General features: G+C 73.8%; 99 protein-coding genes (1 of these 99 only partly in view). 55 read left to right on the forward strand and 44 right to left on the reverse strand.

Annotation, left to right across the window (positions count from 1 at the left end; all coding sequences use genetic code 11):
• Positions 1–223, forward strand: the final stretch of a protein-coding gene (pntB, locus tag ACFYWG_RS22890; protein WP_376325446.1) for a Re/Si-specific NAD(P)(+) transhydrogenase subunit beta. 1,211 nt of this gene lie to the left of the window's left edge; the window shows 223 of its 1,434 coding nt (coding positions 1,212–1,434); its start codon lies beyond the left edge, outside the window; the stop codon is at positions 221–223.
• Between the two features lie 81 nt (positions 224–304).
• On the opposite strand, the gene argG is transcribed toward pntB, so the two are convergent.
• The 4 genes from argG to ACFYWG_RS22910 all read right to left on the reverse strand — a co-directional run bounded on the left by argG (position 305) and on the right by ACFYWG_RS22910 (position 6,820).
• Positions 305–1,759, reverse strand: a complete 1,455-nt coding sequence (gene argG / locus ACFYWG_RS22895; RefSeq protein WP_376325449.1) for an argininosuccinate synthase — start codon at positions 1,757–1,759, stop codon at positions 305–307.
• A 74-nt stretch (positions 1,760–1,833) separates the two neighbouring features.
• Positions 1,834–2,829 carry a methylmalonyl Co-A mutase-associated GTPase MeaB gene (gene meaB / locus ACFYWG_RS22900; protein ID WP_376325451.1) on the reverse strand — a complete coding sequence of 332 codons (996 nt, stop codon included), beginning with the start codon at positions 2,827–2,829 and terminating at the stop codon, positions 1,834–1,836.
• Positions 2,826–5,012 (reverse strand): methylmalonyl-CoA mutase, encoded by a 2,187-nt coding sequence (gene scpA / locus ACFYWG_RS22905; protein WP_389203169.1) that lies wholly within the window; start codon positions 5,010–5,012, stop codon positions 2,826–2,828. Before scpA ends, meaB begins: the two co-directional genes overlap by 4 nt.
• Positions 5,009–6,820, reverse strand: coding sequence for a methylmalonyl-CoA mutase family protein (locus tag ACFYWG_RS22910; RefSeq protein WP_389203172.1), 1,812 nt, complete (start codon positions 6,818–6,820; stop codon positions 5,009–5,011). Before ACFYWG_RS22910 ends, scpA begins: the two co-directional genes overlap by 4 nt.
• A gap of 222 nt (positions 6,821–7,042) precedes the next feature.
• Here ACFYWG_RS22910 and ACFYWG_RS22915 point away from each other — a divergent pair, with 222 nt between their 5' ends.
• The gene (locus tag ACFYWG_RS22915; protein ID WP_385417670.1) at positions 7,043–8,020 is read left to right on the forward strand and encodes an SDR family oxidoreductase; all 978 of its coding nucleotides are present in this window, start codon (positions 7,043–7,045) and stop codon (positions 8,018–8,020) included.
• A 150-nt stretch (positions 8,021–8,170) separates the two neighbouring features.
• On the opposite strand, the gene ACFYWG_RS22920 is transcribed toward ACFYWG_RS22915, so the two are convergent.
• A complete protein-coding gene (locus ACFYWG_RS22920; protein ID WP_389203175.1) occupies positions 8,171–9,442 on the reverse strand; it encodes a cytochrome P450 in 1,272 nt (423 codons plus the stop codon).
• 133 nt (positions 9,443–9,575) lie between these two features.
• Here ACFYWG_RS22920 and ACFYWG_RS22925 point away from each other — a divergent pair, with 133 nt between their 5' ends.
• The 5 genes from ACFYWG_RS22925 to ACFYWG_RS22945 all read left to right on the forward strand — a co-directional run bounded on the left by ACFYWG_RS22925 (position 9,576) and on the right by ACFYWG_RS22945 (position 13,246).
• Positions 9,576–10,034, forward strand: a complete 459-nt coding sequence (locus ACFYWG_RS22925; RefSeq protein WP_376325463.1) for a DUF4383 domain-containing protein — start codon at positions 9,576–9,578, stop codon at positions 10,032–10,034.
• 6 nt (positions 10,035–10,040) lie between these two features.
• Positions 10,041–10,511, forward strand: a complete 471-nt coding sequence (locus ACFYWG_RS22930; protein ID WP_383511791.1) for a hypothetical protein — start codon at positions 10,041–10,043, stop codon at positions 10,509–10,511.
• On the forward strand, positions 10,508–11,683 hold the full coding sequence (locus tag ACFYWG_RS22935) for a zinc-dependent alcohol dehydrogenase (RefSeq protein ID WP_389203178.1): 1,176 nt from the start codon (positions 10,508–10,510) through the stop codon (positions 11,681–11,683). The genes ACFYWG_RS22930 and ACFYWG_RS22935 overlap by 4 nt, the downstream gene beginning before the upstream one ends.
• 61 nt (positions 11,684–11,744) lie before the next feature.
• Positions 11,745–12,695, forward strand: coding sequence for a Rieske 2Fe-2S domain-containing protein (locus ACFYWG_RS22940; RefSeq protein ID WP_376325470.1), 951 nt, complete (start codon positions 11,745–11,747; stop codon positions 12,693–12,695).
• Positions 12,696–12,700: 5 nt separating this feature from the next.
• Entirely contained in the window at positions 12,701–13,246 is a 546-nt protein-coding gene (locus tag ACFYWG_RS22945; protein ID WP_376325472.1) for a DUF1360 domain-containing protein, read from the forward strand.
• A 235-nt stretch (positions 13,247–13,481) separates the two neighbouring features.
• Here the strand turns inward: ACFYWG_RS22945 and ACFYWG_RS22950 are convergent, their stop codons facing one another.
• From ACFYWG_RS22950 to ACFYWG_RS22965, 4 genes are all read right to left on the reverse strand, one after another.
• The gene (locus ACFYWG_RS22950) at positions 13,482–14,849 is read right to left on the reverse strand and encodes a hypothetical protein (protein WP_389203181.1); all 1,368 of its coding nucleotides are present in this window, start codon (positions 14,847–14,849) and stop codon (positions 13,482–13,484) included.
• A complete protein-coding gene (locus ACFYWG_RS22955) occupies positions 14,846–15,250 on the reverse strand; it encodes a hypothetical protein (RefSeq protein WP_389203183.1) in 405 nt (134 codons plus the stop codon). The genes ACFYWG_RS22950 and ACFYWG_RS22955 overlap by 4 nt, the downstream gene beginning before the upstream one ends.
• 58 nt (positions 15,251–15,308) lie before the next feature.
• Positions 15,309–16,403: a Ku protein gene (locus ACFYWG_RS22960; protein ID WP_389203185.1), complete on the reverse strand. Its 1,095-nt coding sequence runs from the start codon at positions 16,401–16,403 to the stop codon at positions 15,309–15,311.
• Positions 16,404–16,578: 175 nt separating this feature from the next.
• On the reverse strand, positions 16,579–17,793 hold the full coding sequence (locus ACFYWG_RS22965; protein ID WP_389203187.1) for a magnesium and cobalt transport protein CorA: 1,215 nt from the start codon (positions 17,791–17,793) through the stop codon (positions 16,579–16,581).
• Between the two features lie 135 nt (positions 17,794–17,928).
• Between ACFYWG_RS22965 and ACFYWG_RS22970 the strand changes: the two genes are divergently transcribed.
• Positions 17,929–19,038 carry a winged helix DNA-binding domain-containing protein gene (locus ACFYWG_RS22970; protein ID WP_389203189.1) on the forward strand — a complete coding sequence of 370 codons (1,110 nt, stop codon included), beginning with the start codon at positions 17,929–17,931 and terminating at the stop codon, positions 19,036–19,038.
• 270 nt (positions 19,039–19,308) lie between these two features.
• Here ACFYWG_RS22970 and ACFYWG_RS22975 read toward each other — a convergent pair whose 3' ends face one another.
• The 3 genes from ACFYWG_RS22975 to ACFYWG_RS22985 form a co-directional block, all read right to left on the reverse strand.
• Positions 19,309–20,100: a S1 family peptidase gene (locus ACFYWG_RS22975; protein ID WP_389203191.1), complete on the reverse strand. Its 792-nt coding sequence runs from the start codon at positions 20,098–20,100 to the stop codon at positions 19,309–19,311.
• Between the two features lie 221 nt (positions 20,101–20,321).
• Entirely contained in the window at positions 20,322–23,174 is a 2,853-nt protein-coding gene (locus ACFYWG_RS22980) for an AAA family ATPase (RefSeq protein ID WP_383511182.1), read from the reverse strand.
• Positions 23,175–23,379: 205 nt separating this feature from the next.
• Positions 23,380–24,198: a response regulator transcription factor gene (locus ACFYWG_RS22985; protein WP_389203193.1), complete on the reverse strand. Its 819-nt coding sequence runs from the start codon at positions 24,196–24,198 to the stop codon at positions 23,380–23,382.
• A 126-nt stretch (positions 24,199–24,324) separates the two neighbouring features.
• Between ACFYWG_RS22985 and ACFYWG_RS22990 the strand changes: the two genes are divergently transcribed.
• The 7 genes from ACFYWG_RS22990 to ACFYWG_RS23020 all read left to right on the forward strand — a co-directional run bounded on the left by ACFYWG_RS22990 (position 24,325) and on the right by ACFYWG_RS23020 (position 33,898).
• Entirely contained in the window at positions 24,325–26,004 is a 1,680-nt protein-coding gene (locus ACFYWG_RS22990; protein ID WP_385414872.1) for an AMP-binding protein, read from the forward strand.
• The gene (locus ACFYWG_RS22995; RefSeq protein WP_383511189.1) at positions 26,001–27,584 is read left to right on the forward strand and encodes an AMP-binding protein; all 1,584 of its coding nucleotides are present in this window, start codon (positions 26,001–26,003) and stop codon (positions 27,582–27,584) included. The genes ACFYWG_RS22990 and ACFYWG_RS22995 overlap by 4 nt, the downstream gene beginning before the upstream one ends.
• Before the next feature lie 67 nt (positions 27,585–27,651).
• Positions 27,652–28,677, forward strand: coding sequence for a LacI family DNA-binding transcriptional regulator (locus tag ACFYWG_RS23000; RefSeq protein WP_376325498.1), 1,026 nt, complete (start codon positions 27,652–27,654; stop codon positions 28,675–28,677).
• A 260-nt stretch (positions 28,678–28,937) separates the two neighbouring features.
• Positions 28,938–30,068, forward strand: coding sequence for a cellulose binding domain-containing protein (locus ACFYWG_RS23005; RefSeq protein ID WP_389203196.1), 1,131 nt, complete (start codon positions 28,938–28,940; stop codon positions 30,066–30,068).
• Positions 30,069–30,145: 77 nt separating this feature from the next.
• Positions 30,146–30,457: a cellulose binding domain-containing protein gene (locus ACFYWG_RS23010; protein WP_389203198.1), complete on the forward strand. Its 312-nt coding sequence runs from the start codon at positions 30,146–30,148 to the stop codon at positions 30,455–30,457.
• An 81-nt stretch (positions 30,458–30,538) separates the two neighbouring features.
• Positions 30,539–32,761, forward strand: a complete 2,223-nt coding sequence (locus ACFYWG_RS23015; protein ID WP_389203200.1) for a glycoside hydrolase family 6 protein — start codon at positions 30,539–30,541, stop codon at positions 32,759–32,761.
• Between the two features lie 54 nt (positions 32,762–32,815).
• A complete protein-coding gene (locus tag ACFYWG_RS23020; protein ID WP_389203202.1) occupies positions 32,816–33,898 on the forward strand; it encodes a lytic polysaccharide monooxygenase in 1,083 nt (360 codons plus the stop codon).
• 63 nt (positions 33,899–33,961) lie between these two features.
• Here ACFYWG_RS23020 and ACFYWG_RS23025 read toward each other — a convergent pair whose 3' ends face one another.
• Entirely contained in the window at positions 33,962–34,798 is an 837-nt protein-coding gene (locus ACFYWG_RS23025; protein ID WP_389203203.1) for a hypothetical protein, read from the reverse strand.
• A 211-nt stretch (positions 34,799–35,009) separates the two neighbouring features.
• On the opposite strand from ACFYWG_RS23025, the gene gcl reads away from it, so the two are divergent.
• Positions 35,010–36,794 carry a glyoxylate carboligase gene (gcl, locus tag ACFYWG_RS23030; protein ID WP_376325510.1) on the forward strand — a complete coding sequence of 595 codons (1,785 nt, stop codon included), beginning with the start codon at positions 35,010–35,012 and terminating at the stop codon, positions 36,792–36,794.
• Between the two features lie 382 nt (positions 36,795–37,176).
• Here the strand turns inward: gcl and ACFYWG_RS23035 are convergent, their stop codons facing one another.
• From ACFYWG_RS23035 to ACFYWG_RS23050, 4 genes are all read right to left on the reverse strand, one after another.
• On the reverse strand, positions 37,177–37,413 hold the full coding sequence (locus ACFYWG_RS23035; protein WP_333936824.1) for a hypothetical protein: 237 nt from the start codon (positions 37,411–37,413) through the stop codon (positions 37,177–37,179).
• A 310-nt stretch (positions 37,414–37,723) separates the two neighbouring features.
• Positions 37,724–39,181, reverse strand: coding sequence for a catalase (locus ACFYWG_RS23040; protein ID WP_389203206.1), 1,458 nt, complete (start codon positions 39,179–39,181; stop codon positions 37,724–37,726).
• Positions 39,182–39,388: 207 nt separating this feature from the next.
• Positions 39,389–40,282: a 2-hydroxy-3-oxopropionate reductase gene (locus tag ACFYWG_RS23045; RefSeq protein ID WP_389203208.1), complete on the reverse strand. Its 894-nt coding sequence runs from the start codon at positions 40,280–40,282 to the stop codon at positions 39,389–39,391.
• 25 nt (positions 40,283–40,307) lie between these two features.
• Positions 40,308–41,129, reverse strand: a complete 822-nt coding sequence (locus tag ACFYWG_RS23050) for a TIM barrel protein (protein WP_389203210.1) — start codon at positions 41,127–41,129, stop codon at positions 40,308–40,310.
• Positions 41,130–41,276: 147 nt separating this feature from the next.
• On the opposite strand from ACFYWG_RS23050, the gene ACFYWG_RS23055 reads away from it, so the two are divergent.
• From ACFYWG_RS23055 to ACFYWG_RS23085, 7 genes are all read left to right on the forward strand, one after another.
• Positions 41,277–41,528, forward strand: a complete 252-nt coding sequence (locus tag ACFYWG_RS23055) for a hypothetical protein (protein ID WP_383498864.1) — start codon at positions 41,277–41,279, stop codon at positions 41,526–41,528.
• On the forward strand, positions 41,525–41,893 hold the full coding sequence (locus ACFYWG_RS23060) for a helix-turn-helix domain-containing protein (protein ID WP_383498861.1): 369 nt from the start codon (positions 41,525–41,527) through the stop codon (positions 41,891–41,893). Before ACFYWG_RS23055 ends, ACFYWG_RS23060 begins: the two co-directional genes overlap by 4 nt.
• Positions 41,894–42,025: 132 nt before the next feature.
• Entirely contained in the window at positions 42,026–42,535 is a 510-nt protein-coding gene (uraD, locus tag ACFYWG_RS23065) for a 2-oxo-4-hydroxy-4-carboxy-5-ureidoimidazoline decarboxylase (protein WP_376325527.1), read from the forward strand.
• Between the two features lie 7 nt (positions 42,536–42,542).
• Positions 42,543–42,938, forward strand: coding sequence for a hydroxyisourate hydrolase (gene uraH / locus ACFYWG_RS23070; RefSeq protein ID WP_383498858.1), 396 nt, complete (start codon positions 42,543–42,545; stop codon positions 42,936–42,938).
• A 6-nt stretch (positions 42,939–42,944) separates the two neighbouring features.
• Positions 42,945–43,901, forward strand: coding sequence for a factor-independent urate hydroxylase (gene pucL, locus ACFYWG_RS23075; protein WP_389203214.1), 957 nt, complete (start codon positions 42,945–42,947; stop codon positions 43,899–43,901).
• 111 nt (positions 43,902–44,012) lie between these two features.
• Positions 44,013–45,392, forward strand: coding sequence for an 8-oxoguanine deaminase (locus ACFYWG_RS23080; RefSeq protein ID WP_385414907.1), 1,380 nt, complete (start codon positions 44,013–44,015; stop codon positions 45,390–45,392).
• A gap of 216 nt (positions 45,393–45,608) precedes the next feature.
• Positions 45,609–47,000 (forward strand): nucleobase:cation symporter-2 family protein, encoded by a 1,392-nt coding sequence (locus tag ACFYWG_RS23085; protein WP_376325539.1) that lies wholly within the window; start codon positions 45,609–45,611, stop codon positions 46,998–47,000.
• Between the two features lie 91 nt (positions 47,001–47,091).
• On the opposite strand, the gene ACFYWG_RS23090 is transcribed toward ACFYWG_RS23085, so the two are convergent.
• The 3 genes from ACFYWG_RS23090 to ACFYWG_RS23100 all read right to left on the reverse strand — a co-directional run bounded on the left by ACFYWG_RS23090 (position 47,092) and on the right by ACFYWG_RS23100 (position 49,565).
• A complete protein-coding gene (locus ACFYWG_RS23090; RefSeq protein ID WP_383498851.1) occupies positions 47,092–47,514 on the reverse strand; it encodes an acyl-CoA thioesterase in 423 nt (140 codons plus the stop codon).
• A gap of 59 nt (positions 47,515–47,573) precedes the next feature.
• Entirely contained in the window at positions 47,574–48,206 is a 633-nt protein-coding gene (locus ACFYWG_RS23095) for a hypothetical protein (protein WP_376325545.1), read from the reverse strand.
• A 150-nt stretch (positions 48,207–48,356) separates the two neighbouring features.
• Positions 48,357–49,565 (reverse strand): pyridoxal phosphate-dependent aminotransferase, encoded by a 1,209-nt coding sequence (locus tag ACFYWG_RS23100; RefSeq protein WP_389203217.1) that lies wholly within the window; start codon positions 49,563–49,565, stop codon positions 48,357–48,359.
• 87 nt (positions 49,566–49,652) lie between these two features.
• Between ACFYWG_RS23100 and ACFYWG_RS23105 the strand changes: the two genes are divergently transcribed.
• Positions 49,653–50,279 carry a winged helix-turn-helix transcriptional regulator gene (locus tag ACFYWG_RS23105; protein ID WP_383498844.1) on the forward strand — a complete coding sequence of 209 codons (627 nt, stop codon included), beginning with the start codon at positions 49,653–49,655 and terminating at the stop codon, positions 50,277–50,279.
• Positions 50,280–50,447: 168 nt separating this feature from the next.
• Here the strand turns inward: ACFYWG_RS23105 and ACFYWG_RS23110 are convergent, their stop codons facing one another.
• Genes ACFYWG_RS23110 through ACFYWG_RS23120 form a run of 3 tightly spaced genes read right to left on the reverse strand, consistent with a single transcriptional unit; the run spans position 50,448 to position 54,042 of the window.
• Positions 50,448–51,239, reverse strand: coding sequence for a hypothetical protein (locus tag ACFYWG_RS23110; protein WP_383686090.1), 792 nt, complete (start codon positions 51,237–51,239; stop codon positions 50,448–50,450).
• On the reverse strand, positions 51,239–52,504 hold the full coding sequence (locus ACFYWG_RS23115) for a VWA domain-containing protein (RefSeq protein ID WP_383498838.1): 1,266 nt from the start codon (positions 52,502–52,504) through the stop codon (positions 51,239–51,241). The genes ACFYWG_RS23110 and ACFYWG_RS23115 overlap by 1 nt, the downstream gene beginning before the upstream one ends.
• A gap of 44 nt (positions 52,505–52,548) precedes the next feature.
• Positions 52,549–54,042, reverse strand: a complete 1,494-nt coding sequence (locus ACFYWG_RS23120) for an IucA/IucC family protein (protein ID WP_389203220.1) — start codon at positions 54,040–54,042, stop codon at positions 52,549–52,551.
• Positions 54,043–54,141: 99 nt separating this feature from the next.
• Between ACFYWG_RS23120 and ACFYWG_RS23125 the strand changes: the two genes are divergently transcribed.
• Entirely contained in the window at positions 54,142–55,677 is a 1,536-nt protein-coding gene (locus ACFYWG_RS23125) for an IucA/IucC family protein (protein ID WP_389203222.1), read from the forward strand.
• Positions 55,678–55,801: 124 nt separating this feature from the next.
• Here ACFYWG_RS23125 and ACFYWG_RS23130 read toward each other — a convergent pair whose 3' ends face one another.
• The 6 genes from ACFYWG_RS23130 to ACFYWG_RS23155 all read right to left on the reverse strand — a co-directional run bounded on the left by ACFYWG_RS23130 (position 55,802) and on the right by ACFYWG_RS23155 (position 62,350).
• The gene (locus ACFYWG_RS23130) at positions 55,802–56,218 is read right to left on the reverse strand and encodes a universal stress protein (RefSeq protein ID WP_383498831.1); all 417 of its coding nucleotides are present in this window, start codon (positions 56,216–56,218) and stop codon (positions 55,802–55,804) included.
• 2 nt (positions 56,219–56,220) lie between these two features.
• Complete coding sequence (locus tag ACFYWG_RS23135; RefSeq protein ID WP_389203224.1) at positions 56,221–57,720, reverse strand: APC family permease; 1,500 nt, start codon at positions 57,718–57,720, stop codon at positions 56,221–56,223.
• Positions 57,721–57,800: 80 nt separating this feature from the next.
• Entirely contained in the window at positions 57,801–59,873 is a 2,073-nt protein-coding gene (locus ACFYWG_RS23140; RefSeq protein ID WP_389203226.1) for an iron ABC transporter permease, read from the reverse strand.
• Between the two features lie 8 nt (positions 59,874–59,881).
• On the reverse strand, positions 59,882–60,865 hold the full coding sequence (locus tag ACFYWG_RS23145) for an ABC transporter substrate-binding protein (protein ID WP_389203228.1): 984 nt from the start codon (positions 60,863–60,865) through the stop codon (positions 59,882–59,884).
• On the reverse strand, positions 60,862–61,731 hold the full coding sequence (locus ACFYWG_RS23150) for an ABC transporter ATP-binding protein (protein ID WP_376325574.1): 870 nt from the start codon (positions 61,729–61,731) through the stop codon (positions 60,862–60,864). Before ACFYWG_RS23150 ends, ACFYWG_RS23145 begins: the two co-directional genes overlap by 4 nt.
• Before the next feature lie 55 nt (positions 61,732–61,786).
• Positions 61,787–62,350: an MSMEG_1061 family FMN-dependent PPOX-type flavoprotein gene (locus ACFYWG_RS23155; RefSeq protein ID WP_389203231.1), complete on the reverse strand. Its 564-nt coding sequence runs from the start codon at positions 62,348–62,350 to the stop codon at positions 61,787–61,789.
• Positions 62,351–62,532: 182 nt separating this feature from the next.
• On the opposite strand from ACFYWG_RS23155, the gene ACFYWG_RS23160 reads away from it, so the two are divergent.
• Both ACFYWG_RS23160 and ACFYWG_RS23165 read left to right on the forward strand, forming a co-directional pair.
• Positions 62,533–63,447, forward strand: coding sequence for a HipA family kinase (locus ACFYWG_RS23160; RefSeq protein ID WP_383498816.1), 915 nt, complete (start codon positions 62,533–62,535; stop codon positions 63,445–63,447).
• Complete coding sequence (locus tag ACFYWG_RS23165) at positions 63,444–63,713, forward strand: SelT/SelW/SelH family protein (protein WP_389203233.1); 270 nt, start codon at positions 63,444–63,446, stop codon at positions 63,711–63,713. Before ACFYWG_RS23160 ends, ACFYWG_RS23165 begins: the two co-directional genes overlap by 4 nt.
• 8 nt (positions 63,714–63,721) lie before the next feature.
• Here ACFYWG_RS23165 and aceB read toward each other — a convergent pair whose 3' ends face one another.
• Both aceB and ACFYWG_RS23175 read right to left on the reverse strand, forming a co-directional pair.
• Positions 63,722–65,347, reverse strand: coding sequence for a malate synthase A (aceB, locus tag ACFYWG_RS23170; RefSeq protein ID WP_389203235.1), 1,626 nt, complete (start codon positions 65,345–65,347; stop codon positions 63,722–63,724).
• Between the two features lie 205 nt (positions 65,348–65,552).
• Complete coding sequence (locus ACFYWG_RS23175) at positions 65,553–66,167, reverse strand: NTP transferase domain-containing protein (RefSeq protein ID WP_389203238.1); 615 nt, start codon at positions 66,165–66,167, stop codon at positions 65,553–65,555.
• A gap of 246 nt (positions 66,168–66,413) precedes the next feature.
• Between ACFYWG_RS23175 and ACFYWG_RS23180 the strand changes: the two genes are divergently transcribed.
• Positions 66,414–66,761, forward strand: coding sequence for a DUF5955 family protein (locus tag ACFYWG_RS23180; protein WP_389203240.1), 348 nt, complete (start codon positions 66,414–66,416; stop codon positions 66,759–66,761).
• On the opposite strand, the gene ACFYWG_RS23185 is transcribed toward ACFYWG_RS23180, so the two are convergent.
• Both ACFYWG_RS23185 and ACFYWG_RS23190 read right to left on the reverse strand, forming a co-directional pair.
• Complete coding sequence (locus ACFYWG_RS23185) at positions 66,758–67,438, reverse strand: DUF6304 family protein (RefSeq protein ID WP_389203242.1); 681 nt, start codon at positions 67,436–67,438, stop codon at positions 66,758–66,760. The two genes, ACFYWG_RS23180 and ACFYWG_RS23185, sit on opposite strands and share 4 nt — an antisense overlap.
• A complete protein-coding gene (locus tag ACFYWG_RS23190; protein WP_376325597.1) occupies positions 67,435–68,232 on the reverse strand; it encodes an IclR family transcriptional regulator in 798 nt (265 codons plus the stop codon). The genes ACFYWG_RS23185 and ACFYWG_RS23190 overlap by 4 nt, the downstream gene beginning before the upstream one ends.
• A gap of 247 nt (positions 68,233–68,479) precedes the next feature.
• Here ACFYWG_RS23190 and allB point away from each other — a divergent pair, with 247 nt between their 5' ends.
• Positions 68,480–69,820: an allantoinase AllB gene (gene allB / locus ACFYWG_RS23195; RefSeq protein WP_385414964.1), complete on the forward strand. Its 1,341-nt coding sequence runs from the start codon at positions 68,480–68,482 to the stop codon at positions 69,818–69,820.
• A 39-nt stretch (positions 69,821–69,859) separates the two neighbouring features.
• Positions 69,860–70,975 carry an allantoicase gene (gene alc / locus ACFYWG_RS23200; RefSeq protein ID WP_389203245.1) on the forward strand — a complete coding sequence of 372 codons (1,116 nt, stop codon included), beginning with the start codon at positions 69,860–69,862 and terminating at the stop codon, positions 70,973–70,975.
• A gap of 208 nt (positions 70,976–71,183) precedes the next feature.
• Here alc and ACFYWG_RS23205 read toward each other — a convergent pair whose 3' ends face one another.
• A complete protein-coding gene (locus tag ACFYWG_RS23205) occupies positions 71,184–71,927 on the reverse strand; it encodes a 3-oxoacyl-ACP reductase family protein (RefSeq protein ID WP_389203247.1) in 744 nt (247 codons plus the stop codon).
• 154 nt (positions 71,928–72,081) lie between these two features.
• Here ACFYWG_RS23205 and ACFYWG_RS23210 point away from each other — a divergent pair, with 154 nt between their 5' ends.
• Positions 72,082–72,708, forward strand: a complete 627-nt coding sequence (locus ACFYWG_RS23210; protein ID WP_376325606.1) for a dihydrofolate reductase family protein — start codon at positions 72,082–72,084, stop codon at positions 72,706–72,708.
• Positions 72,709–72,819: 111 nt separating this feature from the next.
• Positions 72,820–73,215, forward strand: coding sequence for a ribonuclease domain-containing protein (locus ACFYWG_RS23215; protein ID WP_389203250.1), 396 nt, complete (start codon positions 72,820–72,822; stop codon positions 73,213–73,215).
• A 36-nt stretch (positions 73,216–73,251) separates the two neighbouring features.
• Here ACFYWG_RS23215 and ACFYWG_RS23220 read toward each other — a convergent pair whose 3' ends face one another.
• Positions 73,252–73,452, reverse strand: coding sequence for a hypothetical protein (locus tag ACFYWG_RS23220; RefSeq protein WP_385414972.1), 201 nt, complete (start codon positions 73,450–73,452; stop codon positions 73,252–73,254).
• Between the two features lie 236 nt (positions 73,453–73,688).
• Here ACFYWG_RS23220 and ACFYWG_RS23225 point away from each other — a divergent pair, with 236 nt between their 5' ends.
• Together ACFYWG_RS23225 and ACFYWG_RS23230 are read left to right on the forward strand one after the other, a co-directional pair.
• The gene (locus ACFYWG_RS23225; RefSeq protein ID WP_389203525.1) at positions 73,689–74,906 is read left to right on the forward strand and encodes a histidine kinase; all 1,218 of its coding nucleotides are present in this window, start codon (positions 73,689–73,691) and stop codon (positions 74,904–74,906) included.
• 115 nt (positions 74,907–75,021) lie between these two features.
• Positions 75,022–75,699, forward strand: a complete 678-nt coding sequence (locus tag ACFYWG_RS23230) for a response regulator (RefSeq protein WP_389203252.1) — start codon at positions 75,022–75,024, stop codon at positions 75,697–75,699.
• Between the two features lie 61 nt (positions 75,700–75,760).
• Here the strand turns inward: ACFYWG_RS23230 and ACFYWG_RS23235 are convergent, their stop codons facing one another.
• Positions 75,761–76,768: a Gfo/Idh/MocA family oxidoreductase gene (locus tag ACFYWG_RS23235; RefSeq protein ID WP_376323927.1), complete on the reverse strand. Its 1,008-nt coding sequence runs from the start codon at positions 76,766–76,768 to the stop codon at positions 75,761–75,763.
• A gap of 128 nt (positions 76,769–76,896) precedes the next feature.
• Between ACFYWG_RS23235 and ACFYWG_RS23240 the strand changes: the two genes are divergently transcribed.
• The 9 genes from ACFYWG_RS23240 to ACFYWG_RS23280 all read left to right on the forward strand — a co-directional run bounded on the left by ACFYWG_RS23240 (position 76,897) and on the right by ACFYWG_RS23280 (position 89,092).
• A complete protein-coding gene (locus ACFYWG_RS23240; RefSeq protein WP_376324955.1) occupies positions 76,897–77,634 on the forward strand; it encodes a GntR family transcriptional regulator in 738 nt (245 codons plus the stop codon).
• 146 nt (positions 77,635–77,780) lie between these two features.
• A complete protein-coding gene (locus tag ACFYWG_RS23245; RefSeq protein WP_376323929.1) occupies positions 77,781–78,929 on the forward strand; it encodes an ROK family glucokinase in 1,149 nt (382 codons plus the stop codon).
• Positions 78,926–79,507, forward strand: coding sequence for a sugar kinase (locus ACFYWG_RS23250; protein WP_383498786.1), 582 nt, complete (start codon positions 78,926–78,928; stop codon positions 79,505–79,507). Before ACFYWG_RS23245 ends, ACFYWG_RS23250 begins: the two co-directional genes overlap by 4 nt.
• Before the next feature lie 105 nt (positions 79,508–79,612).
• Complete coding sequence (locus tag ACFYWG_RS23255) at positions 79,613–82,444, forward strand: SNF2-related protein (RefSeq protein WP_389203255.1); 2,832 nt, start codon at positions 79,613–79,615, stop codon at positions 82,442–82,444.
• 46 nt (positions 82,445–82,490) lie between these two features.
• Positions 82,491–85,217, forward strand: a complete 2,727-nt coding sequence (locus tag ACFYWG_RS23260) for an SWIM zinc finger family protein (RefSeq protein WP_389203257.1) — start codon at positions 82,491–82,493, stop codon at positions 85,215–85,217.
• 136 nt (positions 85,218–85,353) lie between these two features.
• Positions 85,354–86,175, forward strand: a complete 822-nt coding sequence (locus tag ACFYWG_RS23265; RefSeq protein ID WP_389203259.1) for an SDR family NAD(P)-dependent oxidoreductase — start codon at positions 85,354–85,356, stop codon at positions 86,173–86,175.
• A 113-nt stretch (positions 86,176–86,288) separates the two neighbouring features.
• Positions 86,289–87,599, forward strand: coding sequence for a 4-carboxymuconolactone decarboxylase (gene pcaC, locus ACFYWG_RS23270; RefSeq protein ID WP_376323939.1), 1,311 nt, complete (start codon positions 86,289–86,291; stop codon positions 87,597–87,599).
• Between the two features lie 32 nt (positions 87,600–87,631).
• Positions 87,632–88,267 (forward strand): MBL fold metallo-hydrolase, encoded by a 636-nt coding sequence (locus ACFYWG_RS23275; protein ID WP_376323941.1) that lies wholly within the window; start codon positions 87,632–87,634, stop codon positions 88,265–88,267.
• 45 nt (positions 88,268–88,312) lie between these two features.
• Positions 88,313–89,092, forward strand: coding sequence for an exodeoxyribonuclease III (locus ACFYWG_RS23280; protein ID WP_385415031.1), 780 nt, complete (start codon positions 88,313–88,315; stop codon positions 89,090–89,092).
• 23 nt (positions 89,093–89,115) lie between these two features.
• On the opposite strand, the gene ACFYWG_RS23285 is transcribed toward ACFYWG_RS23280, so the two are convergent.
• On the reverse strand, positions 89,116–90,855 hold the full coding sequence (locus ACFYWG_RS23285) for an SGNH/GDSL hydrolase family protein (RefSeq protein WP_389203528.1): 1,740 nt from the start codon (positions 90,853–90,855) through the stop codon (positions 89,116–89,118).
• Positions 90,856–91,103: 248 nt separating this feature from the next.
• On the opposite strand from ACFYWG_RS23285, the gene ACFYWG_RS23290 reads away from it, so the two are divergent.
• Both ACFYWG_RS23290 and ACFYWG_RS23295 read left to right on the forward strand, forming a co-directional pair.
• Positions 91,104–91,511: a DUF6278 family protein gene (locus ACFYWG_RS23290; protein ID WP_376323945.1), complete on the forward strand. Its 408-nt coding sequence runs from the start codon at positions 91,104–91,106 to the stop codon at positions 91,509–91,511.
• 140 nt (positions 91,512–91,651) lie between these two features.
• Positions 91,652–92,395, forward strand: a complete 744-nt coding sequence (locus ACFYWG_RS23295; RefSeq protein WP_376323947.1) for an amino acid ABC transporter ATP-binding protein — start codon at positions 91,652–91,654, stop codon at positions 92,393–92,395.
• A 217-nt stretch (positions 92,396–92,612) separates the two neighbouring features.
• On the opposite strand, the gene ACFYWG_RS23300 is transcribed toward ACFYWG_RS23295, so the two are convergent.
• A complete protein-coding gene (locus ACFYWG_RS23300) occupies positions 92,613–94,181 on the reverse strand; it encodes an alpha/beta fold hydrolase (RefSeq protein WP_389203263.1) in 1,569 nt (522 codons plus the stop codon).
• A gap of 115 nt (positions 94,182–94,296) precedes the next feature.
• The gene (locus ACFYWG_RS23305; RefSeq protein WP_383498656.1) at positions 94,297–95,052 is read right to left on the reverse strand and encodes a hypothetical protein; all 756 of its coding nucleotides are present in this window, start codon (positions 95,050–95,052) and stop codon (positions 94,297–94,299) included.
• Between the two features lie 103 nt (positions 95,053–95,155).
• Between ACFYWG_RS23305 and ggt the strand changes: the two genes are divergently transcribed.
• Positions 95,156–96,955 (forward strand): gamma-glutamyltransferase, encoded by a 1,800-nt coding sequence (gene ggt, locus ACFYWG_RS23310; RefSeq protein WP_389203266.1) that lies wholly within the window; start codon positions 95,156–95,158, stop codon positions 96,953–96,955.
• A 523-nt stretch (positions 96,956–97,478) separates the two neighbouring features.
• Here ggt and ACFYWG_RS23315 read toward each other — a convergent pair.
• Entirely contained in the window at positions 97,479–100,013 is a 2,535-nt protein-coding gene (locus ACFYWG_RS23315; protein WP_376323954.1) for an ATP-dependent Clp protease ATP-binding subunit, read from the reverse strand.
• A gap of 178 nt (positions 100,014–100,191) precedes the next feature.
• Complete coding sequence (gene map / locus ACFYWG_RS23320) at positions 100,192–100,959, reverse strand: type I methionyl aminopeptidase (RefSeq protein ID WP_385415042.1); 768 nt, start codon at positions 100,957–100,959, stop codon at positions 100,192–100,194.
• A 32-nt stretch (positions 100,960–100,991) separates the two neighbouring features.
• On the opposite strand from map, the gene ACFYWG_RS23325 reads away from it, so the two are divergent.
• The 8 genes from ACFYWG_RS23325 to ACFYWG_RS23360 all read left to right on the forward strand — a co-directional run bounded on the left by ACFYWG_RS23325 (position 100,992) and on the right by ACFYWG_RS23360 (position 110,565).
• Complete coding sequence (locus ACFYWG_RS23325) at positions 100,992–101,243, forward strand: helix-turn-helix domain-containing protein (RefSeq protein ID WP_389203269.1); 252 nt, start codon at positions 100,992–100,994, stop codon at positions 101,241–101,243.
• Between the two features lie 107 nt (positions 101,244–101,350).
• Positions 101,351–103,126, forward strand: coding sequence for a hypothetical protein (locus ACFYWG_RS23330; RefSeq protein WP_389203271.1), 1,776 nt, complete (start codon positions 101,351–101,353; stop codon positions 103,124–103,126).
• A gap of 170 nt (positions 103,127–103,296) precedes the next feature.
• Positions 103,297–104,139 (forward strand): nitrilase-related carbon-nitrogen hydrolase, encoded by an 843-nt coding sequence (locus tag ACFYWG_RS23335; protein WP_385415050.1) that lies wholly within the window; start codon positions 103,297–103,299, stop codon positions 104,137–104,139.
• A complete protein-coding gene (locus ACFYWG_RS23340; protein ID WP_389203273.1) occupies positions 104,136–105,422 on the forward strand; it encodes an aspartate aminotransferase family protein in 1,287 nt (428 codons plus the stop codon). Before ACFYWG_RS23335 ends, ACFYWG_RS23340 begins: the two co-directional genes overlap by 4 nt.
• Before the next feature lie 29 nt (positions 105,423–105,451).
• Positions 105,452–107,050: a PucR family transcriptional regulator gene (locus ACFYWG_RS23345; protein ID WP_389203275.1), complete on the forward strand. Its 1,599-nt coding sequence runs from the start codon at positions 105,452–105,454 to the stop codon at positions 107,048–107,050.
• Between the two features lie 155 nt (positions 107,051–107,205).
• Positions 107,206–108,048, forward strand: coding sequence for a nitrilase-related carbon-nitrogen hydrolase (locus ACFYWG_RS23350; RefSeq protein WP_376323966.1), 843 nt, complete (start codon positions 107,206–107,208; stop codon positions 108,046–108,048).
• Between the two features lie 82 nt (positions 108,049–108,130).
• On the forward strand, positions 108,131–109,531 hold the full coding sequence (gene hydA / locus ACFYWG_RS23355; RefSeq protein WP_389203278.1) for a dihydropyrimidinase: 1,401 nt from the start codon (positions 108,131–108,133) through the stop codon (positions 109,529–109,531).
• An 11-nt stretch (positions 109,532–109,542) separates the two neighbouring features.
• A complete protein-coding gene (locus ACFYWG_RS23360) occupies positions 109,543–110,565 on the forward strand; it encodes a TIGR03842 family LLM class F420-dependent oxidoreductase (RefSeq protein WP_376323969.1) in 1,023 nt (340 codons plus the stop codon).
• A gap of 106 nt (positions 110,566–110,671) precedes the next feature.
• Here the strand turns inward: ACFYWG_RS23360 and ACFYWG_RS23365 are convergent, their stop codons facing one another.
• From ACFYWG_RS23365 to ACFYWG_RS23375, 3 genes are read right to left on the reverse strand one after another with little or no spacing between them, the layout of a single operon-like run.
• Positions 110,672–110,935: a S1 RNA-binding domain-containing protein gene (locus ACFYWG_RS23365; RefSeq protein ID WP_389203280.1), complete on the reverse strand. Its 264-nt coding sequence runs from the start codon at positions 110,933–110,935 to the stop codon at positions 110,672–110,674.
• A 6-nt stretch (positions 110,936–110,941) separates the two neighbouring features.
• The gene (locus ACFYWG_RS23370; protein WP_389203282.1) at positions 110,942–112,177 is read right to left on the reverse strand and encodes a S1 RNA-binding domain-containing protein; all 1,236 of its coding nucleotides are present in this window, start codon (positions 112,175–112,177) and stop codon (positions 110,942–110,944) included.
• A gap of 34 nt (positions 112,178–112,211) precedes the next feature.
• Entirely contained in the window at positions 112,212–112,835 is a 624-nt protein-coding gene (locus tag ACFYWG_RS23375) for a TetR/AcrR family transcriptional regulator (RefSeq protein WP_383498625.1), read from the reverse strand.
• A 152-nt stretch (positions 112,836–112,987) separates the two neighbouring features.
• Here ACFYWG_RS23375 and ACFYWG_RS23380 point away from each other — a divergent pair, with 152 nt between their 5' ends.
• Positions 112,988–114,007, forward strand: coding sequence for an aldo/keto reductase (locus ACFYWG_RS23380; RefSeq protein WP_385415071.1), 1,020 nt, complete (start codon positions 112,988–112,990; stop codon positions 114,005–114,007).
• The last annotated feature ends 134 nt before the right edge of the window (positions 114,008–114,141 follow it).

Raw genomic sequence — 114,141 nt, forward strand, 5'->3', positions numbered from 1 at the left:
CCCCATCGCGGGCATGCCGGTGCTGCACGTGTGGGAGGCGTCGAACGTGGTCGTCTTCAAGCGGTCCATGGCCGCCGGCTACGCGGGCGTGCAGAACCCGCTGTTCTTCCGCGAGAACACCCAGATGCTCTTCGGTGACGCCAAGCAGCGGGTCGAGGACATCCTGCGCGGCCTGGACGCCCTGGACACTCCGGTCCGCCAGATGGCGAGCACCTCCGGCTGAGCCGCCGGGCACCCGCGCGCGAAGGCCGGCTCGACACCGTCGAGCCGGCCTTCCCGTGTCCTTCCGCGTGCCGCCGTGCGGTCAGTCCGTGCCGGATTCCATCGCCGCGCGGTCCAGCCAGGCGTCCTCCTCCGAGACTTCGCCGCGGGAGGCGATGGCCTCGGCGCCGCCCTGCGGCAGCTCCGGCATGGTGCCGATCAGCCCGGTCGCGGCGGCCTGGGAGGCGCCGATGGTGGGGCTGCCGGTGCCGATCAGGCCGATCCCGGCGTACTGCTCCAGCTTGGCGCGCGAGTCGGCGATGTCCAGGTTGCGCATGGTGAGCTGGCCGATCCGGTCGACCGGGCCGAACGCGGAGTCCTCGGTGCGCTCCATGGACAGCTTGTCCGGGTGGTAGCTGAACGCGGGGCCGGTGGTGTCGAGGATCGAGTAGTCCTCGCCGCGCCGCAGCCGCAGGGTCACCTCGCCGGTGACGGCCGCGCCCACCCAGCGCTGCAGCGACTCGCGGATCATCAGCGCCTGCGGGTCCAGCCAGCGGCCCTCGTACATCAGCCGGCCGAGCCGACGGCCCTCGGTGTGGTACTGGGCGAGGGTGTCCTCGTTGTGGATCGCGTTGACCAGCCGCTCGTAGGCGGCGTGCAGCAGGGCCATGCCGGGGGCCTCGTAGATGCCGCGGCTCTTGGCCTCGATGATGCGGTTCTCGATCTGGTCCGACATGCCGAGCCCGTGCCGGCCGCCGATGGCGTTGGCCTCCATCACCAGGTCGACGGCGGTGGGGAACTCCTTGCCGTTGATCGTCACCGGGCGGCCCTGGTCGAAGCCGATCGTCACGTCCTCGGTGGCGATCTCGACCTCGGGGTCCCAGAACTTCACGCCCATGATGGGCTCGACCGTCTCGATGCCGGTGTCCAGGTGCTCCAGGGTCTTGGCCTCGTGCGTGGCGCCCCAGATGTTGGCGTCGGTGGAGTACGCCTTCTCCGTGCTGTCGCGGTAGGGGAGGCCGTGGGCCAGGAGCCACTCCGACATCTCCTTGCGGCCGCCCAGCTCGGTCACGAACGCCGCGTCCAGCCAGGGCTTGTAGATCCGGAGGTGCGGGTTGGCGAGCAGGCCGTAGCGGTAGAACCGCTCGATGTCGTTGCCCTTGAAGGTGGAGCCGTCGCCCCAGATCTGGACGTCGTCCTCCAGCATCGCCCGCACCAGCAGCGTGCCGGTGACGGCCCGGCCGAGGGGGGTGGTGTTGAAGTACGCCCGCCCGCCCGAGCGGATGTGGAACGCGCCGCAGGTCAGCGCGGCCAGGCCCTCCTCGACCAGCGCGGCACGGCAGTCGACCAGGCGCGCGATCTCGGCCCCGTAGGTCCGGGCACGGCCGGGCACCGAGGCGATGTCGGGCTCGTCGTACTGGCCGATGTCGGCGGTGTAGGTGCACGGGACGGCACCCTTGTCGCGCATCCACGCGACCGCGACGGAGGTGTCGAGACCGCCCGAGAAGGCGATGCCGACGCGCTCGCCGGCGGGCAGGGAGGTGAGGACCTTGGACATAGAAAGAGTATGTATCACTTTGCATAGTCATGCAAGCCGGGCGTGCGGATTCCCGGTTCCGGTGTGCTTCCGGTTCAGGAACCCGCGGCCTCGGAGCCGCCGCCCAGCGCGCCGAGGATCCGCTCCGCCGCCAGGGTCGGGGTCAGCTCGCCCTCCCGGACCCGCCGCTCCAGCGCGGGCGCGAGGGCCCGGACCGCCGGATCGGCCCGGAGGCGGCCGAGGAGTTCGTCGCGGACCATGCTCCAGGTCCAGTCGACCTGCTGGTCGCGGCGCTTGGCGGTGAGCCGGCCCGTGGAGTCCAGCAGCGTGCGGTGCTGCTCCAGGCGCTCCCAGACCGTGTCCAGCCCCGTCGACTCGCGGGCGCTGCAGTGCAGCACCGGCGGTGTCCAGAAGGCGTCCTTGCCGTGCATCAGCCTGAGCGCGCCCGCCAGTTCGCGGGCGGCGGCCCGGGCGTCGCGCTCGTGCGGCCCGTCCGCCTTGTTGACGGCGATCACGTCGGCCAGCTCCAGCACGCCCTTCTTGATGCCCTGGAGCTGGTCGCCGGTGCGGGCGAGGGTGAGCAGCAGGAAGGTGTCGACCATGTTGGCGACCGCCGTCTCCGACTGGCCCACCCCGACCGTCTCCACCAGGACCACGTCGTAGCCGGCCGCCTCCATCACCACGATCGACTCGCGGGTGGCCTTGGCGACCCCGCCGAGCGTGCCCGCCGTGGGGGAGGGGCGCACGAACGCCGCCGGGTCCACGGCCAGGCGCTCCATGCGGGTCTTGTCGCCCAGGATGGAGCCGCCCGTGCGGCTGGAGGACGGGTCGACGGCCAGCACCGCGACCCGGTGCCCGAGGGAGGTCAGCAGCGTGCCGAAGGCGTCGATGAACGTCGACTTGCCCACCCCGGGCACCCCGCTGACCCCGATCCGCCGGGCCCGGCCGCTGTGCGGCAGCAGCGCGGTCAGCACCTCCTGGGCCAGCGCGCGGTGCTGCGGCCGCGTCGACTCGACGAGCGTGATGGCGCGGGCGACGATCGCCCGCTTGCCGTCGAGCACGCCCTTCACATACGCGTCGACATCGATCACAGCTCGTGCCCGAGGCCGTCCGACAGCCGCTTCACCAGGTCGTACGCCGCGTCCGGGATCACCGTCCCGGGCGGGAAGACGGCCGCCGCGCCCATCTCCAGCAGCGTCGGCACGTCCTGCGGCGGGATCACCCCGCCGACCACGACCATGATGTCCTCGCGGCCCTCCTCGGCCAGCGCCTCGCGCAGCGCGGGGACGAGGGTGAGGTGACCGGCCGCCAGCGACGAGACGCCGACGATGTGCACGTCCGCCTCGACGGCCTGCCGGGCCACCTCGGCGGGCGTCTGGAACAGCGGGCCGACGTCCACGTCGAAGCCGAGGTCGGCGAAGGCGGTGGCGATCACCTTCTGGCCGCGGTCGTGGCCGTCCTGGCCCATCTTGGCGACCAGGATGCGCGGCCGGCGGCCCTCGGCCTCCTCGAAGTCGGACACCAGGGTGCGGGTGCGGTCCACGCTCGGGGAGTCTCCGGTCTCGTTGCGGTACACGCCGGTGATCGTACGGATCTGGCTCGCGTGCCGGCCGTACACCTTCTCCAGGGCGTCCGAGATCTCCCCGACGGTGGCCTTGGCGCGGGCCGCGTGCACGGCCAGCTCCAGCAGGTTGCCCTCGCCCGCGGCGGCCCGGGTCAGCGCGTCCAGCGCCTCCCGGCAGGCCGTCTCGTCGCGCTCGGCGCGCAGCCGCCGCAGCTTCTCGATCTGCTGGGCGCGCACGGAGGAGTTGTCGACCTTGAGCACGTCGATCTGCTCGTCGGTCTCCACGCGGTACTTGTTGACGCCGATGACCGGCTGGCGGCCCGAGTCGATGCGGGCCTGGGTGCGGGCCGCGGCCTCCTCGATGCGCAGCTTCGGGATGCCCGCGTCGATGGCCTTGGCCATGCCGCCCGCGGCCTCCACCTCCTGGATGTGCTGCCAGGCACGCCGCGCCAGGTCGTACGTCAGCTTCTCCACGTACGCGCTGCCGCCCCACGGGTCGATGACCCGGGTCGTGCCGGACTCCTGCTGCAGCAGCAGCTGGGTGTTGCGGGCGATGCGCGCCGAGAAGTCGGTCGGCAGGGCGAGCGCCTCGTCCAGGGCGTTGGTGTGCAGCGACTGCGTGTGGCCCTGCGTGGCCGCCATCGCCTCGACGCAGGTGCGCGTGACGTTGTTGAACACGTCCTGCGCGGTCAGCGACCAGCCCGAGGTCTGCGAATGCGTGCGCAGGGACAGGGACTTGGCGTTCTGCGGGTCGAACTGCTTCACCAGCTTCGCCCACAGCAGCCGCGCCGCGCGCAGCTTGGCGACCTCCATGAAGAAGTTCATGCCGATCGCCCAGAAGAACGACAGCCGGGGCGCGAACGCGTCCACGTCCAGGCCCGCCTCACGGCCCGCGCGGATGTACTCCACGCCGTCCGCGAGCGTGTACGCCAGCTCCAGGTCGGCCGTCGCCCCGGCCTCCTGGATGTGGTAGCCGGAGATGGAGATGGAGTTGTAGCGCGGCATCCGCTGCGAGGTGAAGGCGAAGATGTCGGAGATGATCCGCATCGACGGCTTCGGCGGATAGATGTAGGTGTTGCGGACCATGAACTCCTTGAGGATGTCGTTCTGGATGGTCCCCGCCAGCTTCTCCGGCGGCACGCCCTGCTCCTCCGCCGCCACGATGTACAGCGCCAGCACCGGCAGCACCGCGCCGTTCATCGTCATCGACACGGTCATCCTGTCCAGCGGGATGCCGTCGAACAGCTGCCGCATGTCGAGGATCGAGTCGATGGCCACGCCCGCCATGCCGACGTCACCGGTCACGCGCGGGTGGTCGCTGTCGTAACCGCGGTGCGTGGGCAGGTCGAAGGCGACCGACAGGCCCTTCTGCCCGGCCGCGAGGTTGCGCCGGTAGAAGGCGTTGGACTCCTCGGCGGTGGAGAAACCGGCGTACTGGCGGATCGTCCAGGGCTGGTTGACGTACATCGTCGGGTACGGGCCGCGCAGGTACGGCGCCGTGCCCGGGTACGTCCGGAGGAAGTCCAGGCCCTCCAGGTCACGGCCGGTGTACAGCGGCTTGACGGCGATGCCCTCGGGCGTCTCCCACAGCAGGTCGTCGCCGCCGGAGGCGTTCTTGACCGCCGCGCGCCACTCGTCGGGGCTGCCGTCGGCGGCCGGGGTGCCCAGCTCGATCCCGGAGAAGTCGGGGATGCCATGGGGGGCGGTCATCGGGCAACTCCCATGCGGTCGAGGGTCGCGGACAGCACGGCCACGGCGTCGCAGCCCGCGAAGACGTAACCGTCGACACCGGGGTGCTCCCCGGGCCGTCCGGCGAGGAACACGTACGAGGCGCCCGCCTCCTTCAGCTCCGCGGCCCGCTCCGCCGCCTGCTCCGCGTACAGGGCGTCGCTGGAGCACAGCACGGCCTCGCTCGCGCCGCTGTCCGCGAACGCGCCCTCCGCGACCGGCTCGACACCGCCCGCCTGGAAGAGGTTCGAGGCGAAGGTGAGGCGCGCGGTGTGGGCGGCGGCCGGGCCGAGCGCGGCGAGGTAGATCCGCGGCCGGGAGCCGGTCGCGGCCAGATGCGCGTCCGAGCGGGCCCGCAGCGCCTCGAAGGCCTCGTCGCGCCGCACCCGCGGCAGCCCGCCGGAGCGCTGCCCGGGCGCCGGCTCGCGCACGACCGGCTTCTCCGCGAGGAACGGGAACTCGCTGACGCCGGTGACGGGTTCGCGCCGCTTGGCCAGCTTCGCGCTCCGCGCCTGCCACGTCCCGGCGAGGTCCCGCTCGACGTCCCCGGAGCGCAGGGCGGCCGCCATGCCGCCCAGCCGCTCGATGCGCTGGAAGGACTCCCAGCCCGCATGGGCGAGTTCGTCGGTCAGCCGCTCCACGTACCAGGAGCCGCCCGCCGGGTCGACGACCCGGGCCAGGTGCGACTCCTCGATGAGGATGGTGGAGGTGTTGCGGGCGATGCGGCGGGCGAAGGCGTCCGGCAGGCCCAGGGCGTGGTCGAAGGGCAGCACGGTCACCGCGTCGGCCCCGCCCGCGCCCGCGGCCAGCGTGGCGACGGTGGTGCGCAGCATGTTCACCCACGGGTCGCGCCGCGTCATCATCACCGGCGAGGTGACGACGTGCTGCGCCTGCGCCCCGGCGCGCGGCGCGCCGCACACCTCGGCCACCCGCGCCCACAGCCGGCGCGCGGCCCGCAGCTTGGCGATGGTCAGGAACTGGTCGGCGGTCGCCGCGTACCGGAACTCCAGCTGCCGGCAGGCCTGTTCGACGCCGATCCCGGCGCCGGCCAGCTCCCGCAGGTACGCCACCGCCGTGGCCAGCGAGGCGCCCAGCTCCTGCGCGGCCGAACCGCCGGCCTCGTGGTACGGCAGCGCGTCCACGGTCAGCGCCCGCAGCCCCGGGTAGCGCTCGGCGCACAGCCGCGCGAGCTCCGCGGCCGGTGCCGCGTCGTCGCGCTCCCCGGTCCGCGCCTCGTGGCCCAGCGGATCGACGCCCAGGTTGCCGCGCGCCGCGTCCGGGGCGACCCCCCGCTCCTCGTACAGACGCAGCAACTCCCGTGCGGCGGGCCCCGATTCGCGCCCCGCGTCGAGCACGACGGGGGCCAGGTCGAGGTAGACGCCGTCGAGGACCCGGCCGAGCTCCGGCACGGCGATGCCGTCGGCGCCCACGGTCAGCCACAGCGAGGTGACGCCGTTCTCCAGGTCCGCCAGCAGCGCGTCGCGGTCGGCCACCGTGTGCCGCTGCCGCACGTCCCAGCCGCCGACCGTGTTGCCCTCGGGACGCCCACCCCGTACGAAGGGGGCGAACCCGGGCAGGCCCGGCTCGGGGGCGGCGTCGCGGGCGGTGTACAGGGGACGGGTGCGCAACCCGTCCTCCAGCGCGGTGGACAGGGCTTCCTCGGCCTCGGCGCCCTCGACGTCCTTGCCCGACTTGCGCAGCACACCCGCCACCAGGCGCTGCCACTGCTCGTGGGGTACGTCAGGGAACTCGCCGGCCAGCTCAAGCCCGTCGTCAGGCAGGACCGTCATGCTCGGATGCTAGGTCACCGACGCGAAATCGCAGCAGAGGGGACGGCTGTGACCTTCCCCTCTCCTGGGCTGTGACTCCGCTCTCCCCAAGGTCACGGGCCGGCGGGAGGTCCGGGCGACTCCGGCCGGAAAGCCGGTGCCGCCACCCGGAGCGCGGGTACCCGGTGCGCCGCGGAGCCGGGCAGGAAACGCCGCCCCGGCCGGATGTGAGGAGGGTACGGGATGCGACTGCGCGACCACGTGGTGGTGGTGACCGGGGCGTCGAGCGGGATCGGACGGGCCACGGCCGAGGCTTTCGCCCGCAAGGGCTGCGCCGTGGTGCTGGCCGCCCGGCGCGAGGAGGCACTGCGGGCCGCGGCCCGGGAGTGCGAGAAGCACAAGGGGGCCAGGACCCTCGTCGTGCCGACCGACACGACCGACCCGAAGGCCGTCGAGGAGGTGGCGCGGCGCGCGGTCGAGGAGTTCGGCCGGATCGACGTCTGGGTCAACAACGCCGCCGTCAACGCCTTCGGCCGGTTCGAGGACGTGCCGCTGGAGGACTTCCGCCGGGTCCTGGACGTCAACGTCATGGGCTACGTCCACGGCGCCCGGGCGGCCCTGCCGGTGATGCGGGAGCAGGGCAGCGGCACGCTGATCAACATCTCGTCCGTCGTCGGGGTCGTCGCCCAGCCGTACAGCCACCCCTACGGCATGTCCAAGCACGCCGTACGGGCCCTCGGCGCGAGTCTGCGCCAGCAGCTGCGGCTGGAAGGGGTCAAGGGGATCGACGTGTGCACGGTGCTGCCCGCGACCATCGACACCCCGCACTTCCAGCAGGCGGCCAACTACACCGGGCGCAAGGTGGTGGCCATGCCGCCCGTCTACAGTCCCGAGCGGGTCGCCCGCGAGGTCGTCGCCCTGGTGCGCCACCCGCGCCGCGAGGTCGCGGTCGGGCCCGCGGGCCGCGCCCTGGTCCGCCAGTCCCGGATGACCCCCGCGCTCGCCGAGCGGGCGATGGCCCGGCAGACCGACAAGGGGCACCTCGACCACGACCAGGAGGCCCCCGCCGGCCACGGCGCCCTGCACGTCCCGGCTCCCGGGGAGGGAGCGGTGCACGGCGGCTGGGGCGGCCGGAGCCGCACGGCGCTGCGCCGGGTGGCCGTGGCGGCCGCGCTGACGGGGGCGGTGCTGACGGCCGGACGGCGGTTGTCCCGCGCCTGACGACCGGGCTGTCCCGCGCCTGACGACCGGGTTGTCCCGCGCCTGAGGGCTGCCTTGTCGCGCACCTGACGGCAGGAGCCGGCAGCAACGGCTCGGGCCGGCAGTGAGCGGCGAGGCCCGCCCCGGGTGGGGGCGGGCCTCGCCGCTCGCTCAGGCCGTGGGCAGGGGCACCACCTGCGCGGCGGGCACCGGGACCCGCACGGACTCGATGACGAAGCCGCTGCGGATCCGGGCCGGCAGACGGTTCAGCGGGATCCTCAGGTCCTGCTCCGGGACCTCGTACTCCAGCCGGGCCAGGCGCGGCGCGAGAGCCGCCAGCAGGGCGATCGTGATGTCCTCGCCGGGGCAGCGGTGGCCGGTGGCCGGGTCGCCGCCGCCCTGGGGGATCAGTTCGTCCCGGGCGGGCGGGTGCCCGAGGAACCGCCGCGGCGCGAACGCGTAGGGCTCGTCCCAGACTTCGGGGTCGTGGTTCTGCCCGTACAGGTCGAGCAGGACCATCGTGCCCCGCGGGATCGGCTCGCCGTGCCAGTCCAGGTCGGTGACGGCCCGGCCGCCGACGAACGGCGCGAAGGGGTAGAAGCGCCGCAGCTCGTGGGCGAAGGCCACGGCCTTAGCCGGGTCGCCGCCGCGCAGTTCCTCGCGGACGTCCGGGCGGCGCAGCGCGTGACCGGCGTAGGCGACGAACCAGCAGACCGCGACGGTGGGGCGGGCGACGTTGAGCAGTTCGACCGCGGCGGTGCGCGGGTCGAGGAGCTGCCCGTCGGTGTCCCGGTGGCGGGACACCACGTCGAGCACCGAGCCCTCCGCGGCGGCCGCCGCACCGGAGCGCACGTCCTCCACCAGAGCGCCGAGCCGGTCCTCCAGGCGGGCGCGGGCCCGGCGGGCACGCCAGTGGCGCGGGCCCGCCGTGGCGAAACCGTCGACCAGGGACACCAGGTCGGCGGCCATCGCGTCACCGTCGTCGAGCGGGATCCCGGCCCAGCGGCACACACCCCGGGTGAGCACGCGGCTCGCCTCGTCGAACAGCACGATCCGGCGGCCCGGCCAGGAGCGCACCGTCTCCTCCCAGTCCGCGGTGACGGCGTCCACGACCCCGGCGACCGCCTGCGGCCCGGTGAGCAGCGACAGGAACATCGCCTTGCGGCCGCGGTGCCGCGGGCCGTCCAGCGTGTGCACGGCCCCGTGCCCGAACAGCGTGCTCAGCACCGGGCCCGGCAGCGCCGATCCGCGCTCCACGTGCCGTTCGTCGTAGAAGAAGCGCACCGCCTGCGGTCCGTGCAGGGCCACGGCGTGCTGCCCCATCAGACGGGTGCGCACCAGCGGGGCGCCGGTGCGGCGCCTGCGGTCGGGCAGCCAGGTGTACCCCTTGGCCAGCAGGGCGAGCGAACTGTCGGCGAGCGGTGGGCGGCTACGGCGATCCATGGCGCGGCGAGTGCCCGCCGGCCGCCCCCGGAAACGCGGCCGCGAAACGGGACGGTTGCGCCGCGTGACGGGGGTACTCGCGGCGGACCGGGCGCTCGACGTGACGCGCCCCTCTCGCCGGAAGGCCACCGCCATGAGCGCACGCACGCAGCCGACGACCGGTGCCCGCACCCCCGTCCAGACGGCTGCACTGCTGGTCGGAGCAGTGTTCCTGCTCGTCGGCATCCTGGGCTTCATACCGGGCATCACCACCGGCTACGACTCGATGGAGTTCGCCTCGCACGACTCCGGTGCCGAACTGCTCGGCATCTTCCAGATCTCCGTCCTGCACAACCTGGTCCACCTCGCGTTCGGCGTGGCCGGCCTGGCCATGTCCCGCACCGCCTCGGCCGCCCGCACCTACCTGCTGGCCGGCGGCGCCGTCTACCTCGTGCTGTGGCTGTACGGCCTGATCATCGGCCACGACAGCGCCGCCAACTTCGTCCCGCTGAACACCGCCGACGACTGGCTGCACTTCTTCCTCGGCATCGGCATGATCGCCCTGGGGGCCCTGCTCACCCGCGGCCGGGCCACCGGCACCCGGAGGGTGTGATCCACGATGGCGAAAGGCAAGGCACTGCTGACAGCCGCCGCGGGACTGACCGCCGGGGCCGTCATCGCCTGGCAGCGCGCGACCGCCGGACCCTCCGACCCCTCCGCCGGGGAACGCTGGCTGACCGTCACGGTCTACGTCGACCCCACGGAGCTGCAGCCCGAGAAGCTGCCCGCACCCCTGCGCGACTACGGCGACCGCATCGAGGTCCGCATCACCCCCGCCCCCGGCGACCGGGGCACGGAACTCGCGGCCCGTCTGAAGGACCCGCCGCCGCAGGCCGCGCACTCGGTGCCCGCCCGGCTCGCCGGCCAGGACCCGAACCAGGACCTGCGCCGCGCCCTGCGCGACGCCAAGTCACTGCTGGAGGTGGGTGAGGTGATGGAACCCGACTCGCCCCCGACCACCCACGACACCCCCGGCGGCAAGCTCGTCGGGCTGCTCGGCCGCCGCGCCGGCGGGGAGGGAGTGCTGTGAAGGCCCTGTGCTGGGAAGGCGTCAACAAGCTCTCCGTCGAGCAGGTGCCGGATCCCGCCCTGCGCAACGACCACGACGTGATCGTCAAGCTCCTCGCGGGCACCACGTGCGGCTCCGACCTGCACCTCATCGGCGGCTACGTCCCCTTCATGCGAGCCGGTGACGTCATCGGCCACGAGTTCATCGGCGAGGTCGTCGAGGTCGGCGCCGCCGTACGCAGGCACAAGGTGGGCGACCGGGTGGTGGTCTGCTCCTTCGTCGGGTGCGGCCGCTGCTGGTACTGCACCCACGACCTGTGGTCCCTGTGCGACAACACCAACACCAACCCCGGCATCGGACAAGCCCTGTTCGGGGCCGACACCGGTGGCATCTTCGGCTACTCGCACGCCATGGGCGGGCTGCGCGGCAGCCACGCCGAGTACGTCCGGGTGCCGTTCGCCGACCACGGCGCCTTCTCCGTCCCGGAGGGCATCGACGACGCCAGCGCCCTGTTCGTGTCGGACTCGGTGCCGACGGGCTGGATGGGCGCCGACCTCGGCGGCGTCAAGCCCGGTGACGTCGTCGCGGTGTGGGGCTGCGGTGCGGTCGGCCAGATGGCGGCCCGCGCGGCGATCCTGCTGGGCGCGGAACGGGTCATCTCGATCGACCGCATCCCCGAACGCCTGGAGATGACCGAACGCCACATCGGCAGCGAGGTCATCGACTACACCGCCACCGACATCGGCGCGGAACTGCGCGAACGCACCGGCGGCCGCGGACCCGACGTGTGCATCGAGGCGGTCGGCATGGAGGCCCACAGCGACGGCCCCGCACACCTGTACGACCAGGTCAAGCAGCAACTGCGGCTGCAGACCGACCGCCCCACCGCCGTGCGCCAGGCCGTCCACGCCTGCCGCAAGGGCGGCACCGTCTTCGTGCTCGGCGTCTTCGCCGGCGCCGTCGACAAGTTCCCCCTCGGCGCGGTGATCAACAAGGGCCTGACGATCCGGGGCGCCCAGCAGCACGGCCAGCGCTACATCCCGATGCTGCTGGACCGGCTGGCGGCCGGTGAGCTGAGCACCGCCCACCTGGCGACCCACACGGTCTCCCTGGACGAGGCGCCCCGGGCGTACGAGATGTTCAAGGACAAGGACGACGGCTGCGTCCGCGCCGTCATCCGGCCGGGCGGCTGACGTGGGACGCCGCCGTCGCCGCTCCCGTTTGCCGTCCCGGCCGGTGGGGACCCGGCCGGGCATGACCACCATGCGACGCCGCCTGCTGCGGCAGAACCGGATGCTGTGGCTGCTGGACCGCCTGGAACGCGAGTCCGGCGCCGACGCGGTGATCGAGACGCTCCGCAAGGGCGTGCGTGCCCTACCGCTGGGACGCGGCCGGGACCTGCTGCACGGCCGGTGGATGGGGCATCCCGTGCACCCGCTGATGGTGCAGGTGCCGATCGGGAGCTGGCTGTCGGCGGCGGTCCTGGACCTGCGCCCGGGCCGCTCCCGCGAGGCGCGGCTGCTGATCGGCGTCGGGCTCGGGGCCGCGGCCCCGGCGGCCCTGGCCGGCTGGGTCGACTGGGCGGAGCTGCACCGCCAGCAGCAGCGCGTCGGCCTGGTGCACGCCGTGTCCAACATCGCGGCCGTCGGGCTGTACGCGACCTCGCTCGCCTGCCGCGCCAAGGGCCGGGAGACGGCGGGCCGGGCCTACGGCTTCCTCGGGCTGACGGCGGTCGGGCTCGGCGGCATGCTGGGCGGCCACATGGCCTACCGGCAGGCCTCCGGCGCCAACCACGCCGAGGAGGTCCCGCACGTGATCTCCGAGGGCTGGCACGCGGTCGGCACCGTCGACGAGTTCCCGGCCGGCGAGCCGGTGCGGCGCACGGTGGACGACGTGCCGGTGCTGGTCGTGCGCGAGACCGGCGGGCAGATCCACGCCCTGGCCGAGCGGTGCAGCCACCTGGCCGGACCCCTCGCCGAGGGCACCGTCGCCGACGGCTGTGTGCGCTGCCCCTGGCACGGCAGCGTCTTCCGCCTCTCCGACGGCTGGAACGTGCGCGGCCCCGCCACCGCCCCGCAGCCCTCCTTCGAGACCCGGATCACCGACAACCGGGTCGAGGTGCGCCTGCGCCACCAGAACGGCGGCCGGCACACCGCCCCGAACCGTGCCCTCATCGGACCAGGAAAGCGCAGCTCGAACAGGTAATGATCATGAACGTGACGTCCGTGGCGGAGAGCCGCCCGGCACAGAAGCTGCGCGGACTGCTCCGCCGCACCGGACAGGGCTACTCCGGCGACCAGGACCGGCCGCTGGGCGGGTACACCGCCGCCATGACGGGGTTCGCCGTGTTCACCGCGGCCTGGGCCACCGCGGTACGGCTGCGCGGCCGTCCCGTACCGGCGCGCCCCGAGCCGTGGGACGTCGCCCTGACCGCGGTGGCGACCTTCCGGCTCAGCCGACTGCTCAGCAAGGCCTCGGTCACCAGCCCCCTGCGGGCCCCCTTCACCCGGTACGTCGGCCCGCAGGGCCCTGCCGAGCTGGAGGAGGAGGCGCAGCCCGACGGCCGGCACACGGTCGGCGAGCTGGCGACCTGCCCGTTCTGCATGAGCGTCTGGGTCGCCTCGGCCCTCACGGCCGGCCAGCTGCTCTGGCCCCGTGCGACCCGCACGGCCATGGGCACGCTGACGGCGCTGGCCGGAGCCGACACGCTGCAGCTGGCGTACGGCGCGCTGGTCGGGAAGACGACCGGGGACTGAACGACACCGCGCCTGGGCCGGGGGCCGCACCCCGCCGACCGACGACGCCGTCGGCCGGCGGGGTGCGGCCCCCGGGCCGCTCACGGACGCCACCGGTCCGGCCGCTCGGTCGGCCACAGCCTCGTCGAAGGCCGCCCGCCCACACGCCGGCGTCCCGCGGCCGGGCGGGCGGACGGTCGTGCCTGTCGGCCGCCGTGCGCACGACGGGCGTACGCGCGGCCGGGCCGCCGTGCGGTCAGGGGATCTCGCGGCGGGTGCCCCGCCCCACGCGGGAGCCGCGGTAGGCGGCACGGCGGATGGCGGCCAGGGCCGGGCCCGGGGCGAACGCCCGCGCGCTGTGCCCGTACGGGTCGAAGTCGAGGGTGTCCTCCCGGTCCACGGGCAGCACGTCCCGCACCGTGAGCACCGCGAACCGCCGCCAGGTGCGGTCGCCCCTCTCCGCGCACAGGTCGTAGACCAGCGGCCCGGCGGCCAGCGCGGCGGCCATCTCCTCCGGGTCGCCCGGCACCGGCGCCTGCCGGGTCCGGCGGGGGAAGGCGGCCAGGAGGCACGACCGGCCGGCCACCCGGTACGGCAGCAGGCTGGAGTACGGGCCCCGCAGCGCGTCGGCGCGCGGCAGCGGCAGATGCCGCCCGGCCCGCCCGCGACCGCTGCTGGTCATCAACAGGTCGAGGGTGCCGTCCGGGCCGTCGGCGTCCGGCACCCGGACGGCGAGGCCCAGCCCGTCCGGCAGTCGCCGGGGCAGGCCGGCCGCGCGCGACAGGCGGACCGTGGCCGCCAGCGGCCGGGGCGTGTCCAGCCACGGCACGCCCCACGGCCCGCCACCGTCGTCCAGCACCTCCAGCTCGCCCGTGCAGGTCAGCCCCTGGGGATGCAGGGCCGGAGCCCGGCGCAGCCGGGCCAGCGCACGGAACCCGGCCTCGACCAGGGCGACCGGCCGGGACGCGGTGGCCGGCCGGGAGGCGGAGGCCCGCGGACTCGCGGCCGAGCGGACCGGTCCCGTGAACCTGTCGCGCACGCTCACGCCCCGCACTTCCCCGGTCTCGCGCACGTCCGTGCCGACCGCGCCTCGGACGACCGTGCTGGGGGTGCCCTGGCGGCCCTTGGGGGACAGGTGCTCCTCCGAGCCGGTGGGCACGCGGTGCAGCAGCCCGTCCTCCAGCTGCCCGTACTGACCGGTCCGCTCCAGCGGCGGCGAGTAGGCGTGGATGGTGACGGTGGGGCCGGCCTCCGGCTCGCGGCGCATGCGGTGGATGAAGGTCTCGTCGAAGCAGAAACCCTCACCGGCCGGCACCCGGCCGCCGACCGGCCTCTGCCCGAGTCGCAGATGCTCGTGCCGGATCGCGCCGCGCGCCACGTGCACGGCCCCCGCCGAGCGGTCGTGGTCGTGGTAGCCGGTGTCGTGCTCGTCGTCCGTCCACTCCAGGACCCACACGCCCACGTGCTCGTCGAGGAAGATCTCCGCGTAGCCGCGGTCGCCGGTGGGGTGGTCCAGCAGGTCCGTCCACACCTCCTCCGCCTCCGCGACGGTCGCGGCGAGCTTCTGGAGTTCACGGCCGTCGAGCCGGCGGCCGGGCGGGGTGAAGGGCAGCCGTGCGTTCATCGTCCGTGCCTCCTGGGCTTGGCGCCTCGGGTCGCGGGGGTGCCGCGCAGCCAGGCGGCGATCCAGGCCGCCTCCATCGCCGCGTCCAGGAGGTACGTCGGCCGCAGCCGCCTCTTGGGGACGTACACCAGATCGACGGCCAGCAGGGTGACCGCGGTGACGAGGCCGACGCGCCGGGCGTGTTTCGGGCCCATGGGGTCTGCGGCGGCGGCCAGCTGGGCGAGGCCGGTGCCCGCGAGCAGCCCGCCCGTGGTCATCTGCAGCCACTCGTCCGTCTTCGGCCCGAAGACCCACTCGAAGCTGCGCCGGTGCACCAGCGGCCACAGGCCGCCCACGAGGTTGAAAGCGCCGTGCGCGGCGGCGATCGTCGCCGTCGGCACGGGCAGCGGACCTGTACCCATGGGGCCTCCCTCCACCGGGATCGCCCGGGTACCCGAGCCGCCCGTCGCTACCCCGGACTCAGGCGGCGCTCCCGGCGGTGCGGCGGCCCGGCCGGGCCAGGGCGTCGACCAGCTGGTCCCGGGTCATCCTCGACCGGCCCACGACGCCCTGCTCGCCGGCCCGCTCGTACAGCTCGGCCTTGCTGAGCTGCCGCAGCTCGCTGCGGCTCGCACCCCGCTCGCGGTCCTTCGGCGGCCGTGCCCGCTCCGGCCGCGACGCCCGGGACCCGGCCCGGCCGGAATCCTTCCCGGCGGATCCGGAGCGCCGGGACCCCGACCGCGCGGAGGCGCCCCGCCCGGAGTCCTGCCGCGACCCCGACCGGCCGGACCCGGACGCCCCGGCCCGGGCGAGGCTGCTCTCCAGCACCGCCATCAGGTCGACGACACCGGTGGCCTCGGGCGGGCCCTCGGCCACGGCGACCTCCCGGCCCTCGGCCTTGGCCTGCACCAGTGCGCGGACCTTCTCCTGGTACGTGTCGCGGTAGCGCCGCGGCTCCCACGGACCGCTCAGCGCGTCCACCAGCCGCAGCGCCATGTCCAGCTCCTTGCCGCTCCCGGCCCGGCGGGAGGGCAGTTCGGGCAGTTCCCTGCCCGGGTCGCGGACCTCGTCGGCCCAGTGCAGCGTCTGCAGCACCAGGAGCCGGTCCTCGGCCCGCAACGCCGTCAGGTACTGCTTGTTCCGCATCACGAACGTGGCCACGCCCGCCTTGCCGGTCCGCTCCAGGGCCGCCCGCAGCAGCTCGTAGACCTTGAGGTACTCCTCGCCGCGCGGGGCGACGTAGTAGGTGCGGGCGAAGTACACCGGCTCGATGCGGTCCAGATCGACGAAGTCGGAGATCTCGATGGTCTTGGACCGGCCCGGCGCGATCTCCTCCAGCTCGTCCGGTTCGACGATCACGTACTCGCCCTCGCCCACCTCGTAGCCCTTGACGATGTCGGCCGGGGAGACCTCCTCGCCGGTGCGCTCGTTGACCCGCCGGTTGCGGACGCGGTCGCCGGTGCCGCGCTGGAGCTGGTGGAAGTGGACGGTGTGGTCCTCGGTCGCCGTGAACAGCCCGACCGGCACCGTGACCAGGCCGAAGGTGATGACGCCTGTCCAGATCGCCCGAGCCATGGCCGCGCTCCGTCCCGTCCGTGCCCGGCGTGCCCGTCCGCCGGGGTGCCCCTCAACGCTCGCACCGCGCGGGGCGGTCCGCCCGCCGGGCGGTGCGGCGGGGCACCCGAACGGCGTCCTCGGAGCCCGTCCCTCAGAGCCCGTCCACCGGAGCCGGACTCCCGGAGCCCGTCCCTCAGAGCCAGTCCCGGCGCTTGAAGACCACGTACAGGCCGACGCAGACCACGCCCATCGCGGCGATCGCGAAGGGGTACCCGAAGCTCCAGCCCAGCTCCGGCATGTGGGCGAAGTTCATGCCGTAGACCGTGCCGACCAGCGTCGGCGCGAACAGGATCGCCGCCCACGACGAGATCTTCTTGATCTCCTCGTTCTGCTCGAAGCCGGCCTCCGCCAGCGCCCGCATCTCGGTGTTCTGCTGCTGCGTGACGAGGGTGGCGTTCACCGTGAGGATCTCGGTGAGGGCTTGGCGGAAGGTGTCGACGCGCTCGCTGATGTGCGTGACGTGGTCCGCCACGTCCCGCAGGTAGCGCTGCAGCTCCTCGTCGGTCCCGTACTTGGCGAAGCCCGCCGTCAGCGCGCGCAGCATCCCGCCCAGCGGGCGGGTGGCGCGCTGGAACTCGACCATCTCCCGGGAGAGTTCGTAGATGCGCCGGGACACCTCCGGGTCGCCCCGGAACACCTCGGTCTCGATCTCGTCGATGTCGTTCTGCACGCCCGCGACCACCGGCGCGTAGCCGTCGACGACCGCGTCGAGGATGGCGTACAGCACCGCCTCGGGCCCCAGCCGCAGCAGTTCGGGCGTCGCCTCCATGCGGCGGCGCACGGCCGACAGGTCCGGTGCCGCGCCGTGCCGGACCGTGATCACGAAGTCCGGGCCGACGAACACGTGCAGTTCGCCGAAGTCGACCTCCTCCGGGGCGTCCAGGTAGCGCGCGGCCCGCAGCACCACGAACAGCGTCTCGCCGTAGCGTTCCAGCTTCGGCCGCTGATGGGCCTTGATCGCGTCCTCGACGGCGAGCGGATGCAGGTCGAACTCGGCGGCCAGCGAGTGCAGTTCGCCGTCCGTGGGCCGGGCCAGGCCGATCCACGCCATGCCGGCCGGCAGCTCGCGCAGCGCGCGGAAGGTCTCGGCCAGGCCGGCGGGGGAGGAGACGCGGACGCCGTCGCGGTACAGGGCCGCCTCGACCACGCCGGCCGGCTCGGCCGGCCGCTGCGCCGGCGCCGGGCCGCCCGCGGGCGGCTGCGCCGGCGGCAGGGCGCGACGCCACACGGACCTGCGCCCGCCGCGACCCCCCGGCCGGGCGGACCCGCCGGCCCGCTCGGACCCGGCGGGCCGCTCCGACCCGGCCGGCCGGTCGTTCCCGGCGGAGCCGGCGCGTGGCTCGGGCATCGCGGCTGCCTCTCGGTCGAGCGTGCGTACGCGGGGGCGCGGGGCGGGACACGAGCAGAATACGGGCCGCACCCGCCGCCGGCCTCCGCGCCGTCGCGGACAGAAGCTGTCCGCGACTCTCGCTACCGTGCCCCCATGACGCACACCAAGCGGAGCAGCACGGCACCCGTCCTCGGCACGCGCGCCCTCAACCGGGCCACGCTCGACCGCCAGCTCCTGCTGCGCCCCGCGCGGATGTCCGCCGCCGACGCCGTCGAGCACCTGGTCGGCCTCCAGGCGCAGAACGTCAGACCGCCCTACTACGCGCTCGCCGCCCGCCTGGACGGCTTCGCCCCCGAGGAGCTGTCCCGGCTCATGGCCGACCGCGCGGCCGTCCGGATCGTCACCCTGCGCTCCACCCTCCACACCCACACCGCGGACGACTGCCTCCTGCTGCGCCCGCTGGTGCAGCCCGCCCGCGACCGCGAACTGGTCACCTTCCGCAAGGGACTCACCGGTGTCGACCTGGACCGGCTCACCGCCCTGGCCCGCGACCTCGTCGAGGCCGAACCCCGTACCATGGCCCAACTGCGCGAGTCCCTGCGGCAGCAGTGGCCCGACGCCGACCCCCAGGCCCTGGCCGTCGCTGCCCGGTGCCGGCTCCCGCTGGTGCAGGTGACCCCGCGCGGGCTGTGGGAACGCAGCGGCCAGGTCCGCCTGACCACCGCCGAGCACTGGCTCGGCCGCGCCGCCGGACCGGCCCCCGCGCCGGACGAGGTCGTCCTGCGCTACCTCGCCGCCTTCGGCCCGGCCTCCGTGAAGGACATGCAGACCTGGGCCGGGCTGACCCGGCTGCGCGAGGCGTTCGAGCGGCTGCGCCCCGGGCTCGTCACCTTCCGGGACGACAGCGGCACCGAGCTGTTCGACCTCCCCGACGCCCCGCGTCCCGATCCGGACACCCCGGCCCCGCCGCGCTTCCTGCCCGAGTTCGACAACCTGCTGCTCTCGCACGCCGACCGTACGCGGGTCGTCCCGCCCGCGCACCGGGGCCGCGCCTGGCAGGGCAACCTCGCCCACCGCACCCTGCTCGTGGACGGCTTCCTCGCCGGGCTGTGGCGACTGGACGAGGACGCCCTGGTGATCGAGCCGTTCGGCCGGCTCACCCGCGCCGCGCGCGACGAGGTCGTCGCCGAGGGGGAGCGGATGCTGCGGACCCTGCACCCGGGGACCTCGTACGACATCCGCTTCGGCGCCGTACGGACGTGAGCCGGGCGGCGCCGCGGGCCCGCGCGGCCGGCCGTCGTCTTCGCGCGGGCATGGAGAGGGGGGGGGGGGGGGGGGGGGGGGGGGGGGGGGGGGCCCCCCCCCCCCCCCCGCCCCCCCCGCGGGGGGGGGGGGGGGGGGGGGGGGGGGGGGGCGGGGGGGGGGCGCGGGGGGGGGGGGGGGGGGGGGGGGGGGGGGGGGGCCGCCCCCCCCCCCCCCCCCCCCCCCCCCCCTGGTATCGCACCTGAGGGTTGCTCAGGGAGTCGGGTCAGGTCACGAGGTGACCTGCGCGGTGACGAGGCTGGAGAAGGTGGTCAGCCGGGTGTAGACACCCGGGTGGCCGGCCTGGGCGCAGCCCTCGCCCCAGGAGGTGATGCCCGCCAGGACGCCCCCGATGAGCAGGGGACCGCCGCTGTCGCCCTGGCAGGTGTCCACGCCGCCGGCCGCCCTGCCGGCGCAGACCATGTCGCTGCGCACGAAGTCGGAACCGTAGGAGCTCGCGCAACCGGAGTCGGACACGGTCGGGACGGTTGCGGTGCGCAGCTGGTCGGAGGAGCTGCCGCCGGCGGAGGTGGTGCCCCAGCCCAGGATGCGGGCGGTGGTGCCGGCCGCGTACACCGAGGTCTGGGAGGAGGAGACGTACGTGGCCGTGGCGTACGGCATCGCCGTCGACAGCGTCAGCACGGCCACGTCGTCGCCCTTGGTGGCGTCGGTGTAGCTCGGGTGGATCCAGATCCTGCTGACCCTGGCCACCGTGCCGTTGGTGCCGCCGAGGTAGGTGCGGCCGCCGACGACGCGCACGCTGCCGGTGGTCTCGCCGACCATGCAGTGCGCGGCGGTGACCACCTTCGTCGGCGAGACCAGCGTGCCGCCGCAGAACTGGTTCTGCGAGGCGTCCGTGATCTGCATGACGAACGGGTAGGCGGAGGTGGTGGTCGTGGTGCCGCCGACGATCGGCTGGTGCGCGGCGGCGGCCGTGGGGGCGGCGAGCAGCGCGGTCGCGGCGGCGGCGGCGGTCGCCGCGACGACGGCGGCGGCCTTTCTGGCGGCGGTGAGCCCGAACATGGGTCTCCTCGGGGAGTTGCCGGTGGGGGGTCGCGCGGGTGGTGCACGGTGACCCTCACGTCGTCGGTCGGATCTCCGTGTGCCCGGCGAGCGGCACGCCCCCACGCTAGGGCCGGCCCGGCGGTCCCCCCAATGAGGGAAGCCCCTAAGGGAGTTGGGGCAGGGTTAACCCTCGGTCCGGCCGCGCAAACCCAGGTCGGGGCACGCGTCCGGGGACCGGTTCAGGGGGTGCGGCGGCCCGCGGCCAGCCGGACGATGTCCACCCGGGAGCGGATGCCCAGCTTGCGGTAGACGCGGGTGAGCGTCGCCTCGACCGTCTTGACGCTGATGAACAGCCGCGCCGCGATCTCCCGGTTGGTCGCCCCCTCCATCACCAGCGACGCCACCTGGCGCTCCATCGACGCGAGCCCCTCCAGCGCGTCGAGCGCGGCCGGCGGCGCCGCGGCGGCCGGAGCCACCGGCGCGGCGGGACCGGCCGTGGCGGCCGCGTCGACCTGCCGCAGCCAGGGCAGTGCCCGGCAGCGCCGGAACAGCCGCGCGGCCTCGTCGTAGGGCGCCGGAGCCTGGGCGGCGGACGACGCACCGCGCGAGGCGGCCGTCCGGTCGCGCAGCCGGGCCAGCGCGAAAGCGGCCCGGGCCTCCTCCAGGCCGTACCCGAGCCGGCCCAGCCGGTCCTGCACGGACGTCAGCCGTACCAGCGCCCCCTCGTGGTCGCCCCGCGCGGCCCGCACCAGCGCCTCGGCCCGGTCGAGCACGGCCAGCACGCTCTGCCGGCCCAGCCGCATCGCGTGCACCCGGGTGGTGTCGATGACGTCCTGGGCCTCGCCCGGTTCGCCGATGCGCACCAGCGCCTCGGCCAGGTCGCCGTGCCAGCGGCCGCGCCCGGGGTCGTTGATGCCGAGACCCTGCTCCAGCTCGCGCACCCGGCGCAGCGAACGCACCGCCGCCGCCGGGTCCCCGGCCACCAGCTGGGCGTAGCCCAGCGCCGCGAGAGCCCGCGACAGGTACATCTGGTCGCCGTCGACCTCCGCGTGGTCGGCCGCCTCGCGGGCGAGGGCCAGCGCCCGGTCGACGTCCCCGGCGGAGGCCTCCGCGAGCGAGGCGAGCATCGCCGAGGCGCCCTCGCCGATCCCGGAGTCCCGGGCCAGGCGCAGGCTCTCACGCGCCAGGTCCAGGGCCCGGCCGCAGTGCCCGGAGCGCAGCTCGGTGTCGGCGAGGAAGCGCAGGAAGTGCACCTCGCTCTCGACCATGCCGCGCCGGCGCACCTCGCGCAGCAGCGCCGTGATGGTGGCCCGCGCCTCCGGCAGCTGGTCGCTCATGATCAGCCAGCGGAACCGGGCCGAGCCGGCGCCGTTGTGATGGCACGCCACGTACGGGTCCTGCGGCTCCTTCAGCGCCCGCTTCACCGTCGCCGGGGCGTCGGGGTGGCCCATCAGGGTCTCGGTGGACGCCTGGAAGGACAACGCCATCAGCTCGGTGCGCCGGTCCCCGCCGCGGGCCGCCAGCTCCGCCGCGTGCGCGGCCTCCTGCCGGGCCTCGGCGAAGTCGCCCTCCACGACCAGGCCGCGCCAGGCCAGCTGGTAGTGGACCAGCGCCAGCAGGCCCGGGTCGTCGCCCGCGTCGGCCAGGACCTGCGGGAAGACGGCGTCGACCTCCCCCAGGGCCTGCCCGGCCGCCTCGATGACGACCATCCAGGCCCGGACCCGCTCCGCGGGCACGGTGGCGCGCGTCAGCACGTCCCGGGCGATGTCCCGGGCGAGATCCGCCTCGCCCGCGGTGATCGCGTCCTCGGCGGCCAGCAGCCGCCGCTCGTCCGGCCCCGGCGCGCTGTCCGCGGGGGTGTGCCGGGCCGCGAGCAGCCCCAGCGAGGCCGCCACGGACGGCGCCCCCCGGTCCCGGGCCAGGGTGGCGGCCTCGGCGAGCCGGGCCGCGACCTCGGGGTCGGTGCCGGTGGTCGCCAGCGCCAGGTGCCGGGCCCGCTCGATCGGATCGGAGGCGGCCGTGGACAGCGCCGCGTGCACCGCCCGCCGCTCCTGCGCCGGCGCCTCCGCGTACAGCGCGGCCGAGATCAGCGGGTGCGCGAACCGCAGCGCCGGTGCCTCGGAGTCCGTGGCCAGCAGACCCAGGGCCGCCGCCTGGGCCGTCTCCGCCTCGGCGTGCTCCCGGCCGGCCGCGTGCAGCAGCGCCAGCGTGGGACGGGCACCGGCACTGGCCACCAGCAGGGTCCGGCGCGCCTCGTCCGACAGCATCTCCAGCCGGCTCAGCACCAGGGCCCGCAGCGAGGTCGGCACCGGCAGCGGCTCGCCCGGCCGCGGCCGGGCCGCGCTCTCGGCCAGGGCCCGGCCCAGCTCCAGCGCGAACAGGGGGTTGCCGCCGCTGGTGCGGTGGATGTCCCGGATCGTCGAGCGCGACAGCGGGGTGTAGCCGCGGTGGTCGAGCAGCGCCGAGACCTGGGTGCGGGTGAGCGGGCCCAGCCGCACCGCGAGCGTGTCCGGCGGGGAGGCGCGCAGGTGGCGGTCGTACTCCTCGCCCTCGGTGCGCACCGCGCACAGCATCTGCACGGGCGTGTCACCCAGGCGGCGGGCGGCGAAGCCGAGCAGTTCCGCGCTGGCGGCGTCCAGCCACTGCAAGTCGTCGGCCACCACGAGCACCGGGCCCTTGACCGCCAGCGCCCGCAGCGCCGACAGCACGGCGAGGCGCAGCGCGAGCCCGTCCCGCTGGAGCGTGGACTCGCCCCGGCCGGTCAGCGCCGACTCCAGGGCGGTGCGCTGGGCGGCGGGCAGGGCCCCGGAGACGTCGTCCAGGACCAGACCGAACAGATCGGCCAGGGCCAGGAACGGCAGATGCGATTCCGACTCGGTCGCCGAGCAGCGCAACACCGTGCGGTCCGGACCAACGTAATCCGCGGCCAGTGCCCGCAGGATGGTCGACTTTCCAATTCCGGCCGGACCGTGCAGCAGCACACTGCCCCCTCGGCCGAGCTGCTCACGGGCGGACGTGAACAGATCCTCCCGGCCGATGACCAGGTCGGGGCGGCTCCGGGAAGGCTCCTGGAAGTCCCGTCGTGCGGTCACCGCGGCCCTCCCTGTGTCGTGTCCTGGCCAATATTAGGCAACAGCTCTTTGAATTTCGGAGGGACGGCGTGGTGAGGGAAATAACAGCGGGTGCGGGCGGGCGAATTCACCGCCCCGCGAATGCGGCGGAACACGGCGCCGGCACCTCCCCTGCAGCGCCCCCGTCCGGCCGCGCGGTCCGGGCCCGGGGCGGAGCACCACCAACCTACGGCAACCATCCCGCCCGGCGCGCGGCCACCACGGCCTCGCCCCGGGTGCGGGCCCGCAGCTTGCGCATGGCCGACCGCAGGTACGCCTTCACGGTCTCGGGCGTCAGGCCCAGACGCCGGGCCGCGGCCGCGTTGGTGGCGCCCGCCGCGACACACGCCAGCACGTCCACCTCGCGCGGGGCGAGCCGCACCCGCGCCGAGGGCCCGGGACCGGCGGCGTCGGCGGCCAGCAGCGCGCACGCCCGCAGCAGCTCGGCCCGCACCCGCGAGTCGGCGATCCGCGGGGCCAGCGCCCGCAGGGCCGCGTGCGCCTCCCGCACCTGCTCCCGGCCCGCGCCCGTCCCCACTCCGGCGACGAGCGAGCGGGCCTCGTCGCGCACCGCCAGCGCCCGCTCCACCTCCCGCGCCGCCTCGACGGAGGCGTCCAGCATCCGCCCGCCCATCGGCAGCGCCGTGCGCAGCGCCCCGTACAGCACCCCGCGCACCCGCTGCCCCACCACCACCGGCACGGCCAGCACCGACCGCAAGCCCTCCGCGGCCACCGGGGCGTCGTACTCGTGGCTGATCCGGCGGGAGACCGAGTAGTCCGTGACCACGCACGGCCGGGACAGCGCCACCGCCTTGCCGCCCAGCCCGTTCCCGGACGTCACCACCAAAGAGCGCAGGGCGTCGGTCGCCGTGCCGCTCAGCTCACTGATGCGCATCCGGGAGTCCGCCTCCAGCAGCCCGCCGAAAGCGACCGGCAGGCCCGTGCAGCGCCGCAGACGCAGCAGCGCGTCGCGTATCTCGACCGCCTCCGACGCGTCCGCCGTCACCCTGCCCGCCCCTTCGTTCCGGCTCCCGTGCGGCCCCACCCCCCGTTCGGGGGTAGTGAGACCCGCATCACGGATTACACGATGGCCTACAGCCGCCCGGCAATGGTCCGGCACCGAGGAGGACGCATGACATCGGCGACGGAGCAGTTCCGCAGCGCGCGGGACTTCCTGCTGGAACACCGTGAGGACTACGCGACCGCCTACGAGGGCTTCCGCTGGCCCCGGCCGGAGTACTTCAACTGGGCGCTCGACTGGTTCGACGAGATCGCCGACGGCAACGCCGGCACGGCCCTGCACATCGTCGAGGAGGACGGCCGCGAGACGCAGCTGTCCTTCGGGGAGATGTCCGTGCGCTCGTCACAGTTCGCCGGCTGGCTGCGGGAGCGGGGCGTGCGCGCCGAGGACCGCATCCTCGTCATGCTCGGCAACCAGGCCGAACTGTGGATCACCGCGCTCGCCGCGATGAAGCTGCGCGCGGTGGTCATCCCGGCCACCCCGCTGCTCGGCCCGGCCGACCTGCGCGACCGGGTGGCTCGCGGCCGGGTCCGGCACGTCGTCGCCCGCAGCGAGGACGCCCCGAAGTTCGCCGAGGTCCCCGGCGACTACACGCGCATCGCCGCGGGCCCCGCCGACGCCGTACCGGCCGGCTGGGCGCCGCTGGACGACGCCTACGGCGCCTCGGCCGCCTTCACGCCCGACGGCCCGACCCGCGCCGACGACCCCCTGATGCTCTACTTCACCTCGGGCACCACCGCCCGGCCCAAACTCGTCGAGCACACCCACACGTCGTACCCGGTCGGCCACCTGGCGACCATGTACTGGATCGGCCTGCAGCCGGGCGACGTGCACCTGAACATCTCCTCGCCGGGCTGGGCCAAGCACGCCTGGTCCAACCTCTTCGCCCCGTGGAACGCCGAGGCGACCGTCTTCCTGCACAACTACACGCGCTTCGACGCCGCCCGCCTCATGGCCGAGATGGACCGGGCGGGCGTCACCACCTTCTGCGCCCCGCCCACCGTCTGGCGCATGCTCCTCCAGGCCGACCTCGGCCGGCTGCGCACCCCGCCCCGCGAGGTCGTCGCCGCCGGGGAGCCGCTCAACCCCGAGGTCGTCGAGCAGGTCCGCCGCGCCTGGGGCGTCACCGTCCGGGACGGCTTCGGGCAGACCGAGACCGCCGTCCAGGTCGCCAACAGCCCTGGCCAGCCGCTCAAGACCGGCTCGATGGGCCGGCCCAGCCCCGGGTACCGCGTGGAACTGCTCGACCCGGTCTCCGGCGCCCCGGGCGCCACGGAGGGCGAGATCGCCCTCGACCTGTCGCAGCGCCCTGTCGGCCTGATGACCGGCTACCACGGCGACGCCGACCGGACGGCCGAGGCCATGGCCGGCGGCTACTACCGCACCGGCGACGTTGCCTCCCGGGACGAGGAGGGCTACCTCACCTACATCGGGCGCAGCGACGACGTCTTCAAGGCGTCCGACTACAAGATCAGCCCCTTCGAGCTGGAGAGCGCGCTGCTGGAGCACGAGGCGGTGGCCGAGGCGGCGGTCGTCCCCGCACCGGACGAGCTGCGGCTCGCCGTCCCCAAGGCCTACGTCGTGCTCGCCGAAGGCTGGCAGCCCGGCCCGGACACGGCGAAGGTCCTCTTCGAGCACTCCCGCGAGACCCTCGCCCCCTACAAGCGCATCCGCCGTCTGGAGTTCGGCGAGCTGCCCAAGACCGTCTCCGGCAAGATCCGCCGGATCGAACTGCGCGAGGCCACGGCGGCCGGCTCGGACGCCGAGTACCGCGAGGAGGACTTCCGGTGAATTCCTACAGCCACGGCACGGGCGGCACCGCCCTGCTCGGCGACACCATCGGGGCGAACCTGGACCGTGCCGTCGCCGCCTGGCCGGAGCGCGAGGCCCTGGTGGACGTGCCCTCCGGCCGCCGCTGGACGTACGCGCGCTTCGGCGCCGACGTCGACCGCCTGGCCTCGGCGCTGCTGGCCTCCGGGGTCGCCAAGGGCGACCGGGTGGGCATCTGGGCGGTCAACTGCCCCGAGTGGGTGCTCGTCCAGTACGCGACCGCGCGCATCGGCGCGATCATGGTGAACATCAACCCGGCCTACCGCACCCACGAGGTCGAGTACGTCCTGAAGCAGGCGGGGGTGTCCCTGCTGTTCGCCTCGCTCTCCCACAAGACCAGCGACTACCGGGCCATGGTCGACCAGGTGCGGGGCCGCTGCCCCGGGCTGCGCGAGGTCGTGTACGTCGGCGACCCGGGCTGGGAGGCGCTGCTCGCACGGGCCACCCCCGACCCGGCGTTCCCGGAGCTGTCCTGCGACGACCCCATCAACATCCAGTACACCTCGGGCACCACGGGTTTCCCCAAGGGCGCCACCCTGTCCCACCACAACATCCTCAACAACGGCTTCTTCGTGGGGGAGTTGATCGCCTACTCCGAGCAGGACCGGGTGTGCGTCCCGGTGCCCTTCTACCACTGCTTCGGCATGGTCATGGCCAACCTCGCCGCCACCTCGCACGGCGCCTGCATCGTCGTCCCGGCCCCCTCCTTCGACCCGGAGGCCACTCTGCGGGCGGTCGAGCAGGAGCGCTGCACCTCGCTCTACGGCGTCCCGACCATGTTCATCGCGGAGCTGAACCTCCCCGGCTTCGCCTCCTTCGACCTGTCCTCCCTGCGCACCGGCATCATGGCCGGTTCGCCCTGCCCCGTGGAGGTGATGAAGCGGGTCGTGGCCGAGATGCACATGGCGGAGGTCGCCATCTGCTACGGCATGACCGAGACCTCCCCGGTCTCCCTGCAGACCCGGCGGGACGACGACCTGGAGCACCGCACGGGCACGGTCGGCCGGGTCCTGCCGCACCTGGAGGTCAAGGTCGTCGACCCGGCGACCGGGGTGACGCAACCCCGGGGCACCGCGGGCGAGTTGTGCACGCGCGGCTACAGCGTGATGCTCGGCTACTGGGAGGAGCCGGAGAAGACCGCCGAGGCGATCGACGCCGGGCGCTGGATGCACACCGGGGACTTGGCCGTCATGCGCGAGGACGGCTACGTCGAGATCGTCGGCCGCATCAAGGACATGATCATCCGCGGCGGGGAGAACATCTACCCACGCGAGATCGAGGAGTTCCTCTACGCGCACCCCGGGATCCAGGACGTCCAGGTCGTGGGCGTCCCGCACCCGCACTACGGCGAGGAGGTCCTCGCCTGCGTCGTCCCGCGCGACCCGGCCGACCCGCCGGCGCTGGAGGATCTGCGGGCCTTCTGCGAGGGCCGGCTGGCGCACTACAAGGTCCCGAGCCGGCTGCAGATCCTCGACGCCTTCCCCATGACGGTCTCCGGGAAGGTGCGCAAGGTGGAGCTGCGTGAGCGCTACACCGCCTGAACGACCGCGGGGGCGTTCGGTCGTGCGGGGCCAGGGCCCGTAGGATCGACGCCCTTGGGGGTGACACATGGTCAAGCGGCGGCCCGGTACGACGCCCACGCTGGAGCAGGTGGCCGCGCTCGCCGGGGTCGGACGGGGCACGGTCTCGCGCGTCGTCAACAACGAGGCGGGAGTCCGGGAGTCCACCCGCCGTGCCGTGCAGCAGGCCATTGCCGAACTCGGCTACGTGCCCAACCTGGCGGCGCGTTCGCTGGCCGCGCGGCGGGCCGACGCCGTGGCGCTGGTCATGACGGAACGCGACTGGCGGCTGTTCGGCGAACCGTTCTTCTCCGAGACGGTCAGCGCCGTCGGCGACGCGCTCGCCGAAACCTCCGCGCAGCTGCTGCTCACCCTGATCCGCACCGACGCCGAGCGGCAGCGGTTCGTCGAGTACGCGCGCGGCGGCCGGGTCGACGGCGTGCTGCTGATGTCGGTGCGCGCCGAGGACCGGCTGCCGGACATGCTCGCCGACGCGGGCCTGCCCACCGTGCTGCTGGGCCGCCGCTCCGGCGACGAGCAGATCACCTACGTCGACGCGGACAACGTCGGCGGCGCCCGTGAGGCGGTGACCCACCTGGTGGCCGGCGGCCGGCGCGCGATCGCGGCGATCACCGGGCCGCTGGACATGTACGCGGCCCGCTGCCGACTGCGCGGTTACCGGCAGGCTCTGGAGCGGGCGGGGCTGCCCGTGCCCGCCTCCCGGACCGTCGAGGGCGACTTCACCGAGGCGAGCGGACGCCGGGCGACGGCCGAACTCCTGGAGCGTCACCCGGAGGTGGACGCGGTTTTCGCCGCCTCCGACACCATGGCCTCCGGAGCCCTGGCCGTGCTGCGCGCGGCGGGGCGCCGGGTGCCCGACGACGTGGCGGTGGTCGGCTTCGACGACTTCGAGCTCGCCCGGCACACCGACCCGCCGCTCACCACCGTCCGCCAGCCCCTGGAGCAGATCGGCCGGACGATGGTGCGGCTGCTGCTGGAGGAGATGGAGCAGCCGGAGGTGGCGTGGCGGCACGTCATCCTGCGGACGCAGCTGGTGGTCCGGGACTCGGCCTGAGAACGTCCGGGAGCGCTCCCAACTCCTGAGCCCCACAGGGCCGTTGAGTGGATCGGCCGCCTCGCTGACCTGTGCATTCGAAATACATGCGACGGATTCCCGTCTCACGGGTTGTCAGGGACATGGAGCGGCTCCTACAGTCGCGACCGAAACCGGTGAGGTGGGAGCGCTCCCATCAGTGGGAGGTGGGAGCGCTCCCGATTCCCCCCAACCGCAGCACCCTCTGTCGAACCCGGTTCCCCCCGCAGAGAGGCACCCGCATGCGATCGTCACCGCACCGCCTCCGCACCGTCCGCGCCCTGTTCGGGGCGCTGGTCACCACGCTCGCCACCGTCGCGGCGCTCCTCGCCGCCACCGCGCCCGCCCGGGCCGACACGGTCGTCTGCGAGCAGTTCGGATCGACCGTGATCCAGGGCCGCTACGTCGTCCAGAACAACCGCTGGGGTACCAGCGCCCCGCAGTGCGTCACCGCGACCGACACCGGCTTCCGGCTCACCCAGGCCGACGGCTCCGTGCCCACCAACGGCGCGCCGAAGTCGTACCCGTCGGTCTTCAACGGCTGCCACTACACCAACTGCTCACCCGGGACCAGCCTGCCGGCGCAGCTCGGCACCATCTCCAGCGCGCCGAGCAGCATCTCCTACGGCTACGTCTCCGGCGCGGTGTACAACGCCTCGTACGACATCTGGCTGGACCCGACGCCCCGCACCGACGGCGTCAACCGCACCGAGATCATGATCTGGTTCAACCGCGTCGGCCCCATCCAGCCGATCGGTTCCCAGGTCGGCACCGCCTCCGTCGGCGGGCGCAGCTGGGAGGTGTGGACCGGCAGCAACGGGTCCAACGACGTGATCTCCTTCGTCGCCCCCTCGGCGATCTCCAGCTGGAGCTTCGACGTCATGGACTTCGTCGACCAGACCGTGGCCCGGGGCATGGCGCAGAGCAACTGGTATCTGACCAGCGTCCAGGCCGGCTTCGAGCCGTGGCAGAACGGCGCCGGGCTGGCCGTGAACTCCTTCTCCTCCACCGTGAACACCGGCGGCGGCGACCCGGGCGGCCCCGGCGGCCCGGCGGCGGCCTGCCAGGTGACGTACGGGACCAGCGTCTGGCAGGGCGGCTTCACCGCCGACGTGACCGTGAAGAACACCGGCTCGGCCGCGGTCGACGGCTGGCGGCTCGGCTTCACGCTGCCGTCCGGGCAGCGGGTCACGGGCGCCTGGAACGCGACCCTGTCCGGCACCTCCGGCGCCGTCACGGCGAGCCCCGTCGCGCACAACGCCCGGATCGCGGCCGGCGGCACCCAGAGCTTCGGCTTCCAGGGCAGCTACAGCGGCACCTTCGCCGAGCCGTCCGCCTTCACCCTGAACGGCACCCCCTGCTCCGTCGCCTGACCCGCGGCACACCGACCCGCTCCGGGGTCCGCCCCGCGCCGAACGGGCGGACCCCGGAGCGCTCCACCCCGGGCCCGATGACGCTGGACGACCGGTTCGGGCAGACGACCCCGACCGAACCGGTCGACGCGTGGCCGGGCGGCCACCAGGCGCAGGTCATCGCCGACAACACCGGCACCCGGCCGATCACGCGCGGGACGGCCGACCGGGATCTGGGCGGCGCGACCGTCACCGGCCTCCGGATCGGCACCCACACGGTCGCGAACGGTCGGATCACGCTCCGCCACGCCGGCTCCGACGGCACCCTCGCCGCCGGCGCGACGTCCTCGCTCGGCCGCACGGCGAACGGCGTCGCGGGCACCCCCGCCCCACGGCGCACCCCCGCCTGAACGGCCCCGCGGTTCTCCCCACCGGTTGATCCCGCGGATGTCCCCACACCCGTCACCCGCCCCCCGCACCGAGGAGAGCACATGACAGACCGGACCGGACGGGCGGACACCCGCCCGCGCAGGCCGCACCGCACGCGGACGGCGGCCCTTGTCACCGCGGTGAGTACGCTGCTGCTGGGCGCGGCGGCCCAGCTGACCGCACCCGAGGCGTCCGCCGCCGAGGCGCACGTCGACAACCCGTTCGCGGGCGCCTCGTTCTACGTCAACCCGGACTACGCGCGCCTGGTCGACGGATCCATCGCCCAGACCACCGACGCGACGCTCAAGGCCAGGATGGAGAAGGTCAAGAGCTATCCGACGGCTGTCTGGCTGGACCGGATCGCCGCCATTCACGGCGGTGAGGCCAACGCGGGCCGCAAGAGCCTCGCCGACCACCTGGACCTGGCGCTCGCCCAGAAGCAGCCCGGCAAGCCGCTCGTCGCCACCTTCGTCGTGTACGACCTGCCGGGCCGCGACTGCTCCGCTCTGGCCTCCAACGGCGAACTCCCCCTCACCGCGGCGGGTCTGGCCCGCTACAAGAGCGAGTACGTCGACGAGATCGCCGAGGTCTTCGCCAACCCGAAGTACCAGGACATCCGCATCACCACGGTCATCGAGCCGGACGGCCTGCCGAACCTGGTCACCAACCTCTCCGACCCCGAGTGCGCCCAGGCCAAGAGCAGCGGCATCCAGGTCGACGCCATCCGGTACGCCCTGAACAAGCTCCACGCCATTCCGAACGTGTACACGTACATGGACTTCGCCCACTCGGGCTGGCTCGGCTGGGACACCAACCTCTCTCCGACCACCCAGCTGTACACGGACGTCGTCAAGGGCACCACGGACGGCCTGCGCAGCGTGGACGGCCTGATCACCAACGTCTCCAACTACACGCCGCTCGCCGAACCGTTCCTCCCCGACCCGAACAAGACGGTCGGCGGCAATCAGATCCGGTCCGGTAAGTACTACGAGTGGAACCCGAACTTCGACGAGTCGGACTTCACCAAGGCCGTGCACGCCGCGCTGACGGCGCAGGGCTGGCCCGCCTCGACCGGCATGGTCGTCGACACCTCCCGCAACGGCTGGGGAGGCGCCGCCCGGCCGACCGCCGAGTCCACCAGCACCGTCCTCGACACCTACGTCACCCAGTCCAAGGTGGACCGCCGCGCCCACCGGGGCCTGTGGTGCAACGTCAACGGCGCCGGCCTGGGACAGCCCCCGCAGGCCTCGCCCGCCGGCCACCCGGACTCGCACCTGGACGCCTTCCTGTGGATCAAGCCGCCGGGGGAGTCGGACGGCGCCGGCAAGGACATCCCGAACGACGAGGGCAAGCGTCCGGACCCGATGTGCAACCCGGACTACACGGCGCCCAACGCGGGCGGCAACCCGACCGGCGCCATGCCGGACGCGCCGCTCGCCGGCCACTGGTTCCACCACCAGTTCGCGATGCTGGTGCGCAACGCGTACCCGGCGGTGCCCACCTACGGCGGCGGCGGGCCCGACCCGGTCGACACCACCGCTCCCACCGCGCCGACCGGGCTGAGGTCCACCGCGAAGACCGCCACCAGTGTCTCCCTGGCGTGGACGGCGGCCACCGACGACGTGGGCGTCACCGGATACGACGTGTACCGCAACGGCGCCAAGGTCAACGCCTCGGCGGTCACCGGCACCACGTTCACCGACACCGGGCTGACCGCGGCCACGGCGTACGGCTACACCGTCCGGGCCCGCGACGCCGCCGGGAACGTCTCCGCGGCCTCCACCGCGCTGAGCGTCACCACGGAGGCGGGCGGCGGCGGCCCCGACCCGGCCGGCGGCCTGAAGGTCACCTACCGGAACAACGACTCCTCGGCGACCGACAACGCCATCCGCCCCGGCCTGCGGATCGCCAACACCGGCAGCACGGCCGTGGACCTGACCGGGGTCACCGCCCGCTACTACTTCACCCGGGACGGCGGCTCGTCCACCGTGAACGCGTTCTGCGACTACGCGGCCGTCGGCTGCTCCCAGCTCACCCTGCGGGTGGTGCCGCTGAGCACCCCGGTCGCCGGCGCCGACGCGTACCTGGAGGTCGGCTTCCGCAGCGGCACCCTGGCCGCCGGCAAGGACACCGGCGACCTCCAGCTGCGCCTGGCCAAGTCCGACTGGTCGGCCTTCGACGAGGCCGACGACCACAGCCGGACCGCCGCCGCCTCCTACACCGACGCCCCCAGGATCCCCGCCTACCTGAACGGCGCCCTGGCCTGGGGCGCCCCGCCGGCCTGACCCGCCCCGACCCACGGGGAGACAACCGAACCCACCGTCCCCACAGGAGAGAACATGGCTCGAAGCACCAGACGCCCCCTGTCCTTACTGGCGGTCCTGGTCACCCTGCTCAGCGGGCTCGGTCTGGCCCTGATCGGCCAGAACAGCGCGCAGGCGCACGGCGTGACGATGACGCCCGGCTCGCGCACCTACCTCTGCTGGCTGGATGCCAGGACCGGCACCGGCTCCCTGGACCCGACGAACCCCGCGTGCAAGGCCGCGCTCGCCGAGAGCGGCGCGAGCTCGCTGTACAACTGGTTCGCCGTGCTGGACTCCAACGCGGGCGGACGCGGCCCGGGCTACGTCCCGGACGGCAAGCTGTGCAGCGCCGGTGACCGATCCCCGTACAACTTCACCGGCTACAACGCCGCCCGCGCCGACTGGCCCCGCACGCACCTCACCTCCGGGGCGACCATCCGCGTCAAGCACAGCAACTGGGCGGCGCACCCGGGCGACTTCCGGGTGTACGTCTCCAAGCCCGGCTACTCGCCCGCCAAGCCGCTGGGCTGGGGCGACCTGGAGCTGATCCAGACCGTCACCAACCCGCCGCAGTCCGGCTCGGTGGGCAGCGAGTCCGGCCACTACTACTGGGACCTGAAGCTGCCCTCGGGCCGCTCGGGTGACGCGATGATGTTCATCCAGTGGGTGCGCTCGGACAGCCAGGAGAACTTCTTCTCCTGCTCCGACATCGTCTTCGACGGCGGCAACGGCGAGGTGACCGGCATCCGCGGCTCGGGCGGCACCCCGGACCCGACGCCCACGCCGACCCCGACGCCCACCGACCCGCACACCGGGTGCATGGCCCTCTACAAGGTGACGAACCAGTGGGGCGGCGGCTTCCAGGGGACCGTCGAGGTGATGAATCACCACACCACCGCGCGTGACGGCTGGGCCGTGCGCTGGCAGCCGGGTGCCGGAACCCGGATCAGCCAGGTCTGGAACGGCAGCCTGAGCACGGGCACCGACGGGACGGTCACGGTCAGGCACGTGGACCACAACCGCACCATCCCGCCGGACGGCACCGTCACGTTCGGCTTCACCGCCACCTCGACCGGCAACAACCTGCCGGTCGGCTCGATCACCTGCGTCAACCCGTAGCACCGTCGCACGACGGCACCGGCTGCCCGGGTAGGGGGGCCGGTGCCGTCCCGTGTCCGCGGGTCATTCGGCGAACGCCTCCGCCGGCCGGTTCACCGGCTGCGGGGTGCCGGTCGGGTCGAGCAGGAACAGCGGCACGCCCAGCGCGTCGGCGCGGGCGCGGGCCTCGTCGCCGTATCCGGCCAGGGAGAAGTAGACGCCGGCCGCGGACTCGGTCATCGCGGTCAGCCACAGGCACTCCACGTCCCGCGGGGTCGCCGGGTGCAGGCCGGGGTCGACCTGGGCGACGACACCGCGGGCGGCGAGACCGATCCCGGAGGGGGGCCGCTGATCGGCGCGGCGCACCTTGCGGTAGCCGAGCCAGCGCAGATACAGGGCGGTGGCCGTGACGGCGTCGAGGGCGGTGCGGATGGTCACGGACTGGAAGGGCGGCCGGGCGGCGACGGCCCGGGGGGCCGTGACGGGCTCGCGACCGGGAGCCGTCCGGTCCGGCCGGGCCGGCGCCGCAGCGGGCGGCGGGGAGGCCGGCGAGGATGATGCGGGGGGCGTCTGTTCCGGGGGCGGGGCCGCCTCCGGCTTCTCCTCGCGCCCGCTGTCCACGCCGTTCTGCTCCGGCGCCGCGGCCCCGGCCGCGCCGTCGGCCCGGGCCAGCGGCACCCGTAGCACGACCCCGCACGCGCAGCCCACTTCGGGGCGCGGCCACTCGGCGCCGCGGCCGCAGGCAGAGCAGCGCACGGTCACCCAGTCGTCCTGCCAGCTGCGCTGCGACACGGGCGTCGCCGTGCCGTCGGGGTCGAGCCCCGGCGCGACGGGCGCGCCGCACACGCAGGGGTACACCGGCGCCGTGTAGCGGTGCTCGCGCCGGCACTCCGGGCAGCGCACCGCAACGGTTTCGGCCATGGTCACTCCAGAACCGGCTCGCGTCGGGACAGCGCGTCCCATGGTGCTCCCTCGGGCCGCCGCCTGTCCGGCGGTTGCCCTCTCTTGACGGCCTTCACCCACCCCACTTACATTCATTCCAGATCGCAGAAAATAGTTTCCACATTACGGAAGAAGCTCACCGCGGGGCGCGACGGGAGTGCGAATCCGACAGCCGAAGCAGGAGTACTCGATGGCTCGAATGACCGCTGCCCGCGCGGCAGTTGAGATCCTCAAGCGCGAGGGCGTCACCGACGCGTTCGGTGTCCCGGGCGCGGCGATCAACCCCTTCTACGCGGCCCTCAAGGCCTCCGGCGGCATCACCCACACCCTCGCCCGGCACGTCGAGGGCGCCTCGCACATGGCCGAGGGCTACACCCGGACCCGCGCGGGCAACATCGGCGTCTGCATCGGCACCTCCGGGCCGGCCGGCACCGACATGATCACCGGTCTGTACTCGGCCATCGGCGACTCGATCCCGATCCTGTGCATCACGGGCCAGGCCCCGACCGCCGTGATCCACAAGGAGGACTTCCAGGCCGTCGACATCGCCTCGATCGCCAAGCCGGTCACCAAGATGGCCGTGACCGTCCTGGAGGCCGCGCAGGTCCCGGGCGTCTTCCAGCAGGCGTTCCACCTGATGCGCTCCGGCCGGCCCGGGCCCGTCCTGATCGACCTGCCGATCGACGTGCAGCTCACGGAGATCGAGTTCGACCCGGAGACCTACGAGCCGCTGCCCGTCTACAAGCCCGCCGCGAGCCGCGCCCAGATCGAGAAGGCGATCGGGATGCTGAACGCCTCCGAGCGGCCGCTGATCGTCGCGGGCGGCGGTGTCATCAACGCCGACGCCGCCGACCTGCTCGTCGAGTTCGCCGAGCTGACCGGCACGCCCGTCGTGCCCACCCTGATGGGCTGGGGCCTGCTGCCCGACGACCACGAGCTGAACGCCGGCATGGTCGGCCTGCAGACCTCGCACCGCTACGGCAACGCGACGTTCCTGGAGTCCGACTTCGTCCTCGGCATCGGCAACCGCTGGGCCAACCGCCACACCGGGAAGATCGACGTCTACACGGCGGGCCGCACCTTCGTCCACGTCGACGTCGAGCCGACCCAGATCGGCAAGATCTTCGCCCCGGACTACGGCATCGCCTCCGACGCCAAGGCCGCCCTGCGCCTGTTCGTCGAGGTCGCCCGCGAGCTGAAGGACGCCGGCCGGCTGCCCGACCGTTCCCGGTGGGCCGCCGCCGCGCAGGAGCGGAAGGCCACGCTCCAGCGCCGTACGCACTTCGACGACATCCCCATCAAGCCGCAGCGCGTCTACGAGGAGATGAACAAGGCCTTCGGCCCGGAGACCCGCTATGTCTCCACCATCGGCCTCTCCCAGATCGCGGGCGCCCAGATGCTGCACGTCTACCGTCCCCGCCACTGGATCAACTGCGGCCAGGCCGGTCCGCTCGGCTGGACGATCCCGGCCGCGCTCGGCGTCGCCAAGGCCGATCCGGAGGCGTCCGTCGTCGCCCTGTCCGGCGACTACGACTTCCAGTTCATGATCGAGGAACTGGCCGTGGGCGCCCAGCACCGGATCCCGTACGTCCACGTCCTGGTGAACAACTCCTACCTGGGGCTGATCCGCCAGGCGCAGCGGGCGTTCGAGATCGACTTCCAGGTCAACCTGGAGTTCGAGAACCTCAACTCGCCGGAGATCGGCGTCTACGGCGTCGACCACGTCAAGGTCGCCGAGGGCCTCGGCTGCAAGGCGATCCGGGTCACCGACCCGGCCGAACTGGGCAGCGCCTTCGAGCAGGCGAAGAAGCTCGCCGCGCAGTACCGGGTCCCGGTCGTCGTCGAGGCGATCCTGGAACGCGTCACGAACATCTCCATGTCGACCACCAACGACATCGGCAACGTGGTCGAGTTCGAGGAACTCGCCACCGAGCCCGGCCACGCGCCGACCTCCATCAAGACGCTGAAGGTCTGACACCGAGCCGCAGGGGCGGTCCGTCCACGAGGACGGACCGCCCCTGCGGCGTTCCCCCGGAGAACCCCGCGCTGAGGAGACGGGCCGGCGCACCGTCCCCGGGCGGTCGGCCTCCACCAGGCCCCGCAGCTACAGCTCCCCCTCGGTGACGGTCACGGTGGCCCGACGCCCCGGTCCGGCCACCCCGTCCGCGGGGCCCGTGGCGGGACCCGCCGCCCCCGTGCCGGCGGGTCCCTGTGTCGAGAATGTGCCCGGCCCCGGGGGCTGTTGAAGCCCCCGGGGCCGGGTTCAGAGGTTCATTTGAGGGTTCCGTAGGGCGGGTACGCCCGGCGCCGTAGGGGTGTCTGCCGAGGACCGCCGGTGCGCTCACGCCCGGGGACGGTCACGCCTCGTGGTGTTCGGACAGTCCGGGCCAGTCGTCCGGTCCGCCGCCCTGCCACTCGACGAGGTCGCTGTCCGCGACGTCCGTGACGTACAGGTCCGCCAGCCGCAGGATCTCGGCGACGTCGTCGGAATGGGTGGCGACGCCCAGCGGCTCCTCGCCCAGGGTGACCCGGCGGGAGCCGTCCAGGGCGGGTGCGTGGACCACGACGTGCGGGTGCTCGGTGGGAGGTGCCATGCCTCCAGGCTGCTGCGCCCGGGCCGGTCGCGCACCCCGGGCGCTGTGGCCGTCCGGCGGCGCGAGGCTGGGCGCGACAGTACGTTCGCGCCGCCGGACGGGGTCGGGGGGAGGGGGATCGGCCGTAGGGGACCGCGGCGGGTGCGACGGAGCCGGGGGCGGCCTCCCTCAGGTCGAGACGCCGCTTCCGGTTCCTTGACCACCGCACTGGCTCGCACACCGCCGCGGTCCTCGCCCTGACCGTGTCCGTGCCCGGGGCGACCACCCCTCATCCGGGTCGGCCCCGGGTGGTCGGGCACGGTCAGGGAGCTCAGTCCTCGCGCAGGGCGCGCACGGCCTCCTCCACGCGCCTGCCGTACTCGGGGTCGGCGGCGTGGAAGTGTGCGAGGTTCTTCTCGATCACGTCGTCGCGGGACACCTGGGACAGGCCCCCGGCGATGTTCGCGACCAGACGGGACTTCTCGTCCGCGGACATCAGCCGGTACAGCTCGCCCGCCTGGAAGAAGTCGTCGTCCTTGGTGTGCAGGGGCGCCGCGTGGGTGCCCGTGTGGCCGTGCACCGCGAGCGGCGCCGAGAGCGGCCGGCCGGTCTCGACCGGGCCGTCGTAGGAGTTCGGCTCGTAGTTCCTGGCGTACCGGCCCTGCGGGTTGGAGGCCATGAGGCCGTCCCGGCCGTAGTTCTCGGCGGTCGTGGCGCGGGGCGCGTTGACGGCGAGCTGCGTGTGGTTGACGCCCAGGCGGTAGCGCTGGGCGTCCGCGTAGGCGAACAGGCGGCCCTGGAGCATCTTGTCCGGCGAGGGGCCGATGCCCGGCACGAAGTTGTTCGGGGAGAACGCGGCCTGCTCGACCTCGGCGAAGACGTTGTCCGGGTTCCGGTCCAGGACCAGCCGGCCCACGCGCCGCAGCGGGTGGTCCGCGTGCGGCCAGACCTTGGTCAGGTCGAAGGGGTTGAAGCGGTAGTCCGCCGCCTCGGCCGCGCTCATGATCTGCACGTACAGCGTCCACGACGGGTGCACGCCCCGCTCGATGGACTGCAGCAGGTCCGTCTGGTGGGAGTTGGGGTCCTTGCCCGCGAGTTCCGCGGCCTGCTCGCTGCTCAGGCAGCGGATGCCCTGGTTCGTCTTGAAGTGGTACTTGACGAAGAAGGCCTCACCGCGGGCGTTGGTCCACTGGTAGGTGTGCGAGCCGTAGCCGTTCATGTGCCGGTAGGAGGCCGGGATGCCGCGGTCGCCCATCAGCCAGGTCACCTGGTGCGTGGCCTCGGGCGAGTGGGCCCAGAAGTCCCAGACGTTGTCCGGCTCCTGACGGCCCGTGAAGGGGTCGCGCTTCTGCGAGTGGATGAAGTCGGGGAACTTGACCGGGTCCTTGATGAAGAAGACCGGGGTGTTGTTCCCGACGAGGTCGTAATTGCCCTCGCCCGTGTAGAACTTCACGGCGAATCCGCGCGGGTCGCGCACGGCGTCGGCGCCGCCGAGGCTGTCGGCCACGGTGGAGAAGCGCAGGAACACCTCGGTGCGCCGGCCCACCTCGCCGAGGAAGTCGGCGTGCGTGAAGTCCGTGACGTCGTCGGTCACTTCGAAGTGGCCGTAGGCGCCCGAGCCGCGGGCGTGCACCACGCGCTCCGGGATGCGCTCGCGGTTGAAGCGCGCCAGCTTCTCCAGCAGATGCTGGTCCTGGAGCAGGAGCGGGCCGCCGACGCCGGCGGAGGCGGAGTTCTGGTTGTCGGCGACGGGGGCGCCGGACTCGGTGGTGAGCACGCGCTGCGACATCGTGACCTTCCGTACGAGAGGGCAGCGGAAAAGGGTTTCCGCTTTGTGGAGCCTAGGGTCGGGGCAATCGGAGCGTCAACAGTTTGTTGAAGCGCTGGGCAGGGCTGGTTCCGGGCGGCGCCGCCCCTCTGGGCGCGACAGGACAGGTGTCAGGGGCGGCACCGCCCGGGGTCTCGGGCCCCGGCGCGAGGAGGCCGGGAGGGAGGGTCAGACCTGGGCGCCGGAGAGGCGCTCCACGGCCCGCAGCAGCGCCGAGTGGTCCAGCCCGCCGTCGCCCTGGGCGCGCAGGGAGGCGACCAGCTGGGCGACCACGGAGCCGACGGGCAGGGCCGCACCGACGGTGCGGGCGGCGTCCGTGACGATGCCCATGTCCTTGTGGTGCAGGTCGATCCGGAAGCCCGGCTTGAAGTCGCGGGCGAGGAAGTTGTCCTTCTTGCGGGTCAGCACGGTCGAGCCGGCCAGGCCGCCGTTCAGGACGTCCAGGGCGGCCTTCAGGTCCACGCCCGACTTCTCCAGGAAGACGACGGCCTCGGCGCACGCCTGGATGTTCACGGCGACGATCAGCTGGTTGGCCGCCTTCACGGTCTGGCCCGAGCCGTGCGGGCCGCACAGCACGATCGTCTTGCCGAGGGCCTGGAAGAGCGGCTCGGCCTCGTCGAAGTCGGCCTGCTCGCCGCCCACCATGATGGACAGCACGGCCTCGATCGCGCCGGCCTCGCCGCCGGACACCGGGGCGTCCAGGACGCGGATGCCCTTGTCCCGTGCCGCCTTCGCCAGGTCGACCGACGTCTGCGGCGTGATCGAGGACATGTCGATCAGCAGCGCGCCGGAGCGGGCGTTGTCCAGGATCCCGTCGGGGCCGTAGGCGATGGCCTCCACCTGCGGGGACGCCGGGACCATGGTGACCACGACGTCGGCGTCCCGGACGGCCTCGGCGATCGAGGAGGCGGCCGTGCCGCCGGCCGCGGCCAGCCGGTCCAGCTTGTCCTGCTCCAGGGTGTGGCCGGTGACCTGGTAACCCGCCTTGATCAGGTTCTCGGACATGGGGGAGCCCATGATGCCGAGGCCGATCCAGGCGACCTTGGGGAGGGTGCTGCTCATGATGGGTGCCTTTCGGTGCAGGGGGTCAGCGGGGCAGCCAGTCGAAGGCCTCGGCGCTCGGGCGGTCGCCCGGCTTGTACTCGAGGCCCACCCAGCCGTCGTAGCCCGCCTTCTTCAGCCGGTCGAGGAGGTCCTCGAGGGGGAGCGAGCCGGTGCCGGGCGCGCCGCGCCCCGGGTTGTCGGCGATCTGGACGTGACCGGTCTTCGCGGCGAACCGCTCGATCACCGCCGGCAGGTCCTCGCCGTTCATGGACAGGTGGTAGAGATCCATGAGGAAGCGCGCGTTGCCCAGTCCGGTGGCCTCGTCGACCCTGTCGACGACCTCGACGGCGGCCGGTGCGGACACCAGCGGGTACCGCGGCGACTCGGGCTCGTTCAGCGCCTCGATCAGCAGCACCGCGCCGATCCGGTCGGCGGCGCGGGCCGCCAGGACCAGGTTCTCCAGCGCGAGAGCGTCCTGCTCGGCCGGGTCCACGCCCTCGACGCGGTTGCCGTACAGGGCGTTGAGGGCCGTGCAGCCCAGTGCGGCGGCGAAGCCGGCGGCCACGTCGATGTTGGCCCGGAACCGCTCGGACTCCTCGCCGGGGACGGACAGGGCGCCGCGGTCCGGGCCGGGAAGCTGCCCGGCGTAGAAGTTCAGGCCGGTCAGGCGGACGCCCGCGTCCTCGATCGCGCGCCGCAGCGCGTCGAGCTCGGACTGCGGGGGCGTGGGTGAGTCGACCCAGGGCCACCACAGCTCGACGGCGGTGAACCCGGCGGCCGCGGCGGCCGCGGGACGCTCCAGCAGGGGGAGCTCCGTGAAGAGGATCGACAGGTTGACGTTGAAGCGCTGGTCTGCGAATCCCATCGGGGCGGCGCTCCCTTCCGTGTCTTCCGCCCGGTCTGTTTCCGTATTGCGGAATCTTGTTTCTGCTTAACGGAAGACTGCCTGTGGGGTGCGCGGGCTGTCAAGAGGGGCTGCCGGAAAGCCCGCACCGCGCGTTAGGTTGAGCGCGTGCGACTGAGAGTGGAGTTCACGACCGAGCCCTTCGACCTCGACGAGGCCCCCGCGCACGCGGTGGTGGCCCGGGAGGTCGTGGAGGCCGCCGAACTGGACGCCGTGGACGTGGGTCCGTTCGGCAACACCGCCGAGGGCGGCGCCGACGCGGTGCTCGGCGCCGTGGACGCCCTGCTCCGCAAGGCCCTGGCGGCCGGTGCCACCCGGGTCTCGCTCCAGGTCAACGTGATCGAGGGGGACGCCTCGTGAGCGGCGCGGGCGACGAGCCGTTCATCGCGGCCGTCAAGCCCCTGGTCGACGCCATGGGCGGCGAGATGATCCCGCCCGACGAGGCCGGCCCCGACGACGTCGTGCTGGCCTGGCAGGGCCGCGACGCCGTCGCCGTGCGGCTGCCGCAGCTCGCCGACTCCCTCGACCACATCCTGGCGGCCATGGAGCGCCGCAAGGGCATGCCGCTGGCCGACCTCGACCGCAAGGCCAAGCAGGAAGTCGTCCGGATACTCGAGGCGCGCGGCGCCTTCTCCGTGCGGCACGGCGTGGAGACCGTCGCCGGCGCCCTGGGCGTCAGCCGCTTCACCGTCTACAACTACCTGAACCGCGAGAAGGGGGCCTGACGGGAGCGCTGCCGCCCGTCCGGTTTCGCGCCACCGAATTTTCAACAAACTGTTGACGTGCTGTCGCGGTTGGGCGTTAGCTATCGGCACGCCCGTTCAGCACGAAGGCCGTTGCCGGCCACGGAGGCTCCCGTGACTTCCACTTCCACGCCACCGGGCCTGGCCCGGTTCAACGCAGCGGAGGAGAACGCGGCCTTCACCGCGCTCCACGAGGCGTGCGCGTCCACGGCGTGGGCGAGGCGACTGCTCGCCGCCCGCCCCTTCCTGGTCCCCGAGGACCTGTACGCCGCGAGCGACGCCGCCACGGCGGAGCTGACGGCCGCCGACCTCGACGAGGCGATGGCCGGCCACCCGCCCATCGGCCGCCCCAAGCCCGGTGACCCCACCTCGGCGCGGGAGCAGAGCGGCATGGCCGGCGCCTCCGACGCGCTCAAGGCGGAGATGCTGGAGCTGAACCTCGCCTACCAGGAGAGGTTCGGCCACGTCTTCCTGATCTGCGCCACCGGCCGCACCGGCGAGCAGATGCGCGACGCGGTCCGGGAACGCCTCGGCAACACCCCGGAGCAGGAGCGGGAGATCGTCCGCACCGAACTGGGGAAGATCAACCGCATCCGCCTGGCCCGACTCGTCGAAGAGGACTGACCTCACCATGAGCACCTCCGCCACCGCGTCCGTGTCCACGCACATCCTGGACACCAGCGCCGGCCGCCCCGCCGAGGGCGTCGCCGTCCACCTGTCCGCCCGTTCGGGGCGCGCGGCCGACTGGCAGGCGCTCGGCGGCTCGGCGACCGACGCGGACGGGCGGTGCAAGGACCTGCCGGCCCTGCCGGAGGGAACGACCCACGTACGGCTCGACTTCGCCGTGGAGCCGTACTTCACCGACAAGCAAGCCGATGCGCAGCAGGACGCCCCCGCGAACCGGGACAGCGGCGCCGGTGTGTTCTTCCCGGAGGTGGCGATCACGTTCGCCGTCGTGCCGGGCGAGCACTACCACGTACCGCTGCTGCTCAACCCGTTCGGCTACTCCGTTTACCGAGGGAGCTAGCTACAGATGGCAGAAACTTCCCGCCCTGCCCGCCCTGCCCGCCCTGTGATCCTGGGACAGAACCAGTACGGCAAGGCAGAGAACCGAGTCGTCAAGATCACGCGGGACGGCGCCACCCACCACATCAAGGACCTCAACGTCTCCGTCGCCCTGTCCGGCGACATGGAGGAGGTCCACTACTCGGGCTCCAACGCCAATGTCCTGCCGACCGACACCACGAAGAACACGGTGTTCGCCTTCGCCAAGGAACACGGCATCGAGTCCGCCGAGCAGTTCGGCATCCACCTCGCCCGGCACTTCGTCACCAGCCAGCAGCCGATCCACCGGGCCCGCATCCGCATCGAGGAGTACGCCTGGGAGCGGATCGAGGCCTCCGACGCCAACTCGCAGTTCATCGGCGCCGACGACGTCAAGCACTCCTTCGTCCGCAAGGGCCAGGAGGTCCGGCTGACCCAGGTCACCTACGACGGCGAGAAGTGGGAGGTGATCTCCGGCCTGAAGGACCTCGTCGTGATGAACTCGACCAACTCCGAGTTCTGGGGCTACGTCAAGGACAAGTACACGACCCTGAAGGAGGCCTACGACCGCATCCTGGCCACCGAGGTGTCGGGCCGCTGGCGGTTCAACTGGACCGACGACGCCGAGCGCATGCCGAACTGGGAGAAGTCCTACGAGCAGGTGAGGAAGCACATGCTCCAGGCCTTCGCCGAGACGTACTCGCTCTCGCTGCAGCAGACGCTGTACCAGATGGGCGCGCGGATCATCAACCACCGCAGCGAGATCGACGAGGTCCGCTTCTCCCTGCCGAACAAGCACCACTTCCTGGTCGACCTGGAGCCGTTCGGCCTGAAGAACGACAACGAGGTCTACTACGCGGCCGACCGGCCCTACGGCCTGATCGAGGCGACGATCCTGCGGGACGGCCGCGAGGCGCGGATCCCCGAGGACCTCACCAACCTCTGACGCCCCCCTCCTTTTCGGCACCCGTGGCCGGGGGAACCCGTCTCCCGGCCACGGCACTCAAATCTCCGGGGTCCTGCCGTGCCCTCTCCACATCAGCGCAAAGGACGAACCATGGCAGCAGACCGGCGCATCGTCATCGAGAACTGTGCGATCGCGACCGTCGACGGACACGACACCGAGTACGCCTCCGGACACGTCGTCATCGCCGGCAACCGCATCGAGTCCCTCGGCGCGGGCCCCGCCCCCGAGGGCCTGCAGGACGTGGCCCGCCGCATCGACGCCTCCGGCCACCTGGTGACCCCCGGCCTGATCAACACCCACCACCACTTCTACCAGTGGATCACCCGCGGCCTGGCCACCGACCACAACCTGTTCGACTGGCTCGTCGCCCTCTACCCCACCTGGGCCCGCATCGACGAGCCGATGGTCCGCGCCGCGGCCCAGGGCTCGCTCGCGATGATGGCCCGCGGCGGCGTCACCACCGCCATGGACCACCACTACGTCTTCCCGCGGGGCTCCGGCGACCTGGCCGGCGCGATCATCGGGGCCGCCCGCGACATGGGTGTGCGCTTCACCCTCGCCCGCGGCTCGATGGACCGCAGCGAGAAGGACGGCGGCCTGCCCCCGGACTTCGCCGTGGAGACCCTCGACGGCGCGCTGGCCGCCACCGAGGAGACCGTGCGGCGGCACCACGACTCCTCCTTCGACGCCATGACCCAGGTCGCCGTCGCGCCCTGCTCGCCCTTCTCCGTCTCCACCGAACTGCTGCGCGACGGCGCCCAGCTGGCCCGCCGCCTCGGCGTCCGGCTGCACACCCACGGCTCGGAGACCGTGGAGGAGGAGAAGTTCTGCCACGAGCTGTTCGGCATGGGCCCGACCGACTACTTCGAGTCCACCGGCTGGCTCGGCGAAGACGTGTGGATGGCGCACTGCGTCCACATGAACGACTCCGACATCGCCGCCTTCGCCCGCACCAGGACCGGCGTCGCGCACTGCCCCTCCTCCAACGCCCGCCTCGCGGCCGGCATCGCCCGCGTCCCCGACATGCTCGCCGCCGGCGTCCCCGTCGGCCTCGGCGTCGACGGCACGGCCTCGAACGAGTCCGGCGAACTCCACACCGAGCTGCGCAACGCCCTCCTCATCAACCGCCTCGGCAGCCACAAGGAGGCCGCGCTCAACGCCCGCCAGGCGCTGCGCCTGGGCACCCACGGCGGAGCCCAGGTGCTCGGCCGGGCGGCGGAGACCGGCTCCCTGGAGCCCGGCAAGCTCGCCGACCTGGTGCTGTGGAAGATGGACACGCTCGCCCACGCCTCCATCGCCGACCCGGTGACCGCCCTGGTCTTCGGTGCGGCCGCCCCGGTCACCGCCTCCTTCGTCAACGGCCGCCAGATCGTCGAGGACGGCCGCCTGCTGACCGTCGACGAGGACGCGATCGCCCGCGCCACGCGCGACGAGGCCCGGCGCCTGGCGCGGATCGCCGCCGGAGCCTGACCACCCGGATACTCCGGCCGGGAGGGACGGCTCCCGGCCGGTGGCCGTGGACCCGAGCGGGGTCCGCGGCGGCTGTCTCCGGGGCGTGCGCCCATACGCGCGCCCCCGGAGACGGTCACCACCGTCCGCCGGTCCCGCACGACCACCCGCACCACCTCCTTGACACCCACGGGCGCCGCTCGGCGCAGCCGTGTAACCGACCGGAGGGACGCCGCCGTGGCCGACCACCCCGTTGACGAAAAACTCCCCGCGCTCAAGATGGCGACGACCGGCCTGCAGCACGTGGCCGCCATGTACGCCGGAGTCGTCGCCCCACCCCTGATCGTCGGCGCGGCCATCGGCCTCTCCGCCACCGACCTGACCTTCCTCACCGGCGCCTGCCTGTTCACCGCGGGCCTCGCCACCTTCCTGCAGACCCTCGGCATCTGGAAGATCGGCGCCCGGCTGCCCTTCGTCAACGGCGTCACCTTCGCCGGTGTCGCCCCGATGACCGCGATCGTCGCCTCCACCGAGGACAAGTCCGACGCCCTGCCGATCATCTTCGGCGCGGTCGTCGTCGCCGGCCTGCTGGGCTTCCTCGCGGCCCCCGTCTTCTGCAAGGCGATCCGCTTCTTCCCGCCGGTCGTCACCGGCTCCGTCATCACCCTGATCGGCATATCGCTGCTGCCCGTCGCCTTCGGCTGGGCCCAGGGGCCCAACCCGGCCGCCCACGACTACGGTTCGGCGACGAACCTCGCACTGGCGGGCGCGACGCTGCTGATCGTGCTGCTGCTGCGCCGGTTCACCCGGGGCTTCGTCAAGCAGATCGCCGTGCTGCTCGGCCTGGTCGCCGGCACGCTGCTCGCGATCCCCTTCGGCGTCACCGACTTCGGTCCCGTCGCGGAGGCGGCCGTCGTCGGCTTCCCCACGCCCTTCCACTTCGGCGCCCCGCAGTTCCAGCTCGCCGCGATCCTGTCGATGTGCGTGGTGATGGTGGTCTCGATGACCGAGTCGACCGCCGACATGCTCGCCCTCGGCGAGATCGTCGACCGCCCGGCCGACGAGAAGACCATCGCGGCCGGCCTGCGCGCCGACACCCTCGGCTCGGCGATCAGCCCCCTGTTCAACGGCTTCATGTGCAGCGCCTTCGCACAGAACATCGGCCTGGTCGCGATGACGAGGATCCGCAGCCGGTACGTCGTCGCCGCCGGCGGCGGGTTCCTGGTGCTGATGGGCCTGTGCCCGATGGCGGCCTCGCTGATCGCCGTCGTCCCGCGCCCCGTGCTCGGCGGGGCGGGGGTCGTGCTGTTCGGCTCGGTCGCCGCCAGCGGCATCCAGACGCTGGTGCGGGCCGGACTGGACAAGGACAACAACGTCCTGATCGTGGCCGTCTCCCTGGCGGTCGGCATCATCCCGATCACGGCGCCGGAGTTCTACCACGCCTTCCCGGAGACGGCCCGCATCGTCCTGGACTCGGGCATCTCGACGGGCTGCGTGGCGGCCGTGCTGCTCAACCTCGTCTTCAACCACCTGGGCGGGGGCGGCCGTGACGCCCAGGACGTGACCCACCCGATGGAGCCGGGCGAGGAGCTGACGGGCGTCCCCACCGCCCGGGCCGCCTCGTCCTGAGGACCCCGGCGTCCCCCGGGCCCCGCCCCGGCCGGTGTCACACCGGCCGGGGCCGCGGATTCGCGGGCCTCACGACCCGCCCGGCCCCCCCCTAGAGCCCCAACGGGCCCGGGTCCGACGCCAGCTTCCGGAACACCGCGGCGGGATCGGCGACCAGCTTGCGCCGCTCCAGGTCGAGGATCCCGCCGACCGCCGTGATCTCGGCGGCCACCGTGCCGTCGGCCTTCACCACCGCCTGCTCGATCCGGAACGTCTTGCCGCCGCCCCACTCGAAGGCGCAGGTCACCTCCACCTCGTCGCCCGCGAGCAACTCGCGCCGGTAGCGGATGGTCGTCTCCAGCGCGACCGGGCCCACGCCGCTGCCGACCAGGGCGCTCTGCGTGATCCCGGCGGCCTGGAGCAGCGCCCAGCGGGCGTGCTCGGCGTAGTTGAGGTACACCGCCTGGTTGAGGTGCCCCTGCACATCGGTCTCGTACCCGCGGACGGTGACGGGCACGGAAAACGGCTCGCTCACGGCTTCCCCTTCGCAACTCTCGTGCACTGCGCAACGATCCACCGATCCTGGCACGTCCGTCACGCCCGGCGCGGTGAGGCCAGGAGGTACCGGGCGCCGGTGCGCGGCTCGCGGTGCTCGCTCACCTGCCAGCCTGCGCCTTCGAGGGTGGCCGCGCAGGCCCGCAGCGCCCCCGGGTCCGGCTCGTGGACGGCGACGGCCTCCGGCTGCGGGGTGTCCCGCACCCGGTAGCCCCCGTCGTCCGGTCCGGCGGGGCGGTGCCCGGCCGCCTCCAGGGCCAGGGCCGCGGCCTGCACCAGGTGCGTCCGCTCCCAGCCGCAGGGCCGGTCCACCGAGCCGTCCGGGTTGGTCATCCGGCGCAGCTCCACCAACCCCTGCCAGGCGCTGTGCACCTCGCGGCGCCGCGCGGGGCCGGACGCCGGTGGCTCCGCCTCGCCCCCGGTGCGGGCCGCGAACACGCCCGACGGGGCGGCGGGGGTCCCGGCGGCGGCCTCGGGTGCCTGTGTGATGCCCTGGCGCACCCGGTGCCCCTCCGGGGTGAGGAAGTGGTCGTGCGGCGGTCTCGGGTGCCGGAAGGCGAACCCCCGCTGCACCAGCGCCGCGAGCTGCGCCGGTGTGCCCTTCAGCCGCCCGGTGACCGGGTCGGCGGTGTCGATGACCCGCCGCTGCGCGGCGGTCGGCGGTCGGGTCACGGCGCGCTCCTCTCCGGCGTCGGCAGGGCCCGGGGCGCTCGCCCCACCTGCCCGAAGGCTACGACCCGCCACTGACAACCGCCCCGCCCGCCCGGCTGAGGGCGCCGCCCGGCCGCGGGCCCCGGCCGGTCCCTGCCACCGGCCGTGGGGCTACTGCCGGTACCCGGCGAGGAACCGCCCGATGCGGCCGATCGCCGCCTCCAGGTCGTCGGCGTGCGGCAGGGTCAGGATCCGGAAGTGGTCGGGCGTGGGCCAGTTGAAGCCCGTGCCCTGCACCACCTGGATCTTCTCCCGCAGCAGCAGGTCCAGGACGAACTTCTCGTCGTCGTGGATCGGGTACACCTCGGGATCGAGCCGGGGGAACGCGTACAGCGCGCCCTTGGGCTTCACGCAGCTCACGCCCGGGATCTCGTTGAGCTTGCGCCAGGCCACGTCCCGCTGCTCCCGCAGCCGCCCGCCCGGCGCGGTCAGCTCGCCGATGGACTGCCGGCCGCCGAGCGCGGCCTGGATGGCGTACTGCGCGGGCGCGTTGGCGCACAACCGCATGGAGGCCAGCATGGTCAGGCCCTCCAGGTAGTCCCTGGCGTGCTGCCGCGGGCCGGTGACCACCAGCCAGCCGGAGCGGAAGCCCGCCACGCGGTAGGTCTTGGACAGGCCGCAGAAGGTGAGGACCACCAGGTCGGGGGCGAGCGCGGCGGCCGAGTGGTGCACGGCGTCGTCGTAGAGGATCTGGTCGTAGATCTCGTCGGCGAAGACCAGCAGGCCGTGACGGCGGGCGAGGTCGAGGATGCCCTCGACGATCTCCTTCGGATAGACCGCGCCGGTGGGGTTGTTCGGATTGATGATCACGACCGCCTTCGTGCGATCGGTGATCTTCGCGGCCATGTCGTCGAGGTCGGGGTACCAGTCGGCCCGCTCGTCGCAGAGGTAGTGGACCGCCCTGCCGCCCGCGAGGGTGGTCACCGCGGTCCAGAGGGGGAAGTCGGGGGCGGGGATCAGGATCTCGTCGCCGTCCTCGATCAGCGCCTGGACGGCCATCGAGACCAGCTCGGAGACGCCGTTGCCGAGGAAGACGTCGTCGACGCCGACCTCCAGGCCGAGCGTCTGGTAGCGCTGGGCGACCGCGCGCCGGGCGGACAGGACGCCGCGCGAGTCGGTGTAGCCGTGCGCCCGCGGCAGCATCCGGATCATGTCCTGGACGATCTCCTCGGGCGCCTCGAAGCCGAACAGCGCCGGGTTGCCGGTGTTGAGCCGCAGCACGCTGTGCCCGGCCTCCTCCAGCGCGTCGGCGTGCTCGATGACCGGGCCGCGGATCTCGTAGCAGACCTCGCTCAGCTTGCTCGACTGGCGGAACTCCATGCGCTGCTTCCCCTCTGGCGACTGGTGCTGCTTGGTTTTACCAAGTAGTCGCTTGGAAAGTCCAACAACTTGTCTAGACTGCCCCGCATGCCACCTCGCCGACGCTACGACCAGTACTGCTCCGTCGCCCGCGCCCTCGACCTGGTCGGCGACCGCTGGACCCTCCTGATCGTCCGGGAGCTCCTCGCCGGTCCCCGCCGCTACACCGACCTGCACGCGGACCTGCCCGGGGTCAGCACGGACGTACTCGCCTCGCGGCTGCGGGACATGGAGCGCGACGGCCTCGCGACCCGGCGCAGACTGCCCCCGCCCGGCGCCGTGTCCGTGTACGAAGTGACGGCCCGGGGGCGGGAGTTGCTGCCGGTGCTCCAGGCGCTCGGCGCGTGGGGCGAGGCGGAGCTGGGGGAGCGCAGGCCCACGGACGCCGTGCGCGCGCACTGGTTCGCCCTGCCGATGCTGCGCCTGCTGGACGGCGAGGGGCTCGTCGAAGTCGGCCTGGAGGAAGGCCGGTTCCACCTGTACGCCGGAGCCGGGCAGGGGCCGGTCTTCGGCGACGGGCCCGCCCCCGTGGAGCCGGACGCCCGGCTGGCCCTGGACACCGCCACGTGCCTGGCGCTGAGCCGCGGGGAGCTGGACCTGGCCGCGGCCGTCCGGGCGGGCCGGGTCCAGGTGAGCGGCGAGGGCGCGCTCGCCAAGGCGCTCAGGGACGCCTGAGCCGGTCCGGGGCGCGCACGCCCGGGCGGGCCGCCGCGCCCGGCGCGTGCCGCCCTCCCCGGTCCGTCCCGCCCGGCGGCGCCGCCGGAGTCCCGGCCGGCCGCGCCGTGCGCCCGGACGGCAGAAGGCCCGCACCGGGCGGGCCTTCTGAGGGAACGTCGGTCGCGGTCAGGCGCCGGGCGGTACCCGGGACGGCCGTCCCGAGCCGCGCGTCAGCGCGTGTCCGCCGACCCCGGCCAGCGCGGCCAGGACGCCGCCCAGCCCCGTCCACACCCACCGGTCCGACCACCAGCCGGAACTCCAGCCGTCCTCGGGTTCGAGGCCGGCCAGCACGGCCGCGTCCTCGCGCTCCTCCTCCGGCGCGTTCGCGATGCCCGGCACCAGCGGCTCGGACAGCGAGCCGTCCACCGCCGCGGCGCCCCCCGCGTCCTCGGACTCCACCCGCACCTCGGCGTCCACCGGCAGACCGAGGTCACCGGTGCCGACGCCGGTGGCCGTCAGGCGGAGGTAGTAGGTGCCCGGCAGGGGATCGGCGGCCCACGGTTCGGACCAGGCCCGGACCGTGCGCAGCGCGCAGGACAGCTCCACCGAGGCGGCGTCCGCGGCGGCGGTGCGCGTCTGCGCCCCGTAGCGGCAGGCCTGGCGGCGGCGCAGCCCGTCGTGGACGTCGATCTGCCAGGTCTGGGAGGCGTGGGTCTCCGGGAGCTTCACCGTCGCCCGGACCGTGGGGCGCTGCCCGGTGTCGGCCGGGAACGACCAGTACAGGTAGTCACCGGTGGAGGCGCTCGCCGTGGCCCGCTGCCCCTGCTCGATCTCCGTCGCGGTACGGAACGACGTACCGGCCCGCGAGGGGGCGGCGGAGCCGTCCGGCGACGGGCTCGGCGAGGAGTCGGCCGCCGCGGGGGCGGCGGCCAGGCCCGCGGTCAGCAGCGCGGCGATGGTCACACGCAGAACTCGCATCAGTTGGTCCTCCAGACCGCGACCCGCCAGCGCGACAGCCAGCCCCACACGAGACCGGCGAGGAAGCCGGCGAGAACGAGGACGCCGAGCAGCCACCAGCCGCGACCCAGACCGAAGGCGGCCACGTCGCCGGCCGGGTCCGGGGCGTCCACGACGTCCACCGTCAGCTCCAGCGGCAGCCCCGGAGTGGTCTTCACGCCGGAAGCCGCCGAGAAGGAGTGCGAGACCGCCAGGCAGACCGCCTCGGCGGGGGCCTCCTCGTCGTCGCTGTCGGCCTTCGGGTAGCGCAGACCGGTCGAGACGACGTCGGTGCGGCCGTGGCCCGCCGCCTCGCCGCGCACGATCTCGCGCCCCTTGGCGGTGACCGCCCGCAGCAGCACCCCGTGGCCGGGGTTCACGGCCCGGTCGGCCGCCACGGACACCGCGGCGCGCAGTTCCTGACCCGGCCGCACGTCCACCCGGTACCAGCGCTGCTGCCCGGACTCCGCACGGTCGCTGTAGAGGCCGGACTCCAGCGTCCGCGCCTGCGCGCACGCGGCGGCCCCCTCCGCCGGCACCGGCGTCACCACCGGGTCGGCCGCGCGCTCCACCAACTCGTTGACCTTGTCGGTGAGTTCGTCTTGGTGTTCCACGGAGGTGTAGGTGCCGCCGGTCGCCTCCGCGATGCAGCTGAGCTGCCGGCTCAGCTTGGCGGTCGGCACCAGTCCCAGGGTGTCGATGGTCATGCCGATGCCCTTCGCGGCGATCTCCCGGGCCACCTCGCACGGGTCGAGCGGGGCGCAGGTGTCCTCGCCGTCGCTGATCAGCACGATGCGCTTGGAGCCGTCGCCGCCGTCCAGGTCGCCGGCCGCCTTCAGCAGGGCCGGGCCGATGGGTGTCCAGCCGGTCGGGCTGAGCGTCGCGACGGCCGTCTTCGCCTCGGTGCGGTCCAGCGGGCCGACCGGATAGAGCTGCGCGGTGTCCTTGCAGCCGGTCCTGCGGTCGTCGCCCCGGTAGTCGGCGCCCAGGGTGCGGATGCCGAGCTCGACCCCCTCAGGCGTCGCGTCGAGCACCTCGTTGAAGGCCTGCTTCGCGGCGGCCATCCGGGACCGGCCGTCGATGTCGCGCGCCCGCATCGAGCCGCTCACGTCGAGGACGAGGTCGACCTTGGGGGCGTCCTGGCCCGTGGGTTCGCCGGCGGCCGCCCCGGCCGGGAAGGCGAGCCCGGCCGTGAGCGCGGCGAGCAGGGCGCACACGCCCGCCGCCAGCCGTGTTCTTGTGATCATCGGCGGATCCTATTGATCACGCGGGCCGGGCTCCAAAACGAGTCTCACAGCAGGGGGTTGGGCAGGTCCGCCCACTGGTCCCCGGGCGTCCGCGGGGAGAGCCGCATCAACGTCAGCGCCTTCGCCGGCACGGGCTCGGTGCGCAGTGCCGCCAGATCCGCGGTGGGAGGGAGATCGCGCACCGCCGTCTCCAGGGCCGCGGCCAGTGCCGCGCCCGAGCCCGCCGTCCCGGCGAGGGCGCCCGCCACCAGGGAGCCGAACAGCTTGCGGCGCAGTGTGCGTTCGTCGTCGGTGACCATGCGCGCGGGCAGGTCGGGCACCGCGATGCCGTGCCGCGTCAGGCGGGCCGGGCTGACGCGGATGTCGGCCAGGTCCCGGTAGACCAGCCGCAGCGGTTCGCCCGAGGCGGAGAGCACCACCAGCAGGTTCTGGCCGTGCGCCTCCAGCGCCACCCCGAGGTCCAGCAGCCGCAGGCCGACGGTGAGGGCGAGACGCGCGAACCGGGCCAGCCAGGCGGGGGAGCGGGGCAGGTCGGTGGTCGCCAGGGCCGCCACCGGCAGGACCCGTTCACCGGGCGCCGCGTACGTCTGCGGCGACTCCCGCAGGACGGCCGCGAAGTCGGGCGAACCGGCCGCGGCGGCGCCCAGCGTGCGCGTGACGTGCAGCAGGCCCTCCGTGCGGGCCGCGGGCGTCGCGGCGAAGTCCGACAGCAGCGCGGAGGCGGCCACCGAGGGCAGCGAGATGTCCCGCACGGAGGACGTCAGCCGGGCGCTGAGCGAGGTCTTCACGTGCGGCCCGCCGGGCAGCGCCAGCGTCCGCAGGGCCATCAGCGGATGCCCGGGGCGGCGCCGGTCGCAGGTCCGCTTCAGCACGTGCGCGGCCTGCCAGGGGTGCACCGGAAGCAGCAGGTGCTCCCCCTCCCGCAGCTCCCGCGGCCACACGCCCGACACCAGGCACTCGCCCGCCCGCACCGGCACCATCCCCAGCTCCACCACCGGCCGGTGCTCGGGCCCGTACGCGAGCTGCTCGGCCACCGAGAAACCGGGCCGCGACCGGCACGCCGGATGGAACGGGTGCCCGTCCACGATCCGCTGCTCCCACTCCCAGTCGTGCTCCGGCCACCGCGCGCCCGCTCCGGTCTGCCCGGCGCGCGACAGGGCCATCGAGGCGACGCTGTGGGCGAGTTCGGCGGCGAAGGGGGCGGAGTGCGGCACGGCCAGCTCCGCGATCAGCCGCGCCGGGTCGTCGTGGTCCGTCCCGTCGAGCCGCACGGCCGTGACGGCCGCACCGGTCGCGTAGGGGTCCGGGCGCGGCCCGTGCAGCCGGCGCCCGTCCGCCAGGTGCAGGGTCAGCCCGTCACCGCCGGCCTCCCGGCGGACGGCCCAGGGCAGCGGATCATGGGCCAGACCGCGCCACAGACGGGACAGCACGGCCGCCCGGGCACCGGGCAGTTCGGCCTCGTACCGCGGCAGCAGGGCGGGCCGTACGACGGCCAGTTCCTCGGCTGCCTCGGTCTCGGCGCGGGGGGAACGGTGCACGGCGGGCTCCTCGGGTACGAATAGGGCGTCACAGCGGGACGGCGACGACCGACATACTGATCATCTCCGCCCGGAACGCTGGAAGGACCACAGGGACGAGTGGAACGCGTGGACCTCATGCCCCCGCCCGCCGACGACGACTCGGCCCACGGTGACGACCCGGCCACCGCCGGCCTCGCCGACGCGTACGCCGCCGCGCCGCTGCTGAACTGCCTGCTGCGCGAAGTGGCCCGGCCGGTGGGCCGCGAGGGCGGGCACCGGGTGTACCACCTGCCCGGCGGCGACCGCCTGCTGCGCGTGCGCGGGACGCGGCGCCCCGCAGCGCCCGAGGTGCGCACCCGGGACGGCTGGCACCGCCTCGACCACGCCGGGCTGGTGGAACTCGTCGCCGACGAACTGCGCCACCGCACCGGCCTGTCCAACCACGACCTGCCCGCCGAGATGCTCGACAGCCGCGACGCCGTCGCCGCGCTGCTGGCAGCCCGGGCCCGGACCGCCCCGCCCGCGGACCCCTACCGGCGCTCCGAGCAGTCGCTGCTGACCGGCCACACGCACCACCCCGCCCCCAAGGCCCGCGGCGGCGGTCCCGCCGCCGGCTGGCTGCCCTGGGCCCCGGAGGCGTACGCCGCGTTCCCGGTGACCCTGCTGGGCGCGCGCGAGGACACCGTCGTGGAGGAGGGCGACACCTCGGCGCTCGACGCGCTCGGCACGGCCCCGCCCGGCTACCGGCTGCTGCCGGCCCACCCCTGGCAGCTCGACCTGGCCGCGGCGGAACTCGCCGCCGCCTTCGCCGACGGCCGGCTCGTCCACCTGGGCTCGGCCGCCCCCGGCACCTGGCCCACGGCCGCCGTGCGCACGCTGTACGCGCCCGGCCACGACGTCTTCCTCAAGTTCAGCCTCGACGTGCGGATCACCAACGACATCCGCCGGCTGTGGCGCCACGACCTGCTCGCCCTGCGCCGGACCGACACGGCCGTGTCCGCCGCGTTCGAGACGTTCGACGGCCCCCCGGCCTGGCTCGGCGACCGGGGGTACCGCACGGCCGGGTTCGCCTTCGAGGCGCTGGCCGTCCTCGTCCGCGACGGGTTCGGGGACCGGCTCCTGCCGGGGGCGACCCCGCTGCTCGCCGCCGGCCTGTCCGAAGGCTTCGAGGGGAGCCCGCTGGAGCGCACCACCGACCCGGAGGGCTGGTGGACGGCGTACCTGGCGTGCGCGGTTCCCCCGGTGCTGTGGGCGTTCGCCCGGCACGGGGTCGTCCTGGAGGCCCACCTGCAGAACACGCTGGTCGCCGTGGACGCGGACGGCGTTCCGGTGCAGGCGCTGTACCGGGACGCCGAGGGGGTGAAGCTGCTGCCGGACGTCCCGCGCGAGGCGGGCTGGGAGCGGCTGGTGTACTGCCTGGTCGTCAACCACCTCACGGAGATCGCCGCCGCCCTCGCCGAGCGGCACGCCGGGTTCGACCCCTGGCCCGCCGTCCGCCGCGAACTGGCGCGCCACGACGTGCCCGAGATCCCGGCCCTGCTGGCCTCGCCCACCCTCCCCGCCAAGACGAACCTGCTGCTGCGCTGGACGGGAGCGGACGGCGCCGACGCCCGCTACCTGCCCCTGCCCAACCCGCTCAGGGAAGGAACCTGACGGGCAAGGAGCCTGACGGGGAGGAAACCTGACGGGGGAGCAGCCGGCCGGGGAGAGCCGTACGGCCCGGGACCCGCGCGATGCCCGCAGCTCGACCGCCCGGGCCGGGAGGCGCCCGCCCGGCTCAGGACTCGGCCGGTACGCACAGCACGGGCACGCTCGACAGGTGCAGCAGCTTGTGCGGGGTCGAGCCGAGGAGCGCGCCGCGCACGGGGCTCTCGCCCCAGGTGCCCACCACGATGACCCGGGCGCCGTGCCGGCCCGCGGCGTCGAGCAGGGCCTGCGCGGGCCGCTCGTCGACCAGTTCGACCTCCGTGCGCACCCCGGCCTCCTCGGCCACCCGCACCGCGCGGCCGAGCGCGGTGTTCCCCGCCTCGCGGACGGCGTCGTGGTGGGCGCCGTACTCCTCGCCGGTGACGCCGGGGGCGGCGGCCCCGTAGACGATGACCAGCCGTTCGTCGTACGCGGTCGCCACCTCGATGGCGACCTGCAGGGCGCGCCGCGCGCCCGGGGACTCGTCGTAGCCGAGGACCACCGACATCGTCAGGACTCCTTGCCGTCGAGGAGGGCCGGGTCGACCACGCCCGGCTGCTCCGACCAGAAGGCGGGTGCCCGCAGCCGCCGCACGATCATGAGGACCACGCCGGTCAGCGCGATGCCGATGCCGATGACGAGGGGCGGACCCAGCCCGAACCAGGAGACGCCGCTGTAGGAGTTGGCCGGATCGGCCATGTCCGTCACCGACTCCACCAGCAACCAGGCCAGCAGTCCGGCGCCGATCAGCGGGCCGAGCCCGATCAGCACGAAGTCGCGGACGCTGCGGGTCAGCTGGCGGCGGTAGTACACCGCGCAGGCCACGCCGGTGAGGGCGTAGTAGAAGGCGATGAGCAGCGACAGCGCCGTGAGGGAGTCGAACAGGGCGTTCTCGCTGAGGTTGTACACCACGAGGTACCAGGCGCTGGCGATGCCCGCGACCCACCAGGTGCTCACGTCGGGGGTGCGGAAGCGCGGGTGGATGCGGCCGAAGTGCGCGGGCAGCGCGTGGCGGCGGGCCATGGACAGCCCCGTGCGCGAGGCGGGGATGATCGTCGTCTGCGTGGAGGCGAGCGCGGAGGTGGAGACCGCCAGCAGCACCACCCAGTCCCAGCCGCCCATCACCTCCCCGGCGAGCAGCGCGAAGACGAACTCCTCCTCGGCGGCGTTCTCCTCCAGGTAGGCGGTGCCGGCGTAGCCCACGACCGCGAAGGCGACCGCCACGTAGGTCACCAGCAGCAGCACCGTCGACCAGACGGCGGCCCTGCCGGGCGCGGTGGCGGAGTCCTCGACCTCCTCGGTGAGGTTGACCGCCGACTCCCAGCCCCAGTAGATGAACATCCCCAGCAGCAGGGCGGCGGTCAGCGGCGCCCCGCCCGCGCCGAACGGGTTCAGCCAGGAGAACTCGGGTCTGATCGCGTCGAGCGTGCCGGTGCCGGCGTACACGCGGTAGAGCGCCACGACGGCGAAGGCGAGCAGGCAGGCGACCTGCGCCAGGATCAGCACGTTCTGCACCTTGGCCGACACCTCGGTGCCGATCACGCACAGGGCCGTCATCACCACGATCAGCAGCACCGTCAGGACCTGGCGCACGACGTCGTTGTCCGCCCAGCCGTCCAGACCGACCGCGAGCAGGAAGAAGGTCACGGCGACGTCCGCGAGCGACCCGACGACCAGGACGCCGGTCATCGCGATGGCCCAGCCGCCGAGCCAGCCCGCCCACGGCCCCATGGCGCGGGTCACCCACGAGAAGGTGGTGCCGCAGTCCTGGTCGACCTTGTTGAGGTAGTAGAACGCCGACGCGATCAGCAGCATGGGCACGAACGCGGCGAGCATGACCCCGGGGGCGTACAGGCCCACCAGGGCCACGACCGGCCCGATGACCGCCGCCACCGAGTACGCCGGTGAGGTGGCGTTGAGCCCGATGACCAGCGCGTCGAGGAACCCGATCGCGTCGGGCTTCAGGCTCGCGGACGGCGGCGGGCCCGCGTCCGTGATGTCCTTGGCCATGCTCCCTCATCCCTGTTGTGCGTGGATCCATACAACAGGGATGATCGGGGCATTTCAGGCATTGCGCCTCGTGTGCCGCCCTATGTCGCCCTCCGGCCGCGGACCAGCAGGTACAGGAAGTACGGCGTGCCGATCACCGCGGTCATCAGGCCGGCCCCGAGCTGGGCGGGGGCGATGACCGTGCGTCCGATCAGGTCGGCCGTCCCGACGAGCGCGGCGCCCAGCAGCACCGCCACCGGCACGACCCGCACGTGCCGCCGGCCCACCAGGGCGCGGGCCGCGTGCGGCGCCACCAGTCCGACGAAGCCGATGGTGCCGGCCGAGGCCACGGCGGTCGCGGCCAGCAGGACGCCCACCACCAGGAAGCCCAGCCGGGCCCGGGGCAGGGCGAGGCCGAGCAGCCGGGGGGTGTGGTCGTCCAGGGAGACGAGGTCCAGCTCGGTGCGCCGGGCCACCGCCACGGCCAGGCCGAACACCAGCACCAGGGCGACCGGCACGACGTCCGCCGTGGTCCGCCCGTACGTCGAACCGGACAGCCAGGTCAGCGCCTTGGTGGCGTTGAACGGGTCGGTGAGCACGATGAGCAGGCTGATCAGGGCCGTGGAGCCGGCCGCCATGCCGATACCCACCAGCACCAGCCGGTTCTGCCGGTAGCCGCCGCGGGCGGCGAGCCCGAAGACGACGGCGGAGGCCAGGGCGGCCCCGCCGAACGCGGCACCGGCGATGCCCCAGGAGCCCGCGGACGGCACGGTCGTCACCAGCACGACGGCGGCCAGTGCGGCCCCGCCCGACACGCCCAGCACGCCCGGCTCCGCCAGCGGATTGCGGGTCACCGCCTGCACCAGGGTGCCGGCCAGGGCCAGCGCCGCGCCCGCGCACAGGGCCGCGAGCACCCGCGGCACCCGTGTGTCCAGGACGAAGGACACGGCCTGACCGGCCCGCCCCTGCGCCCAGTTGGCGACGTCGCCCAGCAGGAGCTTGCTGTCGCCCAGCAGCACACCGGCCACGGTCACGCCGACGACGACGGCGGCCAGCACGACCACGGTGACGGTGAACACCGCCCGGCTCGGGATGCGCAGCCGGTCCGGGGTCTCGGCCCCGGCCGTGTCGCGCAGCCGCAGGGCCGTCACCACCAGGAACACCGCGCCCACCAGACTGGTGACGATGCCGGTGGGGACGGCCACGGCGGTGTCGGCGGGGATGAGCGCCCGCAGCAGCACGTCGGAGCCCAGCACCAGCGCGGCACCGGCCAGTCCGGCCGCGGGCAGGGCCGCCCGGGCGCGCACGAAGCCCCGGAAGCGGCGGGCGAGCGGACGCACCAGGGCGGGTGCGCACAGGCCGACGTAGCCGAGCGGTCCGGCGAGCGTGACGGCGGACGCCGACAGCAGGGCCGCGAGGACGACCACCGTGACCCGGGTGGCGGTGACCGGGACGCCCAGTCCCCGCGCCGCGTCGTCCCCCAGGGCGAGGGCGTCGACCCGGCGGGCGACGAGCAGCAGCCCGGCGAGTCCGGCCAGCGCGATCGGCAGCATCTGCAGCACGCCGTCGAAGCCGTTCTGGCCGATGCTGCCCTGGTTCCACTGGTAGAGGCCCTCGGTCTCCTGCGGGAACAGCAGCAGCAGTCCCTCGGTGACGGAGTTCAGCCCCAGTGCGAGCGCCGTGCCGGCGAGGACCAGCCGGACGGTGCCGGTGCCCAGGCCGGACAGGGCGAGCACGACGGCCGCCGCCGCCAGTCCGCCCGCGAAGGCGACACCGGAGGAGGCCAGCAGCGGCAGCGAGACGCCGGACGCGCCGGCCAGGCCGAGCGCCAGGTACGAACCGGCGTTCACCGCGAGGGTGTCGGGCGAGGCCAGCACGTTGCGGCTGACGGCCTGCAGGACGGCCCCGGCGATGCCGAGGACGACGCCGACCAGGATGCCGGCGGCCATCCGCGGCAACCGGGAGGCGATGACGACGGAGGCGTCGCCCGCGTCGGCCTGCCCGGTCAGGGCCTTGAACACCTGGGCGGGCCCGACGGCCGCGGTGCCCTGGGTGATGTCGACGACGGCGAGGACGGCGACAGCGAGGACGAGTCCGGCCGTCACCGCGGCCGCACCCGTCCGGGACGCGGCCGCCGGCGGACGGGTGGCGGGGGGTGCTTCGGTGACGGCCATGACGGGCGTTACTTCTGCAGCGCGTCGACGAGGGCGTCGATGTACGCCTCCATCGACCGGGGACCGCCGAACATCCAGATGCCGTCGGGCAGCCGGTGCACGTCGCCCGCCTTGACGAACGGCAGGGAGGTCCACACGGCGTTCTTCTTCAGCTGGCCGGCGAAGGGGTTGCTGGACTTGTCGCCGTCGTTGCCGATGTAGGCGAACTGCACGTCCTTCGGCAGGCCGGTCAGCCCCTCGACGTCGGTGGTGCCGAGGCCGTAGGCCGGGTCGCCCTTGACCTTCCAGGCGTTCTTCAGCCCGAGCCGCTCGTTGACGGAGCCGATCAGGGAGCCGCTGGTGTAGGGGCGCAGGGAGACCTGGTTGGACGTCACGTAGCCGTCGGCGAAGGCGATGTCGGTGCCGGCCAGGTCGGCGTCGGCGAGGGCCTTCTTGCCCTCGGCGACCTTGCCCTCGAAGCTCTTGCGGGCCGCCTCGGCCTTGTCGGTGGTGCCGGTCGCCTTGGCGATGAGGTCGAGGTTCTCGAACATCTGGCCGATCTGATCGGAGGCGTCCGCCGACTTGATCTCCAGGACCGGCGCGACCTTCCGCAGCTGCTTCACGGCGGCGTCCGGCAGGTCGGAGCTGGCCACGATCAGATCGGGGGAGAGCGAGGCGATGGTGTCCATGCTGGGCTCGCCGCGCGTGCCGATGTCCTTCGGCTCGTTCTTCAGCGGGACCGCGGAGTCCCAGATCTTGTAGCCCTTGACGTCGGCGACACCCACCGGGTCGACGCCGAGCGTGATGAGGCTCTCGACCTCGTTCCACTCGGTGGCGACGACCTTCTTGGCGGGTCCGTCGAGCTTGACCTTCGCGCCCGTGGAGTCCGTGAGGGTGATGGCCTCGGAGGGCTTCTTCTCGGAGCTGTCGGCGGCCGGCTCGGTGGTGCCGCAGGCGGCCAGGGTGAGCGCCGCGGCGGTGGTGGTGGCCGCGGTGAGCAGGAGGCGTCTCATGTGGTGGTGCCGAGCCTTTCGCTTCGGTTGGAACGGGTGTGGTGCCGGCCGATCGGTCGGGTCCGTATGCGGCCGGTGTGGGGATCTGTGTCGACGTCGATGCGGATGCCGTAGACGGCGGTGAGCCGCTCGGGGGTCAGGACGTCCTCGGGCCGGCCGTCGGCGACGATCCGGCCCGCTTCGAGGAGCGTGATCCGGTCGGCGAGGGCCGCCGCCTGGTCGAGGTCGTGCAGGACGACGCCCACGGCGATCCCGTGGTCGTCGGCCAGGTCGCGGACGAGGTCCAGCAGTTCGACCTGGTAGCGCAGGTCGAGATAGGTGGTGGGCTCGTCCAGCAGCAGTACGCCGGTCTCCTGCGCGAGGCAGCCGGCCAGCCAGACGCGCTGCAACTGCCCGCCGGACAAGTGGTCGGCGCCGCGCTCGGCGAGTTCGCTCACCCCGGTCAGCGCCAGCGCCCGCTCCACGGCGGCCTGCGCGTCCGGGTCGGGACGGCCGAAGCGGCCCCGGTACGGATAGCGGCCGAACTCCACGAGGTCGCGCACGGTGAGCCCGCTCGGCGTGGGCCGTCCCTGCGTCAGCAGGGCCACGTACCGGGCGAACTCCTTGGCGGACAGGGCCAGTCCGTCGGTGGTCGCGTCGAGCGTCAGCTCCGCCCGCCGGGCCCGCTGCAGCCTGGCGATGGTGCGCAGCAGCGTCGACTTGCCGCTGCCGTTGGGACCGACCAGCACGGTCACCTCACCGGGCCGCAGCGCGAGCGCCGCGTCGTGCACGACGTCGGTGCCGTCGTAGGACACGGTCACGCCGGTGGCCGACAGTTGATGCCCGCGCAGACGCGCTCCGCCCACGGGTTCTTCACCAGATCTCACAGGCGAAGGTTAGCCTAACCTAATATCTGCTTGACAAGGGGTAGGGCGCCGGGACTCACGCGGTGGGCCACGACGCCGGGTCCCACACGCCCGAGCGGCGCAGCGACATCGGGCAGTGCAGATAGATCTCGTCGATCTCCAGGACCAGGGCGAGTGCCGGGCGCCCGCCGTCCTGCGCCAGGGCGTCGAAGAACGGGGCGTCGGTGAGGATCCGGGCCCGCCCGTTGACGCGCAGCACCTCCTTGGCGCCCGGCACCAGGTACAGCAGGCCGGCGTGCGGATTGGCCAGGATGTTGCGGAAGCTGTCGCCGCGCCGGTTGCCCGGCCGGTCGGGCAGGGCGAGGGTGCCCGGGTCGAGGACGTGCGTGAACCCCGGGGCGTCCCCGCGCGGCGAGACGTCGCAGTTGCCCCGCGCGTCGGAGGTGGCCAGCAGGCAGAAGGGCGAGCGGGCCAGAATGTCCCGGTCCTGGCCGGTGAGCCGGTCGTGCACCTTCTCGATCACCACGGGCCAGGGCTCGCCCAGCAGTTGGCGCAGTTCGTCGGCCGACTCCAGCTCCGTCCAGCCGTGTTCGGCCCGGGCGTGCGGCTCGCGGCCGTCCTTGTCGGTCGTGTACGGCAAGGCCGGCTCCCGGGGTGTGCGTGTCGGACGGTCGGCCGCAGCCTAACCCGGGGTGCTTAGGGTCGCCTTACCCGCCTGCGGAGGAGTGCCGCCGCGGCGGGCCGCGGGTGTGCGTATGCTCGGGCGTATGCGCTGGAGTCGGCCGTGAAGAGCCAGGTGGACCGTCTGCGGGGCCTCGCAGCATGCTGAGAGAGGTCACCGCCACCCGTTACGTCGAACCCCTGCACTCCGGCGGCTCCGTCCCCGGGGTCGTCGAGGCGGACGACCTGGGCACGTACGTCGTGAAGTTCACCGGCTCCGCGCAGGGCCGCAAGGCGCTGGTCGCCGAGATCGTCGTGGGCGAGCTGGCCCGCGCCCTCGGGCTGCGCTTCCCCGAGCTGGTCCTGGTGCACTTCGACCCGGCGGTCGCCGGCGGCGAGCCGCACCAGGAAGTCCGCGAGCTGCACGCGGCCAGCGCGGGCCTCAACCTCGGCATGGACCACCTGCCCGGCGCCCGCGACCTCACCCCGGAGATCGCCCGGGTCTTCCCCGTCGATCCCCTGGAGGCGGGGCGGATCGTCTGGCTGGACGCCCTGACCGTGAACGTCGACCGCACGGTGCACAGCTCGAACCTGATGGTCTGGCCCACCCTGGGCATCGCGCGCCCGCGCCTGTGGCTGATCGACCACGGCGCCGCGCTGGTCTTCCACCACCGCTGGGACGGCACCGACCCCGCCAAGGCCTACGACTTCCGCCACCACGCCCTCGGTCACTACGGGCCCGACGTCCGCGCCGCCGACGCCGAACTCGCCCCCAGGGTCACCGAGGAACTGCTGCGCCGGATCCTCGCGGAGGTGCCGGACGCCTGGCTCGCCGGGGACGCCGCCTTCAGCGGCCCGGACGCGGCCCGCGAGGCCTACGTGCGGTACCTCCACGCGCGGGTGGAGGCGTCGGCGGCGTGGCTGCCCACCGACTTCCCCAGCCGGGAGGAGCTCGCCGCCGAGGAGGCCCGGCGGGCGGAACGCAACCAGAGGGAACGCCCCGCGTGGCTCAGGCAGGTGCCCGACCTGCACGGCAAGCCCGCGGCCGAACAGGATTGGTCGGTGCACCTGGGATGAGCGGCCGTGTCGAGATCGAGTACTGCACGCAGTGCCGCTGGCTGCCGCGCGCGGCCTGGCTGGCCCAGGAGCTGCTCACCACCTTCGAGGCGGAACTGACCGAGCTGGCCCTGAAGCCGGGCACGGGCGGGGTGTTCGTCGTCCGCGTCGGCGGCGAGGTGGTCTGGGACCGGCGCGAGCAGGGCTTCCCGGAGCCGACGGCCGTGAAGAAGGCCGTACGCGACCGGGTGGCCCCGGGCAGGACCCTGGGCCACTCGGGGCGGTAGCGCGCGGCTCAGCCCTTGAGCTGCTCGTACGCCGGCAGCGTCAGGAAGTCGGCGTAGTCCTCGTCGAGGGAGACCTGCAGCAGCAGGTCGTGCGCCTGCTGCCAGTTGCCCGACGCGAAGGCCTCCTCGCCGATCTCGGCCCGGATGCCGGCCAGTTCCTCGGCGGCGACCTTGCGGACCAGCTCGGCGGTGACCTGCTCGCCGTTGTCGAGGACGACCTCCGCGTTGATCCACTGCCAGATCTGGGAGCGGGAGATCTCGGCGGTGGCCGCGTCCTCCATCAGGTTGAAGATCGCGACCGCGCCCAGGCCGCGCAGCCAGGCCTCGATGTAACGGATGCCGACCTGCACGGCGTTGACCAGACCCGCGTACGTGGGCCTGGCGTCCAGCGAGTCGATCGCGAGGAGGTCGGCGGCCTCGACGCGGACGTCCTCGCGCAGCCGGTCCTTCTGGTTCGGCTTGTCGCCGAGGACCTTGTCGAAGGACTCCATGGCGATGGGCACCAGGTCGGGGTGGGCGACCCAGGAGCCGTCGAAGCCGTCGTTCGCCTCGCGGTCCTTGTCGGCGCGGACCTTCTCGAAGGCCACCTTGTTGACCTCGGCGTCCCGCCGGGAGGGGATGAAGGCCGCCATGCCGCCGATCGCGTGCGCACCGCGCTTGTGGCAGGTGCGCACGAGGAGTTCGGTGTAGGCGCGCATGAAGGGGGCGGTCATCGTCACCGTGTTGCGGTCCGGCAGGACGAACCGGGCCCCGCCGTCACGGAAGTTCTTCACGATGGAGAACAGGTAGTCCCAGCGGCCCGCGTTCAGCCCGGAGGCGTGGTCGCGCAGCTCGTACAGGATCTCCTCCATCTCGTACGCGGCCGTGATCGTCTCGATCAGGACGGTGGCGCGGACGGTGCCGTGGGGGATGCCGCAGTACTCCTGCGCGAAGACGAAGACGTCGTTCCAGAGGCGGGCCTCCAGGTGCGACTCCGTCTTGGGCAGGTAGAAGTACGGGCCCTTGCCGAGGTCCAGCAGGCGCTGGGCGTTGTGGAAGAAGTACAGGCCGAAGTCGACCAGGGCGCCCGGAACCGGGGTGCCGCCGGCGTCGGTGAGGTGACGCTCGTTCAGGTGCCAGCCGCGCGGGCGCATGACGACCGTGGCGAGCTCCTCGTCCGCCTTCAGCGCGTAGGACTTGCCGGACCTCGGGTCCGTGAAGTCGATGCTCCGGGTGTAGGCGTCGATCAGGTTGAGCTGGCCCGTGACGACGTTCTCCCAGGTGGGCGCGGAGGCGTCCTCGAAGTCCGCGAGCCACACCTTCGCGCCCGAGTTGAGGGCGTTGACGGTCATCTTGCGGTCGGTGGGGCCGGTGATCTCGACCCGGCGGTCGTTCAGGGCGTCCGGGGCCGGGGCGACCTTCCAGGAGTCGTCCGCGCGGATCCCGGCCGTCTCCGGGAGGAAGTCGAGCGTGGAGGTGCGGGCGATCTCGGCGCGGCGCTCCGCGCGGCGGGCCAGGAGTTCGTCACGCCGGGGGGTGAACCGCCGGTGCAGCTCGGCCACGAAGGCGAGCGCCGCTTCGGTGAGGACCTCCTCCTGCCGGGGCAGGGGCTGGGCGTCGACGATGGCCAGCGGGGACGGCGCTGGAGCGGACATGAACGGTCACTTCCTTCAGCGAGCTGTGGAGACGAACCGGCGGTTGGCACCGGGTGCCAGTCTTCCCGGATACGGCGATCGGCGCCCGGAGAGGGCAGGGCGCTTCTGATCAGTGGATACTAGTTTCCTCATGGTGGAAGTTCAATCGTTTGTTGATGTCGAGATTCTCCGGATCGAGGCAAGGTGGCGCCGCGTGCCACCCCGCTCACTCCAGGTGCGCCAGATCGGCCTCGGTGTCGATGTCGTACGGCCGGGCCACGTCGCCGCACTCGACCAGGCGGACCTGCGCGGCGTGTTCCCTCAGGTAGGCGCGGGCCCCCCGGTCGCCCTCGGCGGACGACGCGACGCCCGCCCAGTGCGCCGCGCCGAACAGCACCGGATGCCCGCGCACCCCGTCGTACGCGGCGGACACCAGCGCGCTCTCGCCGTCGTACGCCCGGAGGACCCGGGCCACCGCCTCCGGTCCGATGCCGGGCTGGTCGACGAGCGCCACCAGGGCGGCGCGCGCCGGTGAACCGGACAGGGAATCGAGGCCGGCGCGCAGCGACGTCCCCATGCCCCGCTCCCACTCCGGGTTGTCCACCAGGACACAGCCGTCCAGCGCGGCCCGGGCGCGCACCTCGTCGGCCCGCGCGCCCAGGACGACATGGACCGTCGTGCAGCCGCCCTCGCGCAGCACCCGCACCGCGTGCTCCACGAGCGGCCGCCCCCGGTGCGTCAGCAGCGCCTTGGGGCGTCCGCCGAGCCGCCGCCCCCCTCCCGCCGCGAGCAGCAGCCCGGCCACCGCGGGCGTCCCGTCCGTCGTCTCCCGTGTCGTCATGGCTCCTGCATACCGCACGCCCCGCGCGGGGCCCGGACGGCGCGGGGCGCGCCTCGCACGGGGGTCCGCCCGGGGCCGGAAAGTCACGCAGCGGAGCAAGTCGATGACGCTGCGGACTGGCGCGCGGCGGCCCCCGTCGTCTACTGTCGCCCGCACCGCACCGGCCGGGCCTGCCGAACAGGGCCCGTGGCGGGGGGACTTCGGTGCGGCAGGGCAGGCGCACGACGAGGTGCGAGGGGGAGGACCGTGTTGCGGAGCGCGGAGCAGGAGCGGCAGGGGCCCGCGGCCGGCGGGAGCGCGGACCCGCGCGTGACGGAGCTGCGCACCGCGGTGTCCCGGCTGCGCCGCCGGCTCGCCGCCCATCCGGGCGAGTTCGCCGACCGGAGCATCGCCGAGGAGGAACTGGCGGCCCTGGACGCCATGGCCGCCACCGGCGCTCCCGACGTCCCCCGTCTGCGCCGTTCCCTTCTCCTGGTGGCGGGCGCGATCGGCTCCATGAGCGCGCTGTCCCCCGCGCTGGCCGACGTGCGCCGCGCCGTGGACCTCTTCGGCCGCCCGGCGCGCCCGCGAGCGCAGGCGGACCGGCCCCTCTAGGGAAAGGGCCCCCGGTACCCCCCGTGGGCGCCGCGCGGCTCGAACTCCCCGCACAGATACGTCTCCTGCACGAACTCGGTGAGCTGCGGCCAGAGCGCGAAGATCCCCAGCGGACCGTGCTTGCCGTCGACCCGGCGGTAGCGGTCCCTGACGTCCCGGAAGCAGGCCAGGCCCCCCATCATCGGCCGGCCCGCCGGGCTGTAGTCCGACCAGGCGCACGCGATGCACGCCCGCAGGCGGTCCCCGGGCGGCAGCCGACGCTGGATGTCGTACAGGGCCGTCTCGAAGTCGCCGAGGTTCTCGCCGCCGCCGTACGCGCGCCCGTCGAGCCGCAGGGTGACCGTCAGGCTCTCCTCGTCCAGGGCGCCCGAGGGGACCGGGTCGCCCAGTCGCAGGGCGCAGTGCAGCACGCCCGTCCGGGGGGGCCGCCCCGGGGTCCCGACCGTGAGCGGCACGTCCCACTCCAGCAGGCAGGAGCACAGGTGGCCGTCGGCGAGGCGGAACATCTTCTCGGGCGGCTCGCCGGCCAGGGCGCCGAGCGCATCCATCGCCTCACCCTCGAAGGGCACGCCACGGATCGTCGTGCGGATCAGCTCCCGGCCGTCGGACTCGAAGACGAGCTCCTGGCTGCCGTACCGGTCGGTGTAGCGGCCCGGCCAGGCCGGTAAGCCGCTCACGCGGGGTTCTGGCTGGCCAGGGCCTGCGACAGTTCGCCGGCGACCTGCTGGAGCACCGGCACGATCCGGTCGGTCGCCGCCTCCGTGACCCGCCCGGCCGGCCCGGAGATGGAGATGGCCGCGGCGGTGGGGGAGTCGGGCACCGGGACGGCCAGGCAGCGCACCCCGATCTCCTGCTCGTTGTCGTCGACCGCGTAGCCCCGGACCCGCACGTCCTCCAGGGCCGCCAGGAAGCCGTCGGGGGTGGTGATCGTCTTGTCCGTCGCGGCGGGCATGCCCGTACGGGAGAGCAGGGCGCGCACCTCCTCCGGCGGGAAACCGGCCAGCAGCGCCTTGCCGACGCCCGTGGAGTGCGGCAGCACCCGCCGGCCGACCTCCGTGAACATGCGCATCGAGTGCTTCGAGGGCACCTGCGCCACGTACACGATCTCGTCGCCGTCCAGCAGCGCCATGTTCGCCGTCTCGCCCGTCTCCTCGACCAGACGGGCCAGATACGGCCGTGCCCAGGTGCCCAGCAGCCGGGAGGCCGACTCGCCGAGGCGGATCAGGCGCGGGCCGAGCGCGTACCGCCGGTTGGGCTGCTGGCGCACGTAGCCGCAGGCCACCAGGGTGCGCATCAGGCGGTGGATGGTCGGCAGGGGCAGCCCGCTGCTCGCGGACAGCTCGCTCAGCCCGACCTCGCCGCCCGCGTCCGCCATCCGCTCGAGCAGGTCGAAGGCGCGCTCCAGGGACTGGACACCGCCGTTGGAGGAGGACCGGGCGGAGTCGGTGGTGCTGGCGCTGGACGTCGGCACGGCGCGTTCCTTTCGGGACTGGCGGAAGAGCTGAAGCCTACCCGGCGGTCGGTCGACTCCCCGGTCGTACGTCTCTACATTCTGCCTTACGGAAGTCTAATTCCGCCTTGTGGAAACGTCCAGAGTCGGTTCCGTGCGGCCGTCCCGCTCCAGTGTGCCCTTGACGGGGTGCGGGAGGGGGGTGAAGACTTCTTCAACAGAAAGTTGAATTCCGGTACGCGGAAGCGTGTGAACGTAAGGGGTCCGGGTGTCCGACGCTGAACTGGTGCTCCGCTCGACGCGTGTCGTGACGCCCGAGGGGACGCGCGCCGCTTCGGTCGCCGTCACCGGCGGCACGATCACCGCGGTCCTCCCGCACGACGCGCCCGTGCCGCCGGCCGCGCGCCTGGAGGACCTGGGCGACCACGTCCTGCTGCCCGGGCTGGTCGACACCCACGTGCACGTCAACGACCCCGGCCGCACCGAGTGGGAGGGGTTCTGGACCGCCACCCGGGCCGCGGCGGCCGGCGGCATCACCACCCTCGTCGACATGCCGCTCAACTCCCTGCCGCCGACCACCACCGTCCCCCACCTGCGGACCAAGCAGCAGGTCGCCGCCGACAAGGCGCACATCGACGTCGGCTTCTGGGGCGGCGCCCTGCCCGGCAACGTCAAGGACCTGCGCCCGCTGCACGAGGCCGGCGTCTTCGGCTTCAAGGCGTTCCTGTCGCCGTCCGGCGTGGAGGAGTTCCCGCACCTGGACCGGGAGGCGCTGTCCCGCGCCATGGCCGAGATCGCCGCCTTCGGCGGACTGCTCATCGTGCACGCCGAGGACCCGCGCCTGCTCGCCACCGCCCCCCAGCAGCCCGGCCCCCGGTACGCCGACTTCCTCGCCTCCCGCCCGCGGGACGCCGAGGACACCGCCATCGCCCAGCTCATCCGCGAGGCCAGGGCCCTCGACGCCCGGGTGCACGTGCTGCACCTGTCCTCCAGCGACGCCCTGCCGATGATCGCCGAGGCGCGGGCCGAGGGCGTGCGCATCACCGTCGAGACCTGCCCCCACTACCTGACCCTCACCGCCGAGGAAGTCCCCGACGGCGCCAGCGAGTTCAAGTGCTGCCCGCCGATCCGCGAGGCCGCCAACCAGGACCTGCTCTGGCAGGCGCTGGCCGACGGCACCATCGACTGCGTGGTCACCGACCACTCCCCGTCCACCGCCGACCTCAAGACCGACGACTTCGCGACGGCCTGGGGCGGCATCTCCGGACTCCAGCTCAGCCTGTCCGCCGTGTGGACCGAGGCCCGCAGGCGCGGGCACGGCCTGGAGGACGTCGTGCGCTGGATGTCGGCGAGGACCTCCGCCCTGGTCGGGCTCGACGACCGCAAGGGCGCCATCGCGCCCGGCCGCGACGCCGACTTCGCGGTCCTCGCCCCCGACGAGACCTTCACCGTCGACCCCGTCGCCCTCCAGCACCGCAACCGCGTCACGGCCTACGCCGGCCGGACCCTGCAGGGCGTCGTGAAGGCCACCTGGCTGCGCGGGCGGAAGATCATGGCGGACGGCGAGTTCACCGAGCCGAAGGGGCAGCTCCTCACCCGGACCGACTGACATCCCATCCCGGACACCCGAAAGGAAGACCTGATCACCGTGACGGCGATTCCCCGCTTCACCGGCGACGCCAGCCCCTACTCCGGCGGCGACCCCTACGCGGACTACCGCACCGCGGACTTCCCCTTCACCTCCTACGCCGACCTCGCCGACCGGCGGCTGGGTGCCGGTGTCGTGGCCGCCAACGACGAGTTCTTCGCCGAGCGCGAGAACCTGCTGGTGCCGGAGCGCGCGGAGTTCGACCCCGAGCACTTCGGCCACAAGGGCAAGGTCATGGACGGCTGGGAGACGCGACGCCGCCGGGGCGTGTCCGCCGAGCACCCCTGGCCGGCCGACGAGGACCACGACTTCGCCCTGGTCCGGCTCGGCGCCCCGGGCGTGATCCGCGGGATCGTCGTCGACACCGCCCACTTCCGGGGCAACTACCCGCAGGCCGTGTCCGTCGAGGGCACCGCCGTGCCCGGCTCCCCGTCGCCCGCCGAACTCCTCGGTGACGACGTGAAGTGGACGACCCTCGTCCCGCGCACCCCGGTCGGCGGCCACGCGGCGAACGGCTTCGCCGTCGCCACCGAGCAGTGCTTCACCCACCTGCGGATCAGGCAGCACCCCGACGGCGGCATCGCCCGCCTGCGCGTGCACGGCGAGGTCGTCCCGGATCCGGCCTGGCTGGCCGCGCTCGGCACGTTCGACGTCGTCGCCCTGGAGAACGGCGGCCTGGTCGAGGACGCCTCGGACCTCTTCTACTCGCCCGCCTCCCACACCATCCAGCCGGGCCGCTCCCGCAAGATGGACGACGGCTGGGAGACCCGCCGCCGGCGCGACCGGGGCCACGACTGGATCCGCTACCGGCTGAGCGCCCAGGCGCGGATCCGCGCGCTGGAGATCGACACGGCGTACCTCAAGGGCAACAGCGCCGGGTGGGCATCGGTGTCGGTCAAGGACGGCGAGGACGGCGACTGGCGGGAGATCCTGCCCCGCACCCGCCTGCAGCCCGACACCAACCACCGCTTCGTCCTGCCGGAGCCCGCCGTCGGCACGCACGCGCGCGTGGACATCTTCCCCGACGGCGGCATCTCCCGCCTGCGCCTCTTCGGCTCCCTGACCCAGGAGGGCGCGAACCGCCTCGCGGCACGCCACCAGGAGCTCGGCGGCTGACCCGGCTGACCCGGCTGACCCGGCTGTCCCGGCTGATCCGGCTGTTTCGCCACGACGCCGGGCGCCGGGAGGGTGCGGCGGCCGACCCGGCCGCACCGGGCGACCGGGCCACCGGAGGGGCGGACGGCGCGGTCGCGGGGCCTGACCGCGGCCGGCGAGACGGGCCCGAGCGTGCCGATGAAGCCCGGGCCCCGGCCCCGCCGGCCCGCTACGCCGCGTGGCCGCCGTCCACCGCGAACTCCGCCCCCGTCACGTAGGTCGCTCCCGCCAGGTACGCCACCGTCGAGGCCACCTCGTCCGCCGTGCCGAACCGGCCCAGCGCGGTCAGCGCCGCCTGGCCGGCCGCGTGCGGGCCGTCCGCCGGATTCATGTCGGTGTCGATCGGGCCCGGGTGCACGAGGTTGGCGGTGATGCCGCGGCCGCCCAGCTCCCTCGCCAGCGCCTTGGTCAGGCCGACCAGGGCCGCCTTGCTCATCGCGTACAGCGTGCCGCCCGGGCCCGGCACCCGCTGCGCGATGCAGCTGCCGATCGTGACGATCCGCCCGCCCTCCGGCATCCACGCGGCCGCCGCCTGCGAGGCCAGGAACACCGAGCGCACGTTCACGGCGAGCACGCGGTCGACGTCCGCGAGCGTCAGGGCGTCCAGCGGGCCGAGCACCCCCACCCCCGCGTTGTTCACCAGGACGTCCAGCCTGCCCAGCGCCTCGGCCGCCGCGTCCACGACCTCGACCGACCCGGCCGCGTCCGCCACGTCCGCGCGCAGGGCCACCGCCCGGCGCCCCAGCGCCTCCATCTCCCGTACGACGGCCCCTGCCGCCTCCTTGCCGTTGACGTACCCGACGGCCACGTCCGCGCCCTCCCGGGCCAGTCGCAGGGCCGTCGCCGCGCCGATGCCACGGCTCCCGCCGGTCACGAGAGCCACCTTGCCGTCCAGACTTCCTCGAGCTGTCATGCCTCCATCCCAGCGGCCCGCGCGCCGACCCGCTGGCGGGCAACGGACGTCGCGTCCCCGGCCGCCTCACGGCCCAGCGATGAGTTGCGGGCGCCGCACCGGTCTGAACCGATGGCACCAGGCCCCACGACCTCCGGAAGGGAAGGCACCCGCCATGGGCACCATCGTCTCCACCCTCTTCGTCACACTGGACGGCGTCTACCAGGCCCCCGGCGGCCCCCAGGAGGACACCCGCGGGGGCTTCACCCACGGCGGCTGGAGCTTCCCCTACGCCGAGGAGGACTTCGGCCGGTTCGTCAACGAGGTCTTCGCCCGTCCGTCGGCCTTCCTGCTCGGCCGCCGGACGTACGACATCTTCGCCTCCTACTGGCCCAGGATCACCGACCCGGGCGACCCCGTCGCCTCCAAGCTCAACGGCCTGCCCAAGTACGTCCCTTCCTCGACCCTCGTGGACCCGGCGTGGGCGGGCACCACCGTGCTCCGCGGCGACCTCGCCCAGGAGGTCACCGCGCTCAAGGACCGCACCGACGGCGAGATCCAGGTGCACGGCAGCGGGGCCCTGGTCCGGTCCCTGCTCGCGCTCGACCTGCTCGACACCCTCCATCTGCTGACCTTCCCGGTCGTGCTCGGCTCCGGGTTCCGGCTGTTCCCGGAGGGCGCCGTGCCCACGGCGTTCGAGCACACCGGCGGCAGTGTCACCGGGGCCGGGGTGTCCATCCAGACGTACGACCTGAAGGGCCGTCCGGAGTACGGCGAGTTCACCCTGCCGGAGGACGTGTAGGGGCCGCGCGGCCCGGCCCGGGTGAACTCCTGGCGAACGCACGGAGTTTCACAGGAAATCCTCCTGGGTTGACATTGACATGCCATTCTCTACGCGCGTCATGATGGCGTCATGACCTTCCCCCCACACGCCTCGCGGTTCGGCGCGGCAGCCGCTCTCCTGTCCGCTCTCCTCGTCGGCGGAACCGTCTCCGCCGGCACGGCCGGCGCCGCCCCCACCGCCGTCGGCGACATCTGCTACAGCGCCCTGCCGTCGCAGGCCCACGACACGCTCGACCTGATCGAGCAGGACGGCCCGTTCCCGTTCGACCAGGACGGCACCGTCTTCCAGAACCGGGAGGGCATCCTGCCCGGCCGGTCGTCCGGCTACTACCACGAGTACACGGTCGTCACCCCCGGCTCCGACACCCGCGGTGCGCGACGCATCGTCACCGGCGAGCGGAGCCAGGAGGACTACTACACGGCCGACCACTACGCGTCGTTCGACCTCGTCGACCACGGCTGCTGAACCGGGCACCGGCCGGCCGGAGGTCCGTCCGCGCGCTCAGGCGGACCCCCGGCTCCCGGCGGCCGCGAACAGGGCGACGCCCAGCACGAGCAGGGCGACGCTCGCGTAGACCTCGTACCCGTCGAGGATGCCCAGCCGCCGCACCAGGCCCCAGTCCCGGTCGGTGAACTCGTGCACCAGGCCCGCCGCGCCCTGCACCAGGGCGAGGAAGCCGAGGATCTCCAGTAGCCGCTTCATGCCCCGACCCTCGCCCCCCGGACCCCCCACGGACATCGGCCGCGGGGCGAGCACCCGCGGGCACAAGGTCGGCGGCGCGACCCGCCGCCCGCGCCGAAAGTCTGCGGCCGGGCTACTTTGGTCGACGATCCCGGCCGCGGCCGCGTGGAACGGCCGCCGGCTGCGTAGATTGACCGAACGTGAACGCAGAACGAGCGGGGCAGGGTTCCCCGGCGCCGGCCGGGGAGGCGCCCGCACTGCTCACCGGGCGCCGGTGGTTCTTCCCGTCCGCCCTGCTGCACGAACTCGAACCCGACACGGCACGCGCCGGACGACGGCCCCGCCGCACCGCCCGCGACTGGGTCGTCGACTTCTCCTGCTTCCTGCTCGCCGTACTGCTCGGCCTGACAGCCGCCGACGCGCTGTCAGACAATCCGGACATCCCGCCCGGACTGGCGGTCGCCGACCAGGTGGTCGGCGCCCTGGCCTGCGCCGCGATCTGGCTGCGCCGCCGCTGGCCCCTCGGGACGGCGGTGGCGTTGACGCCCGTCACCCTGATCTCGGACACCGCGGGCGGCGCCTCCGTGATCGCCCTGTTCACCCTCGCCGTGCACCGGCCCTTCCGCTACGTGGCCTGGGTGGGCGGTGCCGGCGTCGCCCTGCTTCCGCTGTACTACTGGCTGCGCCCCGACCCCGAGCTTCCCTACCTGGTGACCCTGGTCTTCGCCGCCCTGCTGACCGTGGCGACCGTCGGCTGGGGCATGTTCGTCCGGGCCAAGCGGCAGCTGATGGTGAGCCTGCGCGACCGCGCCCGGCGCGCCGAGACCGAGGCGCGCCTGCGGGCCGAGCAGGCGCAGCGGCTCGCCCGCGAGGCCATCGCGCGGGAGATGCACGACGTGCTCGCCCATCGGCTGACCCTGCTGAGCGTCCACGCCGGTGCGCTGGAGTTCCGGCCCGACGCGCCGGCGGCCGAGACGGCGCGGGCGGCGGGCGTGATCCGCGAGAGCGCGCACGAGGCCCTGCAGGACCTGCGGGAGATCATCGGGGTCCTGCGCGCCGGCGAGGCGGACGACACCGGGCGGCCCCAGCCGACGCTCGCGGCCCTGGACACCCTGGTCGCCGAGTCACGGCAGGCGGGGATGAAGGTCTGCCTGGACCAGCGCGTCGACGAGCCCGGCTCGGTCCCGTCGTCGGTGGGCCGCACCGCCTACCGGATCGCCCAGGAGGGCCTGACCAACGCCCGCAAGCACGCCCCGGGCACGGAGGTCGCGGTGACCGTCGCCGGGGGACCGGGCGACGGCCTGACGGTCCGCGTCCACAACCCGCCCCCCGAGGGCGAGGTGCCGCACGTGCCGGGCTCCGGTCAGGGCCTGATCGGCCTGACGGAACGCGCGACCCTCGCGGGCAGCCGCCTCGCACACGGTCACACCCCGGCGGGCGGCTTCGAGCTCCGGGCGTGGCTGCCCTGGCCGTGAGCCGGCGGCCCGGCACCACCGCGGCAGGGGGGCCGGCACGGCCACGGCCGGTGCCGGGGTTGTGCCGTGCCCACCCGGCCCCCTCGTCCTGCCCGGCCGTCATTACGGTGTGCGCATGACTGCGATCCGACTGCTCCTCGTCGACGACGACCCGCTGGTGCGGGCCGGGCTGTCCTTCATGCTGGGCGGTGCCGACGACGTCGAGATCGTCGGCGAGGCGGCCGACGGCGCCGAGGTGAAGACCCTCGTGGACCGCACCCGCCCGGACGTCGTCCTCATGGACATCCGGATGCCGGCGGTCGACGGCCTGACGGCCACGGAGCGGCTGCGGGCGCGGCCGGACGCCCCGCAGGTGGTGGTCCTCACCACGTTCCACGCCGACGAGCAGGTGCTGCGGGCCCTGCGCGCCGGCGCCGCCGGATTCGTTCTCAAGGACACCCCGCCGTCCGAGATCCTCGCGGCCGTGCGCCGGGTCGCGGCCGGCGACCCGGTCCTGTCGCCCACCGTCACCCGTCAGCTCGTGCGGCACGCCGTGGGCAGCGCGGCCGACACCCGGCGCAGCCGGGCCCGCGCGCGCATGGCCGTCCTCAACGAGCGCGAGCGCGAGGTCGCCGTCGCGGTCGGCCGGGGCCTGGCCAACGCCGAGATCGCCGCCGGCCTCTACCTGAGCGTCGCCACCGTCAAGACCCACGTCTCGCGCGTCCTCGCCAAGCTCGGCCTCAACAACCGCGTCCAGATCGCCCTGCTCGCGTACGACGCGGGGCTGCTGGAGGAGGACCCCGGGGAGCGCTGACCGCCCGCCGCGGCACCGGCAGCGCACCGCCCCGCCGCGGCCCGGCCGGGGCCCCCGGCGCTCACGCCCCGCCGGCGATCTCCGCCAGGCGGACCGGCCGGCGCTCGCGGCGGGACAGCTCGCACGCCTCGGCGATCCGCAGCGCCTGCAACGCCTCACGCCCGTCGCAGGGGTTGGCCCGCTCGCCCCGCACCACGTCGACGAACGCGTTCAGCTCCGCCTCGTAGGCCGGGCCGAACCGCTCCAGGAAGCCCGCCCACGGCTTGTCCGCGGCCGGGGGCCCGGTCGGCTCGGTCGACGCGATCGGCGTGCGGTCGTCCAGCCCCACCACGATCTGGTCCCGCTCACCGGCGAGTTCCATGCGCACGTCGTACCCGGCCCCGTTCAGCCGGGTCGCGGTGACCGTGGCCAGCGTGCCGTCGTCCAGCGTGAGCAGGGCGGCGCCGGTGTCGACGTCACCGGCCTCGCGGAACATCGCCGGCCCGGCGTCCGACCCGGCCGCGTACACGTCCACGACCTCCCGGCCGGTCACCCAGCGCAGGACGTCGAAGTCGTGGATCAGCGTGTCCCGGTACAGCCCGCCGGACAGCGGCAGCCACGCCGCGGCCGGCGGCTCCTGGTCGCTGGTCAGCGCCCGCACGGTGTGCAGCCGCCCGAGCCTGCCCGAGCGCACGGCCTCGCGCGCCCCCGTGTAGCCGGCGTCGAACCGCCGCTGGAAACCCATCTGCAGCACCGTCCCTGCCGCCTCCACCTCGGCGATGGCGCTCAGGGACCCCGGCAGGTCCAGCGCTATGGGCTTCTCGCAGAACACCGGCAGGCCGGAGCGTGCTGCGCGACCGATCAGTTCGGCGTGGGCCGACGTGGCCGTCGTGATCACCACGGCGTCGACCCCCCAGCGGAAGATCTCCTCCACGCCCGGGGCCGCCGTCTCGCCCAGCCGGTGCGCCAGTTCCTGGGCCCGGGCGGGATCCGCGTCCGTGAGGATCAGGGAGCCCACGTCGCGATGTCTGCCGAGGGTCCTCGCGTGGATCGTCCCGATCCGGCCCGTACCGATGACGCCGATGCGCATGGGAACAAAGTGCGGCCCCCGGGCGCCCCTGTCAATCCGTATGTCCGGACAATCTGACTTCACGACTTCCCGTCAAGAACGCGCGGAGCTACGCTCGGCCCGTGCCGAAACCAGAAGTGGACCCGACCGTGCAGCTCGAGCTGAGCGTGGACCGCAGCTCACCCGTGCCCCTGTACTTCCAGCTGTCCCAGCAGCTGGAGGCCGCGATCGAACACGGCACGCTGACCCCCGGCAGCCTCCTGGGCAACGAGATCGAGCTCGCCGCCCGGCTCGGCCTGTCCCGGCCGACCGTCCGCCAGGCCATCCAGTCGCTCGTCGACAAGGGCCTGCTCGTCCGCCGCCGCGGTGTCGGCACCCAGGTCGTGCACAGCCAGGTCAAACGCCCCCTGGAGCTCAGCAGCCTCTACGACGACCTGGAGGCGGCCGGCCAGCGACCGGCCACCGAGGTGCTCGTCAACACCGTCGTCCCCGCCTCCGCCGAGGTCGCCGCCGCCCTCGGCGTCACCGAGGACAGCGAGGTGCACCGCGTGGAACGCCTGCGCCTCGCCCACGGCGAGCCCATGGCCCACCTCTGCAACTTCCTGCCCCCCGGACTCATCGACCTCGACACCGGCCAGCTCCAGTCCACCGGCCTGTACCGCCTGATGCGCGCCGCCGGCATCACCCTGCACAGCGCCCGCCAGTCCATCGGCGCCCGGGCGGCGACCCGCGAGGAGGCCGAGCGGCTGTCCGAGGAGCCGGGCGCCCCGCTGCTCACCATGCAGCGCGTCACCTTCGACGACACCGGCCGCGCCGTGGAATTCGGCACACACACCTACCGCCCGACGCGCTACTCGTTCGAGTTCCAGCTGCTCGTACGGACGTGACGACCCTGCCGCCGCGGACGTGACGCTCCTGCTCGCGAGGGGTACGGGGAACCGCGCGGGAAGCACCCGCCGACCCGGGCCCGGCACCGATCAGCGCCGCCCCTGCGCTCCGCACCCCGCCTCCGCGTGAGGCAGAATCGGCGGCGATGAGCACCTACCGCGACCTCACCGCCCCCATCGGCTCCCGCCGTGCCACCGTGCTGCGCACCGTCGGCACCCGGGAGCGCCGCTCGCACCTGACGGCACCCCGCGTGCCGACGGTCGGCATCGACATCGGCGGCACCAAGGTGATGGCGGGCGTCGTGGACGCCGACGGCAACATCCTGGAGAAGCTCCGCACGGAGACCCCGGACAAGTCCAAGAGCCCCAAGGTCGTCGAGGACACCATCGCCGAGCTGGTCCTCGACCTCTCCGACCGGCACGACGTGCACGCCGTGGGCATCGGCGCGGCCGGCTGGGTCGACGCCGACCGCAACCGCGTGCTCTTCGCGCCGCACCTGTCCTGGCGCAACGAACCGCTGCGCGACCGCCTCGCCAGCCGGCTGTCCGTCCCGGTGCTCGTCGACAACGACGCCAACACCGCCGCCTGGGCCGAGTGGCGCTTCGGCGCCGGCCGCGGCGAGGACCACCTCGTGATGATCACCCTGGGCACCGGGATCGGCGGCGCGATCCTGGAGGACGGCCAGGTCAAGCGCGGCAAGTACGGCGTGGCCGGCGAGTTCGGCCACATGCAGGTCGTGCCCGGCGGCCACCGCTGCCCCTGCGGCAACCGCGGCTGCTGGGAGCAGTACAGCTCCGGCAACGCCCTGGTCCGCGAGGCCCGCGAGCTGGCCGCCGCCGACTCCCCGGTCGCCTACGGGATCATCGAGCACGTCAAGGGCAGCATCGGCGACATCACGGGCCCGATGATCACCGAGCTGGCCCGCGACGGCGACGCCATGTGCATCGAGCTGCTGCAGGACATCGGCCAGTGGCTCGGCGTCGGCATCGCCAACCTCGCCGCCGCCCTCGACCCGTCCTGCTTCGTGATCGGCGGCGGCGTCTCGGCCGCCGACGACCTGCTGATCGGCCCGGCCCGCGACGCCTTCAAACGGCAGCTCACCGGCCGCGGCTACCGCCCCGAGGCGCGCATCGTCCGGGCCCAGCTCGGCCCCGAGGCCGGCATGGTCGGAGCCGCCGACCTGGCCCGGCTGGTCGCCCGCAGGTTCCGGCGCGCCAAGCGCCGCCGCGTGGAGCGCCACGAACGCTACGAGCGGTACACGCAGTCGCTCCGCAGCAGCCAGGAGACCCTGTGACCGCCTCCCTGCCGCACCAGGGCTCCTGGCCGGACGGCAAGGAGCGCCCGGCCGAGGACCGCCGCCACATGATCCGCCGCAGGGCGCTCACCCTGCTGATCATCGTGCTGCTCATCGGCATCCCGGCCGGCTACCTGGTGATCTCCGCGAACCAGAGCCGGGACAGCGGCAGGGACAAGGAGGAGAAGTACTCGGCGACCGGCCTGACCGCCGCCTGGCCCTCCAAGCTCCAGCGCCGCATCTACCAGGTGCCCATCCCGCACCCCGCCTGGCACGTGGCCTACTACGAGACCAACAACTGGAAGACCAGCCGGCTGTACGCCCAGTTCGAGACCAACTCGGCCGGACTCGACGCCTACCTCACCGGCCTGGGCCTGACCCGCAAGGACCTGAAGCAGGGCGACATCGCCATCGGCGCCCGCGACCGCAAGATCACCGGCTGGCGCTTCTCCGGCGGCGACGGCTGGTACGGCTTCGTCCACCGCCAGAAGAACCCGGCCCCCACCCACGACGTCGTCGTGGACCTGTCGAACCCGGCGTATCCCTGGGTGTACGTCGTCTCCCGCACGGTTCCCTGACCCGGGCCGCGTCCGCCGGGCCCCGGCCGCGGGAGCCGTTTGTCGGACCCCGCCCGTAGAGTCGGAGACGAGTGATCCGGCAAGGGGCGGGAGGTGACAGGGCGTATGGGCGACACGGCCGTGCCGCAGGCGGAGCGGGCGGCGGACCAGACGGTTCCGGTCCGGCTCCCCGCCGTCTTCGTGCCCGGGCCGCTTCCGCGCGAGGGACGCGTCGCCTTCTGGGACCCGGACGGCGACCCCCTGCCCGGCGCCGACACCGAGCTGACCGTCGTCCGCCGGCACGGCACAGGGGTGCGGCGGCGGACCGCCCCGGCGCTGTCCCTGCCGGTGGAGGCCGCCCTGCCGCTGCTCGTGCGCGCCCGGCACGACCCGGCGGCCCACCCCGCCACCGCCTGCTGGGGCGCCGCCGCCCTGCACGCCCTGCGGCTCACCGCCCGCGGCCGGCTCCTGCCCGGGCTCACCGCCGGCGGGCACGACGCCTGGCGGGCCGGCCCCCTCGACCCGGACGACATCGCCCACCTGCGCGCCGTTGCCGCCGCCCTGCCCCCCGAGGGGCACGCCGTCCCGCTGCCCGGCCCCGGTCCCCTCCACCTGCCCGAGCCCGAGGCCCTGGTCCGCGCCTTCCTGGACGCCGTCGCCGACACCCTGCCCCGCACCCCGGCGGCGCCGCACACCTCCGGCAGGCCCTTCGCCGCCCGCGAGGCCCAGCATCTGCCCGCCGCCCACGACTGGGCCGCCGAGGTCGCCGCGGGCATGGACGCCGGGGTGCGGATCTCGCTCCGCCTCGACCTCTCGGCGTACGACCTCTTCGACGGCACCGCGGACGGCGGCGGCCGCAGCGCCGGGGCGGCGATCGTCCAGGTGCACAGCCTCGCCGACCCCACCCTCGTGACCGACGCCGCGGCCCTGTGGGCGGGCGAGGCCGGCGACGCCTTCGGCCCCCGCGCCCGGGTGGACGCCGCCCTGGCCGTCCGCCGGGCGGCGCGGATCTGGCCCCCGCTGGACCGGCTCTCCGACCAGGACGTCCCCGACGTGCTGGCCCTGAGCGAGGACGAACTGAGCGACCTGCTCGGCGTCGCGGCCACCCGGCTCGCCGCCGCCGGGGTCGCCGTGCACTGGCCCAGGGACCTCGCGCAGGACCTGTCGGCGGCGGCCGTGGTGCGCCCCGCTCCCGGCTCGGCGACCGACGGCACCGGCTTCTTCGAGAGCGAGGACCTGCTCGCCTTCCGCTGGCAGCTCGCACTCGGCGGCGACCCGCTCACCGACGCCGAGATGGATGCCCTCGCCGAGGCCCACCGCCCCGTCGTGCGCCTGCGCGACCAGTGGGTGCTCGTCGACCCGGCGCTCGTGCGCAAGGCCCGCAAACGGGACCTCGGCCTGCTCGACCCCGTCGACGCGCTGTCCGTCGCCCTCACCGGCACCGCCGAGGTGGACGGCGAGACGGTCGAGGCCGTGCCGGCCGGTGCCCTCGCCGCCCTGCGCGACCGCCTCACCGCGGGGATCCACCCCGCACCACCGCCCCCCGGCCTGCACGCCACCCTGCGCGACTACCAGCTGCGCGGCCTGGCCTGGCTCGACCTGATGACCTCCCTCGGACTCGGCGGCTGCCTCGCCGACGACATGGGCCTCGGTAAGACCGTCACCCTCATCGCGCTGCACCTGAAGCGGGCCCGCCCCGAGCCGACCCTGGTGGTCTGCCCGGCCTCGCTGCTCGGCAACTGGCAGCGGGAGATCAACCGCTTCGCCCCGGGCGTGCCCGTACGCCGCTTCCACGGGCCCGACCGCACCCTGGAGGGCCTCGACGGCGGTTTCGTCCTCACCACGTACGGCACGATGCGCTCGGCGGCCCCCGCCCTGGCCGAGCGGAGCTGGGGCATGGTCGTCGCCGACGAGGCCCAGCACGTCAAGAACCCCTACTCGGCCACCGCCAAGGCGCTGCGCACCCTCCCGTCCCCCGCGCGCGTGGCCCTCACCGGCACCCCCGTCGAGAACAACCTGTCGGAGCTGTGGGCCCTGCTCGACTGGACGACGCCCGGCCTGCTCGGCCCGCTCAAGTCCTTCCGCGCCCGGCACGCCCGGGCCGTCGAGACCGGCGAGGACGAGGAGGCCGTCCGGCGCCTCGCCCGGCTGGTCCGGCCCTTCCTGCTGCGCCGCAAGAAGTCCGACCCGGGCATCGTGCCCGAACTGCCGCCCAAGACCGAGACCGACCACCCGGTGCCGCTCACCCGCGAGCAGGCGGCGCTCTACGAGGCGGTGGTGCGCGAGTCGATGCTCGCCATCGAGACGGCCGAGGGCATGGCCCGCCGGGGCATGGTGCTCAAGCTGCTCACCTCGCTGAAGCAGATCTGCGACCACCCCGCGCTGTTCCTCAAGGAGGAGCACACCCCCGTCGGCGACCGGCTCGCCGCCCGATCCGGGAAGCTCGCCCTGCTCGACGAGCTGCTGGACACGCTCCTCGCCGAGGACGGCTCCGCGCTCGTCTTCACCCAGTACGTCGGGATGGCCCGGCTGATCACCGCGCACCTGGCCGGCCGCGCGGTCCCCGTCGACCTCCTGCACGGCGGCACGCCGGTCCCGGAGCGCGAACGCATGGTGGACCGCTTCCAGAGCGGTTCCGTGCCGGTCCTGGTGCTGTCCCTCAAGGCCGCGGGCACGGGCCTCAACCTCACGCGGGCCGGCCACGTCGTCCACTTCGACCGCTGGTGGAACCCGGCCGTCGAGGAGCAGGCCACCGACCGGGCCTACCGCATCGGCCAGACCCAGCCCGTCCAGGTCCACCGCCTCATCACCGAGGGCACGGTCGAGGACCGCATCGCCGAGATGCTCCACGCCAAGCGCGCCCTGGCCGACGCGATCCTCGGCTCGGGCGAGTCGGCCCTGACGGAACTGACCGACCGCGAGCTGTCCGACCTGGTGTCCCTGCGGAGGCCGTCATGACGCCCCGCCCCGCGCCCGCCCGCCTCCGCGTCCCGGGGAGCACGCGGTGACGCCCCGGCCGGCGGACGAGGCGCGCAGGGCCCTGCGGGAGGCCCGCGAGCGCACCGCCCGCGAACGGGCGTCGGCCGGGCCCCCGGACCCGACCGCACCCGCGCCCACACCGACGCGGCAGGATCCGCCGCTGCCCGGGGACGCCCACACCGGCGGCGAGGCCCCCAGGCCGGGGGACATCGCCCGGGAGGCCCTGCGCAAGGCGGCGTCGGCGACCGGGCAGCCCCCGCAGGACGGGGTGCCCGGTGCCTCGGAGGCGCCGGAGCAGCACGACGACCTCCGGGGGAGCGTCCCCGACGGCGGTTCGCGGGACGACGACGATCCGCTGGCCGGCGCGGCCGACGAGCCGGCCCAGGACGACGACGCCCAGGACGACGACGCCCAGGACGACGACGCCCGGGAGGGCGCCGCCGACGAGCGGCCGCAGCATCGGGACGACGAGCGGGCGCGGTCCGTCCGGGGCGAGGAGGCCCCGGGCCGCCGGTCCGAGCCGCGGGCGGCCGACGTGGCGCGCGAGGCGCTGCGCGCCGCCCGGGACGACGCGCGCCGGGCACGGCAGGAGACCGAGCGCGAGGGTGCCCGCCGCAGGCGCCGGGCCCGGCAGCGCGCCGTCGACGCCAGGGTGGCGGCCGTGCGCCGGGCCGGGACGGACACCACGGGCGCGCCCACGCGCGACATGCGGGAGCTCCTGTCCGACGCGTTCCGGATGCCGGACCCGGACCTGCCGGAGCGGCCCGACTCGCCGCACCGAGCGGACTCGGAGCCGGCGCACCGACCGCACCCCGACCAGCCGGACCGAGCGGGCCGGGAGCTGCCGGAGCAGCTCGACCAGGCGGACCGACCCGACGGGGAAGACCGATCCGCACGGCCGGACCGGCGGCACCGGGACCTGCCGGACCAGGGTCCGCGGGGTGTGGGCCCGGGTCTGCCGGACACGCCGGGCGAACAGGGTGAGACGAGCGAACCGGACGATCCGAGCGAGTCGGTGGGACCGGCCGTGCAGGACGCCGCCGCGGACACCGCACCCTGGGCGGGCGATGTCTCGGCGCTCGGGGGAACCGACCCTGCTCCGCACCCGGTCGACACCGCACCCGGGGCGAGCGATGTCTCGGCTGTCCCGGAGACCGACCCCCTCCCGCACCCGGACGACGACCAGGCCCCGCTCGCGCCGCCTACGGCACCGGCTTACGCCCGGCCCCGGGACCCGGACAGCGCGGAGGGGCTGTCCCGCCCGGAAAGCCCGGAAAGCCCGGAAAGCCCGGACGGCCCGGACGGCCCGGACAGTCCGGACAGCCCGGTCACCTGGAGCACCCCCGCCGCACGGCGGACATCCCGCGCCCACGGCCCGGGAAACCGTGCCGCCGGGCGCACCACCCCCGAGCCGCCGCCGACCGCGCGCGCAGCCTCCGCGGCGTCCCCGACACCGATGTCCTCCGGGGCGGCCGGGGCCGGCTCGCGCCGTTCCATGGCCGCCCCGAACCGCGACAGCGACCTGCGCCGCACCTTCCCGCCCTTCCCGCCCCGGCAGGGCGAGTCGTTCGCCGAGAGCTGGTGGGGCAACGCCTGGGTCTCCGCGCTGGAGCAGGGCGCGCTGGACAGCAAGCGGCTGGAGCGCGGCCGCGCATACGCCGAGCAGGGGAACGTCGACGCCATCACGGTGACGCCCGGTCTGGTGCTGGCGTACGTGCAGGGCAGCCGTCCGCGCCCGTACCGCGTCCAGGTCCGGCTGCGCACGCTCGGCGACGCCGACTGGGACCGCTTCCTGGACGCCGCCGCCGACCGCGCCGGCCACATCGCGGCGCTCCTCGACAAGGAGATGCCCCGGTCCTTGGCCGACTGCGGCGTCCCCCTGCTGCCCGGCCCGGGCGACCTGGAGCCGCAGTGCAGCTGCCCCGACCGCGGCCACCCCTGCAAGCACGCCGCCGCCCTCTGCTACCAGACGGCCCGGCTGCTCGACGCGGATCCCTTCGTCCTGCTCCTGCTGCGCGGACGGGGCGAGCGCGAGCTGCTGGACGCGCTGTCCCGGCTGAGCGCCACCCGGGCCGCGCGCGCCGCCCAGGACAAGGAGCCGGCGCCGGCACCGGGCGTGCGGGCCGGCGAGGTCCTCACGGCCGGCGCCCGCCCGCCGCTGCCCCCGCCGCTGCCCGTGCCCCCGCACCCGGAGCAGCCGCCGGCGTATCCGGCCTCCCCGGGCGGGCCCGACCCCTTCGCGCTGGACCAGCTCGCCACGGACGCCGCCGCCCGGGCGCACGCCCTGCTCACCACCGGCCGCGACCCGGTCGGGGACCTGACGTTCTGGCAGGACGCGGTCCGCCTGGCCGCGGCCCGGCCCGGATCGGGACTCACCGCGGGCAGCCGTGCGCTGTACGCGTCCCTGGCCTCGGCGGCCGGCCGCTCCGTCGCCGACCTGGCCCGCGCGGTCGCCGCCTGGCGGCAGGGCGGGCCGGAAGGACTGGCCGTGCTGGAGGAGCCGTGGGACCCGCCGGCCGGCCGGTTCGACCGGGCCCGGCCGCTGCTCCTCGCCGCGGACCTGCCCGCCTTCCGCCCCTGGCGCAACCACCTGACCCATCCTCGCGGCCACCTCCAGCTCCGCCTGGGCCGGGACGGCCTGTGGTACGCGTACGAGTCCGAGCCGGGCCGCGAGGACTGGTGGCCCAGAGGCACCCCCGACCTGGACCCGGTCGGGGCCCTGACCGGCCTGGGCGCCCCGGGCGACGCCTGACGACGACCCGGCGCGCACACCGGCCGGACCGACGCCCGCACTCGGCAAGCCCCAGACCGAAAAAGAGCCGCCCCAGCTGACGCCCCGTCTACGATCGGACCACCTCCACGAACCGCCGAGAAGGGGCTGAACGAGGGTGACGGACAAGCGAGTTGTGATCGTGACCGGTGCGGGTTCCGGCATCGGCGCGGCCACCGCCCGGCTGCTGCGCGAGGAGGGCCACGAGGTCGTGGCCTCCGGTCGTCGGGCCGAACCGCTGCGGCGGCTCGCCGAGGAGACGGGTGCCCTCGCGTACCCGTCCGACGTGGGCGATCCCGAGGCCGCCGACGGTCTCGTCCGCGTCGCGCTCGACGCGTACGGCCGCGTCGACGGACTGGTGCTCAACGCCGGCATCGGACGCGGCGGCACGGTCGGGCAGCTGTCGATGGCGGACTGGGACGCGGTGATGCGCACCAACGTCACCGGCCCGCTGCTGCTGCTGCGCGCGGCGATCCCGCACCTGCTGGACTCCCGCGGGGCCGTCGTCGCGGTCGCCTCGGTGTCGGCCCTCCTCAACGGGCCGGGCAACGCCCCGTACGCGGTGTCCAAGGCGGCCCTGCTCCAGCTGTGCCGTTCCGTCGCCGTCGACCACGGCCGTGACGGCGTACGGGCCAACATCGTGTGCCCGAGCTGGGTGCGGACCGAGATGGCCGACCGGCGCATGGCGCGTTTCGCCGAGGAGGCGGACCTGGGGGAGGACGGGGTCGAGGCGGCCTACCGTGAGGTGACCAGGCCCCTGCCGCTCGGCCGCCCCGGTGAGCCCCGCGAAGTGGCGCGGGCGATCGACTGGTTGCTCTCCCCGGCGGCGTCCTACGTCAACGGCGCCGTCCTCACCGTCGACGGCGGGGCGACGGCCCTCGACCCGGGAACCCTGGCCTTCGACTACGCCCTCACCCCGCGCACCGGCACCGGCAGCTGACCGCTCGTCGCGGACACCGCCGTGCCGACCCGCCCGCCATGGCACGATGTGGCCCGGTCCGTACACAGGCCCCCGCTGCCGGGGCCACGGCGAGAGATGAGAGGCTCGGAAGGGTGAGCGCGACACCACCGAACACCCTGCAATACCGTTGTGACGGGCCGGAGGACGCCCCCGTCCTGATCCTCGGCCCCTCGCTCGGCACGACCTGGCACATGTGGGACCGTCAGGTCCCCGAGCTGGCCAAGCAGTGGCGGGTCGTGCGGTTCGACCTGCCGGGGCACGGCGGCGCTCCCGCGTACCCGGCGGACTCGGTCACCGACCTCACCACCCGGCTGCTGGCGACCCTCGAAGGGCTCGGCGTGCAGCGCTTCGGCTACGCGGGCTGCGCGCTCGGCGGAGCCCTCGGCATCGAGCTGGCCCTGCGCCACCCCGAACGGCTCGCCTCCCTCACGCTCATCGCCGCCTCCCCCCGCTTCGGCACCGCCGACGAGTTCCGGCAGCGGGGCGTGATCGTCCGGACGAACGGCCTCGACCCCATCGCCCGCACCGCGCCCGAGCGGTGGTTCACCGGCGGGTTCGCCGCCGCGCAGCCCGCGATCACCGAGTGGGCCGTGCAGATGGTCCGCACCACCGACCCCGGCTGCTACATCGCCGCCTGCGAGGCGCTCGCCTCCTTCGACGTGCGGCCCGAGCTGGGGCGGATCGGCGTGCCCACCCTGGTCCTGGTCGGCTCCGACGACCAGATCACCGGTCCCGCCGAGGCCCGGACCCTGGTCGCCGGCATCCCCGACGCCCGTCTCGCCGTCGTGCCGGGCGCCTCCCACCTGGTGCCGGTCGAACAGCCGGGCGCCGTCACCGACCTGCTGGTCAGGCACTTCTCCACCGCCTGGCAGCCCGTCTTCGAGACCTCCACCGGGCAGACGGCCCTGCCCGCCACGGCCGCCCTCCGGCCGGTCACGTCCCCCGCCCCGCCGCAGCCCCCGCAGAGCGGGCCCGTCGCCGAGATCGCCCCGGCCGCCGCGGTCCCGCAGGAGCGGGGACGGCCCGATCCCTACGACACGGGGATCAAGGTGCGCCGCGAGGTCCTGGGCGACGCGCACGTCGACCGGGCGCTGGCGGAGGCGGACGAGTTCTCCGGCGACTTCCAGGAGCTCGTCACCCGCTACGCCTGGGGCGAGATCTGGGACCGGCCGGGACTGGACCGCCGCACCCGCAGCTGCGTCACCCTCACCGCCCTGGTCGCCGGGGGCCACCTCGACGAACTGGCCGTCCACGTCCGCGCCGCCCTGCGCAACGGCCTCACCCCGGCCGAGATCAAGGAGGTGCTGCTCCAGGCGGCCGTCTACTGCGGCGTGCCCGCGGCCAACCGCGCGTTCCGGGTCGCCCAGCAGGTCGTCCGCGAGGAGACCACCCCGCAGGAGTGAGTCCCCGCGGACCCGGAGGCAGGATGGAGACCATGAAGCTCACCAAGAAGACGCACGCGTGCGTCCGCCTCGAGAAGGACGGCCGGAGTCTCGTCCTGGACCCCGGCGGCTTCACCGAGGCGGACGCGGCGCTCGGCGCCGACGCGATCCTGGTCACCCACGAGCACCCCGACCACTTCGACGAGGCCCGGCTGCGGGCCGCGATGGAGGCCGGCCCCGCCACCGAGATCTGGACGCTGAGGTCGGTCGCGGAGAAGCTCGCGCCGGCGTTCCCCGGCCGGGTCCACACCGTCGGCCACGGCGACACCTTCACCGCCGCCGGGTTCGACGTCGAGGTGCACGGCGAACTGCACGCCGTGATCCACCCGGACATCCCGCGCATCACCAACGTCGGCTACCTCGTCGACGGCGGCAAGGTCTTCCACCCGGGCGACGCCCTGACCGTCCCCGGCCGGCCGGTCGAGACGCTGCTGCTGCCCGTCATGGCCCCCTGGAGCAAGATCTCCGAGGTCATCGACTACGTCCGCGAGGTGCGCCCGCAGCGCGCCTACGACGTCCACGACGCCCTGCTCACCGACCTGGCCCGCCCGATCTACGACCGGCAGATCGGGCAGCTCGGCGGCTCGGAGCACCTGCGGCTGACGCCGGGGGAGTCGGCCGAGGTCTGACGGGGCCGGGCGGCGTTGTCGGACCCGCCGGGTAGGTTGTGGGGCATGCGCATCGCGACCTGGAACGTGAACTCGATCACCGCCCGCCTGCCGAGGCTCCTGGCCTGGCTGGAGAGCAGCGGCACGGACGTGCTGTGCCTCCAGGAGGCCAAGGTCTCCGAGGAGCAGTTCCCGGCCGAGCAGCTGCGCGAGCTGGGCTACGAGTCGGCGGTCCACGCCACCGGCCGGTGGAACGGGGTGGCGGTGCTCTCCCGCGTCGGCATCGAGGACGTCGTCAAGGGCCTGCCCGGCGACCCGGGCTACGACGGCTCGGCCGAGCCCCGCGCGATCTCGGCGACCTGCGGCCCGGTCCGCGTCTGGTCGGTCTACGTGCCGAACGGCCGCGAGGTCGACCACCCGCACTACGCCTACAAGCTCCAGTGGCTGGAGGCCCTCAAGGCCGCCGTCGCCGGTGACGCCGCGGGCAGCCGTCCCTTCGCCGTGATGGGCGACTACAACGTGGCCCCGACCGACGACGACGTCTTCGACCGGGCCTTCTTCGAGGGCTCCACCCACGTCACCCCGGCCGAGCGCGCCGCCCTGGCCTCCCTGCGCGAGGCGGGCCTGTCGGACGTGGTCCCGCGCCCGCTGAAGTACGACCAGCCCTTCACGTACTGGGACTACCGCCAGCTCGCCTTCCCCAAGAACCGCGGCATGCGCATCGACCTGGTGTACGCGAACGCGCCGTTCGCCAAGGCGGTCGGCGACGCGTACGTGGACCGCGAGGAGCGCAAGGGCAAGGGCGCCTCGGACCACGCGCCGGTCGTGGTCGACCTGGACGTCTAGGGCCTGTCCCTGCGGCGGCCTGCCTACGGCCGCAGCAGCCGCAGGTCGACGGAGTGCGCCAGCGCCGCCAGGCCCCTGTCGCCGGGATGCAGGTGGTCCCCGCTGTCGTAGGCGGGCAGCAGCCGGGACGGGCGCGCGGGATCGCGGACGACGGCGTCGAAGTCGAGGACGCCGTCGAAGACCCCGCCCCGGCGGATCCACCGGTTCACCTCCAGGCGCTCGGCGTCCACAGCGGCCGTGCAGCGGGCCTCGCCACCGCAGGGCGGGATCGTCGCCCCGAGCATCCGCACTCCGCGGGCGCGCCCCCGGTCCGCGAGGTCGCGCAGCCCGGCGATCACCTGCTCCGCCGGCACGCCCCACCGCAGGTCGTTGACGCCCTCGAGGACGACGGCCGTGCGGACCGACGGCTGGGCCAGGACGTCCCGGTCGAAGCGGTGCAGGGCGCTCACCCCCGCGGCGTCCGTGGACACCCCGTCGCCCGGGTACCGGTCGCCGGTCACGCGGTTGCCCGAGATGCCCGCGTTCAGCACGCCGTAGCGCGGCACGGCGTCCTGCCGCAGCAGCCGGCGGGCCAGGACGTCGGGCCAGCGCCGGTCGGCGTCCGCCGTGGACTTCTCACCGTCGGTGATCGAGTCCCCCAGCAGCACCACGGACCCGGGGCCGCCGCCCACGTCCACACCCGCCAGCAGCGGCCGACTGGTGATCACCGAGGTGTACGCCCCCGCCGAGCGGTCCGCCGTGCGGTCCCCGGGACCACTGACGTACGACCGCTGGCGCGCCAGCCGGTGCAGGGGAGCGGCCGAGACCGTGCCCGGCAGGTGGAAGCTGACCAGCAGGTCGGCGCCGGCCGGGACGGTGAACCGGAGCGGATCGCTGTAGGCCTGCGCCCCGGCGGGGATCCGCACACCGGCGGCACCGCCGAACGACAGCCGCGCCGGTGCGCCCCGCGCGGCGGCGCCCGACGCCCGCACGGCCACCGTCGCCCCGCCGATGCGCACGGGCGCCCCCGCGAAGGTGTTGTCGAACCGCACCCGCACCCGGGAGCCGCCCGCCGAGGTGCGCACCACCAGCCGCAGCGTCCGGTCCGTCCACGGGCCGACCGGGCCGTGACCGCCCGTGGCGGTGCCCCAGGTGCCCGTCCAGCCACGGGTGGCGGTGCGGACCGACAGCGCGAAGACGTGCGTGTCGGGCGTGTTCGGCAGCCGGACCGAGGCGACCGCCCGCCCCGGGACCAGCGGCGCGGTCACGACGTACAGCCGGGCCCGCTCGGTGAGCCGGCCGGCGGGCGTGCCGATGTGCGGCAGGGCCACCGCCTTCGTGGCGAGCGGTCCGGTGCGCCAGTCGGGCACGGTCAGCCGGTAGCCGGACCGCGTGCCGTCGGCGTAGGTGACCGTCCCGGAGCCGGCCACCGGCCGGCCGGCGGTGCCCGCCACCAGGAAGGCGAGGGCGTCGCCCCGGCCGGCGAGCGCCACGTCCTGCCCGGCCGCGCGCACGTTGTCGGGCTCTCCGGGACGCCGCTTCGGCCAGACCAGCCGGGCCCCCTGGACAGTCAGGGCGCGGCCGGGCGTCCAGCCCGCCGCCGTCAGGTCCCGTGCCGGCAGGAAGGCCCCGGCGCCGTCGAAGTCGGCCGCCGCCGGCCGGCTGTCGTCGCCGACGGCACGGTTGTCGAAGAGCCGCTCCAGCGGCACGGGCGCGGCCCGCCCCGTCTGCGCGGCCCGCGCGCCGACGGCGGGGACCAGCGACCCGCACAGGGCGAGGACCATGAGAATCCCCCGGACACCACGGCGCACGACAGGCACCTCCCGCTCATCGGCTCACGGCGCGACAGGACGCGCACGCACGGACGGACCGCAGGGACAACGACGCAAGGGGCGCGGAACGCACGGTGAGAGCACGGGCACCCGGGTGACGCGTCGACGCGCGTCGGATGAACCGGGCATGGCCATGGCGGGAACCGGCGGATCCGCGCGCCCTGTGGTGCGTACGGCGGTACGAATGACACGCTGGACGTATGAACATCCGTTTCCTGGGCCACCGGCGCCGGAAGGTCGGTTTCCCCGACCCGGCAGGCATCGCGGAGCTGCTGGCCGAGTGCGAACTGCTCCGCCGTCAGGCGGCCCGGGCGGGCGTCGCCCTGGACGACTCGGTGGCCTCGCTGGAGGCGCTGGACCAGCTGGTCCCGGGCTGGCGGGACGACGAGGAGACCCTGTCCTGGCTGGGCAACGACGCCGGGCTGTACCTCGGCACCGTCATCGTGCGCACCGTACCGGGAGCCGCCTGGGAGTTCCGCTCCGACGGGCAGCCCGTCGTGCGGCTGACCTCCGGCCGGGAGGTCGACGTGGTGGACGCCGGGCACGAATGGGCCGCGAACGGCGTGCCCGAGCTGTCGCAGCTGTACGCGGAGGTCGCCGAGTCGTGAGCCCTTCGGCCACGGGCCCGGGCCCAAAGGCCGCCGTAAATACGGCTAATGATCGACAGGTGCGTGTCGCCCCTCGCGCCCCGTCCGGCCTGGATACGTTGCCGCAACCACCACACAGCTGAGAGTGAGTAGGGCTGGGTATGGCCGTCGATCCGCTGATCGAGCTGCGTGACGTCAACAAGCACTTCGGTGACCTGCACGTCCTGCAGGACATCAACCTCACCGTGGGCCGGGGGGAGGTCGTCGTCGTCATCGGCCCGTCCGGATCGGGCAAGTCCACGCTGTGCCGGGCGATCAACCGCCTGGAGACCGTCGAGTCCGGGCAGATCGTGCTCGACGGGCAGCCGCTGCCCGAGGAGGGCAAGCCCCTGGCGCGGCTGCGTGCCGATGTCGGCATGGTCTTCCAGTCGTTCAACCTCTTCGCCCACAAGACCGTTCTGCAGAACGTCTCCTTGGGGCAGGTCAAGGTCCGCGGGCGCAAGAAGGAGGACGCCGACCGCCGCTCGCGTGAACTGCTCGACCGCGTCGGCGTCGCCGACCAGGCGGACAAGTACCCCGCGCAGCTCTCCGGCGGCCAGCAGCAGCGCGTGGCCATCGCCCGCGCCCTGGCCATGGAGCCCAAGGCCATGCTCTTCGACGAGCCGACCTCGGCGCTCGACCCGGAGATGATCAACGAGGTGCTGGAGGTCATGCGGCAACTCGCCCGGGAGGGCATGACGATGATCGTCGTCACGCACGAGATGGGGTTCGCCCGGTCGGCCGCCAACCGGGTCGTGTTCATGTCCGACGGCCGCATCGTGGAGGACCGCACGCCCGACGAGTTCTTCACGGACCCCAGCAGCGACCGCGCGAAGGACTTCCTGTCCAAGATCCTCAAGCACTGACCGGCCGGGTACCGGACGGTCCCCCGGAGGGGACCTCGACTACGATGTTCCCTTCATCCCGGTCGGGAAGGGGGACGTCGAACACCGCCGATCCCGACCGGGTTGAGCGGACCGCGCGTCCGGTCCGCGGGGCCCGCACCGGGTGCGGCCCCCGCGGCCCGCAGGCCACGGGGGCGGCGGTTCACATCGGCCATGCTCGTCCGGCGGCAGCCGGAGATCACTGCTCGCGCAGCGGGACCGACACGTACGACGGGTCGTTCGCAGGCGAGGAGAAGGTCAGCTGCGCGCCGGACGGGTTGTGCTCGATGTAGAGCGGGTCGACCGTGTCGACGACCAGGGCCAGGCGATGCCCGGCCGGGACGTCGTAGGCCGTGGAGTACAGCTCCAGGTCGACGCCGAACGGCTTTCCGGGGGTGCGCCCGTGGAAGGTGTACGGCGCGTGCGAGACCAGCTTGCCGAGGCCGAGCGGCCCCACGTCGTACAGGTGGGCGACGAGGGTGCCGCTCTCCTTGGTCGGGGTGAGGGTCGTGTGCAACCGGGCCGTTCCCCGCACCTGTTGCGCCGAGGGGTACTTCTCCGACTGCCACACCGCGGCCCAGCGGCGGGGGAGCAGGGGGATGGAGGCCATCGGGGGCACCTGCGCCACCTGGTCCAGGATGCTGGACAGGAAGACGACCCCGCCGTCCGCCCCGGAGTTGACGCCGGCGCGGATCGTCCGGGAGTCCGCGAGGGCGATCTTCCGCTCGGTCGCGCCCGCCGACTTCCAGTCCGCATAGTTCTCGTAGGGGCCTGCCGAGCGTGACTTGAGCCGCACGGGCGGCTCGCGGTCGATGCCGTTGTCCTCGCCGCGCAGGTGGTGGTCGAACCAGCGCGCGGTGCTCTTCCACACGTCGTTGGGCAGCCCGAACAGGCCGGTCAGTTCGGCGGTGGCATGGTCCCCGGGGCGCAGCTCCAGCCGCTTGGGGCCGGTGAGCTTCTCGTAGAAGTCGGCGGCCTGGTTGGGCGGGAAGACCGAGTCGCCCCAGGCGTTGGCCAGCATGACCGCGGTGCCGTTGCGGTTGATCCGGTCGACGTAGGTGACAGCGGAACGTTTCTTCCCCCAGGCGATCAGCTCGGGCTCCTTGGCCAGGTTCGAGCTGTAGAAGTCGTCGAAGACCCCGCGTACTTCGGCGCCCTGGCGCCCCGTGACGATGCTGGCGCCGTCCAGCACGGCGGCCGCCTGGAGGTGCTGGGTGCGCCCGGCGTAGATCGACCCGATCAGGTCGGCCCAGCCGCTGAGCGAGGCGACGGCCCTGACCCGCTCGTCGTGCGCGGCGGTGAGCAGGCTGATGCCGGCGCCGTAGGAGACGCCGGCCATGCCGACGTGGGCGGGATCGGAGGGGGTGTGTGCCAGGGCCCAGTCGATGACCTTCGACGCGTCGGCGACGTCGGGCGGCCCGGCGACCTCGATCTCGCCGCCCGACTGCCAGAAACCGCGCACGTTGTAGGTGACCACGACGTAGCCGGAGTCGGCGAGCTTCTGAGCCTGCGCCAGGTACTCGATCTGGGGCAGACCCCAGCTGGTGGGCATGACGAGCAGCGGGTACCGGGCGGTGGCCGCCGTGTCCGAGGGCGTCACGACGTTGGCCTTGAGGACGGTGCCGCCCTCGCCCGCGATGTCGACGAAACGGACGGGGTGCGGCGCCGCCTGGGCGGTGGGGGCGAGTCCGAGGGCGGTACCGGCGACGAGGGTCGCCGAGACGGCGCCTACGGCGGTGGTGCGCAGGGCCTTGCGGTGGGGTCCCACGGTCACTCCTCACTCGTGTCAGTGCAAAGTGACCGAACGGTAACCGCGCCTCCTTACCAGAGGTAACCCGTCGGTAAGTTACGTGCCAGTAACGATTGTTGAGACGTGGAGGACGTCAGGAGGCGCGGTGTGCGCCGCGTGGAGCCGCGACGGGCTGCGGTGTCTGCGCCGCCCGGGTCACGTCCCCGACCAGTTCGACGACGTCCGGCCCGTACGCCTCCGAGTTGACCACCTTCAGCAGCAGCACGAAGGAGTTGTCGCCGTGCTTGCGGGACAGCTGCTCGTGGTTGCGGGCGAGATAGCGCGTGGTGGCCTGGTTGGTGATCGCCGTCTGGCCGCAGAAGAGGAACACCGGGCGGGTGTTCTGGCTGCGCCCGGCGGTGAGCCGGGCGAGCAGCGCGTACTCCTGCCGGCCCTTGTCCAGCCGGTAGCGGTCCTGCCCCACCAGCAACGCGCCGCGGTCCTCGCCCGGTTCGGCCTCCACGTTCACCCGCACCCCGGGCAGCAGGGACGACAGGTGCGCGGCCATACGGCGGTTGGAGGCCGGACCGCCGACGCAGAACTCGGTCCGCTCCCCGAATCCCTGACGGGCCGTGTCGTGCGGCAGGATCTGGGCGTGCGCGTTGCAGTCCTTGATCAGCGCGGCCAGTTCCAGCAGCGCGAACACGTCGTAGCGCATCACCGCGAACTCCGGCCCCCCGGCGTTGCGGTTGACCACCAGCAGCGACTCGGAGTTGTCGGGCAGCCCGAAGAACCTCTGCTTGCGCCGCAGCCTGCGCTTGTACAGGTAGGTGCGGGCCACCCAGCCGAGCGCGGCGCTGATGCCCGCCGCTATCACGCCCAGGACGATGTTGCGCACGTCGTCATTCATGGGCGCGCATGCTAGCGGGCCCGACGCACCGGTGTTCGACGCCTGCCTGACGCGGCCATGCCGATGAATTAAGCTGCGCGGACGGCTTCGACTGGAGGTGCGGATGCGTCGCCCTGTCGCACGGAATCTGACGGTCCTGGCGGTCTCGGCCGCCGTGGTGGCTTCGCTGGGAGCGGCCGCGCCACCCGCCGCCCGCAGCGGCGGGGGTGAGAAGGAGCCCCTGGCCGTCGGCTACGGCGGCGCCGTCTCCAGCGTCGACCCGGACGCCTCCGCCGCCGGCATCGAGGTGCTGCGCAAGGGCGGCAACGCCGTCGACGCGGCCGTCGCCACGGCCGCCGCGCTCGGCGTCACCGAGCCCTACTCCGCCGGCATCGGCGGTGGCGGCTACTTCGTCTACTACGACGCCGGGTCCCGCACGGTGCGCACCATCGACGGACGCGAGACCGCGCCGCTGAGCGCCGACGAGAAACTGTTCGTGGAGAACGGCAAGCCGGTCCCCTTCGCCGAGGCCGTCAGCAGCGGCCTGAGCGTCGGCACGCCCGGCACACCCGCCACCTGGCAGGCGGCCCTCGACCGGTGGGGCAGCAAGCGGCTGTCCACGGTCCTGAAGCCGGCCGAACGGCTCGCCCGCGACGGATTCACCGTCGACGAGACCTTCCGCGCGCAGACGGCGTCCAACGAGACCCGCTTCCGCTACTTCCCGGACACCGCCGAGCTGTTCCTGCCCGGCGGGCGCCTGCCGGTCGTCGGCTCCACCTTCAAGAACCCCGACCTGGCCCGCACCTACGCCGAGCTGGCCCGCAAGGGGGTCGGCGCGCTCTACCAGGGCCGGCTCGGGCAGGAGATCGCCGACACCGTCAACAAGCCGCCGGTGGACCCCGCTTCCGGCTGGAACGCCCGGCCGGGCGACCTGACGGCCGAGGACCTGGCGTCGTACCGCCTCAGGTTCCAGGCGCCCAGCAGGACGACGTACCGCGGCCTCGGCGTCTACTCCATGGCGCCCTCCTCCTCCGGCGGCACCACGGTCGGCGAGGCGCTCAACATGCTGGAGCGGACGGACCTGTCGAAGGCGAGCAAGGCCCGGTACCTGCACCGCTTCATCGAGGCCAGCCGGATCGCGTTCGCGGACCGGGGCCGCTGGGTGGGCGACCCCGCCTTCGAGGACGTGCCGACGAAGGAACTGCTGTCACAGCGGTTCGCCGACTCGCGCGGCTGCCTCATCAAGGACGACGCCGTGCTCACCAGCCCGGTGGCGCCCGGCGACCCGCGCACGCCCCAGCGGTGCGACACGGGCGGGACGGCGGCGCCGACGACCTACGAGGGCGACAGCACCACGCACCTGACCGTGGCCGACAAGTGGGGCAACGTCGTCTCCTACACCCTCACCATCGAGCAGACCGGCGGCAGCGGCATCACCGTGCCGGGGCGGGGCTTCCTGCTCAACAACGAGCTGACGGACTTCTCCTTCGCCCCGGCGAACCCCGCCGTGCACGACCCGAACCTGCCCGGGCCGGGCAAGCGCCCGCGCTCGTCGATGTCGCCGACGATCGTCCTCGACCGGCACGACCGGCCGGTGGTGGCCCTGGGGTCCCCGGGCGGCGCGACGATCATCACCACCGTGCTGCAGACGCTCACCGGGTTCCTCGACCGCGGGCTGCCGCTCGTCGACGCGATCGCCGCGCCCCGGGCCAGCCAGCGCAACGCCGCGCAGACCGAGCTGGAACCGGGGCTCGACAGCGAGGTGAGGAAGCGGCTGGAGGCGATCGGGCACTCGTTCAAGGCGAACCCGGAGATCGGCGCGGCCACAGGCGTCCAGCGGCTCCCGGGCGGCAAGTGGCTGGCTGCCGCGGAGACCGTACGGCGGGGCGGCGGGTCGGCCATGGTGGTCCAGCCCGTACGGTGAGGGCCGGGCGCGCGTGAGTGGGGGGGGCGGACCAGCCGCCCCACGACGCGCAGCGCCCGCGGCGCGGCTCCGTCGGGGCGCAGCGTCCGTCGGCACGTCTCCCCACAGGGCGCACCCGCCGACCGGCGCGGCTTCACGGGGCGGCGGTGCCCGTCGGCGCGGCTCTGCCGGGGCGGCCCCACTGTGCGCAGCGCCCGTCGGCGCGGCTCCGTCGGCGCGCGTTCGCCCGAGGGCACGCCCCGACATGGCGCAGCCGCCCGCGGCACGGCTCCGCGGGGGCTCAGCCGCTTGCCGGCGCGGTCGCACGGGGTGCAGTGCCAGCCGGGGCGGCCCCACTGTGCGCAGTGCCCGTCGGCGCGGCTCCGCCGTGGTGGGCAGCCGCCCGAGGGCACGCCCCGACATGGCGCAGCCGCCGGCGGCACGGCTCCGCAGGCGCAGCCGCGGCGGATTCGCCCCTCGCGGCGCAGCCATCCGCCGGCACGCCCCACCGCGGCGCAGCCGTCGGTACGGCCCCGTGACCCTGTCAGGCCGTTGCCGGACTCTGCGTCGACTCGAAGGCCAGGCGGCCGTCCTGGACGTCCACCGTCACCCGGCCGCCCTCGGCGACCCGGCCGTCCAGCAGCAGGCGTGACAGCTGGTTGTCGACCTCGCGCTGGATCGTGCGGCGCAGCGGGCGGGCGCCGTACTCCGGCTGGTAGCCGCGCTCGGCGAGCCACTGCACGGCCCGGTCGGTGAAGGTGACCGTGACGCCCTTGTCGCGGACGAGGGACCGCGTGCGGTCGAGCAGCAGGTCGGTGATCCGGCGCAGCTGCTCCGTGCTGAGCTGGCGGAACACCACGATCTCGTCGATGCGGTTGAGGAACTCCGGGCGGAAGTGCTCGCGCAGGGGCCGCAGGATCTGCTCCCGGCGGGCCTCCTCGTCGGCGTCGGCGCCGCCCGAGGCGAAGCCCAGGGTGGCGCCGCGACGGGTGATCGCCTCGGACCCCAGGTTGCTGGTCATCACGATGACCGTGTTGGTGAAGTCCACCGTGCGGCCCTGGGAGTCGGTCAGCCGTCCGTCGTCGAGCACCTGGAGCAGGATGTTGAAGACGTCCGGGTGCGCCTTCTCCACCTCGTCGAGCAGCAGCAGCGAGTAGGGGTGGCGGCGCACGACCTCGGTGAGCTGCCCCGCCTCCTCGTGGCCGACGTACCCGGGCGGGGCGCCGATCAGGCGGCTGACGGTGTGGCGCTCCTGGTACTCGCTCATGTCGAGCCGGACCATGCGGTCCTCGCTGCCGAACAGCGCCTCGGCGAGCGCCCGGGCCAGCTCCGTCTTGCCGACGCCGGTCGGGCCGAGGAACAGGAAGCTGCCGATCGGGCGGTCGGGGGAGGCCAGGCCCGCGCGGGAGCGCAGTACCGCGTCGGCGACCACCCGCACCGCCTCGTCCTGGCCGACCACCCGCTCGTGCAGGTGCTCCTCCAGGCCCAGCAGGCGTTCCTTCTCCTCCTGGGTGAGGCTGCTGACCGGGATGCCCGTCTGCCGCGACACGACCTCGGCGATCGCCTCGGCCCCGACCACCAGGTCCTGCCCCTCGTCGACCTCGCCGTCGCCGCCGGCCTCCGTGATGCGCTGCTTCAGCTCCACGATCCGGTCCCGCAACTGCGTGGCCTGCTCGTACTGTTCGTCCGCGACCGCCTGGTCCTTGTCCCGGGTCAGCTGCTCCAGCTCCCGTTCCAGGGTCCGCACGTCCGTGCCCTTGGTCCGGGCCCGCAGCCGCACCCGGGCTCCGGCCTGGTCGATCAGGTCGATGGCCTTGTCGGGCAGCCTGCGGTCGGTGAGGTAGCGGTCGGACAGCTCCACGGCCGCGACCAGCGCGTCGTCGGTGTAGCGGACCTGGTGGTGGGCCTCGTAGCGGTCCTGCAACCCGCGCAGGATCTCCAGCGCGTCCGCGGGCGTCGGCTCGGGCACCATGATCGGCTGGAAGCGGCGGGCCAGCGCCGCGTCCTTCTCGATGCGGCGGTATTCCTCCAGCGTCGTGGCACCCACGATGTGCAGTTCGCCCCGGGCCAGGGCCGGCTTGAGGATGTTGCCGGCGTCCATCGAGCCGCCCTCGCCGCCGCCGGAGCCGGCGCCCACGACCGTGTGCAGCTCGTCGATGAAGATGATCAACTGGTCGGAGTGGGCGCGGATCTCGCCCACGATGTTGTTCATCCGCTCCTCGAAGTCGCCCCGGTAGCGGGTGCCCGCGACCACGCCCGTCAGGTCCAGGGCGACGACCCGGCGCCCGATCAGCACGTCGGGGACGTCCGCCTCGGAGATGCGCTGCGCCAGGCCCTCCACGATGGCGGTCTTGCCCACGCCCGCGTCCCCGATGAGCACCGGGTTGTTCTTGCCGCGGCGGGAGAGGACCTCGACGGTCTGCTCGATCTCCTCGTCCCGGCCGATCACCGGGTCGATGCGGCCCTGCCGGGCCAGTTCCGTCAGGTCACGGCCGTACTTGTCCAGGGTGGGCGTGTTGGTGGGCCGGGGCCGCTCGGCCTGGGGTGCCTCCGGCGCCTCGGCGGGCTCGGTGGGGGCGAAGCGGGCCGCGTTCAGGATGTGCCCCGCGGCCGAGTCGGGGTTGGAGGCCAGGGCGCTGAGCACGTGCTCCGGGCCGATGTAGCCGTAGCCCCGGGCCCGGGCCATGTCGTGCGCGTCCAGCAGGGCCCGTTTGGCGGCCGGGGTGAGGGACAGCGCGGTGGGCGGCGGGGCGTCGTCGGGGGTGTGCTGCGCGGGACCCGACCGCTCGTCGATCTGCGACGCGAGGGAGTCGGGGTTGGCGCCGGCCTTGGTGAGGAGGGTCCGGGTCGGCTCCGTGGAGAGCGCCGCCCGGAGCAGGTGCTGGGTGTCGAGGTCCCGGCTGCCGTGCTCGGCGGCGTACTGGGCGGCGCCGCGGACGAGCTCCCTGGCCGGCTGGCTCAGCAGCCGGCCGAGATCGATCTGCCGGGGCCCCGGTCGCGGTCCGCCGAAGAAACGTGCGAGGAATTCTCCGAAGGGGTCCGAGCCGTAGCCCTCCGGGCTGGTGAAGCCGCTGCTCATGGGCCTTCCGTTCCCGGCGTCCCCGGCGCCCGGGCGGGGGACGCCCTCGCTGGTCGACGTGCCGGGGTCGGGTAACCCGGGTGGCAGCCCGTTACACCTGGGGCGCGCTCGTAGAACACCTTCGCACGATCGACGACCAGGGGCACCTTCGGGACGGACGGGGACGAAAGGGGTGTGCTCAGCGGGCGGTCAGGATCCTCGGCCCGGCGTCCGTGATCGCCACGGTGTGCTCCGCGTGGGCGGCGCGGGAACCGTCGTTCGTCTTCAGCGTCCAGCCGTCGGGTGCCGCGTGGTAGTGGTCCGTGCCGCCCGCGACGACCATGGGCTCGATCGCCAGCACCATGCCGTGCCGCAGGCGCATGCCGCGGCCCGGGCGGCCCTCGTTCGGGACCCCGGGGTCCTCGTGCATCCGGCGCCCGATGCCGTGGCCGCCGAAACCGTCGGGGATGCCGTAGCCCGCGGCGCGGCAGACCGTCCCGATCGCGTGCGCGATGTCGCCGATGCGGTTGCCGACGACGGCGGCCTCGATACCGGCCGCGAGGGCCCGCTCGGCGGTCCCGATCAGGCGCAGGTCCGCCGCGCGCGGGGTGCCGACGACGAAGCTGAGCGCCGAGTCGCCGACCCATCCGCCCAGTTCGGCGCCGAAGTCGATGGACACGAGGTCGCCGTCGCGCAGGCGGTAGCGGGTGGGGATGCCGTGCACGATCGCGTCGTTGACGGAGACGCACAGGACGGCGGGGAACGGGGTCGGCGCGAAGGACGGCCGGTAGCCGAGGAACGGCGAGGACGCGCCCGCCTCGCGCAGCACGTCGTGCGCGACCTCGTCCAGTTCCAGCAAGGTCACGCCCACGGCGGCGGCGTTGCGCGCGGCCGTCAGGGCGCGGGCGACGACCCGGCCCGCCTCGTGCATCGCGTCGATCGATGTGTCCGTCTTCAGCTCCACCATGCCAATTACTATACCGGTATTAGAATGGGGGCATGGTGCGCACCCCTCTCACCCCCGAAGAGCGCGAACGCGGCGAGCGGCTGGGCCGGCTGCTGCGTGAGGCGCGTGGCGACCGGAGCATGGCGGAGATCGCGGCGAACGCCGGCATCTCCGCCGAGACCCTCCGCAAGATCGAGACCGGACGGGCCCCGACCCCGGCCTTCTTCACGGTGGCCGCGCTGGCCGCGGTCCTCGGCCTGTCGATGGATCAACTGGCCGGGCTGTGCGTGCCGGTGCCCGTCTGAGCCGCCCCGGCGCGCCGCCCCGCAGGGGAAAACTCTCCGTAGCACCGCTGTAACACGATTGGTGTTGCCTACGGGGCGGAGTGCTCCGGTCGGGCGGGAGTTGAGTGATGACGGCGGAACAACTCCCTGACGTGCTGCGGGAGTTCGCGAACCACCTGGACGGGCTGCTGGCACGCCTCGACCCGTACGGCGGCTGGTGCGCGGTGTTCTGGCAGCGCGATGCCGAGGGCATGCAGGCGTGCCTCGACGGACGCGAGGTGCCGCCCTGGGACGTGGTCGACTCGCTGCTGAGCGACCTCGCCGCGGGGTACGGGCCGCAGGCGGCGGCCCGGGAGAGCGCACGGATGCGCACCCTGCACACGGCCGCGCTGCGCGCCTGCGACAGCCTGCCCGGCGCCCGGGCCGCCCTCCACCACCGCCTCGACGTGCTGCTGCGCACCCAGCGGGCCGCCGCCGAACGCCGGGCCGCCCTCGCCCGCAGACTGGCCACGGCCCCCACACGCGACCTGGCCGACGCCCTCGCCCGTGACCTGGCCTGGGCCGAGGACGACGACGAACGCGCGAGCGCACGCTGCGCGGAGCTGCGCGCCCGGATCGCCGACGCGGAGAGGTACGCCGGAGAGGAGCCGGCCGGGGAGTCCGGGGCGCCCGCGCGAGCGGGGGGTGAGCCGGGAAGGGCCGCCGACACGGCTCCGCACGGCAGGGGCCGGCCGAGCCGGACCGTCGGCGCGTATCCGAACGGCCGGGGCGCGTGGGCCCCGGCCGCCGAGACGCGGCCGCACGCCGGGGGTGCCGAGTCGGCTCCGTACGGCCGGGGCGCCCGGGCGGGGAACTCCCTGCCGCCGCAGGGCCCGGGTGAGCCCGCCGGGCAGGCCGAGGCACCTGCGCGCACCGGGGGCGAGCCGGGCGGAGGCGCCGACGTGTCCGCGTACGGCCCGGCCCCGCAGGTCGGGGGCGGGGGAACGCCTGCGCGCACCGGGGGCGAGCCCGGCGGAGGCACCGACGTGTCCGCGTACGGCCCGGCCCCGCAGGCCGGGGGCGCGGGAACGCATGCGCGCACCGGGGACGAGTCGGAGCATGGCCCCGGCGGTGGCGGCGCGGGACGGCATCCCCGCGACCCGTCGGCCGGGGCCGGGCGCGGGGCTCAGGCCCGCAGGCGGCGGCGCGGCAGTGCCCGCTTCGCCGGGATGGCCGAGGAGGAGAGCGAGGCCGTCGCCGTCCCGGACGCCGCCGGGCCGGGGCTTCCGGCTCCCGCCCCGGCCGCCGCCCGCACGCCCCGGGGGGCCCGTTTCGCCGGGGTCGCGGAGGAGGCCGTGGCCGCACCCGTGGGGGCCGCCGGGGGAGAGGTCCCCGCGGGCTTACGGGAGGAGGCCGGGGAGATCGTGGCCGCGCTGGCCCGGCTGCGCGGCGAGGGGCGGAGCGGGCAGGCCCACGCCCTGCTGGCCGAGGCCGCCCACGGGGACCCCGTCCGCCTGCCCCTGCTCGCGGAGGAACTCCACCGGGCCGGGCTGGACGCCGACTGGCAGACCCTGCTGTGGGAGGCCGCCTGCCTGCCCGCCGGGCGGCTCGTCGCCGCCGCGGACGCGCTGACCGCGGCCGGGCGGGCCGAGGACGGCCGGCAGGTCCTGCGGCAGGGCGTCGCACGCCCACCGGGCGAGATCGGCCGAGAGGTGCTCGGCCTGCTCGACACGGGCCGGGACCGCGAGGCGCGCGCACTGCTCGACACCTACGTCCGGGTCCGCACACCCGAGGAGGCCGCCCGCAGCGCCGAGCCCGGCCCCCAGCGGCTCGCGCCGCTGCTGCTCCGGGCCGCCGGGGGCGTGTCGGACCAGCGGCGCCGCGACGTCGCGACCGCCCTGCGGGCCGCCGGATCACCCGCCTGACCGGCGCCGGCACGGACCCGGCGACTCACCCACAGGAGTGCCAATCGCGCTCCGCCCCGCGGGTTGGCGACGATGGTCTTGGCAAGCCCGTGCGGGAGGCTTACGTTCGTGGCTCTACGGCCCGCTTCTACGGGCGTAGAGGCGCAGACGTCGCGTCGAAGGAGCAGCTCATGGCCAACGTCGTACGTGCCGCTCTGGTCCAGGCCACCTGGACCGGCGACACCGAGTCCATGGTGGCGAAACACGAGGAGCACGCCCGCGAGGCGGCCCGCCGGGGCGCGAAGATCATCGGGTTCCAGGAGGTCTTCAACAGCCCCTACTTCTGCCAGGTCGAGGAGCCGGAGCACTACCGCTGGGCCGAGCCCGTCCCGGACGGGCCGACCGTACGGCGGATGCGGGCGCTCGCCCGCGAGACCGGCATGGTGATCGTCGCGCCGGTGTTCGAGGAGGAGCAGCCCGGCTTCTACTACAACACCGCCGCCGTCATCGACGCCGACGGCACCTACCTCGGCAAGTACCGCAAGCACCACATCCCCCAGCTCAAGGGCTTCCGCGAGAAGTTCTACTTCAAGCCCGGCAACCTCGGCTGGCCCGTCTTCGACACCGCCGCCGGCCGGATCGGGGTGTACATCTGCTACGACCGCCACTTCCCGGAGGGCTGGCGCCAACTCGGCCTGGCCGGGGCCCAGCTGGTCTACAACCCCTCCGCCACCCACCGCAGCCTCTCCTCCCACCTGTGGCGCCTGGAGCAGCCCGCCGCGGCCGTCGCCAACGGGTACTACATCGCCGCGATCAACCGGGTCGGCCAGGAGGAGTACGGCGACAACGACTTCTACGGCACGAGCTACTTCGTCGACCCGCGCGGGCAGTTCGTCGGGGAGGTCGCCAGTGACAGCGCGGAGGAGCTCGTGGTCCGGGACATCGACCTCGACCTCATCGAAGAGGTGCGGCAGACGTGGGCCTTCTACCGCGACCGCCGCCCCGACGCCTACGAAGGGCTGGTGCAGCCGTGACCCACGACCTGCTGGGCCGCCACCGGGCCGTGCTGCCGGACTGGCTCGCCCTCTACTACGAGGAGCCCCTCGAGATCACCCACGGCGAGGGCCGCCACGTCTGGGACGCCGAGGGCAAGCGCTACCTCGACTTCTTCGGCGGCATCCTCACCACCATGACCGCGCACGCCCTGCCCGAGGTCACCAAGGCGGTGAGCGAGCAGGCCGGGCGGATCATCCACTCCTCGACCCTGTACCTCAACCGCCCGATGGTCGAACTCGCCGAGCGGATCGCCCAGTTGAGCGGCATCCCGGACGCCCGGGTCTTCTTCACCACCTCCGGCACCGAGGCCAACGACACCGCTCTGCTGCTCGCCACGGCCTACCGGCGCAGCAACACGGTCCTGGCGATGCGCAACAGCTACCACGGGCGTTCCTTCAGCGCCGTGGGCATCACCGGCAACCGCGGCTGGTCCCCGACCTCGCTGACCCCGCTGCAGACGCTGTACGTCCACGGCGGGGTGCGCTCCCGCGGCCCGTTCGCCTCCCTCGGCGACGCCGAGTTCATCGACGCCTGCGTCGACGACCTCAAGGACCTCCTCGGCCACACCCGCCCGCCCGCCGCGCTGATCGCCGAACCCATCCAGGGCGTCGGCGGCTTCACGTCCCCGCCCGACGGGCTCCACGCGGCCTTCCGCGAGGTGCTGCACGAACGCGGCATCCTGTGGATCGCCGACGAGGTGCAGACCGGCTGGGGCCGCACCGGCGAGCACTTCTGGGGCTGGCAGGCACACGGGCGGAACGGGCCGCCGGACATCCTGACCTTCGCCAAGGGCATCGGCAACGGCATGTCCGTCGGCGGGGTCGTCGCCCGCTCCGAGATCATGAACTGCCTGGATTCCCAGAGCATCTCCACCTTCGGCGGCACCCAGATCACCATGGCCGCGGGCCTCGCCAACCTCACCTACCTGCTGGAGCACGACCTGCAGGGCAACGCCCGGCGCGTGGGCGGCCTGCTCATCGAGCGGCTGCGCTCGGCCGCCGCCCAGGTCCCGGCCGTACGGGAGGTGCGCGGACGCGGCCTGATGATCGGCATCGAGATCACCCGTCCCGGCACCGACGAGGCCGACCCGAAGGCCGCCGCGGCGGTGCTGGAGGCGGCGCGGGAGGGCGGCCTGCTGATCGGCAAGGGCGGCGGCCACGACACCAGCGCACTGCGCGTCGCCCCGCCGCTGTCGCTGAACGTCGCGGAGGCCGAGGAGGGCGCCGCGATCCTCGAGGACGCTCTGAGGAGCATCCGCTAGGGATGGACTGACCAAGGGGAGCCGTCGCCATGACCATCACCTCGGACGCCCCGGAACCGGCCCTGTCGGTCCGGCAGGTCCTCGCCCTGGAGCGGGTCCTCGCCGGGGAGCCCGAGGTGGTGGCCGGGGCGAGCCACCTCGACCGGCCCGTGCGCTGGGTGCACGTCGCCGAGGCCGCCGACGTCGGCGTGATGCTCAGCGGCGGCGAGATGGTCCTCACCACCGGCGTGCTGCTCGCCGGGGACGAGGGCCGCCAGGCCGAGTACGTCCGCTCCCTGCACCGCGCGGAGGCCGCCGCCGTCGTCCTGGGCCTGGGCCGGGCCTTCCCCGCGGCCCCCGACGTGATGCGCCGGGCCGCCGAGCGGTGCGGACTGCCGATGGTCGTCCTGCACCGGCCCTTCCCGTTCGCCGAACTGACCGAGGAGGTGCAGTCGCGGCTGGTGCGGCGCAAGTTCGCCGCCGTGAGCCTCTCCGAGGCCGTGCGCACCGCGCTCACCGCCCTCATCACCGCGGGCGCACCGCTGCAGAGCCTGCTCGACGAGATCGCCCGGCACAGCGCCTGCCCGGTCGTCGTCACCAACCTCGCCCACCGCGTCCTCGGCACGGCAGGGGAGCGGCCCGCGGTGGACGACGTGCTGCGCGACTGGGAGCGCATCGCCCGCCAGGCAGGGGGGCACCGCCCGGGCCGTTCCGGCACGCAGGGAGGCACCGCAGGCGACGGCTGGATCCGGGCCGAACTGGGCGGGCGCGGAGAGCGCTGGGGACGCATCGTGCTGTGCGGCTACCGGGGCGACACCGCCACCGGACGGCTGCTCGCCGACCGCGCCGCCGAGGCCCTCGTCCTGCACCGCATGCTCGGCACCGGTGCCGGATGCTCCTGGGAGGAGCAGTACGCGCGGGGGCTGCTGACCGACCTGGCCGGCGGTGCCGTGCCGGCGCGGCAGCTGCTGCCGCGGGCCCGGGCGGCCGGACTGCCCGTCAACCGGCGGACGTTCGTGCCGCTGGTCGTACCCGGCGGCGAGCCCGCCCGGCTCGAACGGCTGCTGCGGCTGCTGGGCCTGCCCGGGCTGGTCGCCGAACTCGCCGACGGCGCCACCGCCGTGCTGCTCAGCCTGCCCCACGACCAGGACGCCGCCGCGCTCGCCGCGCACTTCGCCGCCCGGCTGCGCAGGGAGAACGGCCCCGACGGCACGGTCGTCGCCGCGGCCGAACCCCGGGCGGCCTGGGACGACGTACCCGCCGGACTGCGCGAGGCGCAGCACGTCGCGGACGCCGTCGCCGACTCCGCCGCCGCCCTCGGCCTGCCCCCGGTCGTCCGCCTCCACGACGTCCACCTGCGCGGCCTGGTCCGCCTGCTGCGCGACGACCCGCACGTGCAGTCCTTCGCCGAACGCGAGTTGGACGGGTTGCTCGGCGACAGCGACGAGGACCTGCTGGCGGTGCTGCGCACCTATCTCGCCAGCGGGCGCAACAAGTCCCGCACCGCTCAGCTCCACCACGTCTCCCGGCCCGCCCTCTACCGCCGCCTGGAGGCCATACAGCTGCGCCTCGGGGTGGACCTCGACGACTTCGAGCAGGCCGCCTCCGTGCACATCGCGCTCCTCGCGCACGACGCGCAACAGCAGTGAAACCTGCCACCACCTGGGAGAACGGCGGTGAAACATGGACCCACGAAGCAGTGACACGGTGACACGCCGAACGCCCCCGGACGTGACACGGTGCACCTCAACGACGCGTCCCGGCCTGCCTAGGCTCACGGCACACCGAGCGACCGGAGGTCCCGATGAGCCGAGTGATCCGCGCCGCCGTCTTCCAGACCGCCTGGACCGGCGACAAGGAGTCGATGATCCAGGTCCACGAGCAGGCGGCCCGCGACGCGGCGGCACAGGGCGCCCGTGTCCTGTGCTTCCAGGAACTGTTCTACGGCCCGTACTTCTGCCAGGTCCAGGACCCCGCCTTCTACGCCTACGCCGAGCACATCCCCGAGGGGCCGATCGTCCGCCGCTTCCAGGCCCTCGCGAAGGAACTGGGCATCGTCCTGGTGCTGCCGATGTACGAGGAGGAGCAGCCCGGTGTGCTGTACAACACCGCCGCCGTGATCGACGCGGACGGCTCCTACCTCGGCAAGTACCGCAAGACCCACATCCCGCAAGTGCGCGGGTTCTGGGAGAAGTTCTACTTCCGGCCGGGCAACTCCGGCTGGCCCGTCTTCGACACGGCCGCCGGCAGGATCGGTGTCTACATCTGCTACGACCGGCACTTCCCGGAGGGCTGGCGCGCTCTGGGCCTCGCGGGCGCCGAGATCGTCTTCAACCCCTCGGCCACCTCCCGGGGCCTGTCCGGCTACCTCTGGCAGCTGGAGCAGCCGGCGGCGGCCGTGGCCAACGAGTACTTCGTCGGCGCGATCAACCGGGTAGGCGTCGAGGAGTACGGCGACAACGACTTCTACGGCACCTCGTACTTCGTCGACCCCGAGGCCCGGTTCGTCGGCGAGGTGGCGAGCGGCAAGGAACCCGAGCTGGTCGTCCGGGACCTGGACCTCGCCAAGCTCCGCGAGGTCCGCGACCGCTGGCAGTTCTACCGGGACCGGGCGCCCGGCGCGTACGGCCCGCTGACCGAGCTCTAGGCCGTACCCGGCGTGCGGCTGCCGCCGCGCGGGCGCGACCAGCCACGAACAACCGTCACGCGCACACCGTGAGGAGCGACCGATGAGCCGTACAGTCATCCGCGGCGGCCTGGTGATCACCGCATCCGACGAGGTCCACGCCGACGTCCTGATCGAGGACGGCCGCATCGCCGCCCTCGCCACCACCGGCACCCCCGCGGCGGACACCTTCACCGCGGACCGCACCATCGACGCCACCGGGAAGTACGTCATCCCCGGCGGCGTCGACGCCCACACCCACATGGAGCTGCCCTTCGGCGGCACCTTCGCCTCCGACACCTTCGAGACCGGCACCCGCGCCGCCGCCTGGGGCGGCACCACGACGATCATCGACTTCGCCGTGCAGAGCGTCGGGCACAGCCTGCGCGAGGGGCTCGACGCCTGGCACGCCAAGGCCGACGGCAACTGCGCGATCGACTACGGCTTCCACATGATCGTCTCGGACGTCAACGAGCACACGCTCAAGGAGATGGACCACCTGGTCGAGGAGGGCATCACCTCCTTCAAGCAGTTCATGGCCTACCCGGGCGTCTTCTACAGCGACGACGGCCAGATCCTGCGCGCCATGCAGCGCTCCGCCGACAACGGCGGCCTGATCATGATGCACGCCGAGAACGGCATCGCGATCGACGTCCTGGTCGAACAGGCCCTGGCCCGCGGCGAGACGGACCCGCGCTACCACGGCGAGGTCCGCAAGGTCCTGCTGGAAGCCGAGGCCACCCATCGCGCCATCCGGCTGGCCCAGGTCGCCGGCGCGCCGCTGTACGTCGTGCACGTCTCGGCGACGGAGGCGGTGGCCGAACTGGCCCGCGCCCGCGACGAGGGCCTGAACGTCTTCGGCGAGACCTGCCCGCAGTACCTGTTCCTGTCCACCGACAACCTCGCCGAGCCGGACTTCGAGGGCGCCAAGTACGTGTGCAGCACCCCGCTGAGGCCCAGGGAGCACCAGGCCGCGCTGTGGCGGGGACTGCGCACGAACGACCTCCAGGTCGTCTCCACCGACCACTGCCCCTTCTGCTTCGCCGGACAGAAGGAACTCGGCCGCGGCGACTTCTCCAAGATCCCCAACGGCCTGCCCGGGGTGGAGAACCGCATGGACCTCCTCCACCAGGCGGTCGTCGACGGGCACCTCTCCCGCCGCCGCTGGATCGAGATCGCCTGCGCCACCCCGGCCCGGATGTTCGGCCTGTACCCGAAGAAGGGCACCATCGCGCCGGGCGCCGACGCCGACGTGGTCGTCTACGACCCGCACGCCGAGCAGGTCATCTCGGTCGAGACGCACCACATGAACGTCGACTACTCGGCGTACGAGGGCAGGCGGGTCACCGGCCGGGTCGAGACGGTCCTCTCGCGCGGCGAACCCGTCCTCACCGAGCGGGAGTTCACCGGGCGCGCCGGGCACGGCGTGTTCACCCCGCGATCCACCTGTCAGTACCTCAGCTAGGAGTGGCGCAGATGGACTTCGGACTCGTCCTGCAGGCCGACCCGCCGGCCTCGCGGGTGATCAGCCTGATGAAGCGGGCGGAGCGCAACGGCTTCACCTACGGCTGGACCTTCGACTCCGCCGTGCTGTGGCAGGAGCCGTTCGTGATCTACAGCCAGATCCTCGCCCACACCACGCGGCTCAAGGTCGGCCCGATGGTGACCAACCCGGGCACCCGCACCTGGGAGGTCACCGCCTCCACCTTCGCCACCCTCAACGACATGTTCGGCAACCGCACCGTCTGCGGGATCGGCCGCGGCGACTCCGCGATGCGCGTGGCCGGCCGCAAGCCCAACACCCTGGCCCGGATCAGCGAGGCCATGAAGGTCATCCGCGCCCTCGGCAGCGGGCAGGAGGCCGACCTCGGCGGCGGGACCGTCGTCCGGTTCCCGTGGATCAAGCCGGACGCCGAACTGCCCGTGTGGATGGCCGCCTACGGGCCCAAGGCGCTGAAGATGGCCGGTGAGGAGGCCGACGGGTTCATCCTCCAGCTGGCCGACCTGTACCTCACGGAGTACATGGTGAGGGCCGTGAAGGACGCGGCCGCGGCCGCCGGGCGCGACCCCTCGGAGGTGACCGTCTGCGTCGCCGCCCCCGCCTACGTCACCGAGGACGACTCGCCCGGTGCCCTGGCTCACGCGCGCGAGCAGTGCCGCTGGTTCGGCGGCATGGTCGGCAACCACGTCGCCGACCTGGTGTCCAAGTACGGGGAGCACTCCGCGGCGGTCCCCGACGAACTCACCGAGTACATCAAGGCACGCGAGGGCTACGACTACTCCCACCACGGCCGGGCCGGCAACCCGGACACCCAGTTCGTGCCCGACGAGATCGTCGACCGGTTCTGCCTGATCGGCACGGTCGAGCAGCACATCGAGAAGCTGAACGCGCTGCGTGCCCTCGGCGTCGACCAGTTCGCCGTCTACGACATGCACGACGCGCAGGAGTCCGTGATCGACGCCTACGGATCACGGGTGATCCCCGCCGTCAACGGCTGACCACCGCCACCCCCGCGAACTCCCCCTTCCCAGCGGCTCGGGAAGGGGGCCTGCGCGCTCTCGAACACCCCTTCCCCCGTTGGTGCGGGCCCTGGGCGCCTCGTCGTCAGTCACACGGCTGACCTCCTGTGGCAGCGGCAAGAGCCTGGACGTGTGACAGGGCAATACGACGGCGTGCGAGATCGACGTCGATGATCTTCACAGCGAGGACGTCGCCGACCTCGACGGCGTCAACGGACGATTCATCCAGCTCGCTGGTGCGTACGAGCCCCTGGAAGCCGTCCTCTCGGTCCTCGATGCGGACGAAGACGCCGAACGGCACGATCTTGGTGACCGGCCCGTTGACCACCTGCCCGATCCTCTGCGCCACCTGCGGTCACGGGTCTTCCTGCACTGCTCGCAGCGACAGTGTCACCCGTTCCCTGACCATGTCGACGTCGAGGACCTCGGCTGTGACCTCCTGGCCGACGCTGACGACGTCGGACGGGTGATCGATCGGGCGCCAGGACAACTCCGGGATGTTGATCATCGCGGTGAAGCCGCCGATGTCCACGAAGGTGACGCCGAAGTCGGCGATGGTCGTCACCGTGCCGGTGACGACCTGGCCGCGCCGCAGGGTCTTCAGGAACGCCCAGTCCAGGTCGCTGGGCGTCGGCTCGGTCTGCCAGCGAGCGCGCAGCACGCCGTCGCTGTCGGGCAGCACAGCGGTGAACAGCGGAAGATCCTCACCGGCATACATGGACAGGGCGCCGGCGGCACGCGCGCCGGAGAGCTGGGAGGTCACTGCCTCGAACTGGGTCTCGTCCACGACCGTGCTCGTCATCTGCCCCTCCTCGTCCTCCCAGACGATCTCCACGAGGCCTTCGTCGGGCAGAGCGGCCGTGGCCTTGTCGACGTCGGTGAGCAGGTCCGGCCAGATCGCCAGCCGCGCGCGTGGGGCCAGGCGGGAGCGCACGGTCTCGATGTTGTCGCGGGTCAGGCGGTGCCACCGGGAGGCGTTGTCGACGAAGACCTCCTCCAGGAACACCGCGCGGTGGGTACTGACGGTCCAGTGCAGGCGGGCCCAGAAGTCGGCGTCGGCCGGCCGCTGCACGTACGCGGCGTCGTCGGGGGCGAAGTCGTACGGCGATGCGTCCAGGCGTTCCGGGAACAGGCCGAGCGCGCGGGTGCGGGCCAGTGCGGTTTCGCAGGGCTCGCTGCTGCCGACGTAGAGGTACTGGTCCCAGCCGACGTGCACGGTGAACGCTGCCCCTGCCTCCAATCGGCACCAGGCGCCGTTGTCGCGAAGCATGGCCCGGACGAGTTCCAGGCCGACGGCGAGCGGCACCACAGCGCCGTCGTGGAACCCGGCCGGGCCGGCCGGGAACAGGCCGGTCAGACCGTAGCCGTCGACCGGTGGCTCCAGGCCGAAGTGGGCGAAGGCCACGATCTGCGGCTCGCGGATCTCCAGTTCGTCGATGCCTGCCGCCTGCGCGAAGGCGGCGACTGCCGCCAGGTAGGCCTCTTCGACCGGCCCGTGATCACTGGCCGTGTCCTCGGCACCGCTGTAGTGACCGCACTCGTCACGGTGGGCGGGGTCGTACTTGGTGATCTGGTGGACGAACGGCGGCACGCTGCTCCCTGGGCGGTCTGAAGGGGGCCCCAGCCTAGGTTCCGCTGCCGAGTGCGCGGTCGGAATGTGTCGGGTGGGGTCGGCGCAGCCCTGCGATGAGGAGTTCGGTCATGCGGCGCGCGTCGTAGCGGGGATCGCTGTCCGCGCCGATGCAGAGGTTACCGACACCCCGCATGAGCTGGTACGCGTCGATGTCGGGGCGGATCTCGCCGGCGACGGCTGCGGCTTCCAGCAGTTCGGTGCAGACGGGGAGAAGGCGATCGAGGAAGTAGGCGTGCAGCGCCTCGGACCCGGCGTTGTCGGCTTGCAGCGCGGAGGCGAGCCCGTGCTTGGTCACCAGGAAGTCGACGAAGAGGTTGATCCACTTCCCCAGGGCTGTGTGCGGAGAATGGGTCGCCAGCAGGGCCGGACCGGCCTCGGCGCAGGCGTCGACCTGATGCCGGTAGACCCCGATGACGAGGTCCGCTCGCGTCGGGAAGTGGCGGTAGATCGTGCCCAGCCCCACGCCGGCCTTGGCCGCGATGTCGCGTACGGGCGCGTCCACGCCTGACGCGACGAAGACCGCGGCGGCCGCGTCGAGCAGGGCTTCCTTGTTGCGTCGGGCGTCCTTCCGCCCAGCCGGGGCCGCCGGTCCTGCGTCCTCGCCACTGCGGCTCACCGCGTGCTCCTTCCACTCACCGCTTGCAAAAACGGAACAGTGTTCCGTATCGTTCCGGAACGAGGTTCCGCTTTGCTCATGATGTCAGAGTCCGGGCCCGGCAACCAGCCATGCAGTGCACCACGCTTCACCCCCGACGAGGAGATACGGTCATGCAGTACCGCACCTTGGGCCGCACCGGTGTGCACGTCAGCACCCTCGCGCTCGGCGCGATGAACTTCGGAAGGATCGGCCGCACCACCCAGGAGGAGGTCACCGCCATCGTCGACGCCGCCCTGGACGCGGGGATCAACCTGATCGACACCGCCGACGTGTACAGCGGCGGCGAATCGGAGGAGATGGTCGGCAAGGCCGTCGCGGGCCGCCGCGACGACGTCGTGCTGGCCACGAAGGCGACCATGCCGATGGGCGACGAGCGCAACCGCCGGGGCAGCTCGCGCCGCTGGCTGGTCACCGCGCTGGAGAACAGCCTGCGGCGCCTCGGCGTCGACCATGTCGATCTCTACCAGATCCACCGCTGGGATCCGAACACCAGCGACGAGGAGACCCTGTCGGCGTTGACCGACCTGCAGCGCGCGGGAAAGATCCGCTACTTCGGCTCCTCGACCTTCCCGGCGTACCGCATCGTGCAGGCCCAATGGGCCGCGCGCGAGCACCGCTTGAGCCGTTACGTCACAGAACAGCCCAGCTATTCGATCCTGCAGCGCGGCATCGAGACCCACGTGCTGCCCGTCACCGAGCAGTACGGGCTCGGCACGCTCGTATGGAGCCCGCTGGCCTCGGGCTGGCTGTCGGGGGCGATCCGCGAGGGCAGGGACATCACCACCAGCCGCTCGACCTTCATGCCGCAACGCTTCGACACCACCCTTCCCCCCAACCGGGCCAGGCTCGACGCCGTCGAACGTCTGGCCGCGATCGCCGACGACGCCGGCCTGACGATGATCCAGCTCGCGCTCGGCTTCGTGACCGCGCACCCCGGCGTGACCAGCGCCCTCATCGGCCCCCGCACGCTGGACCACCTGCACGCGCAGCTCGCCGCCGCGGACACCGAGCTCTCCGCCGACGTACTCGACGCGATCGACGCCGTCGTCGCCCCCGGCACCGACCTCGCCGCCCACGAGAAGAACGACACTCCGCCCGCGCTGCTCGACCCGTCGCTGCGGCGACGCTGAGCGCCCCCACGCTCCGCATCCGACGCTTCGGCCACCTGCCGGCCCGTCCCGCCGAGCCGGCCGGTGAACTCGCTTCGGGCTCATCCGCCGCTGAGCCGCGGGCGAGCGGGGACCGCGCCCCGCCGCCCGCGTGC

Source organism: Streptomyces sp. NPDC003456 (genome assembly GCF_042878735.1).
Taxonomy (GTDB): Bacteria; Actinomycetota; Actinomycetes; order Streptomycetales; family Streptomycetaceae; genus Streptomyces.

What these genes read in the sequence shown, in the direction of transcription:
- argG (WP_376325449.1), bottom strand. Translation starts at nt 1,759, where the DNA reads ATGTCCAAGGTCCTCACCTCCCTGCCCGCCGGCGAGCGCGTCGGCATC.
- ACFYWG_RS23025 (WP_389203203.1), bottom strand. Translation starts at nt 34,798, where the DNA reads ATGGCCGAAACCGTTGCGGTGCGCTGCCCGGAGTGCCGGCGCGAGCAC.
- ACFYWG_RS22960 (WP_389203185.1), bottom strand. Translation starts at nt 16,403, where the DNA reads ATGGCTCGGGCGATCTGGACAGGCGTCATCACCTTCGGCCTGGTCACG.
- aceB (WP_389203235.1), bottom strand. Translation starts at nt 65,347, where the DNA reads ATGTCCGCTCCAGCGCCGTCCCCGCTGGCCATCGTCGACGCCCAGCCC.
- ACFYWG_RS23335 (WP_385415050.1), top strand. Translation starts at nt 103,297, where the DNA reads ATGGCCAACGTCGTACGTGCCGCTCTGGTCCAGGCCACCTGGACCGGC.
- pucL (WP_389203214.1), top strand. Translation starts at nt 42,945, where the DNA reads ATGGCAGAAACTTCCCGCCCTGCCCGCCCTGCCCGCCCTGTGATCCTG.
- ACFYWG_RS23330 (WP_389203271.1), top strand. Translation starts at nt 101,351, where the DNA reads ATGACGGCGGAACAACTCCCTGACGTGCTGCGGGAGTTCGCGAACCAC.
- ACFYWG_RS23145 (WP_389203228.1), bottom strand. Translation starts at nt 60,865, where the DNA reads ATGAGACGCCTCCTGCTCACCGCGGCCACCACCACCGCCGCGGCGCTC.
- ggt (WP_389203266.1), top strand. Translation starts at nt 95,156, where the DNA reads ATGCGTCGCCCTGTCGCACGGAATCTGACGGTCCTGGCGGTCTCGGCC.
- ACFYWG_RS23035 (WP_333936824.1), bottom strand. Translation starts at nt 37,413, where the DNA reads ATGGCACCTCCCACCGAGCACCCGCACGTCGTGGTCCACGCACCCGCC.
- ACFYWG_RS23050 (WP_389203210.1), bottom strand. Translation starts at nt 41,129, where the DNA reads ATGGGATTCGCAGACCAGCGCTTCAACGTCAACCTGTCGATCCTCTTC.
- ACFYWG_RS23130 (WP_383498831.1), bottom strand. Translation starts at nt 56,218, where the DNA reads ATGTCGGTGGTCCTCGGCTACGACGAGTCCCCGGGCGCGCGGCGCGCC.
- ACFYWG_RS23040 (WP_389203206.1), bottom strand. Translation starts at nt 39,181, where the DNA reads ATGTCGCAGCGCGTGCTCACCACCGAGTCCGGCGCCCCCGTCGCCGAC.
- ACFYWG_RS22950 (WP_389203181.1), bottom strand. Translation starts at nt 14,849, where the DNA reads ATGAACGCACGGCTGCCCTTCACCCCGCCCGGCCGCCGGCTCGACGGC.
- ACFYWG_RS23245 (WP_376323929.1), top strand. Translation starts at nt 77,781, where the DNA reads ATGAGCACCTACCGCGACCTCACCGCCCCCATCGGCTCCCGCCGTGCC.
- ACFYWG_RS22990 (WP_385414872.1), top strand. Translation starts at nt 24,325, where the DNA reads ATGACATCGGCGACGGAGCAGTTCCGCAGCGCGCGGGACTTCCTGCTG.
- ACFYWG_RS23000 (WP_376325498.1), top strand. Translation starts at nt 27,652, where the DNA reads ATGGTCAAGCGGCGGCCCGGTACGACGCCCACGCTGGAGCAGGTGGCC.
- ACFYWG_RS23360 (WP_376323969.1), top strand. Translation starts at nt 109,543, where the DNA reads ATGGACTTCGGACTCGTCCTGCAGGCCGACCCGCCGGCCTCGCGGGTG.
- ACFYWG_RS23205 (WP_389203247.1), bottom strand. Translation starts at nt 71,927, where the DNA reads ATGACAGCTCGAGGAAGTCTGGACGGCAAGGTGGCTCTCGTGACCGGC.
- ACFYWG_RS23380 (WP_385415071.1), top strand. Translation starts at nt 112,988, where the DNA reads ATGCAGTACCGCACCTTGGGCCGCACCGGTGTGCACGTCAGCACCCTC.
- ACFYWG_RS22970 (WP_389203189.1), top strand. Translation starts at nt 17,929, where the DNA reads ATGACGCACACCAAGCGGAGCAGCACGGCACCCGTCCTCGGCACGCGC.
- ACFYWG_RS23220 (WP_385414972.1), bottom strand. Translation starts at nt 73,452, where the DNA reads ATGAAGCGGCTACTGGAGATCCTCGGCTTCCTCGCCCTGGTGCAGGGC.
- ACFYWG_RS23100 (WP_389203217.1), bottom strand. Translation starts at nt 49,565, where the DNA reads ATGGAGTTCCGCCAGTCGAGCAAGCTGAGCGAGGTCTGCTACGAGATC.
- ACFYWG_RS23275 (WP_376323941.1), top strand. Translation starts at nt 87,632, where the DNA reads ATGAAGCTCACCAAGAAGACGCACGCGTGCGTCCGCCTCGAGAAGGAC.
- scpA (WP_389203169.1), bottom strand. Translation starts at nt 5,012, where the DNA reads ATGACCGCCCCCCATGGCATCCCCGACTTCTCCGGGATCGAGCTGGGC.
- ACFYWG_RS23255 (WP_389203255.1), top strand. Translation starts at nt 79,613, where the DNA reads ATGGGCGACACGGCCGTGCCGCAGGCGGAGCGGGCGGCGGACCAGACG.
- ACFYWG_RS22940 (WP_376325470.1), top strand. Translation starts at nt 11,745, where the DNA reads ATGACCACCATGCGACGCCGCCTGCTGCGGCAGAACCGGATGCTGTGG.
- ACFYWG_RS23175 (WP_389203238.1), bottom strand. Translation starts at nt 66,167, where the DNA reads ATGACGACACGGGAGACGACGGACGGGACGCCCGCGGTGGCCGGGCTG.
- ACFYWG_RS23215 (WP_389203250.1), top strand. Translation starts at nt 72,820, where the DNA reads ATGACCTTCCCCCCACACGCCTCGCGGTTCGGCGCGGCAGCCGCTCTC.
- ACFYWG_RS23105 (WP_383498844.1), top strand. Translation starts at nt 49,653, where the DNA reads ATGCCACCTCGCCGACGCTACGACCAGTACTGCTCCGTCGCCCGCGCC.
- ACFYWG_RS22915 (WP_385417670.1), top strand. Translation starts at nt 7,043, where the DNA reads ATGCGACTGCGCGACCACGTGGTGGTGGTGACCGGGGCGTCGAGCGGG.
- ACFYWG_RS22910 (WP_389203172.1), bottom strand. Translation starts at nt 6,820, where the DNA reads ATGACGGTCCTGCCTGACGACGGGCTTGAGCTGGCCGGCGAGTTCCCT.
- ACFYWG_RS22925 (WP_376325463.1), top strand. Translation starts at nt 9,576, where the DNA reads ATGAGCGCACGCACGCAGCCGACGACCGGTGCCCGCACCCCCGTCCAG.
- ACFYWG_RS23115 (WP_383498838.1), bottom strand. Translation starts at nt 52,504, where the DNA reads ATGATCACAAGAACACGGCTGGCGGCGGGCGTGTGCGCCCTGCTCGCC.
- ACFYWG_RS23045 (WP_389203208.1), bottom strand. Translation starts at nt 40,282, where the DNA reads ATGAGCAGCACCCTCCCCAAGGTCGCCTGGATCGGCCTCGGCATCATG.
- ACFYWG_RS23140 (WP_389203226.1), bottom strand. Translation starts at nt 59,873, where the DNA reads ATGGCCGTCACCGAAGCACCCCCCGCCACCCGTCCGCCGGCGGCCGCG.
- ACFYWG_RS23210 (WP_376325606.1), top strand. Translation starts at nt 72,082, where the DNA reads ATGGGCACCATCGTCTCCACCCTCTTCGTCACACTGGACGGCGTCTAC.
- ACFYWG_RS22955 (WP_389203183.1), bottom strand. Translation starts at nt 15,250, where the DNA reads ATGGGTACAGGTCCGCTGCCCGTGCCGACGGCGACGATCGCCGCCGCG.
- ACFYWG_RS23235 (WP_376323927.1), bottom strand. Translation starts at nt 76,768, where the DNA reads ATGCGCATCGGCGTCATCGGTACGGGCCGGATCGGGACGATCCACGCG.
- ACFYWG_RS23305 (WP_383498656.1), bottom strand. Translation starts at nt 95,052, where the DNA reads ATGAATGACGACGTGCGCAACATCGTCCTGGGCGTGATAGCGGCGGGC.
- ACFYWG_RS23290 (WP_376323945.1), top strand. Translation starts at nt 91,104, where the DNA reads ATGAACATCCGTTTCCTGGGCCACCGGCGCCGGAAGGTCGGTTTCCCC.
- ACFYWG_RS22945 (WP_376325472.1), top strand. Translation starts at nt 12,701, where the DNA reads ATGAACGTGACGTCCGTGGCGGAGAGCCGCCCGGCACAGAAGCTGCGC.
- ACFYWG_RS23285 (WP_389203528.1), bottom strand. Translation starts at nt 90,855, where the DNA reads ATGGTCCTCGCCCTGTGCGGGTCGCTGGTCCCCGCCGTCGGCGCGCGG.
- ACFYWG_RS23345 (WP_389203275.1), top strand. Translation starts at nt 105,452, where the DNA reads ATGACCATCACCTCGGACGCCCCGGAACCGGCCCTGTCGGTCCGGCAG.
- ACFYWG_RS23295 (WP_376323947.1), top strand. Translation starts at nt 91,652, where the DNA reads ATGGCCGTCGATCCGCTGATCGAGCTGCGTGACGTCAACAAGCACTTC.
- ACFYWG_RS23010 (WP_389203198.1), top strand. Translation starts at nt 30,146, where the DNA reads ATGACGCTGGACGACCGGTTCGGGCAGACGACCCCGACCGAACCGGTC.
- map (WP_385415042.1), bottom strand. Translation starts at nt 100,959, where the DNA reads ATGGTGGAGCTGAAGACGGACACATCGATCGACGCGATGCACGAGGCG.
- ACFYWG_RS23015 (WP_389203200.1), top strand. Translation starts at nt 30,539, where the DNA reads ATGACAGACCGGACCGGACGGGCGGACACCCGCCCGCGCAGGCCGCAC.
- ACFYWG_RS23160 (WP_383498816.1), top strand. Translation starts at nt 62,533, where the DNA reads ATGCTGAGAGAGGTCACCGCCACCCGTTACGTCGAACCCCTGCACTCC.
- ACFYWG_RS23350 (WP_376323966.1), top strand. Translation starts at nt 107,206, where the DNA reads ATGAGCCGAGTGATCCGCGCCGCCGTCTTCCAGACCGCCTGGACCGGC.
- uraH (WP_383498858.1), top strand. Translation starts at nt 42,543, where the DNA reads ATGAGCACCTCCGCCACCGCGTCCGTGTCCACGCACATCCTGGACACC.
- ACFYWG_RS23165 (WP_389203233.1), top strand. Translation starts at nt 63,444, where the DNA reads ATGAGCGGCCGTGTCGAGATCGAGTACTGCACGCAGTGCCGCTGGCTG.
- ACFYWG_RS23230 (WP_389203252.1), top strand. Translation starts at nt 75,022, where the DNA reads ATGACTGCGATCCGACTGCTCCTCGTCGACGACGACCCGCTGGTGCGG.
- ACFYWG_RS22965 (WP_389203187.1), bottom strand. Translation starts at nt 17,793, where the DNA reads ATGCCCGAGCCACGCGCCGGCTCCGCCGGGAACGACCGGCCGGCCGGG.
- hydA (WP_389203278.1), top strand. Translation starts at nt 108,131, where the DNA reads ATGAGCCGTACAGTCATCCGCGGCGGCCTGGTGATCACCGCATCCGAC.
- ACFYWG_RS23280 (WP_385415031.1), top strand. Translation starts at nt 88,313, where the DNA reads ATGCGCATCGCGACCTGGAACGTGAACTCGATCACCGCCCGCCTGCCG.
- ACFYWG_RS23080 (WP_385414907.1), top strand. Translation starts at nt 44,013, where the DNA reads ATGGCAGCAGACCGGCGCATCGTCATCGAGAACTGTGCGATCGCGACC.
- ACFYWG_RS23325 (WP_389203269.1), top strand. Translation starts at nt 100,992, where the DNA reads ATGGTGCGCACCCCTCTCACCCCCGAAGAGCGCGAACGCGGCGAGCGG.
- ACFYWG_RS22930 (WP_383511791.1), top strand. Translation starts at nt 10,041, where the DNA reads ATGGCGAAAGGCAAGGCACTGCTGACAGCCGCCGCGGGACTGACCGCC.
- ACFYWG_RS23315 (WP_376323954.1), bottom strand. Translation starts at nt 100,013, where the DNA reads ATGAGCAGCGGCTTCACCAGCCCGGAGGGCTACGGCTCGGACCCCTTC.
- ACFYWG_RS23020 (WP_389203202.1), top strand. Translation starts at nt 32,816, where the DNA reads ATGGCTCGAAGCACCAGACGCCCCCTGTCCTTACTGGCGGTCCTGGTC.
- ACFYWG_RS23005 (WP_389203196.1), top strand. Translation starts at nt 28,938, where the DNA reads ATGCGATCGTCACCGCACCGCCTCCGCACCGTCCGCGCCCTGTTCGGG.
- ACFYWG_RS23135 (WP_389203224.1), bottom strand. Translation starts at nt 57,720, where the DNA reads ATGGCCAAGGACATCACGGACGCGGGCCCGCCGCCGTCCGCGAGCCTG.
- gcl (WP_376325510.1), top strand. Translation starts at nt 35,010, where the DNA reads ATGGCTCGAATGACCGCTGCCCGCGCGGCAGTTGAGATCCTCAAGCGC.
- ACFYWG_RS22975 (WP_389203191.1), bottom strand. Translation starts at nt 20,100, where the DNA reads ATGTTCGGGCTCACCGCCGCCAGAAAGGCCGCCGCCGTCGTCGCGGCG.
- ACFYWG_RS23110 (WP_383686090.1), bottom strand. Translation starts at nt 51,239, where the DNA reads ATGCGAGTTCTGCGTGTGACCATCGCCGCGCTGCTGACCGCGGGCCTG.
- ACFYWG_RS22920 (WP_389203175.1), bottom strand. Translation starts at nt 9,442, where the DNA reads ATGGATCGCCGTAGCCGCCCACCGCTCGCCGACAGTTCGCTCGCCCTG.